We start from the raw sequence: 115,343 nt of genomic DNA on the forward strand, positions 1-115,343 counted from the left end.
AAGCATGGTGAATTCGTGGCGGGTGTACGTTATAAGGCCTGGGCGCCGCCATCGGCATTGCATCCGACCATTGATGTTCACGTTCCCCTGCATTTCGATCTGATCGATACCTGGAACGGACGCTCGGTGGGTGGAGCGACCTATCATGTGTCTCATCCGGGAGGGCGCAGCTATGACGTATTCCCAGTGAATGCTGCTGAAGCCGAGTCCCGGCGGGGTAATCGATTTACGACCACAGATCATACGCAGGGGCCTTACACGCCTCGTCCTGAGATCGATGCCATACGTGAATTTACTGCGCATACAGATGTCAGGCCGATGAGTGCTCCGGCAGAAGAGTCGTATGATGAATATCCTCTGACGCTGGATCTCAGAACTCAGCCTAAACGCTGAGAATCTGCCATAATTGCGGCCAGATAACCTGAGATAGCCAATATGACTGATGAGTCAGCCATCACGCCGACCGTTGAAGACCTGTATCCACCGCTGCAACGCAGCGGTGATGCTGTCTACGATGCCACCGGTAACATGCTTCCACACTGGAATTATGTCATGGAGAGTCTGGCGGGTATGCCGGGCAGCGTCCTGCATGACCGGCAAGCGAAGGCTCGCCGCCTACTGCGTGATGATGGTGCAACGTACAACATCTACACCGATAACTTTCGCGACAAGCTGAACGACTCCCGTACCTGGGGGCTAGATCTTATTCCTAATGTCATCAGCAGTGATGACTGGGCCGCCATTGAAAGTGGGCTGGTTGAGCGTGCAGAGTTACTGAACCTCTTGTTACGCGATATCTACGGCCCGCGCCAGTTGATCCGGACCGGAGTGATACCGCCAGAAGTTATCTATGCCAATCGTGGTTTTCTGCGCGCCTGCCAGGGGCTGCGTATGCCCGGCGAGCATGATCTGATTATTCACGCCGCCGATATGGCCCGTGGCCCGGACGGCAGTATGATGGTGCTCGCGGACAGAACTCAGAGCCCGAGTGGCGCAGGTTACGCGCTCGAAAATCGCACGGTGATGTCACGCGTTTTACCGAGCTTATTCCGCGACAGTCACGTTCATCGCCTGGCCGGGTACTTCCGCCAGCTGCGCAGCAAAATGCAGAGCCTGTGCCCTCACAGGCCCTCGCCTCGTATCGCGGTGTTGACCCCTGGTCCCCGTAATGAAACCTATTTTGAACACGCCTATCTGGCGAATTACCTCGGGCTTTATCTGGTTCAGAGTGATGACCTGGTGGTTCGCGGTGGATTTCTTTGGATGAAATCGCTCGACGGGCTGAGCCGGGTCGATGTACTCATGCGTCGCGTAGACGACTGGTTCTGTGATCCGGTAGAACTGCGCGGAGATTCCCGTCTGGGGGTGCCCGGCCTACTGCAGGTGGTGCGAGCAGGGAATCTGGTCGTCGCTAACTCACTGGGCTCGGGTATTCTTGAAAGTCCAGCATTGCTGAAATATCTCCCGGACATCGGGCGCGCGCTACTTGGGCGTGAGCCCCGCCTCAACAGCGTGCAGACATGGTGGTGTGGTGATCCTACTGACATGACCTATGTTCTGGATAACCTGACGAAGCTGGTGGTGAAACCTACCTATCGTAAGCCGGGCGAGCTCAGCTTCTTTGGGCCTAAAGCCAGCGCTGAAGAGCTGGCTAATATGGCCGCCCGGATTAAAAGTGATCCCCAGCGCTATGTTGGCCAACCTGTACTGGAGTCCAGCTTCTTACCGACTCTGCAGAATAATGTGTTGGCACCGCGGCCAGCGATACTCCGGGCCTTCACGGTTGCGGGTACCGGGTCATACAGTGTTATGCCGGGCGGTCTTACCCGGGTCGGGCTCAAAGAAGATGCGCTGCTGATCTCTGGTCAGGCGGGTGCGACCAGCAAAGATACCTGGGTCGTAGCTTCCGAGCCCGAGCGCATCGTTACCAATCAGCACGAAGATGTTGCGCCTGCGCGGGAAAGTGAAGCGACCAACCTACCTAGCCGCGTGCTTGAGAACCTGTTCTGGATGGGGCGCTACGCTGAGCGTGCAGAAGCCTGCCTGCGTCTGCTCCGTACTGCGTACTCCATGCTCAATGGCGAAGACCCTCTGTCATCTGATCTACGTCTGACGTTGCTCAAGGCCGTGACTGAGCTGGCGACTATTGCACCGATGAAAACGCCGGAGAGTGATGAAGCCATGATTGAAGCACTGCGTCGTGGAGAAGCGCCGCAGTCGATTGCGAATACCCTCAACAGCATGCTGTTCTGTGCTGATGAAGCCAAAGAGTTGCTGTCGTCTGACACCTATCGGGTGATCAACGATATCCGGGATGCAATCCCTCTACTGGATGGCGATGAGCAGGATGCTTACCTTAGCCCTGATGAAGTACTCGACCCTCTGGTCACAGCATTAATGGCCTTGGCGGGCCTGACGCACGAGAGCATGACCCGCGGTTACGGTTGGCGTTTTATGGAATTGGGCCGTCGAATCGAACGAGCCATGCAGACCGGGCGCCTGACGGGCACCTTGCTTGGTCCTGAGATGATGGAGCCAGAGCAATCCCGCGTTGCTGAAGCACTGCTGCTTACGCTTGAGGGATTGATTACCTACCGTCGCCGCTATGGTGCTCGTCCTGATCTGCGTAGCGGCCTTGATCTGGTTCTGCTGGATACAGATAACCCACGTTCGGTGATGTATCAGCTCGGCAATATATTGCGCCAGTTGCGCAAGCTTCCAAGTCATGCCGGGTATCTGCATGAGCTGCCGCCTGCTGAGAAAGCACTGATCGAATGCAGTACGCGCGTGCGCTTGTTTACGCTCTCTGAATTGTCTGCAAGTACGGAAGGTGAGCGTAAAGTGCTGATTGAAGAGATGCAGACTCTGGATAACGCCCTGATGGACATCAGCGATATGATCGGCGATCGCTACTTCGATCACAGAGAAGACTCACAACAGCTGGTCGATGCTCGTTGGGAGGGGCTGTAATGAAGTATCTGATTAAACATATCACCGCCTATAAATACGCCAGCCGGGTCTCGCACTGTTACAACCTGGCACAGATGATCCCGCGAACGACTCAGCGTCAGACCTGCATCAACAGCAAGATAGAAGTCACCCCGGAACTGGCCATGGAGCAGCGCCGGGAAGATTATTTTGGCAATCAGGTGTTTCAGTTCGAAATTCAGCGGCCCCACAAGGCGCTGACGATCACTGCCACCAGTCAGGTAGAAACCCGCCCGCAGATTGCAGACACCAATCTTGATCTCGGCAGTACCTGTGCAGAAGTTCTGAGCAAAATGCAGCAGTCGAAATCAGAAGATGTACTGCTCGCTCGCGAATATCAGTTGGACTCATCCATGATTGCGGCGGCGCCTGAATTCCGGGACTACGCCGCAGATCTTTTTACTGCCGACCGTTCTCTGTTATCGGCGTGCTTTGCACTGACTGCTCGAATCTACGAAGAGTTCAGCTATTCGCCGCTTGCGACAACCATTGCGACACCTCTGTCCGAAGTTATGCAGAACAAAAAAGGGGTCTGCCAGGATTTTGCTCACCTGCAGATCGCCTGTCTGCGCTCCTTGGGTTTTGCTGCTAAATACGTTTCCGGGTATCTCGAAACACTGCCGCCACCGGGTCAGGAAAAGTTAGTGGGTGCCGATGCAACGCATGCGTGGTTATCGGTATTTTCGCCGGGTGAGGGCTGGGTAGAATTTGATCCGACGAATAACTGCCTTGCCGGAGAGCAACATATCATTACCGCCTGGGGCCGTGACTTTAACGATGTAACACCGCTGAAAGGTGTGATCTTCGGTGGGGGCTCAGCGCCTGAAATGACAGTCTCTGTGGATGTGAGCCGGGTCTGAATAGTCGGCACAGGCTTATTCGACTTTCCTCTAATAGGCAGTGGCTGGTCGTGGTGCCAAGCTGGGCATCTGATGGAGGTATTGTATGACGACGCAGAAACAGGATATGAGTAAACAGGATCTGCCTACGACGAGATTTGAGCGCGTGTTTTTTCGCTACATAGCGTGGTTTCCGATTCTGACTCTACCCATGCTGGTGTGGGAGCTCATGGAAACCGGACAGATGGGCATGGGGCTGATTATTGGTTTAGTACACGCGGTGCTCGTATTCCGCTTTGTGTCGGTCAATAACGTACCGGGCTGGTTCAAAAAAAAGGGTAGCTGATCAGCTACCCTCTTCATTTCAGCTGAGCGCTACGCTTAGCTGCGCGCCGCCAGCTTCTGGCGTGCTCTGCCTGCCGCAGAACGCACCTGATCAGGTGCGGTTCCACCAATATGATCACGAGCCGCGACAGACCCTTCCAGTGTCAGAACATCGAATACATCTTCAGAAATCTCATCCGAAAATTGCTTCAGTTCTTCCAGTGTCATTTCGCTCAGATCTTTTCCTGTTTCCAGACCGTAAGCGACCGCTTTACCGACAATTTCGTGTGCATCACGGAATGGAGTGCCCTTACGAACCACATAGTCTGCAAGGTCAGTGGCGGTTGAGAAACCACGCATCGCCGCTTCACGCATAAACTCTTTTTTAGCCTGCAGGTGCGGCACCATATCAGCGAAGGCGCGCAGTGAGTCACGCAGAGTGTCTGCCGTATCAAACAGTGGCTCTTTGTCTTCCTGATTGTCTTTGTTGTAGGCCAGTGGCTGTGACTTCATCAGGGTCAGCAAGCTGATCATATGACCATACACACGACCGGTTTTTCCGCGCACCAGTTCAGGAACGTCCGGATTTTTCTTCTGCGGCATGATGGATGAGCCGGTGCAGAAGCGGTCAGGCAGATCGACAAACTGGAACTGAGCAGACGCCCACAGCACCAGTTCTTCAGAGAAGCGCGACATGTGCATCATGATCAGAGACGCTGCGCTGGTAAATTCGATGGCGAAGTCACGGTCAGAGACGGAATCGAGACTGTTCTCGGTCGGTGCTTCAAAGCCCAGTAGCTCGGCAGTGTAATGACGATCGATGGGATACGTCGTACCAGCGAGTGCAGCAGCGCCCAGTGGCATCTGGTTTACGCGCTTGCGGCAGTCCTGAAGGCGGGCGTAATCACGCTCAAGCATCTCGTTCCAGGCCAGCAGGTGATGACCAAAAGTCACTGGCTGTGCAGTCTGCAGGTGAGTAAAGCCCGGCATGATGGTATCGGCTTCACGTTCAGCCAGCTCAACCAGACCTTGTTGCAGGCGCGTCAGTTCGGCAGAGATAACGTCGATCTCATCACGCATGTACAGACGGATGTCCGTCGCTACCTGGTCGTTACGGGAGCGGCCAGTGTGTAGCTTCTTGCCCGTAATACCAATCTTGGCCGTCAGGGCAGCTTCAATGTTCATGTGCACGTCTTCAAGCTCGATGGACCACTCGAATTTGCCATTCTCAATGTCGCTCTGAATTTCGTTCAGGCCATTGATGATGTCGTCGCGCTCCTGCTCAGTCAGAACACCTACTTTGCACAGCATGGTTGCATGCGCGATGGAGCCCTGAATGTCCTGGCGGTACATGCGCTGATCAAACTCCACAGAGGCGGTATAGCGGGCGACAAAGGCGTCGGTCGCTTCAGAAAAGCGGCCTCCCCAGGAAGCGTTTGTGGATTGGTCGGTCATCAGGCACCTCTGATCGGACATTCGTTGAATTGAAAGAAGGCGGGATTATAGCCTTTGCGGCTTTGCGTTCATACCGGGGCTTAGGCCCTTTACGACGCGGCCGAATGCGGCGAGACTCTGAGAGTGCATTGGCGGTACTGAAACAGGAATCTATGTGAAGGACAAACAAACTCATTCGCAGGACGAACTGCTCGACGGCTTCTTTCTCCCTGACCTGTGCAATGCCCGGGCAGTACTGATTCTGCTGATCGTCAGCGAGGCTCTGGTACTGGCACTGACATTGATCGAGAGTGGCATTGAGGGCTTTTCGGGGGTGCGCTTCGGGCTGGTTTCACTGTTTGTTCAGTGGGTGGCATTAGTGTCTGTGGCGTTGCTCTGTCAGGCTCGTGGTCAGCTAGCCCGGCTTCCTGTGTGGGCGGCATCAACTGTGGCTCTGCTCATTATCCAGCTGGTGACCTTGTGTATCAGCCTGTTGGGTGAAACCTTCTTACCTGCAATTCAGCCCTCGCTGGATTGGTACTGGGTTGCCCGCAACCAACTGGTCAGCGCAATTTTTTCGGCGATGGCGATGCGCTATTTTTACGTGCAGAGCCAGTGGCGCTTGCAGACTCAGGCTGAACTCCGGGCTCGTCTTGCGGCCTTGCAGGCAAATATCCGTCCGCATTTCTTTTTTAATACCCTCAACACCGTTGCTTCTCTAATCGTCATAGACCCTGAAAAAGCGGAGCAGATGCTGCTTGAGCTGGCTCAGCTTTTCCGCGCGGTTTTACGTGGAACCGAAGAAACGACTTCTTTGGCAGAAGAGATCAAACTTGGGCAGGGGTATCTTGATATTGAACAGACCCGTTTAGGCGACCGGATGCTGGTGGAATGGGAACTTCCTCACGTTCTGCCAGATATACGGGTGCCACAATTAATTTTGCAGCCTTTGCTTGAGAATGCTGTTTATCACGGTATCCAGCCTGTTGTGGCGCAGGGAGACATCAGGGTGTCGCTGGCGCAGATGGATAAAGGTTGGTTGCTGCAGATCAGTAACAGCAAAAGCAGTGAGTCCGTCGAGTCCAGTGGCAACCGCATAGCCCATCAGAATATCCGCGCACGTCTGGAGGCGCTTTTCGGTGAAGGTGCCACACTTAATGTAGAGGATGAGGGACATCGCTACGAAGCACGGATCCTGATACCAGAGAATGGGGATAGAGTATGAGTTACCGCGTTCTGGTGGTCGATGATGAACCACTCGCGCGTCAGCGCCTGAAACGTCTTTTAGAAGAGCATAAAGACTTTGCCTGTATTGCCGAGGCAGGTGATGGGCAGGCGGCGGTCGACTGGTTATCGCAATTCCGGGCAGATCTGGTTCTGCTCGATATTCAGATGCCCGGTCTGGATGGTTTGCAGGCCGCAGAGAAAATCAGGACGCTGCCAAGTGCCCCTGTCATCGTCTTCTGTACCGCCTTTGACGATCACGCTCTGGCGGCTTTCGATGTGGATGCTGCAGATTACCTGCTGAAACCGATCCGCAAAGAAGATCTCACCCGGGCGTTGAGCCGGGCGGCAGAACGTCTGAGTCGGCAGGTGTCCGGTCCGGCTGCGCGTACACACATCAGTGCGCGAACGTCGCAAGGCTTAGTGCTGACCCCGGTAGATGATGTGCTGTTTTTCAGCGCAGACCAGAAATACGTCAGTATGCACCATGCTGACGGAGAGACCCTGATAGACGATTCGCTGAAGCAATTGGAAGAAGAATTTCCGCAACGTTTTATGCGGATTCACCGCAGCTACCTTGTTGCGTCCGACCGGGTTCAGCGACTCGAAAATACCGATGACGGTGTTGTTTTGTGGCTGCGCGGGAGCGATCAGCCGCTGCCTGTCAGTCGGCGGCACGCGCCGGGAGTGAAGAAGCACCTGCGCGGCTGCTGAAGGCGCGCAGCAATCCCACCTCAATCCTGTTATTATCCACGCCTGATAAATGCACAGTTTCAGGTTCGAGGACATCATGCCGACACCATCTTTACTCCGCATTGCGACCCGCAAAAGCCCACTGGCCATGTGGCAGGCTGAACACATTAAGGCCCGCCTGGAAGCGCTGCATCCGGGGTTGGAGGTTGAGTTGGTTACATTTACCACTCAAGGGGACAAGATCCTGGATGTGCCACTGGCGAAAATCGGTGGCAAAGGGCTGTTCGTAAAAGAGCTTGAGAATGCCATGCTCGACGGGCGGGCGGATATCGCTGTGCATTCAATGAAAGACGTGCCGATGGAGTTTCCGGAAGGTCTCGAGCTCGGTGTGATCTGCGATCGCGAAAACCCTCTGGATGCGTTCGTCTCGAATAAATACAAGACTCTGGCCGAGATGCCAGAGGGCTCAATACTCGGTACATCCAGTCTGCGCCGTGGCTGTCAGGCTAAAGAGCGTAGACCTGATCTTGAAGTGAAGAGTCTGCGCGGCAACGTACAGACGCGCCTGGGTAAAATGGATGCTGGCGAGTACGATGCCATCATTCTCGCATCGGCGGGCCTGTTGCGCATGGAAATGGATGAACGTATCGCTGCTTTCATGCCCGCAGAAGAATCACTGCCAGCGGGTGGACAGGGCGCCCTTGGAATTGAGTGGCGCAGTGCTGATAAAGACATTCATGCCCTGCTCGCGCCACTGCACCACGAAGTAACCGCACAATGCGTGCTGGCAGAACGTGCCATGAACCGTCGCCTGCAAGGGGGCTGTCAGGTCCCCATCGCTTGTTACGCCATTATTGATGGTGATGAATTGTGGCTACGTGGTCTTGTGGGTAGCGAGGACGGTCAGCAAATGCTGCGTACCGAATTCCGCGGCTCGCCAGAAGACGCCGAAGCACTGGGTATAAAGGCAGCAGAAGACCTGTTGGCGCAGGGAGCGGGTGATATCCTGCGTGCCGTGTATGGTCATGACGTTCACTGAAGCGTTACCGCCGGTTGTAGTAACGCGACCCGCGGATAAAGCCAGTGAATTAATCAGCTCGGTGGCGGAGCTTGGCTTTGAGGTTCGCCATCATCCCTTGATTGAGATTCGCCGATTTGAAGATGATGACAGCGCCGCTTCACGTGCCTGTCGTCAGAAAATCCTCGATATAGACCATTACGATGCCGTCATCGCGATCAGCCAGAATGCCGCAGAGGCGGGGTTCAGCTGGATGGATGCCTATTGGCCTCAGATGCCTGTCGGGCTGCGCTGGTATGCGGTAGGGCCGACAACCGCAGCAGTGTATCGGGAGTATGGCGTCGATATGGAAATGCCGGTTGACCGATACGACAGTGAAGGGGTACTAGCGCTGCCATCGTTACAGCAGGTCGAGGGTGAGAAAATACTCATCTGGCGGGGCGTCGGCGGTCGGGAAACCCTGGCCTCGGTTCTGCGTGAGCGCGGCGCCCGTGTCGAGTACGCCGAGCTCTATGAACGCCGGCAGATTGAATGGGCAGAAGCCGGCTGGGACAAAACCTTACAGGGTGCTCCAGTATTGCTGCTAAGCAGTGGGCAGGCGCTCGATATTGCGCAACAACAGATACCAGATATTGCGACCCGGGTGAGCACTATCATAGTGCCAAGTGAGCGAGTGGCTACTTACGCCAGACAGCATGGCTGCACTGACGTGGTGGTTGCGGCCAGCGCCCGTAATGAAGATACTTTGCACAGCCTGCGCGCGCGGTTTGCCGCAGGCCGTTAAGATTTCGCCGTTAAGGCCAATTTCAGAAGGAAATTCACCGTGAGCAACGAACAACAGACTAACGCCCCGGCTGATAAGGGACAGAAAGAGAAGCGCAGTTCCAATGTGCTTTCCTGGTTTAACCTGCTCCTGATCATCATCCTGTTTGCTCTGGCGGGTGCGGCCGGCTTTTTCGGCTGGCAGCAGCAACAGGCTGCAACCGCTGAAACTGCGGTACTGACTGATCGCCTGAATACTGCACTGCAGAAAATTGAAGCAAGCAACGCGCGTGAAACAACATTGATGCAGCGCGCAGAAGCCCTGAATACTGCCTCTCAGAACCTTGCCGCTCAGGTGGCTCATAACACAGAGCGCCTGGGTAAGCTGCCGGGTGCAGAGCGTCAGGACTGGCTACTGGCCGAAGCAGAATACCTGCTGCGCCTTGCCAGCCAGCGCCTTGAGCTTGAGCGTGACTGGGAAGGTGCGATCAGCATGCTGACCGCAGCAGACAACGTCATTATTGAAACGCGTAACCCTCGTTTTGATAAAGTCCGTGCTCAGATTGCCCGTGAGCTGATGGCTCTGCGTGCCGTGCCTGCCGTTGATCGTGTGGGCGCTATCTTCCGTCTGCAGGCTCTGCAGGAGCAGGTAACGGCGCTGCCATGGATGCCAGAAAAACTGATCGCAGAACCTGTTGCTGAAGAAGAGCCACTCACTCTGGATGAGCAGACGTGGTACTGGAACCTCTGGTATACAGTCAGAGATAACGTGATTCGTATGGTGCGTATCCGTGAGCGTGACGAACCAATCGCGGCGCCACTAACGCCCGATCAGCAGTATTACCTGCAGCAGAACATGCATCTCATGCTGGAACAGGCTCAGATTGCACTCCTGCGCGAACAGACCGAACTGTATGAGCACAGCCTTCAGCGCGTCTCAGAGTGGTTAGATGCCTATCTGATTATTGAAGATGCACGTACTCGTGCGGCCCGTGCGGCCTTGTCTGAACTGCAGGCGTGGGAAGTGGCTCCTGAGCGTCCGGATATCACTGCGTCACTTCTGATGTTGCAGAAACTGGTTGAAGAGCAGCGCCGCAATGGCACGGTTCAGCCAACAGAAACCAACGTGGACGAGGCTGAAGAGGCCGGTACGGAGGAGGACGCATGAGACTGATCGTTCTTTTCCTGTTGCTGATTGCGGCCGGTGCCATCGGCGTTGGCGCATTCGTATATATCGATGCTGGCTATGTCATGCTTAGCTGGGAAAACTACACCGTAGAAACCAGCCTGTGGATGTTCTTAGTTCTGGGCGCGATTGCACTGCTGGCCGTGTACATTGCGCTGCGTGCGCTTCTGGTCTTGTTTGGCAGTGACCGTCGTTTCAATGAATGGCGTCAGCGTCGTCGTAGCTTGCGTGCCCGTCGCCAGACTACTCGAGGCCTGCTCGCTCTTGCACAGGGTCAGTGGCGCCGTGCCGAACGTAACCTGACAAGCAGTGCTAAAGATTCTGATCAACCTCTGATTAACTATCTGGCGGCTGCCCGTGCTGCTTACGAGCAGGATAAGTCAGAAGCAACGGACGAATGGCTCAAGCAGGCAAGCCTGAGCACCAAAGGCTCAGACCTGGCGGTGGGGATTACTCAGGTACAGCTACTGCAATCGCGTAACCAGAACGAGCAGGCGCTGGCCGTACTGATCAGCCTGCGTGAAAAGCATCCGCGTCACGCATACCTGCTGAAGTTACTGGTAAAAACACTGCAGGATCTGGAGGACTGGGTTGCGTTAAATGAGCTTCTGCCAACCCTGCGCAAAGCGACCAAAATTCCGGATGAAGAGTTACGTAAGCTGGAGCGCAACGTTGCTCTGCAACTGCTCGACCGCGCCCGTCATGCAAATGGTGGTCAGGGCCTGACTGCGACGTTTGATGGTCTCGGCCGCGACGTGCGCTATACCAGCGATGTGATGAAGTCTTACGTTGATCTGCTGCTCGAAACTGAGCAGGAAGAGAAAGCAGAGGAAGCGCTGCGTGAAGGCCTTAAGCACGTATGGCACGACGAGCTGGTAGAAATCTTCGGTCGCCTGAAAGGTAAAGACGCCAGCAAGCAGCTGCTGTTTGCTGAGCAGCAGCTGAAAGAGCGCCCTAATGATCCGCTCCTGTTGCTGACACTCGGTCGTCTGGCGCTGCGTGTGAATGATCTGGAAAAAGCCCGTGAGTATCTGCAGACCGGCCTGAGTATCAAAGGTCTGGCCGAACTGCACGCTGAAATGGGCAAGGTCATGCTGGCTGAAGGCGATGAAACGCTTGCCTGCGAACATTTTCAGCTGGCACTGGGTCACTGATTACCTGGCCACTGCCTGAAGTCAGTCCATAAAATAATAAAAACCGGCGGCCATGAGCCGCCGGACTTGTATCAGGGGGACGTTATGAATGATATGCCACATCGCTCGGCTCTTGCCGACTACCTCACCATACTGACGGGATTGTTTACCATCCTGAGTGGAGCTTACTCACTGTATGCCGGGGGCGATGTCTCTGCAGCGGCGGACACCGAAACCTATTGGGATGGCCCTCTGCGTCACGCTATTGCGATTACGCTCACTGTGATGGGGCTGTACTTCTTTATGGATCTCTCTGTGAAGATCGCAGGTAAGATCGTCAGAACCGGCACCAGCGGCCTGCCCGGTTGGTTGGTTTTCGGCTTGTTCTATTTCGGGGGTATGGCGTTATACGGGGTCTTTCAGATTGTGCTCCAGTCGAATCTGTTTGCCGAACTACAGATCGCCTATTTCATTACTTCGCTGGTGATCTGGTTAGCTTTGACGATTCCGTTAGCCATCATGTCGGCTTTTAAACCAAAGCCCCGCCGTTAAGGCTCTCCATCACTACCTGCTCCACCTTACTACTTCAGTAGTCTTTACTCTTCTGCGGGATCTCTGCGCAGAAGAGTATTGCCTTTCTCTATAATATAACGATAATGATTCGCATTAATAATTTGGGAGCGAATCAGCTATGAGTTCAGCATTGAGTCAGGCATCTGTCGGTATCGTGTTCGGAACAGATACCGGAAACACCGAGGATGTTGCGGAGAAAATATCTGAGCAGCTACAGGAGGCAGGTATTGTTGCCGACCTCATCAACATCACAGATGCCGAGCCGGAGCAATTACAGGGTTATGACCTGGCGATTATGGGCATACCAACGTGGGACTTTGGAGGTATTCAGGTTGACTGGGAAGACGTTGAGGAAATGATTCAGGCCCTGGATATGTCTGGGAAAACGGTTGCCCTCTACGGCCTGGGAGATCAGTTTGGCTACGGTGATTTTTTTGTCGATGCCATGGGCTGGTTACAGGAACATCTGCAAAAAGCCGGTGCGCGCTTTATCGGTTACTGGCCAACGGAAGGATATGAATTCGAAGCTTCGCGCGCAGTAAATGACGACAAGACACTGTTTTGTGGTCTGGCTATCGATGAAGACCAGCAGTTCGAACTGACTGATACCCGCATTGAAAAATGGGTAGCTCAGATCATCAGCGAATACGATGCATTGGCGGCAGCCTGATATGAAATACATATGTGATGGTCATCGCCAGTGGTTAATGGATAACCCATCTGAGCTACAGGCGGGCTGGCTGCGAGCGACATCCATGGGCTGTGAGGCAATGGCCGGACGGCAGTGGCAAAGAGCGACCGTCTGTTTTGGTAATGCGGTTGAAATTGCTGAGCTGGAGTTGTCGAAAAATCCGGACAAAAAAGCCCAACAGCATTATCTGGACGCTGCAGCTCAGATGATGGCAGCCTTTCGCCGTCTGGGCGATCAGCGTAGCTGTCGTTTTCTGTTCAGCAGAGTGCTTGATCAGTTGGGGCAACTGTCGGTCAGAACATTCTGTAATGACAGCCTGGTATTACTCCGTGAGCTTACTTTTGGTGACTTGAGTACGGCAGAGAAATCTCTTTGGCAGAAGCTGTCGTTGAGTCCTGTCCGGCGTAATGCGCTGCATTGAATTGATATCTGTTTGATCGCAGAAAATACAGGGTAAATCGGAAATATTTCTCCAAAATAATTCTAAAGAATGAGAGAAACATCGTTATTTAATCGGGATACAAACCGGTTACATTAAGAGATGCAATTTAACACAATAATTCTTTAGTAATTTAATTGCCCGAATCGATAGTTTTGAAAACCTGAAGGCCAGATTGCAGTGATGTGAAATGATGGCCTGAGTGTTTTTATTATCTGATCGAGGGCCCCGAATTGAAACATCTGATGAAATCCTTACCGCTTGCCTTTCTGGCAGCGGCTGCTTCGGACATTGCTTCAGCGAAGCAGTATGTCGTTGAAATAGACCCTTCTGTAGCTCACTCAAAGCAATTACTCACTGATGTTTTACCGGTAGATGCAATTAAACGAAGCATGCTGAATGGCCAGTACCTGGTTATAGATATACCGGGGAAAGGGCAGCTGCACCGGTCTGCGATGGCGGCGATCCGGTCGCAGAGTTTTGTTAAGCGGGTGGAAGAGGATATCTGGGTAACGACGCAGGCTGTCCCGAACGACGCTCTGTACAGTCGCCAGTGGTATCACTTTGAAGATGCGGGTGGTGTCCGTGCACAGAATGCTCACGATATTACTCGGGGAGAAGGCTCGGTCATCGCGGTCATTGATACCGGTTATGTTCCGCACCCTGACCTTGATACGAACCGCCTGCCGGGTTACGACATGATTTCGAACAGCTCAACAGCCGGTGATGGTAATGGTCGCGATGGCAACGCCATCGATGAGGGTGACTACACCGGTCTATTTTCGGGGTGTGGTAGCTCAGACTCGTCGTGGCACGGAGCCCATGTGGCCGGTATCTCTTCGGCCGTTACCGATAATGGCACTGGGATTGCCGGGATTGCGCCACTATCGAAGTTCGTTCCTGTGAGGGCGCTTGGTCGCTGTGGTGGCACTTTGTCTGATATTGCCGATGGGGTTGTCTGGTCGGCAGGTTTGCCAGTAGCAGGTGCTCCGCTTAATCAGAACCCGGCGGATGTTATTAACCTTAGTCTTGGCGGAACCGGGAGTTGTACGTCGTATATGCAGGCTGCTATTAATCAGGCCGTTGCGGCAGGTTCGACGGTAGTTGTCGCCGCTGGTAACAGCAGCGTTGATGCCCGTGGTGCGACGCCTGCGAACTGTCAGAATGTGATTACCGTTGCTTCGACTGGACGAGATGGGGCTAGAGCAAGTTATTCTAATTTCGGCTCCGTAGTTGATATCGCGGCGCCGGGTGGCGGGAATGGTGGTGGCATACTGTCTACCATTGATCGTGGCCGGCAGGGGCGCGAAGGGGCGACGTACGCCGAGTATCAAGGGACATCAATGGCTACTCCAGTAGTGGCCGGTGTGATTGCTCTGATGCGCTCAGTGAATAAAGACCTGACCCCTGCTGAAGTCGAAGCCGCGTTGTCTGAAAGCGCACGCAGTTTCCCGGGCACATGCGCTGGTTGCGGCGCAGGTATCGTGGATGCTACCGCTGCAGTGCTCGCGGTCGATAACGGTTCACAGCCTGAGCCAGAACCACAGCCTGCCCCCCAGCCTGAACCACAAGTCGTTAATTATGGTGGCGCTACTGACATCGCTATCAACGATGCGCGCCGTTCCTTTTTCTTCACCCGCTCGGGTATCACTCGAGTCTCGCTGAATGATGTCAATCAGGGTTCTGATGTGACAGTCAGTCTTGTAATCCGTCATGCTCGCGCCAGTGATCTGTCCGTTGGGTTGACTGGTACATCTGGACAGCGAGTAGCCCTCCGCGTCGTCGCTCGGGAAGGAGGTGACTACCTCCTTGAAGGGCAGCTGGGCAGCGCACAGGCAGGAGACTACTCACTCACAATTACAGACAGTACAGCTGGGGTAAGTGGCAGCCTGATTTTCTTTGGTGTTGAGCAGACAGAGTGAATCAGAAAGCTTTCAGTAAGGCCGCTATCGTAGAAACCATCGTCAATCTGGCAAGATTACTCGAACTGGATGTGGTTGCCGAAGGTGTTGAAACAGAAGCTGAATTAGCCGCGCTGAATGCGATCAGTGCTATGTCGATTCAAGGGTTCTATTTCAGTCGTGCTTTGCCTGAGTACGAGCTGACGCCTTTGATCGAACACAACCTGAAGAGCCGCAGAGTCGTAAATTTGCCTGCCCGCCTCTAGTGTCGAATACCAAAAAAACCGGCTGAATAGCCGGTTTTTTTGTGTGAGCTGACAATGAATCAGTCGTCTTTTTCCATATGCACGGAGACCTGAGGGAATGGAATCTCAATGCCTTCTTCATCGAAGCGCAGTTTCACTTTTTCCATCATGTCCCAGTACAGGCCCCAGTAGTCTGCTGAGTTTACCCAGGGGCGGCAGATCAGGTTGACTGATGAATCGGCCAGTTCGTGTACTTTGACGACGGGCGCAGGATCTTTCAAAACCCGTTCGTCTGCGTTCACCATTTCTTCGAGAATATTTTTTGCCTTTAACAGATCCGAGCCGTAACCAATACCGAACACCATATCGACACGACGGGTTGGTTGCTCAGAAAAGTTTGTCATGGTGCCAGAGAACACATTGCCATTCGGGATGGTAATCACTTTGTTGTCCGGGGTTTTCAGGCGGGTATGCAGTATGGTGATCTGCTCAACGGTACCCATATTTCCGTCCAGCTCGCAGAAGTCTCCAACTTTGAAAGGGCGGAATAAAATGAGCATTACGCCGGCGGCAAAGTGTGACAGAGAGTCCTTCAATGCCAGACCAACAGCCAGACCAGCTGCACCAAGCAGTGCGACAAGGGAGGTGGTATCAACGCCTAATTGCGATAGCGAGAAGACGATGACAAGAAGGAGCAGAACACTGCCGATAATGTTCGACAGGAAGTTCACCAGCATAGGTTCAAGGCTGGCCTTTTCCATGACCTTGCGGGTACCGTTCGTGACCGCGCGTGCGATCATGCGACCAACAAAGAACACGACAATCGCAAGTACAATCTGAGTTCCCCAAGGGAGAATGTAATCAGCCCACAGCAGCTGTGGGTCGAGGTTCAGCTTATCCCAATTGATGTTCACAAATTAATCCTTACTCCAGAGGAGGTATGTAGTATGAAATATTCGACAAGGCAGATCATTACGCCAAAATCAGTCTGGCGCAAGCAAGCGCCTCCATTATGGCGCTGAATTCAGACAGATTTATTTCGTTGCTCAGTGATTAACTGAGAAATCTGCACGATTGGCGTAAGCAAATACGTCGGAATGCATATTGGACTCTTTCAGGCCTAAAGGTTCCAATTGATCGAGGGTACCGAACACCATGTTGGGGGATCCGCAGGCAAACATGTCGACATTCGACAGATCATCGAAGTCTTCGTGGATTACTTCATATATCCACCCAGCGCGGCCATTCCAGTCATCAGCGTGCTGCTGAATAATGGGGTGGTAATGGAAGTTAGCAAAATCGTTCTGCCAGGTCTGTGGCAAATCTGGCAGATAGAAGCCGACGGCCGCACGGTTAGACCAGTAGAGGTGAATCTCACGCTCAGGGTCTATCGACAGTGTGGCTTCGATCAGGGCTTTAATTTGTGAAAATCCTGAGCCAGCGGCGACCATCAGCAGAGGCTGACCTTTGCGCTGGTCGAGAAAATGCGGATTGATGTAGCAATCGCCAGCGGGAATAGTGACACGAGCGATCACGGCCTGCTGTAGAAAGTTTACCACCTCACGTGCCTTGTCACTGTTGGCGGCAATGTGCAGCTCGATTTCTCGTGGGTCTTTCCCTGTGAGTGCGCCAGGCGCAGAGGCGATTGAATAAGGAATCTGTTCTTCACTATTGCCTTCGCCCATATGCAACATCAGGTACTGGCCTGCCCAGTAATCCGGAGCTTTACCTGCGGGCGCCAATAAGCTGACCTGATAAACATCGTCCGTCATTAACTCGACCGACTGCACCTGGCAAGCAAGTGTAGCGGGCTGTTTATGGTCGGGAGCGAATACATCGGTCATAACAATCTCAACGTCAGATTTGGGGAATGCTACGCAGCATAATACCTGATTATCCTGCTCAAGTATTGAGGTGCCCAGTTCATTACGAAAGACTAGTTCACCGGACAGGCGTTCGCCTTGGCAGACCTGGCAAATACCGTTCTCGCAACTTACCGGCAGAATAACGCGCTGCTCCAGCGCCGCTTCGGCGATGGTCTGATCCGAACGGCAGCGAATGGTGACACCGTTCGGTTGGAACGTTATGCGATGCGTCTTCACGGTCAGGTTTTTAACGGTATCCGTCAAAGACCAATATCCTTGCCGATTTTTCTCACCAGCTGGTCGACACTGTTTTTCACCTCGTCATCCATCACAATCGGCTCGCCCCATTCACGGTCGGTTTCGCCCGGCATTTTATTGGTGGCATCCATCCCCATTTTCGAGCCAAGACCCGACACGGGTGAGGCGAAGTCGAGGTAATCAATCGGCGTGTTTTCGATCAGTGTCGTGTCGCGCGCCGGGTCCATACGGGTAGTGATGGCCCAGATCACGTCTTCCCAGTTGCGGGTATCAACGTCGTCGTCGACCACAATCACAAACTTGGTGTACATAAACTGGCGCAGGAACGACCAGACGCCCATCATCACGCGCTTAGCGTGGCCCGGGTACTGCTTTTTCATGCTGACCACCGCCATGCGATAGGAGCAGCCTTCGGGTGGGAGGTAGAAGTCGACGATTTCCGGGAATTGCTTCTGCAGAATCGGTACAAACACTTCGTTCAGCGCCACGCCAAGAATCGCCGGTTCATCCGGTGGACGTCCGGTGTAGGTGCTGTGGTAAATCGGTTTTTTGCGATGCGTGATACGCTCGACGGTAAACACAGGGAAGCTGTCGACTTCGTTGTAGTAGCCGGTGTGGTCTCCGAATGGACCCTCGGGAGCCATGTCATCCGGATGAATCACCCCTTCGAGCACAATCTCTGCAGACGCTGGAACCATCAGTTCATTGCCCATACTTTTTACCAGCTCTGTTCGAGAGTCACGCAACAGGCCAGCAAAGGCGTACTCACTCAGGGTGTCCGGTACTGGGGTGACAGCGCCGAGAATCGTTGCCGGGTCAGCACCCAGTGCAACGGTCACCGGGAATGGCTTACCGGGGTGTTCCTGCTGCCACTCGCGGAAATCCAGCGCGCCGCCACGATGACTCAGCCAGCGCATAATCACACGGTTTTTACCGATCACTTGTTGGCGATAAATACCTAAATTGTGGCGTTCTTTGTGTGGGCCTTTGGTGATCACTAACGGCCAGGTAATCAGCGGGCCTGCATCTCCGGGCCAGCAATGCTGTACCGGGATCTTTGACAGATCGACGTCATCGCCTTCGATAACAACTTCCTGGCAAGCGGCCTTTTTCACTTCTTTGGGTCCCATGGCCAGCACTTTTTTGAAAATCGGCAGCTTCGACCATGCGTCTTTCAGGCCTTTCGGTGGCTCAGGCTCTTTTAAGAACGCGAGCAGCTTGCCCACTTCGCGCAGCGCTTCGACGGAGTCCTCGCCCATCCCCATGGCGACGCGTTCGGGCGTGCCAAACAGGTTGGCCAGTACGGGCATGTCGTAGCCTTTCGGGTTCTCAAACAGTAGCGCCGGGCCTTTGGCGCGCAGTACGCGGTCAGCCAGTTCGGTCATTTCGAGGTGTGGATCGACGGGTTCTTTGATGCGAACCAGTTCACCGCGTTTTTCCAGTTTCTTGATGAAGTCGCGTAGGTCTGCGTATTTCACGAGAAGCTCTCACTGTTTGAATCAGGGGGAGCATTCTAACAGCTTCGTTTGAGGGAAGTAGAGGTGCGGTTATTCAGGATCAGGAGCGAGTGCAAGTGATTGGGATAGAGCTCGGTAAGACGCGGTGAATACATCCCTGTACGCTCGGATGCGCTATCTGACCGCCAAGGATGGCGGAAATGCCGAGGGCTGTATGGAACAGCCCCGGCCTTGGCGCATACGCTTACCTCGCTCCTACCGCAATCATCTTATGTAGGCCCAATCATCTTTATATCCGCTCCCTCTCTTTAGGGGGGGGGCGGGATTAATTAAAGAAATCAAACGCCCAGAAGTTATCGAAGTGCGGGAAGATGCCGCTTTCTTTCTGTGATTCCTCACGCCAGAAGGCGCCCTCAGCGCGCTCAACCTGAACGGGCTCAGCATCCGGATCAGGTGCCTGAACGGAGGTTGGCTTACGTCCGGAGGTGTCTGCATCTGCGATGTTGTAGATGCCGTCTTCGTCACGGTCGAAGGCCAGACGTTCGCCAGTGCCCGGAGCGGCACAGGTGAATGTGATGCTGTTGCCCGGTATCAATGAGGTCCAGCGCAGGCGATTGAAGCTGCTTGCGTCGCCGTGCATATCAACGAATGATCCGGTATTTGCACCGGTATCGACAAAGCGCCATGCGCGCTCTTCACCACCGATAACGCCGTTGGCGATCAGGTCACATTTCTGTTTACGCACGCTGCTGTCAAAGGTGTGCGCCAGTGCCTGAGCCATCATGGTCGATACCAGGGCGGCATCCGACTGTGAGGTCAGGTTGAAGGTCGCCTGCTGGCCGACAATCGGCGCGAGACCGGTCGGGATCTGTGTCACATACTCCATGACTTCAGGAATATCTGGTGTATCGACGTGGAATACGTTCAATGACAGGAAGTTCTCCAGTGTATCAATCGCGCCATCATGGGAAAGGCCGAAACCGGTGACTTGAGGGCCCATTTCTGTTGCGGTTGAAGTGCGCTTCCGCAGTTTCAATCCATACATACCGATCCGGGTGTATACGTTGCGAAGGTGCGCTACTTTCATATCCTGGGACACTTCTGTACCTTCGAAGCTCATCAGAGTCGACGTACCGAAGCGCTCGATTTCCGGATCGACCTCGTGGCAGTCGTTACAGGTAATCATCGCGACGTTGCCGGTGTTTTCCGCTTCAAAACCAGTGGTCTTTTCGTTGAAGTAGATGTTGGCGCCAAATTCCGCGTCTGGTGTCAGTGTGTCGTCGAGATTGCGATTCGGGTTCGGCGGGTAGCGCATCTGCATAACGAAGTCGGCGAACTTGTTCATTTCGTCTTCGGTAGGCTCCTCGGCACGCCCAAGTAGCTCAGTGAACGCACCACGGAATTCTTTAAATGCCGCGTGCTCAAGGGATTCACCCGCCACCTGATAGGTGCCGGTTTTGTCGCCACGCCAGTGCAACGGCCCCTGGAAGTCCATACCGCGGAACGATTGAGTGAGCATAGGGCCTTTCAGTGGGTGGTGGACCGGCAGTGCGTTCATCTCCATAAAGAAATTCACGTAACCGCGAGGGTTTTCCGTGGTCACGCCATCCGGGTTACCCAGTTCCCACGCCAGGCCGTCCATATCGCCGAACAGATGGCAGGAGCCACACGAAGAATCGCCACGGCCAGAGCTGAAGCGGGCGTCATACAGGAACGGACGCCCCTCTGTAATGTAGTCCGGTTCTGGGTTGTACATGGCCACACTCTGGGTTTCGCGGCCTTCGTTCAGGTCAATGACGGCGACAGAATTATTAAAGCGGGTCAGCACATACATGCGGTCACGGGATTCGTCGAGCGCGATGCCCGCAGGGCCGCCACCAGAGACTTCGATATGATTGTCTTCGGACGGAGTAAATGTGCCGTTCTCCAGCTCGCGGGTATTGAAGATACCGATCTTGGACGAGCTGTAGGCTGCGACATAGAGGGTTTCACCAGCACTGTCGACCGCCATCTCCAGTGGCATCGCCAGCGAGCGCGCGTTTTCAGACGGCGAGCCATCCGGGTTGCTGTCACGTAGGTGAGAGTTCAGCTCACGCGGAGTGACATCGCCATTTTTGATGACGGTGATCTGGTTCTTAATGAAGCGACCGCGCAGAGTCTGTTTATCGCTACGATGGCCATGGCCTTCGTATTGCAGTTCGTTGCGGGCATCCATGTTTGAAACATACACAGCGCCGTTCACTGGGTTAACAGCCATGTTAAACAGAGCATTACCTACGCCAGTGTATTCGCCTACGGCTTTCGGATCGGCCGCGGTGGCGTCGATTTTAAAGACATCATAGTCGGGCAGGTCAAAGTACACCTGGTGATCCCAGCGGGTACCGTAGACGTCACGCCAGTGCTCGCCGTCGTATTTCACAATTACACCGGTGTTTGGCGCAACAATGCCATCGGCATCTGTGTTCGGGCCCGGTTTACCATTGATGGTGCTGGTCGGTCCCCAAACCCGGTAGTTGTGCGCCGCAGTGGTAGTCTGGTTGCCCGATTTATAAATGGAGGCGTAGACGGTTTCGCCATCTGGCGTCACGGCAAGGCCGCGCGGTGCCATGCCAAACAAGGTGATGACTTTTTCCATCTCGGCATCGGGGGCATCGAATACCCAGACATCGGCACGGTCTGTGCCCGGCGTCATGGCATCAAGGTCCGACGGCGAGTGCTGACCGCGATGCGCGGTCGTCACAAAAGCGCGGACATTGTTGCGGCCAGCAAAGACAATGTCCTGCGGTTCATCACCGACATGCAGCGTTTTCTTCACGTAGGGCAGGTCAGTATTCAGTTTAACGATACTGACGTTATCCGAGAGGTGATTGACCACCCAGGCCTCGTTATCGTTGCGCAGAGCGATGGCAACAGGCTCAACCCCGACGGGAACGCTGTGCATCAGCGCAGGGGTTTCCCCGCTGACATCAAAAATTTCGAGTTTGCCATCCGGCGTGTTCAGCGCGTACAGGCGGGTGTTGTCTGAATTCAGCGCCAGTGGGCGAACTTGGCCTGACTCGAAGTTGGTGTACGAGCCCTGAACCTTAATATCGATGGTGCCGTTGGTGTCGCCGTCAAGGTTGTCGCTGACGTTAAATACAATACGGTCATAGCCGGTATATTCGGCATTCGGTATATAACGCACGTTAGGCGGTGTGCCTTCGACCCGTCCATGGAGAGGCCCTTCGGCGATGCTCCAGCTGAGGTTGTTATCGGGCTCGCCTTCGGGGGTGACATGCTTCGCGCGAAAGTCGATAGCAATACCCTGATTGCGGAACGTCGTGATGCTGTAGGACTTTGCCTGCGGTATCAGGAACGGTCGGATATGAGCGCGCTCGCCAATGAAGTCAGATACAAACTGCATTTTAAGCACTTGTTCCAGGCTGCCCTGCCAGGCATCGCCATTCTTGGTTGCATAGCCTTCCACGCTGGCGAAAGCGCAGGTGGCCGATACAATTAACCCCGCTCCACAGGAGGCCTTAAGCGCCAGCCTGCGTGCTGTTGTTGTTATAGTCATGTGGTTCACCAGGTGAGTCTTTTTATTGTTATTGCAGCGTTTATTTACCGCATTGAATGGAAAGATAGAGGTTCGATCAAAACGTGAACAGAGTTGAGATAATACTGGCCTCCAGAGGCACATGATGTCTGGCCATATAAGAACGAAGCACCTCGAAATTTCAGCTTTCCTTTGCGTCGCAGGTTGTGACCTGAGCGCGTCAGTGCTCTATAATCAGCACTTTTTTCGGGGATAGACGATGCAAGCCAGAACCTGCCTGAACATAGCTGCAGTAGCCGGCTTTACCGGGGTTGCTTTCGGTGCATTCGGTGCTCATGGGCTCAAAGGGGTCATTGAACCCGAACTTATGGCCGCTTATCAGACAGGTGTTTTGTATCATCTGATGCATGCGGTCGCACTGCTAGCGATGTCGGCCTGGTTGTTTGTGCGCCCTGCGTCCTGGATTCGCCGCAGTGCGATCATGATGTTGTTAGGATTGATTCTGTTCAGCGGCAGCCTTTACGCCATGGCCATCACAGGGCAGCGCTTTCTCGGGGTCATTACCCCATTTGGTGGCGTTAGCTGGCTTATCGCCTGGGCGTTTCTGATTCTGGCTGCGTTCCGGCTGCCTCCTCCCCATTCTGACAGTGAGTAATAAGAGTGTCTGATTCCAACCAGGTTGGCGATGCCGACAAGCCGCAATACCGACGTGGCATTAAGAGTTTTGTTATCCGTGCTGGCCGCCTGACCAAAGGCCAGCAGGGAGGGCTGGACCGACAGTGGCCAGTGATGGGGCTGGAGCTTGAGCAGGGTGAAATCGACCCTCCTTCCGTATTCGGGCGTGACGGACATGTTGTGTTCGAGATTGGCTACGGTATGGGGCAGTCCCTCGTGGAAATGGCTGCCGCAGCGCCTGAGAAAGACTTCATCGGTGTTGAAGTGCACTTGCCCGGCGTAGGTTCCCTGTTGAACCTCGCAGAAGAAGCCGGTGTCACAAATCTGCGCACGTACAAAGACGATGCGATTGAAGTGTTGAAGCTGATACCGGATAACAGCATTGATACAGTGCAGTTGTTCTTCCCTGATCCATGGCATAAGAAAAAGCATCATAAGCGCCGTATCGTACAGCCAGAGTTTGCGCAGACGCTGCGTCGTATCCTGAAGCCGGGTGGCGTATTCCATATGGCGACCGACTGGGAAAACTACGCTGAGCATATGATGGAAGTCATGGAAGCGCAGGAAGGTTACGAAAACGTGGCCGGTAAAAATGAATATGTTCCGCGCCCGGAGCACCGCCCGTACACCAAGTTTGAAAAACGCGGTGAAAATAAAGGGCACGGAGTCTGGGATTTGATGTTCCGGAAGGTTTGAGATTACGTGCAGATAGTCTGATGGGGTTCTCTGGCTCGCCGTGAACCCATCCATGGGGGCTCCGCTGTGCCAACTGACCACCATGGATGGTGGGAATGCCTTAAACTGTCGGGAGCAGTTTTGGCCATGGCACAGAGGGCCAGCGAAACCCATCAGACTATCAACATCAAATGTATTTAGGAGAGTGAAAATGCAGAAAAAAGATAAAGAAAAAGTATTTGGCGGTGAATGGTCTGAGGCGCAACTGCGTGAATTTCTGGTTGCAGAAAGCTATGACGGTTCAGATGCCGATTACATCGCAGTGATCCGTGCGTATCGTCATATGGTGCCGCAGACGTTTGCAGAGTTTATTAAACTGTTTGCAGCGGAAGGTCATAACCTGGAAGCAAAAAATGCCGAAGGTGTTTCTTTGCTTGAGACCATCGACTCTCACGCTCAGGGCAAAGAGTACGCAGAAATTATTCGTGCTGCAGCCTGATCTTCGGTTGTAAAAAGTATCGATTAAGCCGGAGGGCTTATGAATAAAATAAAAATATTACCACTTTCATTTATCACTCTGGCCATGGTGGGCTGCGGAGGTGGTGGCTCCGGCTCAAGTGGCTCAGATGAAGATAACTTCCCGACAGGTCTGACGTATTTCACCCTGGATGATTATCGCTCTACTGCAGAGCTGTTGCAGCTAAGAGGCGACAACGAAATTACAGGTACTTGGGTTGGAGTACGTAATAATACCTACACCGATGCTAATACCAGTGGCCCTGATTTCAAACGTTATGAGAGCCGCCTTGAATTTCTCGTTATTCGTGAGAGCGCCGAGGCTGAAAGCGGTTTCGAGTTTGCCTCATGTAATGCGGGGGGCTTCGTTGAAATACGAAGTGTAACCTCTACAGCCGTAGCTACAGTGGGGGCTGGAACGTACAATCGCTCGGCGAATAACGTACTGACATTAGAAGTTGAAGGTGCAGTAGCGCCCGGTGTCAGCTTATTTTCCTCCAGTGAGTTTATCCGCTTAAAAGAAAGTACTGGGCGGGTTGGTTCAATGGGTTGGAATTGGGGGCCTGGCCTGATTGTCACCGACGAAGATGTTTTCTGTGCCGGTTTGCATAATCTCGAAGATTCAGAAACCAAGTTGTCTGTCTCGACCACAAACGAAGAAGACGGCGATTCGATTCTTGACCTGAGTACAGAGACATATTCTTTTACTGAACGGGATATTTATTTCTTTGATGCAGTAAATAGTCTTTCACATGAGTCTGCTGATTCTTCTGACGATATTGGTATTACGATTACCGATCAGGACATTTACGGTTACGAAGCCTCGTTTAATATTCAACGCAGTGATTCGAACGACGATACGGTCGTAGGTAACGTTTCAATTGATGTGAATTTTTAAAAATGTTCTTCCCCAAAAAAACCGCCCGAATGGGCGGTTTTTTTGTTCTTCTCTTTCGATTAAGAACCGAATGGCCAGAAGTAGTTAAAGTCAGGGAACCGACCTTTACGCTTCTGAGCAGCTTCACGATCAAAGCCGTTGCCTTCGGCTGGAACCATAACGTCCTGTTCTGGGGCTGCAAATGGATCCATAGGTTGAACGCTGGTTGGCGCGCGGCCCATCAGTACGGCGTCTTCCATATTCAAAGTGCCGTCTTCATCGCGGTCGAGTGCGACACGGGTACCAGAACCCGGAGGTGCACACAGATAGGTCAGGCTGTTGCCGAACTCGGTGCTGGTGGCACGTAGGTCTGCGTCCGATATGTATTCACCGTCATCCGACAGAAACTCGCCCGATTCCTGCATCATCCAGCCACGTTGCTCACCATCAATGACGCCGTGAACGACCAGGTCGCATTGCTGCTTGTTGGGGCCTTGAGCAGAGGTATGCAGCAAGGCCTGGCTGATCATAAGGTCGATCAGATCCTGGTCGTTCTGTTGCTGAGCATTCAGGGTCACCTGTTGTCCTACGATTGGGGCCAGCCCTGTAGGTACCTGGGTCACAAACTCGAATACCGGTGCAACGTCTTCAATATCAACGTGGAATACGCTGACGGTCAGGAAGGTTTCCATCGTATCGACCGCACCATCGTGTGACAGGCCATATCCGGTTACCTGATCACCCATGTGTTTACTTGTCGATGTTTCATCGCGGAATTTCTGGCCGAACATGCCTACACGGGTGTAGACATTACGCAGGTGCGGAATTTTGAAGTCCTGCGGGTTTTCGGTGCCTTCGAAGCTCATCAGTGTGTTGGTGCCGAAACGTTCGATATCCATTTCGACTTCATGACAGTGGTTACAGGTCTGCTTAGCAATGTCGTTCTTCGATTTGAAACCGGTGGTTTTTTCATTGAAGTATACATCGGCCCCCGCTTGAGCTTTCGGCGTCAGTGTGTCGTCGAGATTACGGTTGGGGTTGGGTGGATAGCGCAACTGCAGTACAAAGTCAGCGAACTTATTCAGTTCATCTTCTGTCGGCTGTGCATCGCGACCTAACAGTTCGGTAAAGGCACCGCGGAACTCTTTGAACGCCGCTTTTTCGAGAGACTCACCATTGACGCGGTAAGCGCCAGTGCGGTCTCCACGCCAGTGCAGTGGCCCCTGGAACTCCATGCCACGGAATGACTGAGTCAGCATCGGTCCTTTGAGTGGGTGATGAACGCGGAGCGCATTCATTTTCACGAATTCATCGGCGTAACCGCGAGGATTTTCGGTCCAGTTTACGTCTGGATTGCCCAGCTCCCAGGCAAGACCATCCATATCACCAAAGAGGTGGCAGGAACCACAGGAAGAATCACCACGACCGGAACTGAAGCGTGCGTCGTACAGGAAAGGACGTCCTTCGGTGATAAATTCCGGTTCGGGATTGTACATCTCAACACTGGCAACCTCTTCGCGTGCTTCAAGGTCAACGACTGCGACTGAGTTATTAAAGCGCGTGAGCACGTACATACGATTGCGCTCTTCATCCAGAGCGATACCTGCTGGCCCGCCACCGGAGACTTCTATGTGATTCGCTTCGGAGGTCGTGAAGTTGCCGTTCTCGAGTTCTGCAGCATCGAAAATCCCCACTTTCGATGAACTGTAAGCAGCCACATAGAGAGTCTCACCGTTGCTGTCCATCACCATTTCCAGTGGCATTGCCAGAGAGCGGGCATTGTCGTCAGCAGATCCGCCCGGACGTGAATCCGCCAGGTGGTTGTTCAGATCGCGCGGGGTCACGTCATTGCCATCAATGACTGTAATCTGGTTCTTGATAAAGCGTCCGCGTAACGTCTGAATATCGCTGCGATCGCCGTGGCCTTCAAATTTCAGCTCGTTACGGGCGTCCATGTTCGAGACATACACCTTACCGTTGGCTGGGTTGACCGTCATATTGAACAAGGCATTACCGACACCAGAATGACGCTTGGTCCAGGTTGGTGATGATGCCATCGCATCAATTTCAAAGACGTCGTAGTCGGGCAGGTCGAAATAGATCTGACGGTTCCAGTTGGTACCGTACTGGTCACGCCAGTCATCACCGTCGTATTTCACCATCACGCCAGAGTTCGGTGCTTCGACACCGCCGGCGTCGGTGGTGGGCCCGGGCTTACCATTGATGGTGCTGGTGCGGCCGAACAAACGATAATTATGCGAGGCGATGGTGGTCTGGTTACCTGACTTATAAATGGCCGCGTAAACCTTGCTGCCGTCCGGAGTGACAGCGAGGGCGCGAGGCGCCATGCCAAACATAGAAATTACTTTCTCAGGCTCCGAATCACCAGAGGCTGCATCAAAGACCCAGACATCGGCCCGGTCAGTCCCTGGCGTCATGGCATCCAGATCGGATGGTGAATGTTGACCACGGTGTGCGGTGGTGACAAAAGCACGGTTGCGGTCCGGGCCGCCGAATACAATATCCTGAGGCTCATCACCGGTGTACAGGGTACGCGTGACGTGTGGAATATCGGCAGCAAGGTCGACCACGCTGATGTTATCCGACAGGGTATTCACCACCCAGGCTTCGCTGTCATTGCGCAGCGCAATCGCGACAGGCTCGAGGCCAACCGGAACGCTGTGCAGCAATTCAGGTAATTCACCCGAAACGTCGAACACTTCCATCTTGCCGTCGGGGGTGTTCAGTGCGTAAAGGCGGGTTTTATCGGAGTTCATTGCCAGAGGACGTACCTGACCACTTTCAAACGCCGTGTAAGAGCCCTGAACCTTGATATCAATGGTGCCTTCAGTGCTGCCATCGGCGCCGTCATCGACTTTGAAGATCACCCGGTCAAACCCTGTGTAGTTGGCGTCCGGCGTGTAGGTCATATTGGGCGGGGTACCCGTCAGAGTCCCATGCATGGGCAATGAGGAAATGGTCCAGTTAAGATCATTATCAACGTTGCCATTGGCATCCAGATGTTTGGCCCGGAAATCAAAGCTAATGGCCTGGTCCCGGAAGGTGGTAAGACCATGGGATCTTGCCTGTGGAATCAGAAACGGGCGGATATTGTTTGATTCGTTAATGGCTTCAGCGGCGAAAGAAAAGCTAAGAAAGAACTCAGCAGTTGATTGCCACAGATCGCCGTTGAGTGTTCCCGGACCTGTTACATCAGCACTGGCAGATTGCGTACTGATAAGACCGGCACTGAGCGCGGACGCTAGCAGCGCGCGCTTAATACGGTTTGGTTTAGTCATAGTAACCCCAGAAGAGCATTTTTATTGTTGTATTCACCCGAACCGCGTTGGTGAGACTTAAACGCTTACATCAGGGTGCAGCCTGACAGCCTGCCGGGCTTAAAGGGGGTAGGCAATCACTCCACGGTAACTTGGCTTGCGCGGGCACATCTGAGCGAGAAATTACTGAGTGAAAAGATTATTTGAAGTCATATACGTAGTCTGGCGCACGATGGAATTTTTCTGCGAAAACGAATGAAACAGTGCGTCGCAGGTAACTGGCTGGTCGCTTGGCGTGAGTTGTCATATCCTCTTGTTTTTGTGACTTTGTGAGCCTCTGATATGACGATCTGGTTTTCGACTCCTGATATTCAAGCAGCCAATAAGGCAATGGAAAATACGGCCTGCTCCAATCTGGGCATTGAGATTACTGAAATTGGTGATGACTGGGTGAAAGGAACGATGCCAGCTGACCCGCGCACTTTTCAGCCGATTGGGCTGGTGCACGGTGGCGCCAATGTATTGTTCGCCGAAACACTGGGCAGCATGGCCGCGAATATGTGCCTTGATAACAGTAAAGAGTATGCAGTCGGGCAGGAAATTAACGCTAACCACCTTCGCGGAGTACGATCTGGCACCCTCACAGGAGTGGCAAAGATCGTTCATCGTGGCCGTACGTCACAAGTCTGGGAAATACGGATTTACAACGACGAAGAAAAGCTCAGCTGCATTTCGCGTTTGACGATGGCGGTGATTCCGGCAGGCTGACTCATAACCCGCCCTTGTCCACTTTTTTCTTGGTCTGTTTAATTCGCTTGGACAGTCTCAGATGCTCATCGGAAATTAGATTACTTCCCTCTGAACACCTAGCGCATTTTGGGTTACATTAGCCCAATACTTTAGTGTGGGGTGTCGCTAGCTGACAGTCCTGTCAATGCAGAAAGCCTTCGCCCCGGATGTAACAGGAGAATGGATGCACTACTTAATCATTGATGATCATTTGCTCTTCGCCGGTGGTTTAGCCGGGCTTCTTGAGCAGTCTTTGGCGCCCTGTGATACGACACAGGTCCGTACCGCGGAAGAGGCAGAGCAAGTATTGAATGACATGGATGAACAACCCGACCTGATTCTGATGGATCTGAATCTTCCGGGTATCAGCGGCCTGACCCTCATCCGGCGCCTGCAGCAAATGTCAGTCTGGTCACCGGTGATGATGATCTCTGCTTCTGAGTCACTGTCAGACGCTGGAAAAGCATTGGATCATGGAGCACTGGGCTACTTGCCTAAGTCATCTCCGCCGGAAGTATTGATCAACGCAATTCAGGATGTACTTAACGGTGAGACCTATTTACCTGAGGGTTGGCTTGAACTGATTCAGAGTCAGAAACAGGAGCTTCCCGAGATACGTCTTACACCGCGTCAGCAGGAAATTCTTCATCTGCTCGCGCAGGGCATGTCCAATAAAGTTATCGCCAGCGAACTCGATATCTCTGAGAACACCATCAAAGGTCATCTGCGGGATGTTTTCCGGTTATTCAGGGTCACCAATCGCACCGCTTGCCTGAATGCCGTACGCCGTTTGGGACTTCTGCCTGAATGACCGTCGCAACAGACGATATCGAGCTGAGCGATGATGAGATTAATGCGTTCCGCCGTCGCCGGGCAACGGATGATCTGTACGACCGCATCAGCACGATAACGATTGGCACCCTCATATTAACGACGGTATTGATTGTTAATCAGAGTCCCCCGGCAGGCGCGGTATACGGTTATCTCTGGTATGCCGCCTGTATCGGGCTTGAGGTGTTTGGCACAGGCCTGTTGTGGTGTTACCGGAATTACTACGAGCGGCGTTCACTGACCTTCTGGCGCGGTATGTACATGGCGGGTGTGATCGTGCTCGCTACCTTATGGGGCAGTGCGGGAGTGCTGTTCTTTAACGTCAGTGAGTTTGCAGAACAGACCCTGCTTTTTGTGCTCATTATTGGTGTCACCGTATCATCGGTCAGCACCAACGCCATCTGGTTGCTTACCCATGCGATTTATCTGGTGGTCAGCACGATGCCGATGATTGTCATGTGTCTGATTCAGCCCGACCCACAGTACAAGGGAATGGGGCTGGCATTTCTCGCCTACATCGGTGTCGCCTATTCCGTTGCCCGTTCGGGCAGCATTACCTACAAAGATATGATGGCACTGACACTAAAAAATATTCGTCTGGCTGAGACCCTGCGCGAGCAATATGAAATTACCGATGCAGCCAGTCGCGCAAAAACTCAGTTTCTCGCATCAGCCAGTCATGACCTGCGCCAGCCGGTTCATTCACTCTCTCTGCTTTCGGAAGGGCTGCGACAGGAAGTCAGTACTGAGCGCGGTCAGCAGTTGGTTTCACACATTCGTTCGGCTGTTACTTCGATTGATGACCTGTTGGGAAAGCTGCTGGATATTTCGCGGCTGGATGCCGGAGACGTTCGTGCCGAGCCCTCTGATTTCAGACTCGATCCTCTTATTCAGAGTCTTGTTATTGAAGCGCGCCCGGTCGCAGAAGCTAAGGGACTTGAGTTGGTGGCTATGCCTTGTCAGTGCGCGGTGCACAGTGATCCGGTATTGCTTGGCAACATCCTTCGCAACCTGATTACAAACGCCATTAAATATACCGAAACCGGGCAAGTGCGTGTTGACGTGGTGGCGGGTGACAACGTGTCTGTGCAAGTCAGTGACACCGGGATGGGGATTCCGGCGGATCAGCAGGATCAGATCTTTCAGGAGTTTGTGCAGTTGAATAACCCTGAGCGGGATCGTCAGAAAGGGTTAGGACTCGGTTTGTCGGTATGTCGTCGTCTTGCCGGACTATTAGGGCACGAACTTGAAGTGGATTCTGAACCCGGTAAAGGGTCGGTATTCAGTGTGACTCTTGCTGGTGCCGAATGGACGGAAGAAGACGGAGCCGTGGTATCGCTGACCGAAGGTGTGATACCTGCATCCGCTGGCGTTTTCAGTGGCGTGAATGTGCTGTTCGTTGAAGACGATGCCATGGTGCGCGAGAGCACAGCTCAGCTACTGGCAGGGTGGGGGTGTCATGTGCGTGCCTGTGTTGATGCTGTCGAGGGATGGGCGATCGTCGAAGCAGAGCCTGATTGGGCAGATATTCTGATCAGCGATTATCGCCTGCCCGGGAGCATGACCGGGCAGGAGTTAGTCTCGCGCATTAAATCAGAGCTTCTGCCCGACTTGCCGGTACTCATGATCACGGGAGACACGGCTCCTGAGCGTATTAAAGCATTGGCCGAGGAGGGGATTACTGTATTGCACAAGCCAGTGCGGCCCGGATTTATGCGCAATGCAATACGCCAGCTACTTGCCGTTCAGAGAGCTTAGAAACCGCGTTACTCTGCGGCTTCCAGTTGTTCGGTCAGTTCCATCCACTCCATTTCAATGTCATCCAGCTCGCCTTTCAGTTTGCCTTGCTGCTGAATCAGAGTGTTGAGCTCGTCCTTACGTGATGCATCGTACAGAGTGGCGTCACCCATGTTTTCTTCAATGGTTGCCAGCTCTGCCTGTAGTTTTTCCATCTTTTTTTCCGCCGCTTGTTGTTGCTTGCGGATGGGAGCCAGGCGCTGGCGTTTTTCGGCTTCGATGCGTTTTTGTTCTTTGCGGTCAACTACCGGCTGCTTCTCGCCTGAGGTTGCTGGCGCTGTTTCTCCGGCAGTCGGTGTGTTGGCTTCACGCTTATTCAGATAATCGTGGTAATCATCAAGGTCGCCGTCGAAACTCTGCACCTTGCCGTGGTCGACCAGCCAATATTCATCGACGGTGGACTTCAGCAGGTGGCGGTCGTGGCTGACAATTAAAATAGCGCCTTCGAAATTCTGCAGCGCGAGTGCCAGTGCTTCGCGCATTTCAATATCCAGATGGTTCGTTGGCTCATCAAGAATCAGCAGGTTTGGCTTCATCCAGGCGACACATGCCAGGGCCATGCGGGCTTTTTCACCCCCAGAAAACGGCTCAATCACTTCTAATGCTTTATCGCCATGGAAACCAAAGCCACCGAGAAAGTTACGGATTTCCTGCTCGCTCGCCTGTGGACGTAAACGCTGCAGAATCAGCGACCCGCTCGCTTTTACATCCAGTGATTCCAGCTGGTGCTGTGCAAAATAACCGATATGGCAATGTTCACCGGTGCTGCGCTCGCCTGCGAGTAAAGGAACCTCTTCGCACAGCGTTTTTAACAGCGTAGATTTACCGGCACCGTTCGGACCGAGTAAACCAATTCGGTGGCCCGGTACGATGGATATTTTTACCTGTGGCAGGATAGTTTTATCGGCATAGCCCAGGTCGGCGTTATCAATAGCCAATAACGGCGTCGACATTTTTTCGTAGCAGGGAAATTCAAAGCGGAATGGCGAGTCGACGTGCGCTGGAGCAATCAGCTCCATGCGTTGCAGCTCTTTTAAGCGGCTCTGAGCCTGCTTGGCTTTACTTGCTTTGGCGCGAAAGCGGGCGACAAACTTCTCGATTTCAGCAACACGCTCCTGCTGCTTTTCGTAGACCGTCTGTTGTTGAGCCAGCTTTTCGGCGCGGATGCGCTCATAGGCGCTGTAGTTACCCGGGTACACCACCAGCTCGCGGTTATGAAGGTGAACGATATGGTCTGCAACTGAATCAATAAAATCACGGTCATGGGAGATAAACAGCAGAGTACCGGGATATTTTTTCAGCCAGCCTTCTAACCACAAAGTAGCCTCAAGATCTAAGTGGTTGGTGGGTTCGTCGAGGAGCAGAAGGTCAGAGGGCATCATCAGCGCCTGAGCCAGATTCAGGCGGATACGCCAGCCACCGGAGAAGTCTTTTACCGAGCGTTTCAGGTCGGCTTGCGAGAAACCAAGGCCATGCAGCAGTTGTTCGGCTTTCACTGGAATCTGATAACCCTGGTGCTCGTCCATGGCATCCATCCAGCGAGTCAGTGCGTTATCATCGCTGGCGTTGGCCATACCGGCTTCGATTTCGCGGTAGCGCGCGTCCCCATCGATGGCATAATCGAGAGCACAGCGTTCACTGGCTTCGACTTCCTGCTTCATATGAGCGATGCGCCACTTGGCTGGCATATTCAGATCACCGCCATCGACGGTCAGTTCTCCGTTAAGAAGAGCAAACAGGCTCGACTTGCCGGCCCCGTTAGGGCCGATAAGCGCCAGCTTCTGGCCGTCATGAATGCGCAGGCTGGCTTTTTCTAACAGAAAATTAGTACCGCGCTGTAACGAAACCTGATTAAACTCGATCATAGAAAACACACAGAAAAGGGGCTGGTAATGGCGGCGCAGTTTGCCACAGAAGCGGGTGACGGACCAATGGATAACGCCTTATGGCGCTATGCATTACGCGTGTATTCACGCTCGGGAGTAGAAGCTCAGCTGCTTCGTATGCAGGATGAGCACGGTGCCGATATCCTGCAATTGCTGACGGTGCTCTGGTTATCTGAACAGGGGCTTGAAGTAAACGAGGCGGCTCTGGTCAACAGTGAATACCTGAACTGGAAGCAGGATATGATCGAGCCTCTGCGCCAGCAACGACGTCAGGCGGACCGCCTTGAGCATGGTGATCTCTACGAGCTGTTGAAAAAATCGGAGCTTGAAGCAGAGCGTTATGGTCTTGGGATCTTATGGGCCAGAAATAAAGATAATCGGGCGGATAAGGGCCGCTGCACAGTCTCTGACCTTATGCTAGTCTGCAGTAGTGAAAAGGAATGCACAGCCTTGGCTGAACTCTCTCAGGGCTGACACCGGATATCTGTACACGCAGTTTCAGGAGGAAACATGTACTCAGCCGCCTATCCGCACGACCCCATCGAGCAATTGTTCCCTGATGTGTTCTGGGTACACGGTAGCATCCGTGTCGGGCCAGGAATGCGCCTCAACCGCAATATGATTATTCTGCGTGAAGGGAATGAACTCACCCTGATCAATCCTGTGCGCCTTCAGGAAGACGCTCTGCGCGAGCTTGATGCCTTGGGACAGGTCGCCCGGGTGGTGAGGCTTGGTGACTTTCACGGACTGGATGACCAATACTACGTTGACCGCTACCAATGCCTGTTCTGGGCCCAGGCCGGGCAGAGTACATACAGCTCACCAGAGATTGATGTGCTGGTGGACGAAGCTTCGCCAGGCCCCATAAGAGATAGTCTCTTCTTTGTTTATCGCAATGCACTGTACCCTGAAGCCGCGCTTCTTATAAATAAGCACAGGCTGCTGATTACCACCGATAGTCTTCAGTATTACCGCGACTGGGATTACTTTTCAGGCTTTACCCGGTTTGTATTCAAGCTGCTTGGTTTTCACCGGGGCATGAATATCGGTGGGCCATGGTTGAAGCGCGTAACGCCCAAAGGTGGTTCTTTACAGCGGGATTTTGAACGCCTGATTCAACTCGACTTCGATGCCCTGGTCGGTGCTCATGGCCAGGTTCTGAGAATGTGAGCAAAAGCGGCAGTCAGGGCCGAAGTTCGTCATCTGTACGGCTATGAAGAAGAGGCCTGAACTCAGATTCGGTTACGTTGGATTTCCTGCATCGTTTTATTCAACCAGATCATAAGTGGTTGCCACTCTTCCTGTTCTTTCGGGTGTTGTCGGTCAAAATCGACAACACCAAAGCCGTGCTCTCCGGCCTTAACATAGAATTGTGTATCGCGAAATGCGGTTACAAATGGGATATGCAGATCGTCGAGGAAAGACTTCAGCGAGTTGAAACTCAGCGTGTTCCGTTTAACGCGGTTAGCGACTACTGCAATGGCGCAGGCTCGTTGGCGGTAGGCCTGTGTCTTTCTTAATTCTTCAATAAATTCTGTGGCGGCGCGCATATCGATGGCCGATGGAATGACTGGAATGATGACGATATCCGATTGCGCAACCAGGTCAGACAGTGCATTGCCATAAAGGCCCGCTGGCGTGTCGATCACCACACGCTCTGTTGCGGGATGAATTCGCATACGCCAGCTGAGTGTTGAGCCAGTGCGGTGACGTTCTCTGACCGCTTCAATACCATTAATAATCGGAAGCTTAGCGCTACGTAGCTTCAGCCAGTCGGTGGCGGATGCCTGAGGGTCGTGATCAATGAGAGTCGTTATCTTACCCTCGCGGGCAAACTGGCAGGCCAGGTTCGTGGCCAGTGTGGTTTTACCACAGCCGCCCTTCGCGTTCGCGACCAGAACCCGCATCGCTTTTGCGTAGGTAACCACTCTGGGCTTTTGACTGATAACCCCTGCAGTCATAGATGACATCGTTTCCCTTCAGCGATGGGTGTTAAGATAGATTTCTCTATCGGACAGTCTTTAGCATACTGCAAAAATCCGGATTTTGCCGGAATACAGTCGACAAAAGGAGTTGCTATGAAATTCACCGCGATCCTGTTTCTTCTCAGTGTCCTGGGTGTGGCGATCGGCACGCCCTACATTATGAAAAAAGTGAACAGTGGTTCATCATCAGGGCTTTCGGCCTATACGCCGCCTGCCTCCACAGAGCAGACGCGCCAGACGTTTTACAAGTGGCAGGACGACACTGGCCAATGGCATTTCGGCAACGAAGCGCCGGAAGGTGTGACAGTCAAAGAGGTTCACATCGATACCGCAGCAAATATTCTGGCACCGGTCGCAACGAAGAAAGAAGAAACACCAGACGCCGAACTGATTACTCCCGAGCCTCAGATACCTGATTCGCCGATCGTTATGCCGGGTCAGGCGCTGGAGCTGATTGATCAGGCAAAGCAGGTGAAGACTATGTTGGAGTCACGGTACTCAACTGAAGAACAGAAGTAGACGTCGTCTTCATATGTGAGCACTCTGCATGTTCTCGGGGTGAGCTGTATCAGAGCGACCTGTATCACAGCGACATGTGATAGACGCGTCCGTTCGCAGCCGCCGCAACGACGCCTGTGTCGGTGAAGGCGACGTCTTCGAGGGCAACGTTATTTCCTACCCAATGATCTCCGGGCGTTGCGCGCCAGCGTTTAAGTTCAGCGCCCGTCTGAACGTCCCAGAGTTGTATCTGCCCCGATGTATTGCCTGTCAGCAGCCGTTGTTCCGACTCGTCGAACCTTGCTGTACTGAAGTGTCCGCGACCACCGGGTAATTCGAGCAGCAACTGGCCACTGGCGGCATCCCAGATGCGCCCTGCCTCGCGCAAGGCTGACGTGAATATCAGGCGACCACTGGGCGACAGTTCGGCGGTTTTGACCTGGTTGTCGTGCTTCAGAGTCGCAATCGCTGTACCGTCATTGAGATTCCAGACAATGGCTGTCAGGTCATCACTGGCAGAGGCGCCAAGTAAGCCATCGGCGCTCAGGCTGACGTCGTAAACAATGCCGTCGTGGGCAAGTCGTTGTCGGATACCGCCATTGCGGATATCGAACAGTGTGGCGGTGTAGTCTTGCATACCAAGGAGTGCAAGATTGCCGTTTTCGGTGAGAGCAATGTCTTCGATGTCGCCAGGCGTATTCCAGAACCAGACGGCTTTACCTGTGGCGACTTCCCAAAGCACGATGGTGCGGTTATCCGCGCTGGCAACGTAAGCGTCGTCCGGTGAGAAAGCCCCACTGGTCAGGTTACTGTAGCCGTCGGCTTTGTGATTCCAGTCGAAATGACGCTCGGCCGGGTCCAGTGTCCAGTAGCTGCCACCATGATGCAGACTGCCGATAAAGGCGGCATTGCCGGAATGGTTGATACGCATGCTATACACGCCCTGAGTAGCAACTTCAGAGAAGCGCTCAGGTTCAGCGGCGTTATCGCAGGCGGTGAGCAGAGTCAGGGAAAGCAGAAAAAGAATAAAACGCGGGATCATGACAACCTGTTCCGTGAGCGGTCAGTGGACGCGCGAAGTGCGCGCCCTGTTGTCAGTGTAGAACAGAAATTCTGTCTTAGCTGGCAACCGCTTCACGGTGAACGTTGTGCATCTTCTCGATCAGGTTATCTTCAATCTGGAAGCGTTCTTCGAGAACTTCACCGATCGCTGACAGGTCGGCCGGCAGCTTCGCCAGTTGGTCCAGAGTGCAGTGCTTGTCGTACGTGTCATTGAAATCGACACATTCGCCGGTCAGAGCTTCGAGACGTGGCATCTGTTCGTTTGCCAGATCAATGGTGCCGTCGTCAAACTCGCGAGCTTCGTTCATCAGCTGCTCGTAGATTTCGAAGTGGCCAGCTGAGCAGTAGTCCATCATCACCTCACAGAAGCGCTGTAGGTTCTCTGCCAGTGGCTCTTCTTCAGACAGCGGTTTGCTGGCGCTCAGATTGCAGAACAGAACGATCAGGCTCTGGCGCTCATTCAGCCATTTGTCGATCAGTTGGTGAACACCGCCCCAGCGTTCCTGTGCATTTTTACATTTTTCCAGCATGTCAAAATTCCTCTGTGAAAACGGTGCTGCTTATGCCTTAGTGTCACCAATATAGGCGCGTGGAAAGCGGCATTTCAAGCAACTTTTTTCAGTTTTTTTTCTTGCAATACCGCGGTTATGTGCATCAGCCCTGCTTGTCTGCGGCCCAGGCGCGGACAAGCCCCAAAAGGCTAACAAGCGTAAACACAACAAATATGACACGAGTCCATTCGGGCATACTCATGTTCATGAAGTCCCACGAAATATCCGCGCAGCTGCCACTGGCCTGAAGCATGAAGCTAACCAGTTCGGTGAAAGGCAGAACCTCGGCCATGTATTCAACGCTGGGGCCGCATTCCGGTACTTCGTCTGCCGGCAAGCCCTGAAGCCAGACATGTCGGTTAGCGACCCAGACGCCAAATACGGATGAGGCGAGGGTGAATATCAGAGCAATACGGTGCGGCCAGAGAGTATGTCGCGCAATGAATGCCAGCAGACAGCCTATGCCAATCCCCAGCGTTGCGATGCGCTGAACAATACAGAGTGGGCAAGGATCAAGAAACATCTGGTATTCAAAGTAATAGGCCGATGCCAACAGAAGGACACAGATAAGAAAGCCGGCCAGATAGCCACCGGCAACCAATGGCGCGGGAAATAAACGTTGCAGCATCATAAGTCGTTCTATGAACTCGTGAATTAGTTGTTCGGAGTCTATCACGCACTCCCAGCGGAATCCGCGTCAGCTGCTAAGCTTGACCATAATCTACATTATGACGGAGACGCGGCATGTTGAAGCGCCTTATTTTCACGCTACTGGTAGTGCTACCAGTGATGGTTGTTGCAGAAGATGAAGCGGCCCCTGCAGGCCCTCAGGTTCAGTACATCTACTTCGAACCTGCGTTTGTTGTGAACTACGGCAGTACGGGCAGGATTAAGTATTTGCGCACGGATGTCGCTCTGAAGGTGAGTACGACCGAGGCAGGCGCTGCTGTCGCGCATCACAAGCCCTATCTGCGCAACAGTCTGGTGATGCTGTTCAGTGCCCAGGAGGCAGAGATTATGAATTCGACGAAGGGGCGTGAAGAGCTTCGTCAGATCGCTCTGGAAGAAGTCCGCGCGGTCATGACTCAACTGGAAGGTGCCCCGTCAGTGGATGATCTGTACTTCAATAATTTCGTTGTTCAGAATTGACGGCTCACCACTGACAGCCCAGAGCTGACGGAGCCGTCCGTCAGCGGGTCATGTACTCGCGCAAGAATTCATCAAAGGGCTGAGTGTCGTTTGCTTCGAGTTCAGCCTGCGCTTTGAGGCTTTCTTCAGCCGTTGCTTTCCACTGGTCGCGTACTTCAGCAGACAAGGGTTCGCTCAGGAATTTGCGATGAGCCTGAGCTTGTCGCAGCGTCAGTTCTGCAAACTCAATATTTTCGTCTTCCAGAATTCTCAGTACTTTCGCTGATGGCGTATGACTGCTGTCCGCAACTTTAAGCCGCTGCTGGCCCAGCGTATCGAGGTGGAAGCTGTGATGATTTGCATCGTCCAGCAAGGATGCTACGGGCTGCATGCTATTGAGAAGGTCGGTCGCCCACTCAGTCAGGGTTGTTTCTCCGCTGGCACTTTCGAGCGTTAACCCTGGTCGGCGTCCCTCGTAGACTACCTTGCTGAAGTTACGATTAATGCGCTCGTACTCGGCATCATCAATCTCTCCGCTCTCCTGCAGACCACACCATGTCAGGAAGATGTCCATAAAGTGCATCTGAGGAACATCAATACCCAGTGGCAGGAATGGATTCACGTCGGTGCTACGAACTTCAATGTATTGAATGCCTGCGCGCGCAAGAGACTCCAGTGGCTTCTCCCCCGATTCGCCAACGCGTTTCGGACGGATGTTGCTGTAGTACTCATTTTCAATCTGAAGAAGGTTGGTATTCAGCTGTTTATACTGTCCGCCCTCTTCCTGCATGCCAATGGCCTCGTACTCAGGTACTGGAATCGTCAACGCCTTACTCAATGTGTCGATGTAAGACTCCAGAGAGTTGTGGCAGATGACGAGACCTGACTGGGCGTTGTTCTGATACCCAAGGTCGCTCATTCGCAGCGACGTGGCGTATGGAGCATACAGCGTGTGTTTATGAAGCTTTTGCAATGAATGCGCGCGACCATCAAGAAAGGTGCGGCATACCGCTGGCGAGGCACCGAAAAGATACATCAGTAACCAACCATAGCGACGGAAATTGCGGATCATGCCGAGATAGCGGCGCGACACGAAGTCTTTGTCGGCTTGCTTGCCTTCCTGCTCTGCCAGCAGCTTCAGCAGGTCGTCTGGCAGTGAGAAGTTGTAATGGATACCTGAGATTGCCTGCATAACACGGCCGTAGCGATGCCAGAGGCCGTGGCGGTACGCATGTTTCAGGCGCCCGATGTTTGAACTGCCATATTCGGCGATAGGAATGCTCATTTCGCCTTTCAGGATGCACGGCATGGACGCTGGCCAGATCAGTTCACCTTCCATTTGCTGGTAGGCAAAGCGATGAGCTGTTTCGAGGTACGCAGACGCCTCATGGGCGCTGTTGAATACTGGCGTAATAAACTCCAGTAAAGCTTCCGAGTAATCCGTTGTAATGGCCGGGTGCGTCAGCGCAGAGCCCATGCCCTTCGGGTGAGGCGTCTGAGCGATCAGTCCGTCATTGCTGCAGCGCAGACCTTCCTTTTCAATTCCCCGTTGCAGCCGGGAAAGCATGGGTAGGTGCCGGGAGTCGGCCAGTAGCGCCAGCAGTGAATCGTAGGAAGCCAAGAGCACCTCTGCATCAGGTTGTAAGTCAGCGGATTATAGGAGGAATCGATAAGATCTTATACATGCTTGTATCAGAAATTGGTCTCAGATTGTTCTTCCAGCCTGAACAGTGTTGTGTATACCTCTACTCATTGTTCGCTTGGTCAGCGATCAGAAAGAAACACTGGCGCTGATCTGAAAACGCACTGCCTGTGCGTAAGGTTCTGAATCTGGCTTGAAGGTGTCGGTGGTAAAGTCTCGCTGAGCTCTGAAACTTAACCGGGTGGTTGTTTCTGCTGACGTAAAATCGCGGTACAGGTTCAGCTCCAGCGTATGCAGGTCGGCAGCATTGTCGCCACGATTTACCCGGCGGCCGTCTTCAATGACAAAGGCGCTGAGCTGGGTAAAAATCTGCGCCGGCCAGGGCTGAAACCATGAAGCTGAGTGAGAGCGCGGCGCATACAGAGCCACCAGATCACTGTCGTTGAGATCGTCTGTTGGGTCTACTTCTGTCCGTAACCAAGCGCTGGTCAGGCGGAACTCTGCAGTTTCTTGAGTCGTGAAAGCCAGCTGGCCTTCGGCGCCGGTATAAGTGATTTCGTTACCATCATTGACGGTATCCAGCCGGATCGATGGATAGTGATAGATGACGTTGGTGAGTTCTTCTCTGAATAATTTAACGTCCCACTCTATATTCCCGCCAAAGAATGATTTGCTGGCAAAATAGCCCAGTTCGAGTGAATGAATAATCTGAGGCTGAAGATTACCTGGGCCTTTGAATCCATCGTAGTATTCGACACCGGCGTATGGCGACTGCGTCTCTGCATTGTCGACGACTAAAATCCAGTCTGCTCTCTGCTCTAGCATGTCTGGTGTGCGGCCCGCGCGGCTGAAGACGAGCCTTACAGATTCAAGCGGGCTGATCAGGTAGTTGGCTGCCAGCTTTCCTGACCAGACATCAGTGCCCCCTTCTTCATATTCATACATGACGCCTGAATGCAGAGCCCAGCGATTACTGACTCTCCAGTTGATATTGCCGAAGCCGCGAAACTGGTCTGAGTCTATGTAGCCGTCGTAAAACGGCTTTGAGTAAATCTGCTCTCTACGATAACCGATGCCGCTGATCATGATCAGGTTATCTGTGAAGGCGACCGTATCTTGTATTTCGAGGTCGATACGCCGTTCATTGGTATCGGCGAGGACATTACCGCTGATTGGGATAAAGAAAGCAGCGGGATCACTGCCGTATCGAGCCAGTAGTTGTTGAGCCAGCGCCAACTCTTCCGGGTTGCTGGTATCCAGTGTCGTCAGGGATTCTCCCTGAACAAACTGATCTGCTGCCTCTGGGTTAATTTCATCCAGTTGTCTCAGCAGCGGATCAAATAAACCGGAAGGTCCACTTTCCAGCACACCATGCTGGCGACGTTCGAACCGTGTTGCATGGGCTGAGAGCTTAATCTCATGCGACGCTGACAGGTCATGCTCATAGATCACGCTGGCTTCAAATTGATTGGCCTCAACATGGTTGCTTGAAAATTCGTAATCAGGCACGTCGCGGTAGGAGTTGGTGATCGTAAAAGCCGTATTCAGTCTCTGCGCATCACTCAGTTGGTGGCTGGTATTCAGCATAACTGCAGCGAAATCGCGGTTGTCGTCGCAGGGGTTTATACAGCCTATGCTGGCGTCCTCACTGTCGCGCAGGTGTTCTGTAGAGTAGGCCTTAGCGGACAGGCGCCAGTGATGAATCTCTTTGTCGCCGGTCGTCCGTGCGTATAGGTAGGTATCTCTGTTATTGCCTTGCTGCGCGCTGATCTGATCATCGAATGCATCCTGTGGATAGTGCGTGATGATATTGATCACAGCCTTATAGGCGTTAGTGCCAAAGCTTGTAGCAGCGGGGCCACGAACGACTTCGATGCGCTTAATGTCCTCTACCGCGACTGGCAGGTCCTCCCATGATACGGCGGCTAATCCGGCAAGGTATTGTGCCCGCCCATCAATAAGTACCTGAAAGCTTTTCGGCAGAATGGAGGGGCCACCGTGATAGACGACGGCATCACTGTTATCACGAATGTCGTAGGCAACCAGCATTCCGGGGACATAGCGCAGCAGTTGCGAGATGCGTTTAATGCCGGTTCGCCGGATAAAGTCAGCATCCAGCACAGTAACACTGCCCGGTACTTCTGCGGTTGCCTGATGCAACCTGGCAGGCGTCAGAACATGGGGAATATCGGCGGCAGTGCTATCCCAGGAGGCGGAGTCCCAGGCGAGAGACGAGAGATCATCAGTGCTTTCATCTGCCGTTGCGTGCAGTGGCTGGTAAAGGCTCGCAGCGCACGACAGTATGATGAATAACGATCCTTGTTTTAGCACGATAACTTCTCAATATCTGTTTTACTTCTTACGAGCGTTGGCAAAAGCCGCTGCCATGGCTCCCGCCATCGCACCATTGCCTGCCGGTTGCTGCGCAGGCTTCGATCCACGAGGTTGGCGCTGGGACCTGTCTTTACCACCGCGTTGCGATGACTCACCTGCAACCGGGATATCATCCCCGAGTCGCATGGATAAGCCAATGCGCTTACGCGACACATCGACTTCCATCACCTTCACTTTAACGATATCACCCGCTTTAACGACGTCGCGTGGATCTTTCACAAAATGATCGGCGAGTGCTGAAATATGCACCAGACCATCCTGATGCACGCCGATATCTACAAATGCCCCAAAGGCCGCTACATTCGTGATGGCGCCTTCGAGAATCATTCCTGGCTTCAGGTCTTTGATATCTTCGACGCCCTCTTTGTACTCCGCGAAGCGGAATTCAGGGCGAGGGTCGCGGCCGGGTTTCTCTAACTCTGAAAGGATATCCTTCAATGTTAGCTCACCAGTACTCTCGTCAGTAAACTGGCCCGCGTTGACAGATTTCAGGAAGGCACTGTCACCAATCAGGCTGCTCACATCGCGTGAGAATTCATGAGCGATACGCTCCACTACCGGGTAAGACTCAGGGTGAACGCCGGAGGCATCCAGCGGGTTTGTACCGTCCATAATGCGCAGGAAGCCTGCTGCCTGTTCGAAGGTTTTGTCTCCAAGGCGCGGCACTTTGGCGAGGTCTTTGCGGGAAGTGAAGGCACCGTTCACATCGCGGAAAGCAACGATGTTATTGGCCAGTGTGGCGTTCAGGCCTGAGACTCGGGTCAGGAGTGGTGCAGACGCCGTATTCAGGTCAACGCCGACCGAGTTCACACAGTCTTCCACCACCGCATCCAGCGTGCGGGCCAGTTGGCTCTGGTTCACATCGTGCTGGTACTGACCCACGCCAATGGATTTCGGTTCGATTTTCACCAGCTCGGCCAGAGGGTCCTGCAGGCGACGGGCAATAGAGACCGCGCCTCTGATGGTCACATCGAGATCCGGAAATTCTTTCGCCGCCAGTTCGGACGCCGAATACACCGAAGCGCCGGCTTCGTTGACCATGATTTTCTGCGTTTTCAGGTCTTTGTGTTTTTTCAGCAGATCGCCGACGAACTTATCGGTTTCGCGTGAGGCCGTACCGTTACCAATCGCGATCAGCTCGGCATCGTGCTTCTGGATCAGCGCCAGCAGAACGGCCTCGGATTCCGCAATACGATTCTGCGGAGGCGTCGGGAAGATTGCACAGTGATCAACGACCTTGCCAGTCTTATCCACCACGGCGACTTTTACCCCGGTGCGCAGGCCCGGGTCGAGGCCTATGGTGGCTTTCGGCCCAGCAGGGGCGGCGAGCAGCAGGTCTTTCAGGTTATCCGCGAAGACTTTAATGGCACTTTCTTCGGCTTGCTCGCGCAGTTGGCCGACCAGCTCGGTTTCAAGACTGGTCAGCAGCTTGATACGCCAGGTCCACTTCACCACCTCGGCGAGCCAGCGGTCGGCGGCGCGGCCTTCGTTTTTAATGCCGGAGTGTTCGGCAATAATGGCTTCGCAAGGGCTGGCGCTGAGCTTGTCGTTAGGGTCGCCGGTGACCAGCGCGAATGACAATACGCCTTCATTACGCCCACGGAGAATTGCCAGTGCGCGGTGGCCAGGCACCGACTTCAGCGGTTCGTCATGTTCGAAGTAGTCGGCAAATTTTTCGCCTTCACGTTCTTTGCCCGGCACAACCCGCACTGAGAGAGTCGCTTCCTGTTTCAGGAAACGACGCAGTGCAGCGAGCAGGTCAGCGTTCTCGGCAAAGCGCTCCATCAGAATGTATTTAGCGCCATCTAAGGCAGCTTTGGTATCACCGATGCTGTGTTCTGCGTTCAGGTACTTTTCAGCTTCTTGTTCGGGCGTCAGGTTCGGGTCGTTGAACAGGGCGTCGGCCAGTGGTTCAAGACCGGCTTCGATCGCCATCTGACCTTTGGTGCGGCGCTTTTTCTTGTAAGGGAGGTACAAGTCTTCGATGCGGGTTTTGGTATCCGCGGTCAGTAGCGCTTGCTTCAGTTCGTCGGTGAGTTTGCCTTGCTCTTCGATACTTTTAATGACGGAAGCCCGGCGATCTTCCATATCGCGTAGATAGGTCAGGCGTTCTTCAAGGTTACGTAGCTGGCTGTCATCGAGTGCACCGGTCACTTCTTTCCGGTAGCGAGCGATAAAGGGCACGGTGGCACCTTCATCAAGGAGGCCGATGGTGGCATCGACCTGTTGTGGACGGATATTGAGTTCAGTAGCGAGACGTTGGGTAATCGAAGGCAGGGTCATAACTCACAAGTACATTATTCACGATGACGTGAGTATACCTATGCTATGACCCTGTGAATATTACTCAGCGTGGTTCCCAGTGCTCAGCGATAAAGGCTTCTGCTTCTTCTCGCTGAGCGGCACAGATGTCCATTGCCAATATCTGCTCTGCGGCATAGGAATGATCGGCGGATATATCGCCAGTGGCGAAGAACTCGTTACTGACCGCTGAAGCGTGAACCTTAACCAGTTCATAAGCGCACTCTGTATCGCCGGTTTTATAAACGGTGATACGAGTGTCTTTTTGCTCGACTTCAGTGTGGATCTGGTCGTGCAGGAAGGCCTCAAGGACAAACAGCTTGTCCCATGCCCGGGGGATACTGCCCATTTCATGCACATGCATCATAAATTCAATGTGGCCTGCGAGGATTTCCGCATCCTGTTCTGTATCCGCTTCAATATCCCAGTAGACCTGATCTCCGTTTATATGAAGTTCGACCGGGTAGCTTTCGATATCACCATGATGACTGTAATGGTCATGGTTCTCGCGCAGGTATTTTATGTTCGCCCCGCCCTCTGATGAGTTGTGATTATCTGTATTTTCAGAGCCGGGACCGGCCGGCTCTTTATCAACGAGAGAGTTCTTTTCCTTAACCTTGGCGCTATTACTTCCTTGAGCTTGGCCTTTGTCTGAAGAGGCTTCACCGCCACAGCTGATCAGGCTTAATGTCGCGAGAGTGACCAGAATAGTTCTTGTTTTCATAATATAACCTCATGCGTTGTTAGTTATATTTTATGGCATGATAGCTATCGATGGATGTGGTGGATTGTCGCAGGAGTGGGGTCAGCGGCATGGACACAAAAAAGGGCGCCGTAGCGCCCTTTTCTATGCTCGTAAAACAGGTTCAGCTTACAGCTGGGGGCCCGCGTTTACGATCGCGTCTGAGACGTCATACTTCTTGAAGTTTTCAACGAACTGAGCCGCCAGATTCTTCGCAGCGCCTTCCCAGTCTGAAACGTTCGCCCAGGCTTTGGTTGGGTTCAGCAGGGTTGCATCAACACCTTCCAGAGACTTAGGAACCTGCAGGCCGAAGATTGGCAGTTCTTCCGTGTCAGCATCACGCAGGGCACCGGTCTGAATTGCTGCAATCACGGCTCGGGTCGTCGGGATGCTGAAACGCTCACCGCCGCCACCGTTAGGGCCGCCAGTCCAGCCAGTGTTGACCAGGTAAACCTGAGAACCGAATTCAGTCACACGCTTCATCAGCAGTTCAGCGTATTCGCCCGCTGGACGTGGGAAGAACGGCGCACCAAAGCAGGTAGAGAAAGTCGACTTCAGACCTTTAGAGCCACCCATCTCGGTAGAACCTACCAGAGCGGTGTAGCCAGACAGGAAGTGGTATGCCGCCTGCTCTTTGCTCAGTACAGACACAGGAGGCAGAACGCCGGTCATGTCACAGGTCAGGAAGATAACGGCTTTAGGTTCGCCCGCCATGTTCTCTTCTACGCGCTTCTCAACGTGAGTCAGCGGGTAAGCACAGCGGCCGTTTTCAGTCAGTTCAGTGTTGCTGTAGTCGGCAACACGGGTGTTCTCGTCGATGGTCACGTTCTCAACGATGGCACCGAACTTGATCGCATCCCAGATGATCGGCTCGTTTTTCTGAGACAGATCGATGGTTTTTGCGTAGCAGCCGCCTTCAATGTTGAAGACAGTGCCTTTGCCCCAACCGTGCTCGTCATCACCGATCAGGTAACGGGCAGGGTCAGCAGACAGCGTGGTCTTACCCGTGCCAGACAGACCGAAGAACAGGCAGGTGTCGCCGTCTTCGCCAACGTTTGCCGAGCAGTGCATTGGCAGTACGTCTTTTTCTGGCAGCAGGAAGTTCTGTACACCGAACATCGCTTTCTTCATTTCGCCAGCGTAGCGCATACCCGCCAGCAGTACTTTGCGCTGGGCGAAGTTAACGATCACTGCGCCGTCAGAGTTGGTGCCGTCACGCTCTGGAACACATTCGAAACCAGCAACGTTCAGGATCTGCCACTCTTCTTTGTCAGACGGGTTGTAGCTTTCTGGCAGGATGAAGAGGTTACGGCCAAACAGGTTCTGCCAGGCAGTCTGAGTGGTCATTTTTACTGGCAGATAGTGCTGCGGGTCAGAGCCGACATGCACCTGAGATACGAAGCTGTCGTGCTGGGCCAGATATTCTTCTACACGCTCCCACAGGGCATCAAACTTGTCAGCGTCGAACGGGCGGTTGATGTTGCCCCAGTCGATCGCGTCTTTGCTGCTTGGCTCTTCAACGATGTATTTGTCCATCGGAGAGCGACCTGTGCGCTTGCCAGTTTTGATAACCAGAGCGCCGTTATCCTGCAGTTCACCTTCGCCGCGGGCGATGGCTTGTTCTACCAGGAAAGGAGTAGATAAATCGGTGTAAACAGTCATATCGATGCCCCGCAGGGTCCTCGTAAATTCAGTACGGCTTGTGGCCATACTTTGTATCTCAATAATCCGCCCTGAAGGGTGCCCGGGCGAGCCCAAAAGTTTAAGGCGCGCAATTATGCCAGAAAATTCATTGCGCGCTAAGCCCCGCTGGTCGCTTTTTGACCGATAATTGTTCGCAGTAGAGCTAAGTCGTTGTTTTCTCAGCTTTTACTGAAGGTTCTGCTCCGGGAAGAGCTCATTAACCTGCTCTTTGTCGAAACTGTAGGCTTGCTTACAGAAGTCGCAGTTGATGCTGATTTTTCCTTGTTCTTCAATAATTTGCATCAGTTCGTCTTTGCCAAGCTGGTGCAGCGCATTACCGATCCGGTCTTTTGAACATGTGCAGAAAAAGCTCAGCTCGCTTGCTGGATAAGTCCGCACCTGTTCTTCGTGGTACAGACGGTGCAGCAGGACCTCGTTGTTCAGGTTGATCAGCTCTTCATCTTTGATCGTGCTTGCCAGATGGCTGAGGCGATCCCAGGCGTCTGGATCATCGCCCTGCTCTGACGGCATTTGCTGCAACATAAAGCCTGCGGCATTCTGGCCATCGCAAGCCAGCCAGAAACGGGAGCTGAGCTGTTCGGACTGTTCGAAATAGTCTTCCAGTGCACCAGCGACGTTACCGCCCTTGATCAGGGTAATGCCCTGATAGCGCTGACCGACTTCAGGCTCAATGGTGATGATCATCTGGCCGTCAGCGAAACTCAGTTCGCTTTCTTCAGTACCTTCTTCATAACGGGCAATGGCGCGCAGCTGACCCTTGTCGCTGGTTTCGGCCTGCAGCAGACTGATGTTGCCGGGCAGGCGAATCTGTAACGTCAGGCGCCCGGTGAACTTGAGATTAGCGCTCAGCAGCGCGGTGGCTGACATCAGTTCGCCAACGGCTTTGGCAATCAGTGTGGGGTACTGGTGGCGCTTCAGTACTTCGCGATAGCTCGCATTGACGTGCGCCAGCTCGCCGCGGATATTGGTGTTGTCGAAGCTGAAGCGTTGCAGGCTATCAGCGCTGTTAGTTGTGTCAGACATTTCTTAATAGTCCTGATTGTGCTCAAAGCGGCGCATGTCGCGGCGCTCTTTTTTGTTTGGTTTATGGTCGGGTGCTGCTTGTGAGGCTTTGACGACCTTGCGGTACTCCGCTTTATCCATACGCGCTTTAATGCTCTCGGGAGTTTCCTCATAGAGCAGGCGTGCTTCTGGGGCGCCGCGGCGTTGCTCAGAGAGCGCTTTAATGACGACGATTTTCTCGTCGAAGCCCTGCCGGATCGTCAGTTTGGCGCCCACGTCGACGGTTTTACTAACTTTGCAGCGCTGACCCTCGTAATGCACCTTGCCGCCTTCAATTGCGCCTTTTGCCAGCGCACGTGTCTTGAAAAAACGCGCGGCCCAGAGCCATTTATCGAGTCGGACTTTGTGTGTCTGTTCGCTCATAATTCCTGATCAGGAGTACGCTGTATCTGTCTCGGCTTTTCCGCCAAGCCCTTTATTCATCAGGTTTCTACATCGCGGGTCGCTGCAAGTACGTCCATGTAAGCTCAAGCTGCGCCATCCCTGGCGCAGATGCCCGCTTTCGCAGACAACCTGACTCACTAAAATTTGAATTCGTCGAAGTGGTGAATGCCCGGAAAGCGACTGTCGGTATTTGGCGCTTTCTGGCTGTCTGGGTGAAAGATCGTCAGCAGCCAACGGATACCCCATTTCTCTGCCGATTCTAACACAGCCTGGCTGTCGTCAATCAGTAGGGAACGCTCTTTATCAAAGGGTTCTTCGCGTTGCAGGTGGTCCCAGAACGCCTGGCTTTCTTTCGGTTCTTTATAATCATGGGAGCTGATGACGTGATCGACGAGTTTATCGAGCCCGGTGCGTTCCATTTTCAGGTTCACGCTGTCGCGGTGTGCGTTGGTGACGATCACGGTGCGCTTGCCTAGCTTCTTCATGGTATCGAGGAAGTCTTCCACATGCGGGCGAAAACCAATTTTGTCCTGCACATCGCGTTTCAGCTCAGCGATGGGCAGCCCGGTAAGGTCACTCCAGTGATCCAGACAATACCAGTTGAGCGTGCCACGCAGGCCGACAAAACTTTTGTTCAGCTCTGCGAGAGCTTCTTCTTCTGAGAGGCCGTGATGCTCGGCGTATTTACTCGGCACGTGCTCCAGCCAGAAGTAATTGTCGAAATGCAGATCGAGCAGGGTGCCGTCCATATCTAACAGAACCGTGTCTATCTCTTGCCAGTCTGGCATCGTCATGCGCTAATACCTTACGAAAAGTGTTCACCGACTATTTAAACAGGGCTGTCATGCATAAAAAACCCGAAATCCTGAATCGCCACATGGTCGCAGAAAGTCGCCTGTTCCGGGTGGAATCCATTGACCTCAGGTTCAGTAACGGCGTTGAACGAACTTACGAACGACTGGTGCCAGGTGGCAGCGGTGCCGTCATGATGGTCGCTCTGCTGGATGATGAAACGATTGCCCTGATACGTGAATATGGGGGCGGTGTTGAAGATTACACCCTCACCCTGCCAAAAGGTGCGGTGGACCTGGGCGAATCGATGCGTGACGCCTGCAACCGCGAACTGCAGGAAGAAATCGGCTTCGCCGCACGCGAGTTCATTTACCTGAAGAAAATGAGTCTGTCGCCAAGCTACATGCGTGGAGGCATTGATGTGGTGCTGGCCCGTGACCTGTATCCGTCAAAGCTGGAAGGCGATGAGCCGGAGCCGCTGGAGTTGGTTGAGTGGAAGCTCAAGGACCTGACCGAGCTTTACGGCCGCGATGACTTTAACGAAGGGCGCGCAATAGGTGCCTTAGCGGTTGCTGTTGAATATCTGAATGGTCGCTTTGAGGGCACGCCGCTCTAGACATACCCTGTATTCTGCAACTGGCCTGAACAGACTATCCCGCGCGGCGCCCGTTAGGTCTGTGCTACCGTGCAGCCGGTCATCTTTTATTAAATCTGGGGTTTTATGAGCGTCGAAGGCGCAGTACTTACCAGTGGCTCTGTGGGGCGTCACCTGTATCACCAGACATTGCCTATGGTGATAGGCATTCTGGCACTGATGTCGGTCGGGCTTCTGGATGCCTATTTTATTGGTAATTTAGGCAAGGACCCTCTGACGGCCGTTAGTTTTATCTTCCCGGTGGTGTTTGCTCTGTCCTCGCTTGGTGTCGGGGTGATCGCTGCCATTGCTTCTGTTGTTTCGCGGGCGTTAGGTTCGGGGCAGAAGCACAAGGCGCAGAGTCTGGTAGCACTGGGGATTGTGGCAGCGGGTATTTTTGGCATTGTCATCACGGTGCTCCTGTTGCTCTTCAAGCGCCCCTTGTTTGAAGTGATGAATGCTTCCCGAGATCTGTTGCCATTGATCGACTCCTACATGACCCCCTTTGCGTTCGGCTTTCCTATGTTATTGGTCAACATGGGGGGCAATGGAGCTCTGCGTGCTCAGGGTATGGCGGGTAAGGCGTCTCTGATTCTTATGATGATGGCCCTGGTCAACCTGATACTCGACCCTATTCTGATTGCCGGTATTGGTAGCTTCGAAGGTTTCGGTATTAAGGGTGCGGCTTACGCCACCGTAGCAGGTTGGACACTGGCGTCCATTCTGGCACTGGTGCTGATTGCGCGAAGCCCTGTCGGCCTGAACTTCTCACGCCTTAAAGAGGCGCACCCGGGAGAGGATATTCGTGCTCTGCTGAGAGTGGGCGCCCCTGCGGCGGTATCTAATTCAGTGAACCCTGTTGGGTTATCCATTATGACGGCATTACTGGCGAAATACGGGGATGCCGCCGTTGCCGGTTTCGGTGCAGGTGGGCGCTTGCAGGCGCTTGCCGTCGTGCCTTTGTTGGCGCTCTCGAGTTCGATTGGCGGAATCGTTGGCCAAAACTGGGGGGCGGGCTATGGCGACCGGGCTCGCCGGGCGTTGTGGATGGCGATTGGTTTCTGTGTGGTGTACAGCCTGACTGCAGGCGCTTTGTTAGTGACCTGGCGTGAGTCTCTGGCGTCTGTGTTTACTGACAGCCCAGCAGTGATTGATGCTATTTCAACGTATCTGATGATCTCTGTCTGGGGATACGCCGGGTTTGGTGCGCTGATCGTTGTGAATGGTGCGTTTAACGCAATTGATCGTGCATACTGGGCGCTGGGGCAATCGGTCGTTCGTGTTGCTCTGATTATGGTGCCTGTGGCGATTGGCTTGAGTCTGGTGCTTGAGTCGCGCTCGATTTACGCCGCGGAGCTTATTGCAAACCTGGTTGGTGGCTTAGTGGCTATCATCCTTGGTCGTGCGTTACTGGATGATCGTTGGTTACGAAAATAGTATCTAACAACTGTTAGTTAATCGGACTTCGTTCTGAGTCAGCTCGCGAAATTGCCCGCTTTCCAACGTACTATCAAGTTCAATAGTACCGATACCAATCCGGTGTAATTTTAAAACCGGGTTCCGAAAGCGTCCGAACATACGCTTGATCTGATGGTACTTTCCTTCCATCAGGGTCACTCTGGCCGAGTACGTATCAATAATCTCTAACTGAGCTGGCTTGGTCGTAATGCCCTCATAGGGGAAGAACATACCGTCACGGAACGCCTCGATATAGTCATGATTTATGGGCTTCTCAACCGTCACCTGATAAACCTTTGAAATATTTTTATCCGGAGCGGTCATTTTTTTTGACCATTCGCCATCGTTAGTCAGCAAGAGCAGCCCGGTTGAGCTGCGATCTAACCGGCCGGCAATATGCAGATCTTTAAGGGCGCAGTCGGAAACGCCTGAAGTGCGGAGAAGATCTATTACGGTCGGGTGTATTTCATCGGTCGTCGCACTGACGACACCGGCGGGTTTATGCAACAGATAATAGCGTCGCGTGTTGCGCTGCAGTGTTTTGCTGTCCAGGGTGATGTGCGAAAAATAATCGACCAGCAATCCAGCATCGCAAGCGAAGTCGCCGTCAACCGTGATACGGCGAGCGGCAACAAGCTTGCGAACATCCCCGCGCGGAATCTGCGACGACGCACTGATAAAACGGTCGAGACGCTGGCGGGCGTTAGCCACCTTCAGCGATTTTTCCAGATGTTGGCGACCGCCTTATCGTTGCCCAGAAAGCCAACAATTAAACATACCAGACCGATCAGCCCGAAAATAATAGCCGGGAATGCGCCGCCCGCCTGACCCGCCTGAACGGCAACCCAACCACCAGCACCCGACAGTACGAGAAACAAACTTCCTACGGCAATCAGAATGGTTCGGTGAGATTCTTTATAAACGTATTCATCTTTGCTGTTTTCAAAGATATTCAGGATCGGAGCAAAGAGTTTTCTTAAAGCGTTTTTCATAGCAAATACTTTTTTATTGAGGCTTTTTACATCACCAGCGGTAACAGAACCGCGTGTAAGGTCGCGGTCAGAGTCATCGCCATCGCGGAATAAGCCGCTTGCTGATTTCCCAGCTCAATCGCACGGCTGGTACCAATGGCATGAGCACAGACGCCTAGCGTAAGCCCCATGGCTTTTGGATCATCGAGTTTAACGGATTTAAGCAAAGGCGGAATCATTAATGCGCCGAACACGCCGGTAATGATGACAAACGCCGATGCTAGTGCACCGACACCCCCCAGTTGCTCGCTGACCGTGACTGCTACCGGCGTCGTCACCGACTTGGTAGACATCGTAACTGTGATCGGGTCATTGCCAATCCAGAAATGCGCCATTGCCACCGCGACGGCCACCGTGGTGCCGCTGCCCAGGCTGATAGCCAGAGAGATGCGTAGCCACTCTTTCTTCATCACATGAATAAACTGATACAGAGGGACAGCCAGCATCACCACCACCGGCCCCAGCATAAGATGCAGATACTGCCCGCCATCCATGTAGGTATCGAAACTGATGCCAGTGACCTCAAGCACCACGGAGACCAGAATGATCCCTGTCAGAATCGGTGGCAGAAACGCCGTATTACCTAACAGTCGATAGATATGCTGACCCACAGTAAATGCCGCAATGGTCAGCATCGCCCAGAACAGCGGCATATGCAGAAGCTCATTCAGCATCGCGCTTCCTCCTAAACTTCATAATGGCCGCACATACAATTGCGCCGGGCACAATACTCACCGCCATAATCACCAGCAAGGCAATGCCGTTCTCCGCCAGCAGCTCCTTCTGAGTCACGATGCCCACACTCACCGGGATGATAAACAGAGGCAGGAGTGGCGACAGCGTCTTACTGATCTGCGACAGCGACTCAGGCGCACGCCCACGAATCATAAGAAACACCAGCAACAGCAGCATACCGATGATGGAGCCCGGCACGGGCGAATCCAGTTGGGACTGGAGCAGGTTGCCTGCGACCAGAAAGAGCAGAAGTATCAGAAGGCCAGTCATGGGCAGCCTGTGTGTCATGTATCTGCGGCTATTGTAGCGGCGCAGACCAGATAGCAGAAGGGAAGGCGGAAGATACTTAAGTCGCAAGGAGTGTGTGTTACAGAGGGGTCTTGTGGGAAGTGGTCCGGTTGTTATTGACCCGAAGGGAGAATCAGGCATTCTTTTCAGGAGCTCGGTTCATACAGTTGGCCAGTCCATGTAGGTGCTGGCGAAGAGAAAGGGATGCTCTCTCCTTACATGCTCATGCACTGTTTCTCTGTTGTTGCTAAGTTAATAATGAGTATTGTCAAAAAAGATTCGGGATGTTAGAAGATGAGTTTAAATTTAGCGTTTTTATTTTTGTTCGCTGGGTTAGTGTTTTATTTAAGCGTCTTCCTTTATCTTATTTTTTACAGAACTCATGTCCTTATTAATAAGATAAAACGCATGCTTCCGGATTGGCATGGTTCAGAAGATGAGGGTTATGATTATTTTTATAGTCTTGGTGTGACTTGTCTCTTTCAGGTAGCAAGAGATGGTGCTGATGTCTCATTGCTTAGCTTTGGCTATAGTATCGTAATTTATAACTATTATTATTTGGCATATCGGGAGCCAATTAATGACGATGCGTCATCGGCTTATGCCAATAAAAATAGCTTGTTAGCCTCTAAGTTGAGAACCAGTGGGGTAGTTTTTAATCATATGGAGCTGGAAGATTGGCAAGATAATTACAATTTAAAGGATATTTCAGAGTGTATCCTTCTAAATGGTGGGTATGTTACATACTTCATAAAATTAAGCCCTTTTTATGGCTCTGATGAACTAAATGAACTTTTTAGAAGAGTGCAATTGGATAGAGAGCTGAATGAGCGGTCATAGTCGGGATTGGGACTGTCGGAGAAAATATAGACGCTCCTACGGACTACAAAGACAGTCATCGTAAGAAGATGTAAGAGCACGGTTAGAAAGACAGTCATCATAAAAAAGTAAATTCTATATATTATATTCACTTTTCCGCCGCTGTCTCAAGAGCGGAAAAGCGCCTCGGGAAATATGAATTTTTACCAAATAGAAGCCTGTTAAGAAAGGCGCAATTTACAGGCTGCCAGACCCACAGTTCTCCTTCGTTCTCGTTGGTCATCCCAGAACCGGCTGATTTTTGACTTCACTTCGTGAGCCGCGCCCACAATGCCTTTAAATTCGGATTCGAAGTTCTGAGTGATGCAGAGCCAGTGTTCGGAATCGATTCCCAGGCGATCCATGATGGCAGGTTCAGCTTCAGAGATTGAGCCACGTTTATTTTTACGGATCTGTCGGCCAGCCCACAAAGTGTATGGAACACCTTGCACAGCCGTTAGGCTGCACGAAGGGTGAGTATCATGGATGAGACGAATGAATCAACTAAATCCAAGTAGTCCGTCAGACTTATCTAAGTGCCCCCAGCTGTGCCCTAGCGTGGATTTTCCAGCCATAGGTATGTGCGCTTGGGTAATTAGGTCAATTCGCTGGTTTGGTCTATAAGCCCTGCACCGTCTCCAGTATTTTTGCGTACTGCTCATGCTTATCAGGAAACACCAGCATCGCTTGCAGGGTCTGAATTGTTGCTGCCATTTTTACCGTATTCATCGCGCTTTTGTGCTCACTTTCGGCGATTGCCTGCAGTGAGCTTATGAAGGCATCCATGACTTCACGTACGGCATGATTAAAACGGTCGGCTGAGCCCAAATTACATTCGAGTGCGAATTTCACGGCTTCTTCGATCGTTTTATTCAGGTTTTCTTTGATGTTTTGCTGCGCTTCTTCTGACTGCGCCTTGAGTGCTTCGACTTGCTGCTCTGCTACGTTTTCTATCTCAGCGCTCTGAGTGCTGTCGCTGGGGGTATTCTTATCCGTGCTCCTCTGCGCCAGTGGTGCTTCTTTAGCCGCGTTGCTGGCATCAACAGACGATGTTGCTTTCGCTTCTGCAGAGCTGGTCTTTTCGAATTGAGCCGCGGTACTTGCCGTATCGATGCTATACAGCGTTGATATGCCCTGGGTCAGAGCAGCCTGTGCGATGATTGCGGCATTCTGCTGAGCGCTAGTGGCATTATGCGCCGCGTTTGAAAGCGCCTGAGCGGTCGCCTGATACAAATTCCCCATGGCCATTGCAGGGGCGTCGGCCAGTACTTTTACATTGCTTTGGGTTATGGAATCAGTGATTTGATCATTAACTGCGGTAGGGAAGGCCATGGGGTTAATCCTTTAAAAATGGTTAACCCCACAGTAAAGCGAACTCTGTTTCAGAGTAAAGTCAGAATGCGCCAGCTACACGGAAGAATATGCCGTAGGTGGCGTAAAAACTTTCTGACCCGTATTCCGCTTCAACACCCGGACCCGTGTCGTAGTCGGACTCAAAGGCGTAGGTGTTGAGAGTACCTTCCACCCCCAGGCTAGCACCAATGATGTAGTCGGCAACGGGGGCGACGGCCTGAAAACCCACCCCATAAGTACTGCTGATTGAGAACAGTGAAGAGGCTCCGGAAACGTTCAGTGCAGTGCCCTCACCGGGATTGCCCGTGTCTGCGGCAACTTGTTCCGTCGCATTTTCATAGTCTATTTCAACCTGGTCGCCAGGTGTGTAGGTCGAGAACCCCAGAAGCATATCAAGATCGAGGAAGAGACCGATATCCCGCTTTCCCGTGCTTGCTACTTTGTCGAAACTGTTTTTGAGTGAATCAACCCGAAGCCACAGACCGAGCGTTTCAATGGTGCCCTCAGCATCAATCGCCTGATACGGATAGTTACCTTCTTCGTTGTATCTTTCAAATTCGCCGGTACGGGAGTTAAAGCCAAATTCGGGATTCTGATTTGTGTCTACATCGAGTAGGACAGGAAATACGCTTTTCTCGTAACCAATACCGACGTAGCGGTCGCCGTAGCGCTGGACACCCACGGCAAGAAACTGAGACTTACCGTCGAATTCGGGATCTTCCGGGAGGAGTGTCTGAAACAATTCATCAGGGTCCTGATTACCGGGAAATCTTGCTTCATCAGTTTCTGAAAAGCGCCCTTTGATCGAGCCCTGGCTAGTCACCAGCATGATCCCGCCCCAGTTGAATATCGCTTTCAACTGATCGATCTCCTTGTCGGCATCAAGCAGGGCTGATACCTCGACGGAGAACTTTTTACTGGTTGGACTGGAGTAGGTCAGCTCGGTAAAGGTGGTTGAGTCGAAGGTAACACTGTCGCCAGGGAAGACGACTGAGTCCTCGTCGCCAAACGGTGTGACCTGGGTTTGTTTGTAGGCGACAAACTGTTTATCGAGAGCGTGACTACTGAGAGGCAGTGCTGCCCCAAGAACTGTGGTTGCTATTCCAAGGCCAATGCGGCCGGCTGGCGTGCCTTTGCGTATCATCATGATCCCCTGCTTATCTTTGTTCTATGACGACATTATGAGACAGATAGAGACAAATTTCAGATGGCATCTTGGGACACTTGTCAGGAATGATATGACTGTTTGGGAATATTCTCCTGCACAGCGGTGATTGCAATGCAGGAGGTTAGTGAGTGCTTGCAAATAGTAAGCGTTACTTCACCGTTCAGGCGGTCGTTGCTTCCCGCTCAGTAGTTTCAGTTACTGTCTCAGATTTCAGGGACGCAAGACTTCCCAGCTCCTGGTCGAATTCGCCAATAAAGCTTTCCATTTTGTCATCGGAAAATTCAGCCGAGGGGTATGACAAATTCACATTGAACACGCCATCAATGTTGCAGAGCGTCATAAACATCCCGAAGGTCGGTACTGTAGCGATAACATCTTTTACCTTCGCTGCTTCGCCGGCTTTGTTCAGAAAGTCGAGACTACCAACCGTAGAGAAATGAATGGTCGGTACTGGGATCGTTCCTTTTCTTTTGCCTGCCAATATCCCCAGAGAGTAAAGCTTCTTACCGACGAGAGTGAATGCTTTATCAAGAAGCCAGGGGTAAGAAAGCTTTTTGTGCTTCAGTCTGTCGATTGCGGTAGTGAGCTGGCTTTGCAGGTTTTCCATCATGCGCTGCGGGGATTCCATATCTTTACGGTACGCCCTGAGTATGGAAGTAGTAACGTAATTACCAAACACAGGCGCATCTTTTTCGAAATAAGTGCGCAGATCGTATGAGAGGCGGATGGATACAGTATCGCCGTGCTCTTCGCCATATCTGTCAAAGAAACTCCGGGCAAGCGCAGTGAGGAAGTAAATATTCAGGCTGTAGCCCATTGATTTGGCTTTCGGCTTCAGGTCGGCCAGTTCATTCTGGAGGTACCGGTGCTTCATAGAAACAGAGCCGATAAAGTCTGTTTTTGTCTCTGCCGGGCTGATGATTTTGTCCTGAGCCGTTTTTTTATTTTCGGCTGAGAGTAATTTCCAGGACTTAAATACCTGGATCGGTGCGGTGATGTAGGGTTTCTGGAATACACCTGGCACCATTGAGGGGTCTTCAAGGGATTGCGCTACGGTTTCTTTGCCATTCAGGTGCGCCATCAATGACGAGACCATATTAATCCAGCCTACACCGTCACAGGTCATATGGTGAACTGATATCAGCAGGATGTTTTCTTCGGGCAGAAAGCGGATTTTAATCGGTAGAGCCTGCTGAAGAGTGAATGACTCGTTGAGAAACTCATTCTGGTAATCCTTGAAAGCCTGTGAATCAAAAGGAAGGTCTCTCTTTATCTTGAAGGCGTCATCGAATAAAGCGTTGATATGAATTTCATCAGAGATAACCTTCAGACGCTGCGAGAAAAGTGTCGGTTCTACAATTGTTCTGAGTTTCGGATAGAGATCCATTATGTGCCTGAAGGCGGATCGGATTTCCTCCTCAGAGTGCACCGTCGCAAGCCTCAGCGTAATCATCTGTGAGACGGAGGGTGCAAGGTCCTCGACGACCAGATAGAGAAATTCAGATTTGTTCAGCTTGAGGTATTTGCTGTCGGTTTGCATGATCAAACTCCTTTTGGTGACGTGCACCCCTGATCGTCTTGCCAGGCACTGCATGCGCTTTGGAATCGGTGAGAGATTTTTTCTTTAACAATACTGCGGTTTAAAGAGGCTTGCTACCGTAACGAATGGCTTGTGCTGCTGATGTCTGTCGATTGGCGTGAATAGGCCAGCTAAGGAAAGCGAGACGGGTACTGCGTGGAGTTACTATTGAAAATCACCTACTCAGAGAGAGTAAGTGGTGCGGAAGGAGAGACTCGAACTCTCACACCTTACGGCACCAGAACCTAAATCTGGCGTGTCTACCAATTTCACCACTTCCGCAAAGAAGAGGTGGCGATTCTACTGATTATTGCGGTTATTGCAAGCCTATCTTGGCGCGTTCTGGTGTCTGCGGTATCGTACGGACATCTGACAACAGGAAGTTCTCTATGAACCCCAGTGATGCTCGCCTGAATACCAACATCCTCCTGGCCGCCGCTGCCTTTGTGATTGTCATTGCTGGGGTTAAAAGTGCTGCCAGTATTCTGATTCCGTTTCTGTTGTCGATCTTCATCGCCATTCTGAGTGCGCCGGTGATGCGATGGTTAACCCGTCACCGGGTGCCAGAGATTGTTGCGGTGTTGCTGATTCTGGTCGGCTTCCTGTTGTTCGGTACCATTCTGGCAACGTTTGTGGGTCGGACTATTAATGCGTTTTATCAGGACATGCCACTGTACGAGAGTAAGTTGCAGGCCCTGGTTGATCAGTCGGTGGCCTGGCTGCAGGCCAATGGCGTGGATGTATCGGATAACGTTCTGCGTGAATATGTTAATCCGGGCGCGGTTATGAAAATGGTCGCCAACGTATTTAATGGCCTTGGCGGCGTGTTGGCGAACACCTTTCTGATTCTCTTTACTGTGATTTTTATCCTGCTGGAGGCCGCTGGCTTCCCGGCAAAACTGAGAAAAGCACTGGGCGATCACACTCAGGCAGTTCAGCACTTTGCCCGCTTCTCTCAGTTGGTGCAGAAGTATCTGGTGATCAAAACGCTGGTGAGCTTAATGACGGGGGTCAGCATTGGTATTGCGCTTTGGATTATCGGTGTTGATTACGCGGCGATGTGGGCGTTGGTTGCGTTTCTTCTGAACTACATTCCAAATATCGGCTCTATTATTGCGGCCGTACCTGCGGTGCTGGTGGCATTGATTCAGTTAAGTGTCGGCGAAGCGGCTTTGACAGCACTCGTTTACGTTATCGCGAATACCTTTTACGGCAACATCGTAGAGCCCAAAATGATGGGGCGGACACTGGGCTTGTCTACGCTGGTTGTGTTCCTGTCATTGGTGTTCTGGGGATGGGTGTTAGGCCCGGTAGGTATGCTGCTGTCTATTCCGCTGACCATGGTTGTGAAGATCGCCTTTGAGGTGAACGAGCGCACGCGCTGGGTAGCGACTTTGCTCGACCAGTGACCTGTTGGTCAGAGGACACGTCGGTCAGCGTAAATCGGTAAGCGTAAATAAGGGTAAAACCGTGTGGGCGCAGTGACAGCGCGGGGTTACTCTGAATGTAAAGATTAAGGGTAAGCTATGAAATCTGTACTGTTGATTGATGATGACGTTGAGCTCGGCGAACTGCTCAAAGAGTACCTTTCTATGGAAGGGTTCGAACTGACTGCAGTACACGATGGTGAGTCTGGCTTACAGCAGGCGCTGTCGGGTGATTACAGTCTGGTGTTGCTCGACGTCATGTTGCCAAAGAAAAATGGCTTCGAAGTGCTGCGTGAGCTTCGTCAGAAGTCTTCGATTCCCGTCATTATGTTGACCGCCCGTGGCGAAAGCGTGGACCGCGTTCTGGGTCTTGAGCACGGTGCTGATGACTATATTCCTAAGCCTTACCACCACCATGAGCTGATGGCGCGGATCAAAGCGCTGTTTCGTCGTATTGAAATGTCAGCGGAAGAGCCCGAGTCGACATCGACTGAATTGAAAGTCGGTGAGCTGGAACTGAACCCCGCTACCCGCACGGCCACGCGCAGTGGCGAAGAGCTGCCTCTGACAGGCGCTGAATTTGGTGTGCTGCAATGCCTGATGGAGAACGTCGGTGACCTTGTGGATAAAGACAGTCTGTCGATGGCTGCACTGGGCCGCCAGCTAATGGCTTATGACCGCTCGATTGATATGCACGTCAGTAACCTGCGTAAAAAACTTGGTAAGCGCGACGACGATTCTGACTGGATCAAGACCGTTCGTAGCCGCGGCTACATGCTGGTGCGGGTGTAAGGTCTGTTTTGTTAACTAGTTCTATGACTCTCTGGGTAGCGGTAAGCCGCTGATGGTGCGCTGGTACCGCTCTCTGTTTCTACGCATCTTCCTCTGGTTCTGGTTGATGGTGTTTTTTTCCATGACGGTGGCGATTGGTGTCATCGTCTGGTTGGAAGATGACTATTATCGCGAAGCCAATACGCAGGAAATCCGCCTGCTGCGCACCATTGTTGAAACCCAACGTCCGATTCTTGCTGAAGAGCGCCGCTTCTGGCGCCGTCTGCGGCCCGGCTGGAATCTCGTGATTACGCCGCTCGATAACATCAGTCAGCTTCCGCATGATATTGAAGAGTTCGCTGACGAAGCCGCTGAGCGCTCACAGATCCTCTGGGGGCAAGACGACGGCTGGCAGATGATCGGTCCGGTGAGTCGCGGAAACTATCTCTACGTGGCTGTTGCTCGCAGCGGCTGGCAAGGCGTCCTTGAAGACGAAAATCGCTGGTTGATCCCGGTAACGGTCGTGCTGGTGGTGACGCTAATGTGCTCGCTACTTGCCTGGTCAATGACGCGTCCGGTACGACGTCTGCAAGGCGCGGTGAAGCGCCTCGCACAAGGTGACTTTGACATGTCGGCGCTCAGTAAAACGTATCGTCGCCATGATGAAATCGGCGCACTGACGCAGGAAGTGATTGATATGGCGGATGCGTTACAGCGTCTGCTGCATAGCCATCAACAGCTGCTGCGAGATGTTTCGCACGAACTGCGCTCGCCGCTGACCCGCTTACAGATCGCTCTGGCCATTGCCCGCAAAAAGGACGAAAACGGCGTTCTGGGCAGTGAGCATGACCGGATCGAACGTGCCGTTGGGCAGGTGGATAACCTGATCGGACAAATGCTGGATCTGGCGCGACTGCAACAACAAGATCAGGCCGAGCTGCTGCGCGAAGAAGACATAGTGCAGGAACGCCTGCAGGAATGGCTTGATGATGCAGAAATCGAGAGCAACGATCACAAGCTGAGCATTCGCTGCGACATTGATTCCGCACCTGTTAAAGCCAACTGGGACTGGCTTCTGGTTGAACGCGCTTTCGATAATATTCTGCGCAATGCGATCCGTTTTTCGCCTGAAGGTGCAGAGCTTGTTGTCCGTTGTCATGAACGCAACGGTGTAGTGGCTTTATCTGTGCGCGACTTCGGGCCGGGCGTTCCGGAAGAGGAGCTATCGCGAATCTTTGATGCATTTGCTCAGGTGGATTCGGCCCGTGATCACGCTTCAGGAGGTTACGGTATTGGCCTCGCTCTTGTCAGCCGTATTACCGAATTGCACAACGGTAAAGTGGTTGCTCAGAATCAGTCGCCGGGCCTACAGGTGACGCTTTCCATGCCCGTATCGGATAAAAAATCCTCCTGACATCATTAAATGTTCATAAATCATCCAGATTTCCCCTTTTCTTCTGGAGTTTCCCTACCGTTTTTGGTATTAAATACGGCCCTTTTGCCCCAGCACCCCCAGAAGAAGCGGTGTAAGAGGCAAAATTACACAAACAGCGACGAAACTGGACACCGACTATGTCAGAAGATTTCAAACAAGCGGCATTGGATTATCACGAGTTTCCAAAGCCGGGTAAGATCAGCGTTGAGCTGACCACGCCAGCACAAACCTCACGCGACCTGTCATTGGCATACAGCCCGGGTGTGGCTGAGCCTGTGAAAGAAATCGCTGCTGACCCTGAGAACGCATATCGCTACACCGCCAAAGGCAACCTGGTTGCTGTGATCACTGACGGTACTGCTATTCTTGGTCTGGGTAACCTTGGCCCACTGGCTTCTAAGCCTGTGATGGAAGGTAAGAGCCTGCTGTTCAAGCGTTTCGCTGGTGTGGATTCAATCGATATTGAAGTCGAGTCTGAAAGCCCACAAGCCTTTATCGACACCGTTCGTCGTATTGCTAACACCTTCGGTGGTATCAACCTCGAAGACATCAAAGCGCCTGAGTGCTTTGAGATCGAGCGCACCCTGATTGAACAGTGTGAAATCCCTGTATTCCACGATGACCAGCACGGTACTGCAATCGTAACGGTTGCCGGTGTACTGAATGCACTGGAAATCGTTGGTAAAGATATCGCTGATGTTAAAATGACGGTACTGGGTGCAGGCGCGGCAGCAATCTCTTGCTCCAAGCTGCTGATCCTGGCGGGTATGAAGCCAGAAAACATCTTTATGTGTGACCGTAAAGGCGTGATTCACTCTGGCCGTGACGACCTGAACCAGTACAAAGCTGGCTTCGCGATCGACACTGATAAGCGCACTGTTGACGACGCACTGAACGGTGCTGACATCTTCCTGGGTCTGTCTGGTCCTAACATGGTGACTGGCGAGCAGATCAAGACGATGGCGGCTAACCCAATCATCTTCGCTTGCGCGAACCCAGTACCAGAAATTATGCCTGAAGAAGTGGCAGCAGCACGTGACGACGCCATCATGGCGACCGGTCGTTCTGACTTCCCGAACCAGGTAAACAACGTACTTGGCTTCCCGTTCATCTTCCGTGGTGCTCTGGACGTACGTGCCCGTCGCATCAACGAAGAAATGAAACTGGCTGCAGCAAAAGCACTGGCTGATCTGGCGAAAGAGCCAGTGACTCAGGAAGTTCTGGATGCCTACGGTCTGGACAAGCTGGAATTCGGCCCTGACTATATCATCCCGAAAGCGGTTGATAGTCGTCTGCTGGGTGCCGTTTCTACTGCGGTAGCTCAAGCTGCAATCGATACTGGCGCGGCTGATGGCCCACTGCCAGCAAACTACCCACTGAAGTCTATTTCAGACATCTGATCTGAATCTCAGTGAGTAATAAAAAGGCCGCTATTTAGCGGCCTTTTTTGTACGTTTAAAAAGCCGGCGTATTTCTACGCCTGCTTTCTTTTACTTACTGTGTCACCGAGAGATCAGCAGGCACGATATATAAGCGGTTACCATCGATGGTGTTGGTATCGAGCATTTTCTGCTCCAGCTCTCCGCCGGTTGACCAGGTAGCGAAATCATCGTCGTTAAGTACGCCGAGGTACTCGTCATTAATAATCCACAGTCCTTCCATTTTATCGTGCGGATAATCGACCTCAGCGACCATATCTACCACCAGCGTTTTTTCAACGGGCACGATGTTGTGTTCTGCCAAGGTTGACCAGTCACCATCTTCCAGAACCTGTTGCTCCAGGGTATTACCATTAATAAGCAGGCCAAGATCAGGGTCTTGGGACAGAGTTGGAACAGCGATCGCTTCTGCCGCGGCCACAACGCTTGGTGCCACCGATTCGAGATCTGTACCTGTGCTCAGATCAATGCGATAAACACGTTTCATGGCATCTGGTTTAGCGGCTTCTGCGCCGTTAGGCCCGCCGTACAGGAAGCTGCCGTCGCGCTCAATCAGAATAAATTCGTTAGCGCTGAGTGCCATGATTTCTGAGTTGGAGTTCTGCGCTTTTTCCTGCTTATAAAGATACTGATGCACGTCGCCTGTGTCGGTATCAACGGTGACGATACGAGTGATATCAAGATTTTTCACAGAGCTATCTGGCAGGTACATAGTGGACTGCATAATGCCGACCAATGTCTTTTCATCTGGAGTAATGGCTAGGCCTTCCATGCCACGATTGGCCCGACGGTAGCCAAACTCAGCGGGGAGCGTATGAGTGTTACGCTCGTCACCAGCGAAAGCGTTGATGCGACCAATTTCTACACCGTCGGCATTAAAATGCACCATGTGGGGACCGTACTCATCAGACACCCAGAAGCTGCCATCACTCAGTACTACCAGGCCTTCAGGGTCAAGGCCGTAATCATCGAGTTTCAGCGGATTGGTCTCTTCATCGTAAGGCATTGTTGGATTAACGAGTACCGGCGAGCCATCCGCGTTATACGGGGTTTCACCTGTACCACCCAGGTCTGATGTGTTTGGCAGGCCTGTGATCAGAGAGCCATTCGGGCGCTTCATCAACGTTGTTTTAATCAGGCTGATGTCACCTTCTGCACTGACTTCGAAAAGACCAATACGCGGTGTGTAATTAGGGGTAGGGAATTTTTTACCTTTGCCGTATTCGCCGGTAAAGGTTGCATTTGGCCCGCGGTCAGTGAGGGCGTAAAAACGATTATCGCTTTGCGGATCTTTGAACATCGCCGAGCCGAAGCCACCATTGCGTACTTCAAATGGCAAAGATGTTTTGTTGTCGATCAGATCGGAGCGCAATACGCTGTAAGGCAGGTAGACGCCTTCTGCCGCCAGCGATTCATAGAACTCAAGAGTTTCTTCTGGTGCTGTAGGTGCGTCTGACGTATCGGTCACGTCATCGACCACATCGCTGCTGTTGTCGTTGTTACTGCTATTGTCGTCACCGCCGCAACCGGTCAATGCGAATGACAGAATGAGGGTCGTGAGTAATGATTTTTTGAATTCCATAGTACTTCCGTTGTTTCAGTCAAATTAAGAAACGCGGAGTCTAGGGCGTTAGGGTGACAGTTCGGTGACGCTGGTATGTGCATGTATTGAGTCTGATTATGTTTCTTGTAGCCACAAAAAAGCCCGGCAGATTTCTCGGCCGGGCTTTTTAATCAAACGCTTCGCGAGTTAGCCTTTTTTAGGCTTAGCGCGCTTACGTTCGTTTTCGGTCAGCAGTTTCTTACGCAGACGGATGCTGGTAGGAGTAACTTCCACCAGTTCGTCGTCTTCGATGAATTCCAGTGCCTGCTCCAGAGTGTGTTTCACTGGCGGGGTCAGGTTGATGGCTTCATCGGTGCCGGATGCACGGACGTTAGTCAGCTGCTTGGCTTTGGTTGGGTTAACCACCAGGTCATTATCACGGCTGTGCAGACCCACAATCATGCCTTCGTACACTTCAGTCGCTGGTGATACGAACAGACGACCACGCTCCTGCAGAGTAAAGAGTGCATAACCCAGGACTTTACCCGGAACCATAGAAACCAGTACACCGTTGTGGCGGGTAGACCCCAGACCTGTCTGAACCGGACCATAGTGGTCGAAGACGTTGGTCAGGATGCCTGAACCAGAGGTCATGGTCAGGAACTGGTTACGGAAACCAATCAGGCCACGTGCTGGCATGATGAACTCAAGACGAGTACGGCCTTTGCCATCCGGAACCATGTTGGTCATTTCAGCGCGGCGGTTGCCCATCTCTTCCATGATGGAACCCTGGTGCTCGTCTTCGATGTCGATAACAACCTGCTCGTATGGCTCCTGCAGTTCACCGTCGACTTCTTTCTGAACAACTTCCGGCTTACCGATCGCCATTTCGAAGCCTTCGCGACGCATGGTTTCGATCAGTACAGAGAGGTGCAGCTCACCACGACCAGAAACTTTAAACTTCTCCGGGCTGTCGCCTTCTTCAACACGAAGAGCAACGTTGTGGATCAATTCCTGTTCCAGACGGTCTTTGATATTACGGGAGGTAACGTATTTACCTTCTTTACCAGCGAACGGTGAATCGTTCACCTGGAAAGTCATGCTTACCGTTGGCTCGTCCACCGTCAGTGCAGGCATAGCTTCTACATTGCCAACAGCACACAGAGTGTCAGAAATGTTCAGGCCGTCGATACCAGAGATACAGACGATGTCACCTGCATTGGCTTCTTCAACGTCGACACGGTTCAGGCCGTGAAAACCTTTTACCTGCTGAATGCGGCCCTTGCGGGTGTTGCCTTCAGCTGTAATCAGTTGAACGTCTGTACCAGGCTTCAGCTTGCCGCGCTTAATACGGCCAACACCGATGACGCCAACAAAACTGTCGTAGTCGAGTGCAGAAACCTGCATCTGGAACGGGCCGTCCAGTTCAACGTTAGGTGCTTCAACGTGATCAACGATCATCTGGAACAGTGGCGTCATATCGTCAGCCATGTTGTCAGGATCATCACCCGCGATGCCGTTCAGGGCGGATGCGTAAATCACCGGGAAGTCGAGCTGTTCTTCGGTCGCGCCGAGGCGGTCGAACAGGTCGAAGATTTCATCCATAACCCAGTCAGGACGTGCGCCCGGACGGTCGATCTTGTTGATTACAACAATCGGACGCAGGCCGCGCTCGAATGCTTTCTGCGTTACGAAGCGGGTCTGAGGCATAGGGCCATCAACCGCGTCTACCAGCAGACATACTGAGTCGACCATCGACATTACGCGCTCAACTTCGCCACCGAAGTCAGCGTGTCCAGGGGTGTCGACGATGTTAATACGGTAGTCGTTCCATTTAATAGCGGTGTTTTTCGCCAGAATGGTAATACCGCGTTCTTTCTCCTGATCGTTGGAGTCCATCACGCGCTCGCCGCCCTGGTTGCGGTCCAGAGTACCGGACTGCTCTAGCAGCTTGTCGACCAGAGTGGTTTTGCCGTGGTCAACGTGAGCGATGATGGCGATGTTTCTGAGATTCTCAATCACAACAGTAGCCTTCAGAATGGTTAGCCCTGATGGCACTGCGCAGGCAGAGTCAGGAGCAGGTTAAAATTTGAGCGCGGAGTATACCTGAAAGACATTACAGCTGGGATATTTCTTTCATTCTGTGTCGCAGGAATACACAAGAGGTTTCGGTGCGCCAGAAGGCGGGATAAAAAAGGCATGGAATTGCACCAAAGAGCATATACGGCAGGGGGCCGGTGAACATATACTGTGCGGGCCTGAAATCGCACACCCGATGGATGGATATAATTGCATCAAAATAGTGCACATTGCCAGATGTGTGATTCATAGAGGTGCATTTGCAGTGTGCGACATTCCGGTTTAGCCCGTAAATAGCGGGTTCGCAGTGATGTCCAAAATGGCACACTACTTGCTCTAACAGTGAGCATGGAATCCGGGGCTTGCCCCGAACTTAATAGAACCAGCATCTGGAGAAAGACAATGTCAGAGAACACTCTGAACCTGATCAAAGAGAATGAAGTGACGTGGGTAGACCTGCGTTTCACTGACACCAAGGGTAAAGAACAGCACGTTACTATTCCGGCTTCTTACGTTGACGAAGAATTCTTCGAAACTGGCCAGATGTTCGATGGTTCTTCTATTTCTGGTTGGAAGGGTATTAACGAATCTGACATGATCCTGATGCCAGATGACGAAACCTGCTACATGGACCCGTTCACAGAAGACGCTACTCTGATCCTGCGTTGTGACATCATCGAGCCTTCAACTATGCAAGGTTACGAGCGTGATCCACGTTCTGTTGCTAAGCGTGCTGAAGCTTACCTGCAGTCTACTGGTCTGGGTGACACTGCTTTCTTCGGTCCAGAGCCAGAATTCTTCATCTTTGATGACGTAACCTGGGGCTCTGATATGCAGGGCAACTTCTACAAAATCAACTCTGACGAAGGCGCATGGGCCACTGCTTCTAAAGTAGAAGGCGGCAACCTGGGTCACCGTCCACGTGTTAAAGGCGGTTACTTTCCTGTACCACCTGTTGATAGCCTGCACGACATCCGTGCCGCTATGTGTAACACCCTGATGGCTACTGGCCAGGACGTAGAAGTTCACCACCACGAAGTGGCGAACGCGGGTCAGAACGAGATCGGTGTTAAGTTCAACACTCTGGTTAAGAAAGCGGACGAAGTTCAGACTCTGAAATACGTAATCCACAACGTTGCTGCTGCATACGGCAAAACGGCTACCTTCATGCCTAAGCCAATCGTTGGTGACAACGGTTCTGGTATGCACGTTCACCAGTCTTTCTGGAAAGATGGCGAAAACATGTTCGCTGGCGACGGCTATGCTGGCCTGTCTGAGACTGCTCTGTTCTACATCGGCGGTATCATCAAGCACGCTAAAGCACTGAACGCGTTCACCAACCCGTCTACTAACTCGTACAAGCGTCTGATCCCAGGCTTCGAAGCTCCAGTAATGCTGGCATATTCTGCCCGTAACCGTTCTGCTTCTATCCGTATCCCATACGTTGCAAGCCCTAAAGGCAAGCGTATTGAAGCCCGCTTCCCAGATCCAACTGCTAACCCATACCTGGCGTTCGCAGCTATGCTGATGGCTGGCCTTGACGGTGTTAAGAACAAGATCCACCCTGGCGATGCAGCTGACAAAGACCTGTACGATCTGCCAGCTGAAGAAGCTGCTAAGATTCCACAGGTTTGTGGTTCACTGCGTGAAGCGCTGGAAAGCCTCGAAGCTGATAAAGACTTCCTGACTGCTGGTGGCGTGTTCACCGAAGACATGATCGAAGCTTACATCGAGCTGAAGATGGAAGAAGTGTACCGTGTAGAACACACTACTCACCCAGTAGAGTTCGACATGTACTACTCTTGCTAATCTTCGGATTAGTCGAGTTGAAAAGGGTCGCTCTAGCGGCCCTTTTTTGTGTCTGCTTGAAACTGCTGCAATAGCGGGTTCGGTGTGTTCATGAACACAACTCTTAACCCGACCCAGTAGAGTTCGACATGGTCTACTCTTGCTAATCTGCGGATTAGTTGAGTTGAGAAAGGGTCGCTTTAGCGGCCCTTTTTTGTGTCTGTAATTCAACCAACCGCGACACACCCCCTCAAAACTGGATAATGGCGCACAGATACTCTTTCCCGGTGCGCTACCATGCAGATCAAGGTCAACTTTCTCGATAACCTCCGCCTCGAAGCCAAGTTCGATGACTTCAGCGTAATCGCTGATCAGCCGATTCGTTACAAGGGCGATGGCTCGGCGCCTGGGCCGTTTGATTATTTTCTGGCATCGTCGGCGCTCTGTGCGGCCTACTTCGTGAAGGTCTACTGCAACGCCCGAGATATCCCTACCGAAAATATCCGCCTTTCCCAGAACAACATCGTTGACCCGGAAAACCGTTATAACCAGATTTTTAAGATTGATGTTGAGCTGCCGGAAGATATCTCAGAAAAAGATCGCACCGGGATTATCCGCTCGATTGATCGCTGTACGGTGAAAAAGGTCGTTCAGACCGGGCCGGACTTCCAGATCAATGTGGTTGAGAACCTCGATGATGATGCGCAGGCGCTGCTTGATGTCCCTGAACTGGCGGGTGAAGGTACCCACATTACCGGTAAGGACCTCCCGCTGGAGCAGACTATTGCGAAGATGACGGGCCTGCTGGCGGATCTTGGTATGCGAATTGAGGTCACATCATGGCGCAATATCGTGCCGAATGTGTGGTCGCTGAATATCCGTGATGCGGATTCTCAGATGTGCTTTACCAATGGTAAAGGTGCGACCAAAGATGCAGCGCTGGCATCCGCATTGGGCGAGTTTATGGAGCGTCTTAACTGCAATTTCTTTTACAACGATCAGTACTTCGGTGAGGAGATTGCTAATGCAGAGTTCGTGCATTATCCGAACGAAAAATGGTTCCAGCCCGGCCCGGCAGATGAGTTGCCCGAAGGTATTCTTGATGAATACTGTCTCGAAATTTATAACCCGGATGGTGAGCTTTGTGGCTCTCACTTAATCGATACGAACTCGGGCAACATCGAACGGGGAGTGTGTTCTTTGCCCTATGTTCGTCAGTCTGATGGTGAGACGGTGTATTTCCCATCTAACCTGATTGAGAACCTGTTTCTCAGTAATGGTATGAGCGCAGGCAATACCATCGAAGAGGCGCAGGTTCAGTGCTTGTCTGAAATATTTGAGCGCGCTGTAAAACGCGAAATCCTGGAGGGCGAACTGGCCCTGCCTGATGTGCCTGAAGAGGTTCTGAGTCGTTATCCGAATATCGTAGAAGGTGTTAAGGGCCTCGAAGAGCAGGGCTTTCCTATTCTGGTGAAAGACGCTTCGCTGGGTGGTCAGTTTCCGGTGATGTGTGTGACCCTGATGAACCCGAGAACCGGCGGTGTCTTCGCCTCGTTTGGTGCTCACCCGGATTTTGAAGTGGCACTGGAGCGTTGTGTGACTGAGCTGATGCAGGGCCGCAGCTTTGAAGGCATGAACGATGTACCTAAGCCGACATTCGAGTCTCTGGCAGTAACCGAACCAAATAACTTCGTCGAACATTTTATTGATTCGACGGGTGTCGTTTCCTGGCGCTTTTTCAGCAATAAGGCTGACTTTGATTTTGTAGATTGGGATTTCACCGCGGGCGGCACTCTCTCAACTAAAGAAGAGTCGAGCGCACTGTTTGATCTGCTTAAAGATCTTGGAAAAGAGGCGTATATGGCAACCTATACCGAACTGGGCGTGCCCGCTGTTCGTATTCTGGTGCCCGACTTTTCTGAGGTCTATCCAGTTGAAGATTTAATCTGGGATAACACCAATAAATCATTATTTTTCAGAGACGATATTCTGAATATCCATTCGCGCTCTGACGACGAACTTGATGCCTTACTCGAACGTCTCGAAGAAAGTGAGCTGGATAATTACACCGATATTATTACCCTGATTGGCGTTGAGTTTGATGAAAATACGGTGTGGGGCCAACTGACGATTCTGGAGTTAAAGCTTCTGCTGTGTCTTGCACTTGGACGTTTAGAAGAAGCGAAAGAGTTTACGGAAACATTCCTCCAATATAACGACAATACCGTCGAGCGAGGCCTTTTCTATCAGGCAATGGATGTCGCCCTTGAGGTGACACTCGCTGACGATATGGACATCAGTGAATACGAACACAACTTCCGTCGCATGTTTGGCAATGCGCGCATGGATGCAGTGTTGGGCTCTATCGCAGGTACTGTTCGCTTCTATGGCCTGACGCCAACCAATAATCGCCTCGATGGTCTGGATAAGCACCTGCGCTTAGTCGAAAGCTACAGGAAACTGCACGCCGCACGTGGTGCGGTACATACGGGCTGAGAACACGCGACCTGCGGGGTATGAAAACATCGTTTTAAACCCCGCAATCCCCCTCTATACTTGATCTCAAAGTTAAACTACTCAACAGGATCATCAGGCCACTTATGAGCTGGAGCCGTGAATCAGTTGTCGCTGAGCTGAAAGAATTTGACTGGTTACTGCCTGATGCCGATCCCGGCCCGGAGCTGAGTGCCTACAGCGCACATTACCACCTAAATTTTGAAGATTCGGCCGAGGCCCTTTCTCATCAGGCGGGTTACCTCAATATCGCGGAATTTCAGATTGTTGTTCAACGCTGGATGTGCCCGAATGCACGTGGCACGGCGGTAATCATTCATGGTTACTATGACCATCTTGGGCTGTACGGTTCGCTGATTGATTACTGTCTGCGTCAGCAGTTAAACGTGATTGCCTTTGATTTGCCGGGGCACGGACTGTCGAGCGGTGAGCAGGCGACGATTCGGGATTTTCAGGAATACGATGCGGTATTCAGTGGGTTGATGGATCAGGTCACTGAGAACATGGATGAAGGGCCAGCTTCTAATCTGGTGGCATTTGGCCAGAGCACCGGCGGAGCCATCCTGATTAATTATCTGCTTAAACGCGGTTTCACAGTCAACGACTGTCCGTTCAAGGATGTGATTCTGCTTGCACCTCTGGTGCGTCCTGTCGGCTGGCGCAAGGGTATTATCTTTCACCCTGTAGTAAGTCTGTTTATGAAACAGATGAAGCGTAAGCATGGCGATTCATCGTCTGATGAAGAGTTTCTCGATTTCGTCCGCTCACAAGATCCGCTCCAGTCGCTCTATCTGAGTGTGCAGTGGGTAGGTGCATTGATCCGTTGGATGCGCTTTATCGAGGCTCAGCCTGCAACCGATGTGAATTTGTTTGTTGTGCAAGGGGATAACGACGGCACCGTCGACTGGCGCCACAATATGAAGGTGCTGGAAGCTAAGTTTACTGCTCGCGAGTTGTTTATTCTTGAAGACGGCCGCCATCACTTGGTGAACGAGTCACGGGATAAGCGGGCGGATATGTATCAGCGGATAACTGAGCGCTTAAAACAGACCCTGAATACACCGGTTTCTGCGGCTTAGTATCGAGGGGGCGCTGACGCAGTTACAGCAACCTGGCTGAGAGTATTTTCTGCCTCGCCGTAAATACATCCCTGTAGGCTCGGGTGCAGCATCCATGCTGCACACGGCCAGAAAATACTCTCAGCCAGGTTGTTGTAAGCCCGAACGGTTACTCCAACCCCAGAATATATTCCCACTCACTTTCTGATACGGGCTGCACGGATAGCCGTCCGCGATTCAGTAACACCATTTCACTCAGTGCTTCATGCTGGCGCAGCTCTTTCAACGTGATGACCCGCTTCAGGGCACGATCAGCCACGACATTAATTGTTATCCAGCGTGGATTGTCCGGTGACGACTTCGGATCATAATACTTTGATGCTGGATCGAGGGAACTCGGGTCAACGATACCCGTCTCAGTGATCGCGCAGATTCCGACGATTCCGGGCTCTTTGCAGCTGGAATGGTAAAAAAATGCTTTATCACCCACGTTTATGTCGTCTCTGAGGATGTTACGGGCTTGATAATTACGCACACCATCCCATACTGTGCCCTTGTTTAGGGCGTTCTCCAGGTCGTTGTAGGAGAATGCGTCCGGCTCGGATTTGAGTAACCAGAATTTCATAATAGCGCCTTATCTTGGCTCGCTGATTGCTTAGGGCTAAATGCGCCTTTGGTTGCTATAGACGATGAACGTCTAATTTCGGCCGCAATGATAAAAAATAATGGGGAGCACGGGTCATAACCGATGACTCCTCAAGTAAGAATAACAGCTTAAAATTGGGAACACTGAGTAATGAGAAAGCCAGATGTACTTATATTTCTCTCACTCCTCGCCATTATTGGTTCTGCCGTCACCAGTATCGCCGCTGAAGAGCGCCGCGATCCAACGGTGCTAGCCTCAGAAGCGAGTATCCGCTGAATAACGGCGGCTGGTATCTGTGGGTATCGGTTAATTCGAAAGGGACGTTATCCCTTTCTCTGTTGCTATAAACTGCAGTGGGATGTCCCATGACTCGGCAGGCAGCATTCTGATCTCCTGAAAAGCGTACGCACAACCAATCAGGGCGGGTTTCTGGCCTGGTCGGCGGCTGAATGCCAGCGTGCGGTCGTAAAAGCCGCCGCCCATCCCCAGACGATTGCCGCGCTCATCAAATGCAACCAGCGGCAGACCAATCATGCTGAGAAAGCGCGCTGGTACATGAGTACCCCGGCGGAAGTCTGGTTCTGATATGCCAAACCGGTTACGACGCATGGGCGTCTCAGGTTGGTACCGTATAAATGTCAGACAGCCTTTGCGCAGAGGGTGCAGTACTGGCAGGTAAACTTCTTTTCCCCGTTTCCACAAATCTTCGATGGCCCAGTGCGGATCAATTTCACCATCATTGCTCAGGTAAAGAGCCACCCGGTTAGCGCTCAGGTACTGAGTACTGTGGTGTAGGCTTCGTGTCAGGCCACGGCCAGCTTTATGACGTTGCGCAGGTGTCAGGGCACGGCGCTTTTTGCGGATCAGTTTACGGAGTTCTTGCTTGTTCACGGAGAGGCTTCCAGAAAAGAAAAGCTCCCTGGTGCGCCCTTATGTCGGATAAAGCCCTTGAACCCTATGGTTCAAGGTGGGGGGTTCGGTCATCGAATCAGGCTTTCCGGTCATGCCGGACATGCTCACAACAACGAGAGAAACCCTCCTGGGTAATAAGCATCGGCTCGAGGTCTTTACCGACCAGGCACTCCAGGGAGCATTTGAAGTATAGCAAAGAGCAGGGGGCGGATGTCACGGAAAACCAGGTGAGAATTTGTGAAGTGCTGCAGAAAAACACTATTTTTCTGCAGCGAAAGGGTTACAGCTCGAGTTGCGAGTCTTCTTCGAGAAGGGCGTCGACACGCTTGTTCAGTCGCTCGATGTCGCTGTTAACCTGCACCTGGCCGTTCTCTGCTTCGCGCAGCTGGTGAGTGATGTTTAAGGCTGCAATGACAGCGATGCGGTCAGCGCCTAATACCTTGCCGGCTTTCGAACTGGCCTCACGAATTTCGTGCATCTTGTCGTTCAGATAATTCGCAGCCTCGCGCAGTTCGCTCTCAGCACCTTCTGGGCAGTTGATGCGATATTCGCGCTCCATGATAGTCAGGGATACGGTATTTGGGGTCTTAGCCACTGTTACGCTCCAGAGTCTGCAGGCGGGTGATCATTTCAGAGACTTTGCGGCGCGCGATTTCATTCTGTTGAATCAGCTTCGCACGCTCTGCCTGCCAGGCGGCTTCGGCATTGCGCATGCCCTTATTCTGCTCGCGCAGATCTTCATGAATATCGAGCAGTTTCTCGATCTTCTGTAGTAGTGCTTGAATCTCGGCCTCTTGCATCGCGGTCCGTCACCTTATTTATTGTCGGGCACAGGGCTGCCAGATAGTGGGTACTATAAGAGGCAGTCGGGCAAATGGTCAACGTGCGGCCCCGGTTTTGGGACGCATCTTCTTACTCAGGTCGCCCCAAGTGGTACAATCTGACCATAAACTGTTTCTGAGGTTCTTATGGCACTGAATTATCCCGAACTCGCCGACCAGTGGGAAGACGATAAATGCTTTCAATCGCCGTCGGCATTGCATGGCTGGTTAACGGGTTTTCTCTCTGCAGGTGCTCGCCTTACGACTGACAACTGGCTTCAGGAAGCTGCCGATTACCTTGAGATTGAAGAGGTTTCGGAAGGGCTGCGCCCCCTACTTGTTGGGTTCTACGCAGACGTTGTCGACACCCTTGGCGCTGAAGATATGGCGTATCAGGTTCTGCTGCCCGACGATGAAGAAGCGGACGTCGATGAGCAGGTTGAATGCCTGGCACAGTGGAGCAAGGGTTTCCTTGATGGCCTGGGGGCTTCTGGCAAAATTACCGGGCGCCCTGATAAAGATGTGATGGAAGTACTGCAGGACCTGGACGCCTTCTCACAGGCGCAGGTTGACGACGTTAACGACCCTGAAAACGTACAGCTGCTGAATGAACTGGCAGAACACGCCCGTGTTGCAGCTTTGACAGTGTTTTATGCGTACAACCAACCCCAGCAGCCGCCTGCAGGTGCCACCCAGAAAACACTGCACTGATTTGCGAGACAGAAAATCAATCTGGATATTCACGATAGCAACGCACACAAGATGCTGAGAGAGATCACTATGATCAAGCTGGATTCTGCCGAGTATGCAAAACGTCGTAAGGCGTTAATGGAGAAAATGAGCCCGAACAGCATCGCGATTCTGGCTTCTGCGCCCGTCACCGTGCGCAACCGTGATGTTGAACATCCTTTCCGCCAGGACAGCGATTTCTATTATCTGAGTGGCTTTGATGAAGAGCATTCGGTGCTGGTGCTTATTCCAGGGCGTGAACATGGCGAATACGTGATGTTCTGTCAGGAAAAAATCAAAGAGCAGGAAATCTGGACCGGACGTCGTGTTGGCCCGGAAGCGGCGCCTGAGGTTCTAGGCTGTGACGATGCATTCCCGGTGACGGATATTGACGACATTCTTCCGGGGCTGATCGAAGGCTGTGATCGTATTTATGCGAACCTGGGGACGAGCCCTGAGTTCGACCGGCAGCTGATGCAATGGGTCAATCATATTCGTGCGCAGGTGCGAAGCGGTGCAACGCCTCCTCACGAATTCAGTGCGCTGGATCATCTGCTGCATGAGCAGCGTGTGATTAAATCGGACGCCGAGGTCGCTGTTATGCGTCATGCGGCTGAAATCAGTGCCGAAGCACATACCCGCGCGATGCAGACCGTGCGCCCGGGGATGCGTGAATACCAACTTGAAGCTGAGATGATGCAGATCTTTATGGCGGCAGGCAGTCGCTGGCCTGCCTATCCCTCGATTGTGGGTTCTGGCGATAACGGCTGTATTCTCCATTACACGCGCAATGACGACGTCATTGAGGACGGTGAACTGGTACTTATTGATGCCGGTTGTGAGCTGGACTATTACGCCTCTGATATCACCCGTACTTTTCCATCCAACGGCCGTTTCAGTGAGCCACAGCGGGCGCTGTATCAACTGGTGCTTGATGCACAGTACGCAGCGATTGAGGCGACGAAGCCCGGTAACCACTGGAACCAACCTCATGAGGCTGCAGTTAAGGTTCTGACGGCGGGGCTGGTAGAGCTTGGACTGTTGAGTGGTGAGGTCGATGAGTTGATTGAATCCCTCGCGTACCGCCAGTTCTACATGCATAAGACCGGGCACTGGCTTGGCATGGATGTGCACGACGTTGGCGAATATCGCGTTGATGGCGAATGGCGAACGTTGGCCCCGGGCATGGTACTGACCATTGAACCAGGTATTTATGTCGCGCCGGACGATGAGTCTGTTGATGAGAAGTGGCGGGGTATCGGCATCCGTATCGAAGATGATGTCGTGGTGACCAAAGACGGTTGCGATGTTCTGACCAAAGATGTCGTTAAAGAGATCGCAGATATTGAAGCCTTGATGAGTGCCTGAGGCCATGACCGCAGAAAAACTGAACGCAGATATTACGATTCTTGGTGCTGGTATGGCGGGAGCCAGTCTGGTTCACCTGCTCGCGCCTGCGCGCGCCGCCGGTCTGAGTATCGCGCTGATAGATCGTCAGCCGCTTAGCTGGGATAACGACCACAGTGACCGGCCCCCATCATTCGATGGCCGGGCAACGGCACTCTCGTGGGGAACACGGCAGATACTCGAAGAGTTAGATATCTGGAGTAGCATCGCCCCCTACGCCTGTCCTATTGATCATATTCAGGTCAGTGATGAGGGTCGCTTTGGTCAGGCGCAATTGCATGCGGATGAACAGAACACCGAAGCGCTCGGTTATATCATTGAGAACCATCGTCTTGGGCAAGGTCTGTTGTCTGGGCTGAGTGCCTCAGAAAGCCTGAAAGTGATGGCTCCGAACAGTGCGGAACATGTCCGTATGACGGCAGAAGGTGCCGAACTGAAGCTGGATGATGGGCACACGTTGACTACAAAGCTTCTGATTATGGCCGATGGTGGGCGCTCCCCTCTGCCGCGTCAGCTGGGTATTGAACAAAGTCGTAAAGAGTACGGCGCACAGGCACTGGTTACTCAAGTGAAATGTGACAAACCGCATGAGCATTGGGCGTATGAACGCTTCAGCAGTGATGGGCCTATTGCGTTTTTGCCATTAAACAAAGACGAATATGCCGTGGTCTGGACACTTAACGATGATGAAATTGATGAGGTTCTGGCGCAGACTGACGACGTTCTGATTGAGCGGTTGCAGGCCCGTATCGGTTACCGTGTTGGTAAGATATCCGCCATTGGTGAACGGCTGACTTACCCTCTGGCGCTGGTGCAATCCTCCGAGCAGGTCAGGCGCTCACTGGTCTTACTGGGTAACGCTGCACACAGTCTTCATCCGGTCGCCGGTCAGGGTTTCAACCTGACGTTACGGGATGCCGCCGTGCTCGCAGAACACCTGAACCGGGCCGCTCTTAAGGGGCAGGATGTTGGTAGCCTCGAGGTGTTAGAGGCTTACCTGCAACAGCAGTCGGCGGATCAGCGCAACACCATTACCGCCAGCGACCTTCTGCCGCGAATATTTGGCAGTAAAGCACCAGGTATCGCTTTTCTTCGCGATGCCGGTCTGTTGACGATGGCGGCTGTACCGGTCGCCCGCCGTTTATTTGCTCGTCATGCTATGGGGCTGGGTCATACAGCCGCGAAACTGGGGTAAGTTGCTATGCAGTTTGATGTTGCCATTGTAGGTGCGGGGCTGGTTGGACAAGCCATTGCCGCGGCTCTGAGTAAGGGCGCTGATGATATCCGTATTGCTTTGATAGACCCATCTGAGCCAGTAACCGCTGGTGAATGCAGTGGTGTTCATGATTATGATCTGAGAGTCAGTGCACTGACCGCTCAGTCGCAGGCGTTCCTGACAGATGTTGGTGCCTGGGAGTGCATTCCGCATCACGTGTTGAGCGGTTATACCCGCATGCACGTCTGGGACGCAGAGGGGACGGGCTCTGTCACCTTTAATGCGACCGACCTGCACGTTCCGGCGCTGGGACATATTGTTGAAAATCGCCAGACGCTGGCAGCATTGAATCAAGTCACGGAGTCTGCCCGCTCAATTGAACGTCTTCAGACCGCAGTACAGAGTTTCGACAATCCAGATGAAGGTGGTTGGGTTCCGGTGACTCTGGCGAATGGCAATATCCTTACAACACGGCTACTCGTTGGTGCGGATGGTGCGTTATCTAACGTGCGTCAGATGGCTGGAATGAGTACCCGCGAATGGGATTATGGTCACCATGCGATCGTCGCGACTGTGCGTACAGAGCAGAGCGTTGCTCAGACCGCCTGGCAACGCTTCCGTCCGGAAGGACCGCTCGCGTTTCTGCCGTTGCATTCAGATGATCATCTTGCCTCTATCGTCTGGTCGACATTGCCAGAAGAAGCAGACAGGGTGCTGGCGATGTCCGATAAAGACTTCTGCGCTGCGCTTACAGATGCCTTTGAAGGTAAGTTGGGGCAAGTCACAGAAGTATCACGCCGACAGCGCTTCCCATTGCGTCAGCGTCACGCATCCCAGTATTACGAAGCCGGCGTGGTTGTCGCGGGTGATGCAGCACATACGATTCACCCGTTAGCTGGTCAGGGCGTGAATCTTGGCTTTAAAGACGCTCAGGTCTTATCTGAAGAGATTCTTAGAGCGTTTGATAAAGGGCTGTCTCCGGGCACTGATGCGGTACTGGCCCGGTATCAACGTCGCCGCCAGGCCGATAATCTGGCGACCATGGCAGCAATGGAAGGCTTTAAGCGTCTGTTTGCGTCTGACCAGCCGCTGGTCCGCTTGTTGCGCAACGAGGGAATGCGCCTGTTCGATAAAGTGATGCCAGTGAAGCAGCACGTCGTTATGAAAGCCATGGGGTTACAGTAAGCTGCTCGTGCTGCCTCAGTAGTTCTGGGCGTTTCAATAGTTCTGGGCGCCTACACCGCTTTCATCATAAGCGAGCGACAGCTGTTCGACGTCGTAATCTCCAAGGCCGAGGTGAGCAAGAATTTCGCTTCCTGATGCCTGCCACTCCAGGTCTTCTTCCTGTTGCCCAAGAATGCGGTAGTTGCCGCAGATGTGTTCGGCCAGCTTCAGAATCCCTAATAGGGTTTTGCGCTCATCGTCGCTGGTGTTCTCCGGGCGGAAGTAATGAGTTGCGTTATGGTGCTCGGCAATGACGTCGCAGATGGGTTTAGGCACTCGCCATGATTTGGCCGTGTAATACCCTATCACTGCGTGATTAGTGTTGAGGATGGCATTCTCGGTATCAACGACACGTCTGTCGGGGTGCGCGTATGACTCTTCCATAACGTCAAAGTAGTTATCAAACCTCATCATCATGAGTGGAATGCCACAGTTGTGGAACAGCCCTAGCATATAGGCCCAGTCAGTAGGTTCAAAATTGATGGTGCGGGCGATATCAACAGAGATGTTTGCAATGTCAGTGGCGGTATCCCAGAAGCGGTTAAGCTGCAATATATTGGCATCACTGAGTTCGCTGCGGATAGCGAGACCGTTGATCACGTTGATGACGCTGTCGATGCCGATCAGGTTCACAGCGTGCTCGACGGAGGTGCTTGGTGAACTCAGGCTATAAGCCGCTGAGTTAACGACCTTAAGAATGGCACCTGTGAGGCCGACATCCTGACTGATCAGTTTAGCGATGCTGAGTGGGTCCGGGTCAGGGCACATCTGTTCCATCTGTAGGTCAACCAACACCTGCGGCTGCGGTGGCACGCGGATGCCCTGCATAATGTCGCTTATCTGTTGATCTGTTAGGGGGTGAGCCATGGCTGCCTGCCGAAATCGGAACCGTCGAGTAGTGACATAAGTTTAGTCACTACTCGGCACAGGTGTTTATTATTTTGTAATCAATGTGCGTTTGATCGTATCTTCACCACCGACTTCAGATCAGATGCGGAACTTGGACGTCGAGTCCTGTAAGTGTCCGGCGGCGCCCTGAAGGTTTTCCGCAAGGCGGGCAAGCTCAGTGAATGACCGCTGAATCTCGCTCACGGTGTCGTTCATGGCACTGATACTTGTATGAGTGTCTCTTACGACAGCCGTTTGTTCTTCGGTCGCTGCGGCGATCGTCAGCCCCATCGAACTCACGCTTTCTACCCGGCTCTTAATCTGCGAAATGTGCTTGCCCGTCTGTTCGGCGTTCTGTTCATTCTGTTCTGATTGTGTCTTCGCCAGGGTCATTGACTGAACGGTTTCATTGGCGGCAGATTCAAGACGATCGAGTACATCACGGATCTCCGTCGTCGCAGAGGCTGTTCTTGAGGCGAGTGCCCGTACCTCGTCAGCTACCACTGCAAAGCCACGCCCTTGTTCGCCTGCACGTGCGGCTTCGATCGCAGCATTAAGTGCCAGCAGGTTTGTTTGCTCGGCAATGGCAGAGATTACATCAAGAATCGTCGATACATCGCCGGTGTCGCGTACCAGTCGTTCCACTCTCTCAGAAGCTTCCAGTATCTGCGAGTTAAGTTCGCGTGAATTGTTGATGGTTGACTCGACGATCTTAAGGCTTTCGGCAGACTCGTCCCGGGTCTCCTGCATCACGCCACTGGCTTCGCTGGCAGACTGACTGACCTCCTCAATCGATTTCGCCATTTCATTCATAGCATAGGTCGCCTCGGAAGCCTTATGGCTCATATTTTCGGTGACAGAGCGCACGTGGTTTGTGCTGCCACTCATGGCATTGGCAGCATCGCCAACCTCGGGAGCCACCTCTTTGACCTTGCGTATGATGTCATTCAGCCGATCCATGAAAGCATTGAAATTACGGGTCATGACACCCAGCTCGTCTTCGGTCTGAACCTTCAGGCGTGTATTCAGGTCACCACTGCCGTCGGCCAGCCCGGCCAGAGAATTCTTCATTGAATTAACCGTATTACTGAACAGGCGACCTATGTAGAAAATCAACACGCTGAGCAAAATCAGAAATGCGACATTGGTCACTGTCACCATGTTCAGAGTATGGGAGCTGCTCGACAGCGCGCCATCTATTGCAGATGAGAACTGTATATCAACGTTTGCTTTGTGTTGCTTCAACAGCGCATTGGTCTCGCTCAGAAGATCGGATTTTTGCGAGCCGAAACTTTGCAGTTGTGAGAAATCCGGGTTATCGCTGAGCAGGTTATTCAGCAGTTTGCTGGATACGCTGAGATACTCTGCAGCACTGACTTTAATCTGGCTGAGTATGTCTTTATTGGCTGCGTCGATGGTGAGTAAGCGGTCGATATTGCTGAGAAGATTCCCAACCGTTTCCTCGCCTAATGTTTGCATCTCAGGATCACCGGCGGTGACCGACTGTGTGAACATTTCATCAGCACGCTGCAACAGAAAGCTGTTTTGGGTGGCCAGCTGTACGGATTCGTAAATACGTTCTTCAAGGTTAACGATGTAACTCTTGGTGTCGTTAACGCCCTTGATGCCAATCGTAAAGTTGATTGCACTGGAAACCGCGTAAACCCCAAGTATGAGCATAATTTTGTGGAACACGCTAAGTCGGCTGAACCAGGTCATGACTGCTTACCTTTGTTTAAATCTGTCAATAAACAATAGACACGAAAATACCGATCAGCCAGCGACAGGCGAGAAAATTGAGAGGCCTTATCCGGCGTTAGTGCGATTTATTGAATGGTGTCATATAAGTCAGGTTGTTGAAGGAATCATTCCTGGCGGGACATGTTTTAGGGTCTAAGGTTAGAGGACGATGAATACGGAGTAACCCAATGAAATTACACACTCTGAGCAAAAGCGGCCTGACAGTTCTGGCTGCCGCGGTTGCAAGCACGGCCTCAGCCAGTGACCTGAGAATTAACGGTTTTGCATCTTTTTACTATGGCAACGTTCTGGATAACAAAGAAATTCCGGGTGAGCTTTACCGGGGGTACGGTGAGACCGGTAACTTCCAGTACGACACTCAGTTTGGTCTGCAGTTCGCATCAGATCTTGGCGATGGTCTGACTGCGACCGCTCAGCTCACAGCAGAAGGGCGCAGTGATTATGATGCAGAACTGAGCTGGGCATTTCTTAAGTATCAGATCAGTGATGAGTGGAGTGTCAAAATGGGCCGCCAGCGCGTGCCATTCTTCCTGTATTCTGATTTTCAGAAAGTAGGCTATGCCTATTCCTGGGTAACGCCTCCTCCTGAGGTGTATAACCTCGGTGGCCTGGAGAACACTGATGGTGTGATGTTCGAGCACCTGACGGATCTGGGCGACTTTACCTCACGCTTGAATTTCTTATTTGGTACAACAAGCCAGACCACGAACTTTGGTGAAACAGATCTGGATATCGACAATGAAAATCAAGTCGGTCTGTTCTGGGATCTCACCTACGATGCGCTGACTTTCCACCTGACTTACACCGTATCAGAGCTGACTATTTCTGCTTACAACGACGTCGGTAATGGCATAGGCCAGACGCTTGCAGCCATCAATCCTGCTCTGGCGCTGACTGATGATGAACTGGATCTGTTGACGGTCGATGAAGACGAAGTGACTTATCTGGGCGCCGGACTGTCGGGGGACTGGGGAACCTGGGTCGCCGCGGCAGAGTATGCCAGCATCATGATTGATGACTCACCGACCTCGAGTGACCGACAGGCCTGGTACGTGTTTACCGGCTACCGCTGGGATGCCTATACATTGGGTCTGACGTATGCAAATTACAGCTCATTGAACAATGACGACACCATTGATGTACTGACTGACAAAAACATCGAGGCCACAATGAATGCTGCGGCTGCTGGCGCCACTAATGATGTCTCTGCGGCTGGCATCGAGCAATTGGTTGGAGCGATTCCCGATATTTACCGTGCCGGCGAAGAGTCTTCGGCGGTGACAGTGAGCTTGCGGTATGACTACCACCCAGCGGCGGCCTTGAAGTTCGAATATACCCAGGATGATGTCACTCAAAAGCCTGAAGATGGCACCGGCGAGCGTGAGTTTTCACCAGCACTCGTACGTGTCGGCGTCGACCTGATGTTTTAATAGAGGAGCAATTTAATGAATATCGTAAAAAGTGTACGCGTTGTATTCAGCACAGTGTTGCTCTCATTGTTTTCTGTCGCCAGCATCGCAGAAATTTCAGTGATTGTTCATCCATCAAATGAAGCTGGAATTTCAGACGCTGATATTAAGAAAATTTATCTCGGCAAAAGCTCGAAGTTTCCAAACGATATGCAGGCAGAACCTCTGGACCAGAAAGAAGGGTCGGACGTTCGTCAGCAATTTCTGGGCGCTGCGGTCGGTAAGTCCGAGCCTCAGATGAAGTCGCATTGGTCGCGTCTGATCTTCACAGGCAAAGGCGTACCGCCTAAATCTCTTGATAGTGATGCTGCCGTGATTGATGCCGTTGCAGCTGATCCGAAAGCGATTGGTTTTGTGGACTCATCAGCGGTAACGGATGCGGTGAAGGTTGTAATGACCTACTGAGTTTTACGCTGCATAGTCAGCTGTAACTGCGAAGAGCAGCACCTCTTAAGCCCCGGTGAATCGTATGATGCGCCGGGGCTTTTCGCGTATACTGCCGCGCTCTGTTGATCATTCCTTTTACCTCTCTACTTATACCGGAGCCTGTTTCATGCTTACTTCTCTGCGCCTGAAGCCAAAGACGGAACGTCGTCTGAAGTCTGGTCACCTTTGGGTGTACAGCAATGAAGTGGATACCGTACAGACACCGCTGAAAAATATAGCGGCAGGCGAACAGGTGGTGATCGAGGCGGCAAGTGGTAAGCCACTCGGCGTTGCCGTGATGAATCCCGATCAATTAATTTGCGGTCGTCTTATCAGTCGCAGCCCGTCTCAGTTACTGGATGCTTCGCTGATTGTTCACCGACTTCAGGTGGCTATGAGCAGTCGCGAGCTTTGGTACCCTCATCAGTGTTATCGCTGGGTGTATGGTGACAGTGACGGTCTGCCGGGCCTTGTTATTGATCGCTTTGGTGATGTCGCCGTGATTCAGATCTCCAGCGTTGCAATGGAGATGCTGCGCGATGACATTATCGATGCGGTTCATAAAGTGGCGTCGCCGGCGACCATCGTACTGAAGAATGACGGTAAGCTGCGCGCGGTTGAAGGTCTCGACGAGTACGTCGATATTGTTCATGGTCAGCTCGAAGACGACTGTGCCCCGCTGATTGAAAACGAGACCCGCTTTATGGCGCCAGTCATTCATGGTCAGAAAACCGGTTGGTTTTATGATCACCGTGAAAATCGCGCGCAACTTAATCGCCTGGTTAAAGGTAAGCGTGTGCTTGACGTATTCAGTTATGTCGGAGGTTGGGGCGTGCAGGCTGCCAATCATGGCGCCAGCGAAGTGCATTGCGTTGACGCTTCAGCGCAGGCGCTGGATTGGGTCGAAGAGAATGCCGCACTGAACGGCGTAGAAGACAAGATGCATTGCTGGGAAGGGGATGCCTTTGCCGCTCTCAAACAGCTGCGTGATAGCGGTGAGCGGTTTGATATCGTCGTGGTCGATCCTCCAGCGTTTATTCCTCGTCGCAAAGATGTAAAAGCCGGGGAGCAGGCTTACAAGCGTATTAATCAGATCGCGATGAGGTTGTTAAATAGAGATGGCATGATCGTCGCGGGTTCATGCTCTATGCATCTGGCGGATGATCGCTTGCCCGATATTCTGCGGGTTCTTGGGCGAGAGCTGGATCGTGAAGTGCTGATTCAGCACGTGGGCTCTCAAGGGGCAGATCATCCGGTGCTGCCTGCTATTCCGGAGACCCGTTATCTGAAAGCGGTGTTTGCTCGCGTATTGCCAACGCGCTGAGAGCTGTCAGCTACTCGCGGGAATCTGCAACCCGAGCTGATCGTTGATCTGTTTCAGTGTGATCAGTAAATCCAGCATCTGCTGGCGGCACGCAGATTGACCTTCGAGGTAAGACACAGCCGTTTGCCAACCCGCAATGCAGGCTGTATCGGCGCTGGTCAGAGTGATAACTTCGGCCAGTAGAGTAAGATCTTTTTCCTGCTTGCGCGCTGTCAGTAAAGGTTGAAGCCCACTCGCCCCGTCTTCAGAGATTAATACCTGACGAATACCGCGCATAATGGCTTCTACGTCGACAGGTGTACCACCACTGAAAGGACTGCTGCCAGTGTCCGTCAGGTAATTCGGAAGCAGGTCCTGTTCGATGATGCGGTTGACTGTCAGTAGGCTGGCTTGCAGTGTTTCTGTCGGGGTCGCGGCAGACAGCAGTTGAGCATAATAACCCTGGGCCTCCGGTGATGGCGCCCAGCGCATTTGTAGCCGCTGAAGGTCAGCAATCAGTATATCGGTGAGTGTCGCCAGATAATCTCCGCGACGCTGCTGATGAGCCACTGGGCTGCTATCGTCCTCTTCAGGTTTTGCAGCAGTGCTGTCGAAATCAGACGCAGGTCGCTGGCCATGTTCTCCCCAGAGAATGAACTCAATCGCGTGGTATCCCACACTGACGTACGTCGCATCGGAAAACTGGTGCTGCGCCAGCAATGAATCTCTGTCGATGACCAGAGTCGTGTCATTAACGATCCCGGTAAAGGGATAGCCCTCAAGGTAATCAATGTAACCCGGTTCAATAGGCCAGCTGTTGATCTGTTGAGCCAGGTGTCTTCGTGTCAGCTTCGCAGCAAACCATTCGCTGGGCTCGCGCACAGGAATATCTGAGGCCGCGAGCGATGAAAGATAAGCAGAGTAACTGGCGCGCCAGTGGCCCCTGGCCTCTTCGAGACGCTCAGGCGTTGCGTTCTTACGCAGTGCTGCTGCGCTGGACTGCAATGCCTGTGCGGCTTCTACCGATTTTGAGAGTTGAGCATAGGCGATGTTAATCAGGCGTTCGGGATAGGCTTCATCAACCGCGAGGCTCTCTGGTTCTGGCAGGCTTGAAACTTCTCTGCTCATAGGCTTGCTGTGCTCGCTGTCAGAGCAAGCAGAAAGGAGCATCAGTGATCCAAGCAGAACGGAGGCAATGCGCTTCATTGATTCAGTCTTCTTATGGTGATCTCAGTCTATTCGCAGGCTGATCACTGGCCAGCCGTTGGCTTCCGCTTCCGCCTGAAGTGTTGGATCAGGGTCGACAGCCACCGGATGATCGACCAGGCGCAGAAGTGGCAGGTCGTTGTGTGAGTCACTGTAGAAGTAGCTGCCTTGCATATCGTGCTGGTGCTCTTCCATCCAACTTTTCAGGCGGGTTACTTTGCCATCCTGAAAGCTAGGTATACCGACGGTTTTACCGGTATAGCGTCCATCAATGACCTCCGGATGCGGGGCAATAATGTGTGCAATGCCCAGGCGCTCAGCGATCGGGTACGTCACAAAGCCGTTAGTGGCTGTGATGATCAGCAGGGTATCTCCGCGCTCTTCGTGGTGGCGGATCAGGTTTCTGGCTTTCTGGCTGACCAGTGGCTCAATACGGTCGTTGAGGAATATATCCCGTTCTGCGTGCATGTGATCGGCGTCATATTCAGTCAGAGGACGCATCGCAAATTCGAGATACTCATGAATATCCAGACTGCCCGCTTTGTACTGTTCGTAAAAATGATCATTGCGGCGCTGGTGGACTTCGGGGTCAACCAGACCGCGGTCAACGAGAAACTGGCCCCAGGCGTGGTCGCTGTCGCCTGAAAGAAGCGTATGGTCGAGATCGAAAATTGCTAATGCCACGGTAACCGGCCCTGTATTGGCAGATGAATCAGAAACAGATCGCTATTCTAGCGGGAACAAGCCATACTTTCCTTATTATGTTTTACGCACCGACGTGCACCCTTGATCTTTGCGATAAAATCGGCAAGGTTGAGTGAATAGATAGAGTTGGATGGCATTGTGATAGACGAGCATGGGTATCGTCCGAACGTCGGCATCATCATCTGCAATGCAATGGGGCAGGTGCTGTGGGCCCGTCGGATTGGTCAGAATGCCTGGCAATTCCCACAGGGGGGAATAAAGCGCGGAGAGTCACCGGAGAAAGCACTGTATCGTGAACTTCAGGAAGAAGTCGGTCTTTTACCCGAGCACGTACAGATCATCGGTTCGACCCGCGGTTGGCTGCGCTACCGCCTGCCAAAGCGGATGGTAAGACGCGACAAGCGCCCTGTGTGTGTTGGGCAGAAACAGAAGTGGTACTTGCTGAAGTTGCTGGCAGAAGAATCAGAGATTAACCTCTCAGCGACGGGCAACCCAGAATTTGATGGGTGGAACTGGGTAAGTTATTGGTTCCCTCTGGGTGAAGTCGTGGCCTTTAAGCGCGATGTATACCGGCGCGCACTGGCGGAGCTGGCACCGCGTATTGCAAGGTTGCAACGTAAGTCCGGTTGAGTCCGGAAGATAATAACAACGAATGAGATAAACTGAGCCTAATAGCGAGGCCAGAAAAGAAAGCATGCTCGATATACTGAGACGTATCGTACAGGAGGTCAGCTCAGTTACTGAACTGAGTGAGGCGCTCAAGGTAGTGGTTGCCCGGATTCGCGAGGCGATGCAGACCGAGGTATGCTCAGTATATCTGTATGAACCAGACGAAAAACGCTATGTCCTGATGGCGACCGAAGGTCTGCGTCAGGATGCTGTGGGTAAGGTCAGTCTTGCTGGCTCACAGGGCCTTGTCGGCCTGGTCGGCACCCGCGAAGAACCTCTGAATATCGATAATGCTCCCGAGCACCCCCGCTTTCAGTACTTATCAGAAACTGGGGAAGATCCTTTTTTGTCTTTCCTGGGTGTACCGATCATTCACCATAAACGCCTGTTGGGTGTGATGGTGGTGCAGCAGCGCGACAGCCGCCAGTTTGATGCGGGTGAAGAAGCCTTTCTGGTCACTATGTCGGCGCAGTTGGCCGGCGTTATTGCGCATGCCGAAGCGACCGGCAATATTCTGCATATTCCTCAGACAGCCACTGAACCCAAAAAGAGTACGCGCTTTACTGGTGCTCCGGGTGCTCCGGGCGTTGGTCTCGGTACAGGTGTGGTTATTTCTCCTGCAGCCGACCTTTCAGGCGTTGTTGACCGTGAGCCTGAGTCGCTCGATACCGAACTTGAGCGCTTTGATCTGGCATTAGAAGCCGCGCGGGAAGAGATACGTTCACTGGGCGGCAAGCTCAAAGGCGAATTACGCCCTGAAGAGATGGCACTGTTCGATGTGTACCTGAACATGTTGGACGACAATGCGCTTGGTGCTGAAGTTAAAATTGCGATCAACAAAGGTAACTGGGCGCAGGGTGCTTTGCGTCAGGTTGTGATGGAATATGTGGGGCACTTCCAGATGATGGAAGACGCCTACCTGCGTGAGCGCGCCACAGACATTCTTGATCTGGGCACGCGCATCCTTGCGCACTTGCAGGGTAACGAAGCGACCTCCCGCCCTGATGATTACCCCGACGATACCATTCTGGTCAGTGAAGAACTGACGCCAGCTATGTTGGGTGAAGTGCCGACTGACAAGCTGCGCGCCATGGTGTCGGTGAAAGGCTCTTCCAACTCTCATGTGGCCATTCTGGCGCGCGCCATGGGCATTCCAACCGTCATGGGCGCGGTGGATTTACCGCACGCTCAGCTGGACGGCAAAGACCTGATTGTTGATGGGTATCGCGGCCTCTTGTTCTCGAATCCGAGTGATGAGCTGCGTGAGCAGTACTATGCGATTTATGAAGAAGAGCAGGCCCTTGCCGAAGATCTTGAAGGGCTTTTGCATCAACCTGCTGAAACACTCGACGGCCACCGGATTCCGCTGTGGGTAAACACCGGCCTGATTACGGATGCTTTACGCAGCCGTGACCGGGGCGCCGAAGGTGTGGGCCTTTACCGCACCGAAGTCCCGTTTATGATGAAGGATCGTTTTCCTTCAGAAAGCGAGCAGCAGGAAATCTATCGCGAGCAGCTGGAGACCTTCAGCCCCGACCCGGTGACCATGCGTACGCTGGATATTGGCGGGGATAAGGCGCTTACGTATTTCCCGATTAACGAAGCGAATCCGTTTCTGGGCTGGCGTGGCATTCGCGTCACCCTCGATCATCCTGAGATTTTCCTGGTGCAGGTACGCGCCATGATGAAGGCCAGTGAAGGCCTGAACAATCTGCGCATTATGCTACCTATGATCAGTAATGTGGCTGAGGTGGATACCGCGCTGCATCTGATTTACCGTGCGCATGTCGAAACCCTTGAAGAAGGGTTTAAGGTCGAGATGCCAGAAGTCGGCGTGATGGTAGAAGTCCCGGCGGCGGTGTATCAGATCAAGGATCTGGCTCAGCGGGTCGATTTCCTGTCGGTCGGCAGTAACGACCTGACGCAGTACCTGCTTGCGGTTGATCGCAACAATCCTCGTGTTGCTGATCTCTATCAGGCGTTTCACCCCGGTGTGCTTCAGGCGCTGAAGCGTATTGTCGATGATGCCAAAGCGGAAGGTAAACCGGTCAGTGTCTGTGGTGAGTTGGCGGGTAACCCTATGGGCGCTGTTCTGCTGATGGCAATGGGCTATGACTGCCTGTCTATGAACGCGACGAACTTGCCGAAAGTGAAGTCGGTACTGCGTGGTATCAGCCGGGAATGGGCAGAAAAGCTACTCGAAGAAGTTATTACTATGGAGAGTGGTGAAGTCATCGCATCAACCTTGCAGTTGATGCTTGAGAAGGCCGGTTTCGGACGCATTATCGGCCCGAATGTCGGCCTGAACTAAGATTCTTTCGGCAAGGGTTACCCCTGCCAGCGACGAACCCGCCCGGTATCCAAATGAACAAAACCGCTTTCTGGATAATAACCAACACCGCCACTTCTCAATTCTAACGCTGCACGATGCAGTTCTTTGTGGGACACGCCTGGTATACGTAAATCAATGGCGCGACCTTGCATGTGCAGACTCTTCTTCGCAACACCAGAAGAACCATTGCGCAAAGCTGCATTGGTTTTAGGCGAGCGGTAGCCAGAGATGATATACATCGGCTTGTTGGGTGAGAGGCGGGTTTGTAGTTCGTACAGATCCTGATACAGCTTGCGATCCATGGATATCACGTCATTCGCGCGGAAATCGCGAACCAGCATGTCGATCATTTCAATTTCGCTGTCGATGAACTGTCCTTGAGACCAGAAGGTGCTTTTGACCGTTTCACCTGTGTGAATGTTGTACAGGTTCAAAGTACGATCAGGGCTTGAATCAATAACAGATTCTGAAGCGGCGTAAGCATTAGTACTGAGGCCTGTCATACCTGCAGCAGAAACAGCGGCAAACTGTTGCAGAAAACGGCGACGGTCCAGCATGTTCTGACTCCTGTTACATTGGGATTACAGTGAAAGGTCAGTATGCCAAAAGTCCAACGGAAAAAATCTGAACCAGTTCATCAGTAAGTTCGTCACGACAGGAGTGTCACGTCTGTATTTCGTAAATACGCGCCAGTGTGTAAGTAGTTGTTACAGGCTGGCGTGGGTAGCAGTGCCACCAATGAGGTCGCGCTGATAAACATCATCACGGATTTGCAGGCTACCGTTGTCGTCGACCCAGGTCGTCCAGTACATCAGGTGCACGGGGACAGGGTCTTTGATACGGATACGGCTGGTGCGGTTGTGGTCGATCGCTTCGTCGATGCGTCCGCGGTGCCAGCCGTCCTGTGACTGAAGTAGTTTCTCAGCCAGAAGGCGAGGCTTCTCTACCCGGACACAACCTGAGCTGAGTGCTCGCTGATCTTTCGCGAACAGTTCAGGGCTGGATGTATCGTGCAGGTAGATACTCTGGTCATTCGGGAACAGGAATTTCACTCTGCCGAGCGCATTCAGTTTCCCCGGACGTTGCACAAAGGTGTAAGGCAGGTTGCGGCCACTGTAGTTTTTCCAGTTAATCTCGTCAGCGGCTACGTGTACGGCTGAACCGTTGCGCCACTGCAATACATCGAAACCTTTCTGCTTGAGATAGTCAGGGTTGCGCTTAAGTTTGGGCAGCAGATACGAGCTGGCAATGCGGGGAGGCACGGTCCAGGTCGGGGCGATCTCAATAATACGCATAAGGTCAGTCATGACCGGCGTACGGCGATCAAGACGGCCGATAATCACTTTCATCTCAAGCTCAGGAGAGCCGCCATTCATCAGACGCATCGAGTAATCGGCCATGTTGACCATGATGTGGCGATGGCCAAGATCGCTGGGTAACTGGCGCCAGCGTTTCATGTTCAGGGCGATGCGCTGGGCCGTCTGATAGGGCGGAATATTCAGACGGTCGATGGTTTCTTTATTCAGCTCACCCGTGCTTTCAATTTTGTGGCGTTCCTGAAAATTACTGATGGCAGTGCGGATTGGTCCATCGAACAGGTACTCCGGCTTGCTCAGGTCGGGGCTTTTCTCCCGTGCAGGGGCGCGTAATGTATTCTCGCTCTTATCCCCCAGGAACCAGGCCAGAGTCCCTTTAGGCAGATCGCCGTATTGATCCAGTAGCCAGCGTAGGTAAGGAACATCAGGATGGCGTTCGCCGGCACTTAACGTCAGCTCGTGTGAAATCGGGCGCCAGCCGCCGCTGCGGTCAATGTCGCGATAGCGTTTCAGTTCGGCGCGCAGGCGTCGGTATCCGTCGTGCTGAGGTGCCATACCGGCCAGTAGCTCATCCAGTTTATTCTGGCGCACAGACTCATGCAGCAGAGTGATGATCTGCTCTTCGGTAATGCGGTCTTCGCCCGACAGTACGACCCTGCGCATCGTTGGGTGATCGTTTTCGTCGGCGTTAGGGATCAGCTCGTTGTTAAGAGCCTGTTCTGCGTAGGTCACGAACGCGTCTGTGAGTAAGACTTCCATCGCAGTCGCCTGCTCGGGCAGATTGGTAAGCTTGCGCATCTCGCGCTCAAGGGTTTCGAGCGAATAGCCATAGTTGCGCCAGTCGTCGACCGAGGTTTCGCGGAGTAATTCGATGAGTTCCAGTGCTTCCGGGCGCAGTTGATAGCTGTCCAGCCAGATGGGCTGGTATTTGCGCTTGAGATAGAAGGGCTCCATGTTGCGGATGTGCCGGAGCCTGACTTCACCAGCGACCTTACGGGCGCCTTCGATCAGCCAGTGCTCCATGTGCTCTTGAGCAACATTGGGCGGCATAAAAGGGCGTGTATGGAGGCTGGCAGCCAGAGCCGCAAACAGCAGCAACACGCATACGCCGCCGACAATCAAAGGTACGCGGTGGGTGTGGCTATTAGGTGTTTTGCGTTTTATACACGTCATAATTTAAGTATGGACGTGCTTTTCGAACTCGCTCTCACTCTTGCGTATTTGTTTGTAACAAACGCGGACAGACTACCTGTCTTTAATGGCTAATCTGTAGCTTTTCTCTTCAGTTTTCTGGCCGCGTTCATCCCAGGTAATTTCCTGTAAATCGATGTCGTTTCCAGAAGCGAGAATACCGGTACTGCAACGGGTGCCGTACCCGGGTGCGATGATAAACTGCGCGGACAGCAGGCGCTCCCAGGTAATCGGCACGCCTGTCGCAGGGAGTACCTCATCTGGCCAGGGTTCGCGTCGACTCAGCAGGTTCGCCAGATCGCTATGAGCCTGATCCAGCTGGTCTTTTGCCAGTTCAGCCTTGGGCCACGGGCTATTAAGGTGGGCATTACTCAGGCTGTGGCGGCCGGGCTGCAGTAACTCCAGCCGACGTGTCGGATAATTACTCAGATACCAGAGTTCGCTCGCAGTGCCCGCGAGTAAATTGAACGGCGCATACGCGTCGCCGTCGATGCTATCGAGCCAGCCCTGAGGAGACAGGGTGGATTCAATAAAACCTTTCACCAGCTCGCCACGCGATTCCGGGTTATCCGGGCCAGCGCCGGGTGCTCGGACGTTGGTCAATGCCGCCCAGCGGCCAGTATCTCTGACACCCAGCCAGGTGCCACCTTGCTCAAGGTCTTTGCCAGCATAGAGGCCGGGGATGCTTTCCCATGAATGCATTGGCAACGCAGGACGTTTATAGAATTCATCGCGGTTGGCGCTCAGACGCAGCCACTGCGGTTGACCGGGTTGCCAGTCGAGGACGATTAAGCACATAGCGGCAGTGTACACCAAGCGCGAATGCTTCATAATGCCGCGACAACGAAGAAGAACAGATCTGTATGACCTTTATACTTTATTTGCTGGTAGGCGCGTTTGCTGGCGTCCTCGCCGGACTGTTTGGAATCGGCGGGGGCATGGTAATTGTTCCTGTGTTGATTTTCAGTTTCGCAGCTCAGGGTGTTTCTGCTGAAGTGCTCACTCATATGGCCGTGGCGACCTCTCTGGCCACCATCGTATTTACGTCGCTTAGCTCGGTACGTGAGCACCATCGCAATGGCGCGATCGATTGGTCGCTGGTGCGCAGCATGGCCGCAGGAATCGTTCTTGGCACAGTGGCGGGTGTCACTTTGATCAGTGAGGTCCCCGGACCGGTATTGCAGAATATTATCGGCGTCTTTGCGCTGTTGCTGGCACTGAAAATGTTTACTGGCTGGGAGCCTCCGGGCAAGGGAGAGCGCCCCTCTGTTGCTGGCCTTATAAGTGCTGGTGGCGTTGTAGGTTTTGGCTCCTCTTGGTTTGGCATCGGCGGCGGTACCTTTACTGTCCCCTATTTGTCATGGATGCGCTTCAGTATGCGTCAGGCTGTGGCGACGTCGGCAGCATGCGGTATCCCAATCGCACTGACCGGGGCTGTCACCAATATGATTGCGGGACACGGGAATGATCTCTTGCCGCAGTGGTCCACTGGATTTGTCTACTGGCCTGCGGTTCTTGGTATTGCATTGACCAGTGTACCCTGTGCTCAGATTGGGGCTCGTCTGGCGCACAAGCTGGATGCGGCGCTGCTGAAAAAGCTGTTCGCTGTGTTACTCTGCGTCGTCGGAATCCGCTTTATTTTCTTTTAACTGTTTTACTGTCAGGGAAGTACCATGCTGACTTATCCGGATATCAATCCAGTCGCGTTCGAACTCGGTTTTATCAAAGTACATTGGTACGGCCTGATGTATCTTGCTGCATTTGCGTCGGCATACCTGCTGGCAACATGGCGCGCTAAACAGCCCGGTAGCGGCTGGACCACACAGCAGGTCTCGGACCTTATTTTCTACGGTGCCATGGGGGTCGTGATTGGCGGGCGCATGGGTTATGTGCTGTTTTATAACTTCCCGCAGTTTCTTGAAGACCCGCTTTGGCTGGTCCGTGTCTGGGAAGGGGGCATGTCGTTTCATGGCGGCCTGTTAGGCGTCCTGACCGCTATTCTGATCTTCTGTAAAATCCATAAAAAAAGCTTCTTTGACGTCGGCGACTTCGGTGCGCCTTTTGTCCCCCTCGGGCTGATGTTCGGTCGCATTGGTAACTTCATTGGTGGTGAGTTATGGGGGCGTGTTGCTGATCCTGAACATGTGCCTTGGGCGATGGTATTTCCGCGTGCCGACGAGTTTGCTCGTCATCCCTCGCAGCTCTATCAGGCAGGTTTGGAAGGCTTAATGCTGTTTGTTATTCTCTGGTTTTACTCGTCGCGCCCGCGTCCGCAGAAAGCGGTCAGTGCGATGTTTCTGATTGGTTATGGGGTTTTCCGTACCATTGCTGAATTTTTCCGGGAGCCGGATGCGCACATCGGCTTTGATATGTTCGGATGGATGACCCGCGGGCAGATGTTGAGCCTGCCAATGATCGTATTTGGTCTGATTTTATTGGTCTGGGCCTACCGTAACGGCACAAACAGCGGAGCTAAGAAAGCATGAAACAATACCTCGATCTGATGCGTCACGTGCGCGAACACGGTGTATTTAAAGAGGACCGCACAGGAACGGGTACATACAGCTGTTTCGGATATCAGATGCGCTTTGATCTCAGTGAAGGCTTTCCGCTGGTCACCACTAAGAAACTGCACCTGCGTTCCATTATTCATGAGCTGCTCTGGTTTCTGAGTGGCGATACCAATATCAGCTACCTGAAAGAGAACGGCGTTTCTATCTGGGATGAGTGGGCTGACGACGAGGGGAACCTTGGGCCGGTTTACGGTTCGCAGTGGCGTAGCTGGCCAACAGCGGATGGTCGCCATGTCGATCAGATTACTCAGATCGTCGAACAGATTAAGAACAATCCTGACTCGCGTCGCCTGATCGTCAGCGCCTGGAATGTTGGTGAAATTGAAAATATGGCGTTACCGCCTTGCCACGCTTTTTTCCAGTTCTATGTTGCTGATGGCAAACTTTCCTGCCAGCTTTATCAGCGCAGCGCCGACATCTTCTTGGGTGTCCCATTCAATATTGCCAGCTACGCTCTTCTGCTGCATATGATGGCTCAGCAATGTGATCTGGAAGTGGGAGACTTTGTCTGGACGGGAGGGGATGTACACTTGTATTCCAACCATCTTGAGCAAACAGATCTGCAGTTAAGCCGCGAGCCGCTGCCGCTGCCAAAGCTGGTAATCGAGCGTAAGCCTGAAAGCATTTTCGATTACAAGTTTGAAGACTTTGTGATCGAAGGCTACGAGTCACACCCTCATATCAAGGCGCCGGTGGCTGTCTGATATTCTGCTGCGACAAGGCGCCTGTTTTTCGTCGCTGTTTTTCGTCTGAGAACTGACGCCTGACTTTTGTGTTTCTCCCGGGCTAATACCGGGAGGCCTTCTACACTCTCTGTATACATCACAGGGAGATTCTGTAGTGGCCTTTATTAAACCCGTTAAGTTCGAAACCCCAATCGTTTTCTGGCACTCCATTGATGATGCCGAACCGGCTCTGCCAAGCGCCGTTCGGGTGTATCTGTGTGAGGACGGAAAATCACTCGCCGAAAGCTGGATGGAGTCGGAAGGCGTCATTGTGCTTCATGCATCGACCTACAGTGAGCGGTTGGCTCAGATTCTCGATTACACTACGCAGGCCCTGCCGGAGGCTCCGCTGGTCGTGATTCTGAATTTTCCGGATATGCGTATGGAGCGGTTGCTGGAGTTGGGTGCTCAGGAAGTGGTGACGAATCCCGCCGAGCTGATTCCCGCCATCCGTACTGCTGCAACACGCAAGACCCGTGAATGCTCTTTGCGTTCGAATCGTTATCTCGACCCTCTTACCGGGTTGCCTAACCGCTATTTGTTTCAGGATCGCCTGGAGCATTCACTGGAAGCACACAAGCGTAGCAAGCAGCCGATGGGGTTGGTCATTCTGGATCTGGACCATTTTCATAGGCTGAGTGAATCGTTCAGTCATTCAGCCGGGGATGCCGTACTGGCTGAACTGACTCAGCGACTGCGCTCCGTCACCCGCAAGTCAGACACCCTTGCCCGGATTGGTGGCAACACTTTTGCGTTGATCGCCGAAAACCTCCGCCAGACGCGTAATCTCATTCAGGTCTGTGAAAAGGTCAGCGCACAACTCGACGCCCCTGTGATCTTTCAGGGAGAGAAAATACAACTTTCTGGCAGCATCGGTGCCGCGTTTGCAGGCGAAGCCGATCACGATGCCGGTAACCTTATTCTGCATGCCGAGCAGGTATTGTCGGGTGCGAAGCAGATAGGTCAGAACAGCTATGTTATTTATAACGCACGATCCGCTGAAGATCGGATTCGTGGAGGGCTTGAGAAAGCGATATATCATGCACTGGATAATCGCCAGATATCCATGGAGTATCAGCCGCAAATGAGTATTGATGGGCAGCGAATATATGGTGTGGAGGCCCTGATGCGTTGGAATCACCCTGTGTTTGGCGAAGTGCCTCCAGAGCAGTTTATTCCGGTGCTGGAAACCACCGGCCTGATCGAAAAATTCGGCATGTGGGCGCTCGAAAGTGCCTGCCAGCAGTTCCGGCAGTGGCTTGATGGCGGGTTAATGCCCGACGATGCCAGAGTCTCGGTGAACCTGACATCCCGACAGTTCTTTCAACCCGATCTTGCCGATCAGATACTCGGTATTCTTGATGAAATTGGGCTGGCTGGTAAACATCTCACGCTGGAAATTACCGAGGCCATGATCATGGAAGGAAGCGACCGTACAGCGGACACACTCGCGCGCTTACGATTTGAGAATATCGCTATCGCCATCGATGACTTCGGCACCGGCTATTCATCGTTTGCGAATTTACGTACGCTCCCCATTGATTACCTCAAAATTGATCGCGACTTCATTAAGTCTGTTGGAACCAGCAGCGACGATGATGCGATCGCAGGCTCAATGATTCATCTTGCTCACAGTCTCAAACTTAAAGTAATTGCCGAAGGTGTCGAGCATGAAACAACGCAATCGCGCCTGGCTGGACTGGGCTGCGATGAATGTCAGGGGTATTTATTTTCGAGGCCTCTCGCCGCTGACAGAGTCCCTGATTTTGTAGCGCGCTGCGCCTGACAATATGGTGCGGCATCGTTATCATAGTCGCTGAATTTTTAGTGATGAGATTATTCTGTGAAGCTCTCTATGATAGTGGCGGTTGCCGAAAATGGTGTGATTGGCCGCAATAACTCACTGCCCTGGTACTTGCCGAACGACCTGAAATATTTTAAGCAGACCACCATGGGTAAGCCGGTGATTATGGGGCGCAAGACGTACGAGAGCATTGGTAAGCCGCTCCCCGGACGTACGAATATCGTGATTACCCGTCAAGCCGACTACCAACCCGAAGGCGTGAAAGTGGTAAACAGCGTCGAAGCGGCAAAAGAGCTTGCGGAGAGCGTATGTCTGATCGACGGTCAGGATGAAGCTATGATCATGGGCGGTGCAGAAATTTATGCGCTATCACTGCCTTATACGGATCGATTGTATCTGACCGAAGTGCATGCAGACGTTCAAGGGGATGCTTTTTTCCCTGAATACGACAAGAGCCGTTGGCAGGAAGTCGCTCGCGAAGACTTCGCCGCCGAGGGCCCTAACCCATATAGCTACAGCTTTGTTGTCTATGAGGCGAAGGCCTGACAGAGTTCGGAATCGTCCAGGCCCTGTCGTGCCTTCATCGCTTCCAGGCTGGCTGAAAGTTCGATGCGCCAGTCGGGGGGATAAATTCCCAATTCAGGTAATTTTTGCGATATCAACGCGGAGTTATGCGGCCTCGTTGCTCGCGAGCCTGCCTGATTAATCGGTTTAGGTACCAGGCAGCAGTATTCATCGATCAATCCGAACTTATGAGCCTGCCGCAGAGCCTCACTTGCAAAAAGATACGTGCTTGCCGTCGGAGTGCCTGCAAAGTGGTACCTACCTCGTGGAATGCGCCCTTGCTCGGCCAGGTTGGCAATCTGCACCATGACTTCTGCTAGTGCGACCGCGGGTGTTGGAGAAACATAGGCGTCACTGGCGACGTCTACTTTGTGTGATTTACGGGCGTTGGTTAACAAATCGTTGAGTGGGTTTTTTCCAAACTGACTGAATAGCCAGCCAGTACGTATGACAATGGCTTTTGCGCAGGTTTCCATCACGGCCTGTTCTCCGGCCAGTTTACTTCGTCCATACTCAGACAAAGGACAGGGTAAGGCACTCTCGGAGTAAGCGTCAGCCATCCAGCCTGAAAAAACATAGTCTGACGATAAATGAATCAACCAGGCGTCATTGTCGTTGCACCAGCGCGCCAGCGCTGAAGGTGCATGAGCGTTTACGCTCCACGCGCGTTCAGGCTCTTGCTCGGCTTTATCCAGATGAGTGTAGGCTGCGCAATTAAAGACCACTTGTGGCTTGCTGGCGTTAAGGACGCGAGTCATCAGCTTGTCGTTGGTCATGTCTAATGCATTGTGACTGAGCGCTATGATACGGCGTCGCGATTCTCTGAGTTGTTGCTGCAAGCACTGGCCTACCTGGCCACCCGCACCTGTTATCATCCATGTCATACCATTCTCCTTCGGTATCTGATGCGTGTTTATTACCTTAAGTTACCAGACCACAAACCTACAAACAGTGACCATCGGAGCCACCTGGATCACTTTGAGAATTGCAGAGATTGTCAGTTCTTTCTTGCTCGGACAGCAGCGTCTCTCAGGCCTGACAATAATTTATAGTCGTGTACGTTAGTTCTGTCAGCTCTGCCGTAGAATACTCGTGAAAAATTTGAAGTCGTCAGCATTTTTCACTCATTCACTTCTATGGAGCAGGAGTCATGTCTGATAAAACCCATGTATGGGATATATTCACCCGCATTTTCCACTGGGGGCTGGTGGTTTCTCTGGCAGGCGCCTGGCTGAGTGTAGAACAGGGCTGGATGGACTGGCATCAGACCTTCGGCCTGGCGGCACTCGGACTGATTATTTTTCGTGTGCTGTGGGGCCTTGCTGGGCCTGCTTACGTCAGGTTCAGTCACTTTATCCGGTCGCCGAGAGCGACACTGAAGTATGCGAGAGATCTTCTCAGAGGACGTGAGTCGCACTACCTCAGTCATAATCCGCTGGGCGCACTGGCGGTGATCGGTTTGCTGGGGCTCGTTGGTTTTCAGGTGATTTCTGGTTTGTTTGCCACCGACGATGTCTTATTTGAAGGGCCTTTGTTCTCGTGGGTGAGTTACGACACCAGCCTGTTGCTCACTGAGCTCCACGAAATTTCCTTTAATGTGCTTCTGGGCATCGTTGGCCTGCATATTCTGGCAGTACTGTTTCATCAGTTCGCGAAAAACGAAAGCTTGCTGCAGGGGATGGTGACAGGCAATAAAAAACCGGGCCGGTATGCTGACGGGCCGGTGAATAAAAAAGCCCGGGCGCCTGTGTGGGCCGGGCTTTTTTCTGTGGCGCTGGCCGCCGGAGCGGTGGCGCTTTTAATCAGTCTTTGAAGTCATCGTGGCAGCCTTTACAGGTGCGGGCAGTGGCTACGAAGGCTGACTTTATTGCTTTCATATCGTCGCCTTTTGCGGCGACCGCTAAGGCGGCTGCTTTTTCGCTGAAGGCATCACCAGCTGCGGTGAAGTCTTCCCATTCGTCTTCAATCACAGGTAAGGCTGATGTGGCACTGGCGTAGGTGCCTGGGCGGAAACCTTCCCATGGCATCTGACTTAATGCCGCAAGCAGATCTGCGCGGCGCGCGAAGTCTTCGCTGTCGAATTCAGCTTTACCTTTGACCATGTCACCCATAGCACCGAAATGCCATTTAACGGCTTTAAAAATACCCTTTCGGTATTCCACAGCCTCAAAAGGTTTAATGTCGGCGGCAGCGTAGCCGGCGACACCCGCAAGTACCAGGGTCGCGGCAACTTTAAAAAGTGGCTTCATCAGAGTTCTCCATCTCGGTAGTCGGTTGTTAGAACTCAGTGTATATGAACCATCCTGCGACGGACTGAGCACTTACTTTCCTTTACCCATGCCCCGGCAGAGTGAGACTCTCTGACGCTTCATGACGTTCTCAGAGCTCGCGCTTAGCCTGCGTCATGTCGCTCCAGTGGGTGATCGCTTCTTTAGCGACTGCCTGATTAAAGTCAGCACCGACGGCTTCACAGATTTCAGGTGTCAGAGCGCGCTTACCTTTGCGCACACCGGCCATTTTTACCAGTGCATGGCCACACAGCTTTCCTTTCACCATCAGGCGATGTTCGAAATAAATATACTTTTCGTCCCAGGTCAGGAGTTTGCTATGAATCTCATAGCTACTGAACAGGTTCAGCTCACGGATAAAAGTGATTTCCAGTGACGCCACGACCAGATTGATTCGCTTCTCGAAGAGATGCTTAAACCAACCGTTGTCACGAAAGAGCGTCCAGCGTGCGCCTTCCAGAACGTTCAGGTATTTGGCGTTATTCATATGAAGGTTGTAGTCGATCTGGTGTGGCCAGACGCGCTGGCGGACGACTGAGGTTCCCTGCGCAGGAATGATTGCAGGCTCATTGCGTTTGATAATCGACTTGATGATCTGACCGAGCATGGAGATACAGCCTCATGAGTGATTCGTGAAAAGCAGGCATATTACACCAGACGAGCGCCGGTGCATTGGCAAGGATGACGCTTATTTTCTTGAGTTCGGCCTGCCAGCTGGCAGGCCATCTGAAGGGCCGGGTTTATCTGGCGGAAGCCAGAGGGCGGTTCCGTACCCACAAGGTAAACAGCGTCGCGGTGACGAACATCAGCAGGCTATATACTGATGGCGCGACCGCCATCTCCGGGCTGGCAAGAATACCGGTGACGACCATCAGGGCCAGAGTACCGTTCTGCAGGCCGACTTCAAGACAGATGGTCCGTGCCTGATCTTCGTGGTGAAGCAGGGCATTGCCCAGCAGGTAGCCAAGCCCCATAGTCACCAGGTTCAGTAACAGGGCTGCAGGGCCAGATGTAATGACGAAGTCGATAAGCTGAGGCCCCAGGTTGATGCAGATAGAGACGATGACCAGAGCCAGTACTGCGACTGAAAAACGGGACACCCAAGGCTCCATTTTAACGGCGAAATTGTTTGCAAAGCGGCGTATAAGCATACCAATAATGACAGGAATCACTGTCACCACCATGAGTGTAATCCAGGTCTTTGCCAGTGGCAGCTCAAATGCCTGGTCGGCATCGCCGTACTGGTGAATCGCCCAGGCGCCAAGAATCGGGATAGTAAAAGGAGTGATGAAACCGATGACCGCCGTCAGTGACACGGATAAGCCGACGTCACCACGTGCCAGAAGCGTATAGAGGTTTGATGTCGTGCCACCAGGGCAAAGTGCGAGAATAAACAGACCAATTGCCAGGGGGCCGGTGAGCCCGGTCAGTTCGATAATGCCGATGGCAATCAGAGGCAATATGAGCATCTGACAGATGGCGCCGATTAAAAAGGCTTTGGGTTGTGCGATGACGCGCCCAAAGTCAGCCGGGGTAAGGCCCATGCCAACACCTGCCATGATCAGGATCAGGGATATAGGAAGAGCAACCTGGGTAAGAATCTCGAACATGGGAGTTCCTGAATAAGTTGTTATTTAGCGACGAACGCTAACTCAGCGGCAAGGCCATGGCAAGGTGGAATGACTCTTGCGATGAGAGTCGGTACCATGCGGTTTCGCTTACGATAACAGGGTTTTAAGATGGATCTGACAGCTTTCGCAGTATCATTTCTCGGCTTTGCCATTATGTATGCAGGTATCATTATGGCCCGGCAGGTAGACAGCAAAGGGTCGGCGTCGGTATTTCGTATCGGGGGCATATTTATTGGTTTCATGATGGTGCCAATGCTCCATACGGCACTGGGCTCTCCGGTGACGTCCGCAGAGGTCTCAGGTAAATATCTGTTGGGGATGGTCATCGCTGGTTTTATCGTCGATTTTTTCTTTGTAAAGCGCCGCAGCCAGGGGTAAGTCAAAGATCAAACCTAGCTCTTTACCTGTTCCAGGCTTGACCTGTTGGGCGTTCCGCGCCATTGTTTTGTCCATTTCACGTATCAGATTTTAATAAAAACAATGAAAATACAGTATGCAATTGGCGCGCTTATCGGCGCGGCAGCGTTTTGCTCATTGAATGCATCGGCAAGCCAGTACCTGGGCGTCGGTGCAGAATACGGTGTGCTCAAAGAGCAGTATTCCGGTGCCGAATATCCCATCCTGAACTTTGAAACCCGCTTCGGTATGGATTTCAGTGATCGCTTCTCGGTTGAAGTTGAAGGCGCCGTTCTGGGTAAAGACGATCGAGAGTTTGAAGGTGGCTGTCTTGACCCGGGGGCGGTTGAGCGAATCAATGATGACTTTTCCGTTGGCTGCGCTTACCTCGACAGTGTCAGTCGCCAGGCGGTGACCGTAAATTTTGTATTGTCTCAACCTTTTGCGAACTTTGATCTGTTTACCTGTCTGGGTGTTGGTGCTGTTCGTACCAGTTATACTTTTACAGTCGATAGCGTCGGTGTCAGTTCGACGGAAGCGTTTCAGGAATACTCTGCTGCGGACGTTCAAAGGGCTGAGGATCAGATTAACTTTGGGTTAAGTCTAATTGGAGCTGATCCGATCGATTTACAGCTGCCGGATGATATTTCGGAAACTTCCATTGATCTGCTTTACTCATTAGAAGGCGGTATTCTGATTGATGACACACACCGATTGTCGGTTACCTGGAACCCTGAGTACGGCAGCGAAGAGGTCGGTAAGTACAAGTACGTTGGCTTTTCGTATTCCTGGCTGTTCCGCTTCGACGATTTTTAACGCGGCAAAACGGATTCATTAAAAACACTCTGACATGCGAGTGTCAGAGTGTTTTAAAAAAGACCTTCGAATTCCGCTGGAAGTTATATAATTTCTGTTTTTCCTGCGGCAATTCAGTGACCTGCCCTGCTTTAAAGCCGTGCTCAATAAACCAGTGTGCTGTACGCGTCGTCAGTACAAAAAGGCGGTTGTAATGACGTCTTTTCGCTTCCTGCTCAATTTGCTCAAGCAGTCTTTGGCCGCGGTTACTGCCGCGATAATCTCCGTGGACAGCGACGCAGGCCAGCTCGGCTTCGTCGTCTGAGTACGGATAAAGTGCCGCGCAAGCGGTAATAAGGCCATCTCGCTCGATAACATAAAAACGATGAATTTCGGTTTCCAGTAATTCGCGCGAACGCCGCACAAGAATGCCGTCGTCTTCTAAGGGTTTCAGCAGATCAAGAATTCCCGCTACGTCGTCGATGTTAGCGGCGCGTAGCTGGTCATACGCATCCTGACTGATCAGGGTGCCGCTGCCTTCGCGGGTAAACAGCTCTTGTAGCAGGGCGCCATCAGTCTGGTAGCTCAACATATGGACCCGTGGCACGCCCTGACGTACACACCGCAGTGCCATATCGGCTTGCCAGCGCGGGCTGCCAGATAATGAGCCAAGTAAATCTTCCAGCTCGCGGCAGGTCAGGTCTTCCAGTGCTGTGCCATCTTCGTCGGTTAAGCCGTCGTTTTCACCAAAGGCGATCAGTTTATCGGCGCGCAAGGCAACGGCGGCATGGCGCGCAACATCCTCAACGCTCAGGTTAAACATCTCACCAGAAGGGGAGTAACCCGAGCAGGACAAGAGCACGACATTCTGTTGATCCAACAGGTTGCTGACGGCCTGATCTTCAATACGACGAACTTCACCCGTGTGTTGATAATCGACACCATGGATGACACCAAGAGGCTTCGCCGTGACGAAATTACCGCTGACCACACGGATGCGGGCGCCGTGCATTGGCGATCCCGGAATACCGATTGATAGCCGGGATTCAATATCGGCTTTCACCATGCCAACCGCCGCTTTGACCGCGCGCAATGCCTCACCGTCGGTGATGCGCAGGTCATTGTGGAACTGGCTGGTAATATCCAGACGCTCCAGAACCGCATCGATCTGTGGTCGCGCACCGTGTACCAAAACGAGTCGCACACCCAGGCTGTTCAGCAGAGCAATGTCCTGAACCAGAGTGTCGAAATTCGGGTGCAGCAAGGCATCGCCATCAAACATGATGACGAAGGTCTTGCCTCTGTGCGCATTGATGTACGGTGAGGACTGGCGAAACCACTGTACGTATTCGGTGTTGTCGGTCAAAACGGAACTTCCTGATTAATCCCGGCGGAAATTGGATCTGATAAGTCGCGGGAGCAGCAAGCATCAATTTCCACAGTGCCGTGATGTGGAAGAGTTGAGGCGGGCGTCTGCGCCATGGATGGCGCGGCCGAGCCTGCAGGGATGCATTCACGGCGTCCCGACGAGTTATTCCATATCACGCTTATTCGTCTGATTTAATCATGAGCAGAGGTCAGACAAAAGCGCTCAATCAGATTGCGCAGAATATTCACGCATGGCTCTATCTGGTCCAGTGCCATAAATTCATCGACCTGGTGTGCCTGATCAATACTACCGGGGCCCAATACTACGGTTTCCATCCCCAGGTTCTGCAGAAACGGCGCCTCAGTGGCGTAGTTGACGGCGACACTAGTGTACCCGGTGAGACGCTCAGCTTCTTTGATCAGTGCGCTATTTTCGCTTTCGGCAAAGGGCTCAACACCTGAAAATAACTGTTCAAAGGACATTTCCACATTGTTCTGAGCGGCAATTGGGTTCATACGTCGGCGAATTTCTTCGCGTAAATCATCATTACTCATACCGGGCAGTGCACGTAAATCGAAGGCCAGTTCACAGCTTCCACAAATGCGGTTGGGGTTATCACCGCCGTGAATACAGCCAAGGTTCAGGGTCGGTGTCTGCACTGCAAAATGCGCATCGCGATAATTTTCAGCCAGCTCTGCACGGAGACTTTTCAGCTCACCCATGACCTCATGCACGGCATCCATTGCATTGATGCCCAGTGCTGGGTTGGACGAATGCCCGGCCCGACCTGTTACGCGGATGCTGTCCATGATGATGCCCTTGTGCATGCGCACAGGACGCAGACTGGAAGGCTCACCGATAACCGCATAACGACCGCCGGGGCCAGTGCTTTGGCTGAGTGCACGGGCGCCACTCATCGAACACTCTTCATCTGCCGTCGCCAGGATCATCAAGGGCTGGTGGAATGTTTTGTCGCGAACCTGTTCTAATGCTTCCAGTGCCAGGGCAAAGAAGCCCTTCATGTCGCAGGTACCCAGTCCGTAGAGTTTGCCGTCGCGTTCTGTCAGAGTGAACGGGTCGGAAGTCCACTTTTCAGGATTGCAGGGTACGGTGTCGGTGTGACCACTGAGTACGAGGCCGCCCGGCCCGCGGCCGTAGGTCGCCAGCAGGTTGAATTTCCCCGGATGGCCCGCAATCGGCATAATAGAAACCTCGAAGCCGAGATCCCGGCACCAGCCTGCCAGCAGGTTGATTACACCTTCGTTACTTTGATCGTATTCGGGTAATACAGAGCTGATACTGTTCTCAGCGATAAGAGCCGAGAGCTTTTCGAGCGTGGAGGGCAGCGGCATGATGGCCTTATCCTTGATGATCTTAAACTGCAAAAATACAGCGACGTAAAACAATAGCGCGATGGCAAAAGAAATTGAACTGAAACTCAGGCTCCTGCCTGAACATATCCCTGCGCTGGTCAGTTGGCTTGATAACAAAGCGACAGCAACGGGCCAGAAAACGCTGAACAACGATTATTTTGATACGCCTGAGCTGGCGCTGTCCGCCGCGCATTCCGCATTAAGAATACGCTCGACGAACTCGGGATTTGAACAGACTTTCAAGGCCCGCAGCCAGTCCAGCAGTGGCGTACAGGTGCGTCATGAATGGAACTGGCCACTCGCTGAGAGAGCGCTTGATTCATCACGACTGGCGTTGTCGGAAGTTCAGGTCTGCTGGCCTGACTCCGCATCAACCGATGAACTTCAGACCGTATTCAGCACCGACTTTGAACGTCGTAGCTGGCTGTATACCGCTGCGGAAGGCTCGGAGATTGAAGTGGTTATCGATCAGGGCAGCATTCTTGCCAACGGTCAGTCTGAACCGCTGTGTGAGTTGGAGCTTGAATTAGTTTCCGGCGATGACACTGCAATGTGGCCGCTGGCGGAAGTGCTGCACTCGGTATCGCCTTTGTGGCTGAGTGACATTTCCAAAGCAGAGCGTGGATACCGCCTCGCCGGGGTGGCATCAGAATCGTTCCATAATACCGAAGTTGATGCCCGGGGAGCTGGCCTGGCCGAGCAGGCGTTTGATCTGCAGCGGGCGCTTGAATATTACTTGTGGGGCGAGGGTGATCTGGCGACCATCTGGCAGCTGGGGTTCCCACTCTCGGTACTTTCCGGTGTCAGTGACGCGCTAACACTTTTGCTTGAGCAGACACTGACTGAGGCGCCTGCTGATCTTGTCCACGATAAAACAGCTGCACGGGCGCTGACAGAGGCGGTTCAGCAAGTAGCCCGACTGTGCTCTGATTCGCAACCTGTTAATGAAAGCGTGCGTGACCTCTGGCTTGAGGCTCGCAGCCGGGTGGGGGATGTGATTGAATGCAGTGATACATCATCGTTATCAACTTCACTGAAGCAGCTATTCAAGGATTAATGCATGCAGGCGACGCCAGACCGGGTAATCAATCTGTCGACACTGGTGAGTGATCTACACCGCGATGGCTTGCTGACAGACGAAGATCATCAGCTGGCATTGACGATTCGCCGGGGCACGGATGAAGCTGCTTTGCATCCTTTGACCCTGATCGCCCGCCAGCGCTACAAAGATGCACGCAGCGATGGCAAGGTGCTCAGCGAGCACGCTCTGACCGAGTGGCTGGCTGAACGTGAGTCGATGGATGTTATTAACATTGACCCGCTGGAGATCAATGTCTCGGCTGTGACTGAAGTGATGTCTTACGCCTTCTCAGAGCGTCATAAAATCCTTGCAGTGAAGGTCGGCACCGATGACGTCGTCGTGGCCTGCACCGATCCGGATTCATCCAGTTGGGTGGGTGATCTGGAGCATGTCACCCGGCGTAATGTGAAACGGGTGTTAGCTTCGCCTTCTGATATCAGTCGTTATCGGGTTGAGTTTTATCAGTTGGCAAATTCCGTCTCGAAAGCACGCAAAGATCATTCTGGCATCAGTTCGGTGCAGAACCTTGAGTCGATGCTGGAGTTGGGCAAAGCCAAGGCCCCCGACGCCAACGATGAGCACATCGTCAATATTGTCGATTGGTTATTGCAATACGCGTTTGACCAGCGTGCCAGTGATATTCACCTCGAACCACGTCGTGAGACCACGCATGTGCGTTTCCGTATTGATGGTGTTCTGCACAATGTCTACGAGTTGCCCGCAGCGGTAGGTATGGCCGTTATTGCACGGGTTAAATCACTGGGGCGCATGAACATCGCGGAAAAGCGCAAGCCTCAGGACAGCCGTCTGAAGACTAAAACACCTGAAGGTGATGAGGTTGAACTTCGCCTGTCGACGCTGCCAACCGCTTTCGGTGAAAAAATGGTGATGCGTGTCTTTGACCCTCAGGTACTGATGCGCAGTTTCTCTGAAATGGGGTTTGGCCGCGAAGACCGTCGTCGCTGGTCAGAAATGACTGATAACAATCACGGCATTATCTTCGTAACTGGGCCTACGGGGTCAGGTAAAACGACGACCCTGTATTCCACACTGCGTCAGCTCGCCACCAGTGAAGTGAACGTATCTACTATCGAAGACCCGATTGAAATGGTTGAGCCTGCGTTTAACCAGATGCAGGTCAACCCAACGATTGACCTGACCTTTGCGTCAGGGGTTCGCGCTCTGCTGCGTCAGGACCCGGACATTATTATGGTGGGTGAGGTGCGCGACCTTGAGACGGCCGAGATCGCCGTACAGGCTGCGCTTACCGGACACCTTGTTCTGTCGACACTTCACACCAATGATGCGCCTTCGGCCTTTACTCGCTTACAGGAACTGGGACTGCCTGCTTACCTGATTCGCTCCAGTGTGATCGGTGTTATGGCCCAGCGCCTGGTGCGTACTTTGTGCCCACACTGCAAAGAAAAACAGCCTGTCGACGAGAAGGTCTGGAAGCAGCTGACCGCACCATGGCTCATGAAAACGCCAGAACACATCTATACTGCAAAAGGATGTCTGGAATGTCGTGGGACAGGTTACCTCGGGCGAATGGGGATATACGAAGTGATGCCTCTTTCAGAGTCTCTCGAGCCCCATATTAATGAATCAACGGATTACCAGAAGCTGCGTCAGGCAGCGATGAAGGAAGGGATGCACAGCCTGCGCCTGAGTGGTGCTCATAAAGTCGCCGCAGGCATGACAACGATTGCAGAGGTCATGCGGGTCGCCCCAGCGAGCAGAGCGTTGTCTCAGTAGTTGAGAGCCGTAAAGGCAGTAAAATAGTCGCATTGAATAATCCGGCCTGAGCGTCCAGAATGCTGGCCTGAAATTAACGAGAATATGGCAGTTATTTGTGAGTAGTTCCCTTCCACCCATCATTGACGTCGAAGCCTCTGGATTTGGCCGGGGGAGTTTCCCCATCGAAATCGGCTTTGCTCTCGAAGACCGGGAAGTGCACAGCTATCTCATCAAGCCTGTCAGTCACTGGACGCACTGGTCAGAAGAGGCCGAAGCGATCCACGGCATCAGCCGCGACAAACTTGAGCAGGAAGGTCTGAGCATTCGTGATGTCGCCCTGCTACTCAATGAGCATCTTTTCAACAAAACACTTTATTCAGATGCATGGAGCTTTGACAGCTCCTGGATTGGTCGCCTGTTTGAAGAGGCGGAGCTGGTTCAACGCTTTCGCATCGAAACCATCAATAAACTTCTGACGATGGAAGAAATGGAGCGCTGGGCAGACACCAAATGCACACTCTGGAATGAGTTAGATGTCGACCGCCACCGCGCTGCCAATGATGTAAAGGTGTTGCAAGAGACATTCTTGCGGGTCGTTGGCGACATGTAACCTCCATCGGTCTGTCATTTTATTTTCGTGACGCAAAACATCTAGGTCTGATGGTTTTTATTGGGCCGTTTTTTCTTCAATTACTCTAAATGACATCCCTAAATGTCATATCCCTGTGATTCACTTCTTCTCCGGTCTGGATAGACCACATTAAAAAAACAAAAATGAAGGAGACAATATGAGCATCTGGGTAACCTGGCCTGGCTTGGTGAAATTCGGGACGCTGGGTATTACTGCCGGCCTTCTTACGCTCGCCGTGGAACGAAATGAACTGTTTGAAAACAACCTGTTTGATTTCGAACGCTGGGATGAATACAACGCCGACATCGACTGTAATGAGCGCAGCCTGACTGCCCGTATGGAAGACGGTACCTGTAACATTCTTGAAAATCCTGCTGAGGGTTCAGCCAACCGTCGTTTCGGCCGTAACGTGGAGCTTGACGCAGCGCACGGCGAAACAGACACGTTGCTTAGCCCTAACCCTCGCGATATCAGTAACTCACTGATGGCTCGCGATGAATTTAAACCTGCACCTACGTTGAACTTTATCGCCGCAGCATGGATTCAGTTCATGACGCACGACTGGTTCAGTCACGGTGATGGTTCTACTACCGACTATATCGATGTTGAACTGCCTGCTGGCGACAGTCGCGGTACTGGCACAATGTCGATCCGTCGCACCCTCCCTGATCCGACACGCATCGCAGCTGAAGATGAAGCTGGCTTACCGGATGCTTACCTGAACGAGAATACTCACTGGTGGGATGGTTCTCAGATCTATGGCAGCAATCTGGAAACGCTGAATACACTGCGCGAATTCCAGGGCGGCCGTATGCTGGTGAACTCTGATGGGTCACTGCCTCGCGACTTTTTCTCAGGTGTGCCGAAAACCGGTTTCACTGATAACTGGTGGCTGGGTCTGAGTATGCTGCACCAGTTGTTCGTAAAAGAGCACAATGCGGTTGCAGAAATGCTGGCGGCGACTTACCCGGAAAAAGACGACCAGTGGCTGTTCGATAAAGCGCGTCTGGTAATCTCTGCCCTGATGGCTAAGATTCACACCGTTGAGTGGACGCCAGCCATCATTGCTAACCCAGTAACCGAGCGCGCGATGTACGCAAACTGGTGGGGTCTGGTTGGTAATGCTGAGGCACGTGATAAGTACGGTGCAGAATTCGACAAGCTGGCCGAAGATCTGGCGAAGTCTGATTCCTGGGTTCGTCGTATTCTCGGCCTCGATCCTAAAATGTCAGAAGCGCTGGATAACGGTAAAGCCATTGAATGGGCTGTGACTGGTCTGGCCGGTGCCCGTAACTCTGATAATGCCGGTGTGCCATTCACACTGACCGAAGAGTTCGTCGCGGTTTACCGTATGCACCCACTGCTGCGTGACACCGTTGATGTCTATGACATCGGTTCAAACGTGGTATCTGAGAGCATCCCACTGACTGAAACCCGCGATGGCGATGCAGAAGATATTCTTGATGACCAGGGCGGCGACCGTCTGTGGTACTCCTTTGGTGTTACTCTGCCGGGTGCCCTGACTCTGCGTAACTATCCGGAATTCCTGCGTGACCTGTATGTACCGGGGCGTGGTGTGATTGACCTTGCAACCATCGATATCATTCGTGATCGTGAGCGCGGTGTACCTCGCTACAACGAGTTCCGTCGCCAGATTGGCCTGACCCCAATCAATGACTTCACTGATCTGACCGATGATGCTGAAATCGTTTCTGAACTACGTCGTCTGTACGACAACGATGTTGAGAAAATTGATGCGCTCGTAGGTCAGCTGGCTGAAACCGTTCGCCCTGAAGGCTTTGGCTTCGGTGAAACGGCGTTCCAGATTTTCATCATGAATGCGTCGCGTCGTATTATCGCTGACCGTTTTTATACCGCTGACTACAACCCTGAAACGTACACTCAGGAAGGTTATGACTGGGTAGAAAACACCACCATGGTTGATGTGCTTAAGCGTCATTATCCAGCATTGGATCTGTCTCTGGTGGGTGTTGATAACGCGTTCAAGCCTTGGGGGCTGAACATTCCTGCGGATTACGACAACTGGGCGGCGTGCGATAAGCAGTCACTGTTGTGGACCAACGGTGTGAAGCGTACTGAATATGCTGCGGATGAACGTCCTGAAATTCCACCGGTTGATATTGGTGGTCTGATCAGCAGTGTTATTTCTGACAAAGTGAAGTACGTAGGTGATGTTGCTCCTGTGGGGCACGCTAAGCCAATTCACCCACACGGTGCGATGGCAAAAGTGGCGTTTAATTCAACGGGTAACCACCCATACACTGGCGTATTCGAGGGCAACGAATGTGGCCTGCTGCGTCTGTCTGTAACGGGTGATCCGGCGGATCGCGGGTTTGCTCCTGGTTTTGCCTGGAAGACTCTGATTGACGGTCAGCCGTCTGAGAATATTTCAGCGCTGTATACCCTGTCAGGTCAGGCCGACAATCACGATTTCTTCGCTAACGAGCTGTCGAACTACGTGAGCCTTGAAGCGAATGACACACTGGGTTCAAGCCTGCTGTTCTCATTCGTGACCAGCAAACCAACCCTGGTTGTGGCAAACGCCATGGCAGAAACACAATCTGACGGTTCGGCTGAAGCCAGCCCTGTGTCGCCGACTCAGGTGTACTTCGTACCAACTGCCGAAGTACGTGGTCTTTTTGCTGAGGGCGAACATGACTTCCGTGATGACCTGCTGAGCCTGCCAGAAGGCACTAAGTTGTACGATGTTTATGCGACCGATATGGAGATTAAATCTTCTATCTGGCCTTCCCGTCAGCAACGCCTGCAGGATGAACGCCGTGACGATGCAGTTAAGATCGGTGAAATGGTTCTGACATCCGAGTTCACTACTTCAGTATTCGGTGACTCTGGCGTGTTCTTCAAGCATCAGCGTTACGAAGATCGTTAATACGTTGAACTATAAAAGGGCCGGGTATTCTCCCGGCCTTTTTTATGGGTTTTATTCTGATGAATCGGCCAGACGATTCAGTCCTGCTTGAAAAATCTTTTCTGGAGTCCGTGTTGCTCTTTGGTGCAAGTCAGGTATTTCGCGCTTTCTTCTAAAGCGTCGTCCGGGTTCAGCCGTACTTCCTGTATGCGAACGAAGTAACCTTCTCTTAATAAATGCTATAAAAATCATAACGTTATGAATTTTCCTGCCTGAGCTGACGAATCTGGCATAAGTGTCGCTATATATCTTGTATACAAGTATGAATTCAATGGCGGTTGGCATGACAGAAGTAACGACAGGAATTGGCTGGAATCTGAATGACTGGGGCCGGGCGTACCGGAATGGCGCTGATGCGCGCGGACTTCTTCTGTCTACCCGGAACGCCATTGCAGCAGATGAGCTGGATGCGAATGGATTACCCCGGCGTGGTAGTGCTTGGATTGCACTCGCCAGCGAGGAGCAGCTTACTAAGCAGATCAGTTATCTCGAAAGTCTGAAAGCGTCCGCCGAGGAGGAGGGAACAGTCCTTCCTCTTTATGGTGTTCCGTTTGCGGTGAAAGACAATATTGATGCTGCGGACTTTCACACCACAGCGGCGTGCCCTGAATATGCCTACGAGCCGGATGACGATGCGTTTGTTGTTCAGCTTCTGCGCAAAGCAGGCGCGATTGTGATGGGAAAAACAAACCTCGATCAATTCGCAACGGGGCTGGTGGGCACACGATCGCCCTATGGTGCTGTAAATAACGCATTTAACCCTGACTATATTTCCGGCGGCTCGAGCTCCGGCTCTGCAACCGCTGTGGCCAAAGGCCAGGTCGCTTTTTCATTGGGGACTGATACGGCTGGCTCTGGTCGGGTGCCTGCGGGTTTTAATCACATTGTTGGTTTAAAAGCGACGGTCGGAGCAATAAGTGCCTCAGGTGTTGTGCCCGCGTGTCGCAGCCTGGATTGCGTGTCCGTCTTTGCATTGAATACCCGTGATGCAGAACGTATTTACGAAGTTGCAGCTCAGTACGATGAAGCCGATGGCTATGCCCGCTCACGTACGATGGTGCGCAATGAGCGTATTCAGACCCTTGGCATTCCTGCCGGCGCCCCATGGTTTGGTGACGAAGTTCAGAAAGCCGCCTATGACAAAGCCTGCGATCAGGCAGTTAATGCAGGGTTCGAATTAGTCGAAGTCGACTTTACCCCGATGTTTGAACTTGCCAGTCTTCTCTATCAGGGGCCATGGGTTGCAGAGCGTTACGCGGCGGTCGGCGAATTTCTGAAGCAAGACTTACCGGGCATTAACCCTGTCGTAAAAAGTATTATTGCTGGTGGCACCGAAGGCACTGCCGTGGATGCTTTCAAAGCCGAATATCGCCGTAAAGATCTGGCGCGGAAAATTCAGGGTGTCTTCAAGCACGTTGATGCATTGTTTGTCCCGACCACGCCACGTTTTCCATCGTCAGCGGACGTTGAGTCGGCCCCGGTTGAAGTGAACAGTCAGCTTGGCACTTACACTAATTTCGTCAACCTTGCCGACCTTTGCGCCTTGGCACTACCAGCACATATGCGTGAGGATGGCTTACCTTTTGGAGTGACTCTGATCGCACCTGCATGGCATGAGCTGGCTCTCACCAACTTTGCTGGCCAGTGGCAGTCATCTCTGCGACTGCCGGAAGCACCGGTCATGCTTGGCCAAAAAGAAGATGCCTCGGTTGTGGTCGCCGTGGTAGGTGCACACCTGACGGGGATGCCTCTGAACCATCAGTTGACCAGCCGTCACGCTACCCTGCTGGAGCAGACGCTTACGGCAAAGAAATATAAGTTGTATGCGCTGGCCAACACAGTACCACCAAAGCCTGGCCTCGTTCGTCTGAGTGAGAGTGAACTAGAGCGCGATGCACAAGCCGGACACCAGT

General features: G+C 52.6%; 104 protein-coding genes, 1 tRNA gene and 1 other RNA gene (1 of these 106 cut by a window edge). 59 read left to right on the forward strand and 47 right to left on the reverse strand.

What is annotated here, in order from left to right; translation table 11 throughout:
* From B2R29_RS10895 to B2R29_RS10910, 4 genes are all read left to right on the forward strand, one after another.
* Positions 1–393, forward strand: a 393-nt coding sequence (locus B2R29_RS10895) for a transglutaminase family protein (protein ID WP_301181096.1), incomplete at its 5' end; no start/stop codon positions are given.
* 42 nt (positions 394–435) lie between these two features.
* Entirely contained in the window at positions 436–2,970 is a 2,535-nt protein-coding gene (locus B2R29_RS10900; RefSeq protein WP_301181097.1) for a circularly permuted type 2 ATP-grasp protein, read from the forward strand.
* A complete protein-coding gene (locus B2R29_RS10905) occupies positions 2,970–3,848 on the forward strand; it encodes a transglutaminase family protein (protein WP_068436885.1) in 879 nt (292 codons plus the stop codon). Before B2R29_RS10900 ends, B2R29_RS10905 begins: the two co-directional genes overlap by 1 nt.
* A gap of 85 nt (positions 3,849–3,933) precedes the next feature.
* Positions 3,934–4,173: a hypothetical protein gene (locus B2R29_RS10910; RefSeq protein WP_068436887.1), complete on the forward strand. Its 240-nt coding sequence runs from the start codon at positions 3,934–3,936 to the stop codon at positions 4,171–4,173.
* 35 nt (positions 4,174–4,208) lie between these two features.
* Here B2R29_RS10910 and argH read toward each other — a convergent pair whose 3' ends face one another.
* On the reverse strand, positions 4,209–5,606 hold the full coding sequence (gene argH / locus B2R29_RS10915) for an argininosuccinate lyase (protein ID WP_301181098.1): 1,398 nt from the start codon (positions 5,604–5,606) through the stop codon (positions 4,209–4,211).
* Between the two features lie 154 nt (positions 5,607–5,760).
* Between argH and B2R29_RS10920 the strand changes: the two genes are divergently transcribed.
* From B2R29_RS10920 to B2R29_RS10970, 11 genes are all read left to right on the forward strand, one after another.
* Positions 5,761–6,810, forward strand: a complete 1,050-nt coding sequence (locus tag B2R29_RS10920; RefSeq protein WP_301181099.1) for a sensor histidine kinase — start codon at positions 5,761–5,763, stop codon at positions 6,808–6,810.
* Complete coding sequence (locus tag B2R29_RS10925) at positions 6,807–7,523, forward strand: LytR/AlgR family response regulator transcription factor (RefSeq protein WP_301181100.1); 717 nt, start codon at positions 6,807–6,809, stop codon at positions 7,521–7,523. The genes B2R29_RS10920 and B2R29_RS10925 overlap by 4 nt, the downstream gene beginning before the upstream one ends.
* A 76-nt stretch (positions 7,524–7,599) precedes the next feature.
* A complete protein-coding gene (hemC, locus tag B2R29_RS10930; RefSeq protein ID WP_301181101.1) occupies positions 7,600–8,541 on the forward strand; it encodes a hydroxymethylbilane synthase in 942 nt (313 codons plus the stop codon).
* Positions 8,528–9,304 carry a uroporphyrinogen-III synthase gene (locus B2R29_RS10935; protein WP_301181102.1) on the forward strand — a complete coding sequence of 259 codons (777 nt, stop codon included), beginning with the start codon at positions 8,528–8,530 and terminating at the stop codon, positions 9,302–9,304. The genes hemC and B2R29_RS10935 overlap by 14 nt, the downstream gene beginning before the upstream one ends.
* A gap of 39 nt (positions 9,305–9,343) precedes the next feature.
* Entirely contained in the window at positions 9,344–10,450 is a 1,107-nt protein-coding gene (locus B2R29_RS10940; protein ID WP_068436899.1) for a uroporphyrinogen-III C-methyltransferase, read from the forward strand.
* Positions 10,447–11,622 carry a heme biosynthesis HemY N-terminal domain-containing protein gene (locus B2R29_RS10945; protein ID WP_301181103.1) on the forward strand — a complete coding sequence of 392 codons (1,176 nt, stop codon included), beginning with the start codon at positions 10,447–10,449 and terminating at the stop codon, positions 11,620–11,622. The genes B2R29_RS10940 and B2R29_RS10945 overlap by 4 nt, the downstream gene beginning before the upstream one ends.
* An 84-nt stretch (positions 11,623–11,706) precedes the next feature.
* Positions 11,707–12,153 carry a hypothetical protein gene (locus B2R29_RS10950; protein WP_068436903.1) on the forward strand — a complete coding sequence of 149 codons (447 nt, stop codon included), beginning with the start codon at positions 11,707–11,709 and terminating at the stop codon, positions 12,151–12,153.
* 139 nt (positions 12,154–12,292) lie between these two features.
* The gene (locus B2R29_RS10955) at positions 12,293–12,844 is read left to right on the forward strand and encodes a flavodoxin (protein ID WP_068436905.1); all 552 of its coding nucleotides are present in this window, start codon (positions 12,293–12,295) and stop codon (positions 12,842–12,844) included.
* Between the two features lies 1 nt (position 12,845).
* Complete coding sequence (locus B2R29_RS10960; protein ID WP_301181104.1) at positions 12,846–13,286, forward strand: hypothetical protein; 441 nt, start codon at positions 12,846–12,848, stop codon at positions 13,284–13,286.
* Positions 13,287–13,549: 263 nt separating this feature from the next.
* A complete protein-coding gene (locus tag B2R29_RS10965; RefSeq protein ID WP_301181105.1) occupies positions 13,550–15,226 on the forward strand; it encodes a S8 family serine peptidase in 1,677 nt (558 codons plus the stop codon).
* The gene (locus B2R29_RS10970) at positions 15,223–15,471 is read left to right on the forward strand and encodes an EAL domain-containing protein (RefSeq protein ID WP_301181106.1); all 249 of its coding nucleotides are present in this window, start codon (positions 15,223–15,225) and stop codon (positions 15,469–15,471) included. The genes B2R29_RS10965 and B2R29_RS10970 overlap by 4 nt, the downstream gene beginning before the upstream one ends.
* A 59-nt stretch (positions 15,472–15,530) precedes the next feature.
* On the opposite strand, the gene B2R29_RS10975 is transcribed toward B2R29_RS10970, so the two are convergent.
* The 4 genes from B2R29_RS10975 to B2R29_RS10990 all read right to left on the reverse strand — a co-directional run bounded on the left by B2R29_RS10975 (position 15,531) and on the right by B2R29_RS10990 (position 22,586).
* Entirely contained in the window at positions 15,531–16,358 is an 828-nt protein-coding gene (locus B2R29_RS10975) for a mechanosensitive ion channel family protein (protein WP_301181195.1), read from the reverse strand.
* Positions 16,359–16,496: 138 nt separating this feature from the next.
* Positions 16,497–17,579, reverse strand: coding sequence for a 2Fe-2S iron-sulfur cluster-binding protein (locus B2R29_RS10980; protein ID WP_301181107.1), 1,083 nt, complete (start codon positions 17,577–17,579; stop codon positions 16,497–16,499).
* Entirely contained in the window at positions 17,576–19,051 is a 1,476-nt protein-coding gene (gene ubiD, locus B2R29_RS10985; RefSeq protein ID WP_301181108.1) for a 4-hydroxy-3-polyprenylbenzoate decarboxylase, read from the reverse strand. The genes B2R29_RS10980 and ubiD overlap by 4 nt, the downstream gene beginning before the upstream one ends.
* A 304-nt stretch (positions 19,052–19,355) precedes the next feature.
* Positions 19,356–22,586, reverse strand: a complete 3,231-nt coding sequence (locus B2R29_RS10990; RefSeq protein ID WP_301181109.1) for a beta-propeller fold lactonase family protein — start codon at positions 22,584–22,586, stop codon at positions 19,356–19,358.
* 238 nt (positions 22,587–22,824) lie between these two features.
* On the opposite strand from B2R29_RS10990, the gene B2R29_RS10995 reads away from it, so the two are divergent.
* From B2R29_RS10995 to B2R29_RS11010, 4 genes are all read left to right on the forward strand, one after another.
* Positions 22,825–23,220, forward strand: coding sequence for a DUF423 domain-containing protein (locus tag B2R29_RS10995; RefSeq protein WP_301181110.1), 396 nt, complete (start codon positions 22,825–22,827; stop codon positions 23,218–23,220).
* Positions 23,221–23,225: 5 nt separating this feature from the next.
* Positions 23,226–23,936 (forward strand): tRNA (guanosine(46)-N7)-methyltransferase TrmB, encoded by a 711-nt coding sequence (gene trmB / locus B2R29_RS11000; RefSeq protein ID WP_301181111.1) that lies wholly within the window; start codon positions 23,226–23,228, stop codon positions 23,934–23,936.
* Positions 23,937–24,126: 190 nt separating this feature from the next.
* Entirely contained in the window at positions 24,127–24,414 is a 288-nt protein-coding gene (locus tag B2R29_RS11005; protein WP_301181112.1) for a PA4642 family protein, read from the forward strand.
* Positions 24,415–24,453: 39 nt separating this feature from the next.
* Entirely contained in the window at positions 24,454–25,329 is an 876-nt protein-coding gene (locus B2R29_RS11010) for a hypothetical protein (RefSeq protein WP_301181113.1), read from the forward strand.
* Positions 25,330–25,388: 59 nt separating this feature from the next.
* On the opposite strand, the gene B2R29_RS11015 is transcribed toward B2R29_RS11010, so the two are convergent.
* The gene (locus tag B2R29_RS11015) at positions 25,389–28,607 is read right to left on the reverse strand and encodes a beta-propeller fold lactonase family protein (RefSeq protein WP_301181114.1); all 3,219 of its coding nucleotides are present in this window, start codon (positions 28,605–28,607) and stop codon (positions 25,389–25,391) included.
* Between the two features lie 321 nt (positions 28,608–28,928).
* Between B2R29_RS11015 and B2R29_RS11020 the strand changes: the two genes are divergently transcribed.
* The 3 genes from B2R29_RS11020 (at position 28,929) to B2R29_RS11030 (ending at position 31,964) form a co-directional block, all read left to right on the forward strand.
* The gene (locus B2R29_RS11020) at positions 28,929–29,354 is read left to right on the forward strand and encodes a hotdog fold thioesterase (protein WP_301181115.1); all 426 of its coding nucleotides are present in this window, start codon (positions 28,929–28,931) and stop codon (positions 29,352–29,354) included.
* A 205-nt stretch (positions 29,355–29,559) separates the two neighbouring features.
* Positions 29,560–30,186, forward strand: a complete 627-nt coding sequence (locus tag B2R29_RS11025) for a response regulator (protein WP_301181116.1) — start codon at positions 29,560–29,562, stop codon at positions 30,184–30,186.
* Entirely contained in the window at positions 30,183–31,964 is a 1,782-nt protein-coding gene (locus B2R29_RS11030; RefSeq protein WP_301181117.1) for an ATP-binding response regulator, read from the forward strand. Before B2R29_RS11025 ends, B2R29_RS11030 begins: the two co-directional genes overlap by 4 nt.
* Positions 31,965–31,972: 8 nt before the next feature.
* On the opposite strand, the gene B2R29_RS11035 is transcribed toward B2R29_RS11030, so the two are convergent.
* Positions 31,973–33,868 carry an ATP-binding cassette domain-containing protein gene (locus B2R29_RS11035; protein ID WP_301181118.1) on the reverse strand — a complete coding sequence of 632 codons (1,896 nt, stop codon included), beginning with the start codon at positions 33,866–33,868 and terminating at the stop codon, positions 31,973–31,975.
* Positions 33,869–33,895: 27 nt separating this feature from the next.
* Here B2R29_RS11035 and B2R29_RS11040 point away from each other — a divergent pair, with 27 nt between their 5' ends.
* Together B2R29_RS11040 and B2R29_RS11045 are read left to right on the forward strand one after the other, a co-directional pair.
* Positions 33,896–34,363, forward strand: coding sequence for a TIGR02444 family protein (locus B2R29_RS11040; protein ID WP_301181119.1), 468 nt, complete (start codon positions 33,896–33,898; stop codon positions 34,361–34,363).
* Positions 34,364–34,399: 36 nt separating this feature from the next.
* A complete protein-coding gene (locus B2R29_RS11045) occupies positions 34,400–35,059 on the forward strand; it encodes a hypothetical protein (protein ID WP_301181120.1) in 660 nt (219 codons plus the stop codon).
* A gap of 62 nt (positions 35,060–35,121) precedes the next feature.
* Here the strand turns inward: B2R29_RS11045 and B2R29_RS11050 are convergent, their stop codons facing one another.
* The gene (locus B2R29_RS11050) at positions 35,122–35,859 is read right to left on the reverse strand and encodes a ParA family protein (protein WP_301181121.1); all 738 of its coding nucleotides are present in this window, start codon (positions 35,857–35,859) and stop codon (positions 35,122–35,124) included.
* Between the two features lie 108 nt (positions 35,860–35,967).
* Here B2R29_RS11050 and B2R29_RS11055 point away from each other — a divergent pair, with 108 nt between their 5' ends.
* Positions 35,968–36,393: a DUF4124 domain-containing protein gene (locus tag B2R29_RS11055; RefSeq protein ID WP_301181122.1), complete on the forward strand. Its 426-nt coding sequence runs from the start codon at positions 35,968–35,970 to the stop codon at positions 36,391–36,393.
* A 64-nt stretch (positions 36,394–36,457) separates the two neighbouring features.
* Here the strand turns inward: B2R29_RS11055 and B2R29_RS11060 are convergent, their stop codons facing one another.
* The 3 genes from B2R29_RS11060 to B2R29_RS11070 form a co-directional block, all read right to left on the reverse strand.
* On the reverse strand, positions 36,458–37,414 hold the full coding sequence (locus B2R29_RS11060; RefSeq protein WP_301181123.1) for a WD40 repeat domain-containing protein: 957 nt from the start codon (positions 37,412–37,414) through the stop codon (positions 36,458–36,460).
* A gap of 76 nt (positions 37,415–37,490) precedes the next feature.
* Positions 37,491–37,964: a sigma D regulator gene (rsd, locus tag B2R29_RS11065; RefSeq protein WP_301181124.1), complete on the reverse strand. Its 474-nt coding sequence runs from the start codon at positions 37,962–37,964 to the stop codon at positions 37,491–37,493.
* 124 nt (positions 37,965–38,088) lie between these two features.
* Positions 38,089–38,616: a disulfide bond formation protein B gene (locus B2R29_RS11070; protein WP_301181125.1), complete on the reverse strand. Its 528-nt coding sequence runs from the start codon at positions 38,614–38,616 to the stop codon at positions 38,089–38,091.
* A gap of 113 nt (positions 38,617–38,729) precedes the next feature.
* Between B2R29_RS11070 and B2R29_RS11075 the strand changes: the two genes are divergently transcribed.
* Entirely contained in the window at positions 38,730–39,134 is a 405-nt protein-coding gene (locus B2R29_RS11075) for a flagellar basal body-associated FliL family protein (RefSeq protein WP_301181126.1), read from the forward strand.
* Positions 39,135–39,174: 40 nt separating this feature from the next.
* Here the strand turns inward: B2R29_RS11075 and gshA are convergent, their stop codons facing one another.
* The 8 genes from gshA to yrfG all read right to left on the reverse strand — a co-directional run bounded on the left by gshA (position 39,175) and on the right by yrfG (position 50,136).
* Positions 39,175–40,740 carry a glutamate--cysteine ligase gene (gene gshA, locus B2R29_RS11080; RefSeq protein ID WP_301181127.1) on the reverse strand — a complete coding sequence of 522 codons (1,566 nt, stop codon included), beginning with the start codon at positions 40,738–40,740 and terminating at the stop codon, positions 39,175–39,177.
* Between the two features lie 144 nt (positions 40,741–40,884).
* The gene (locus B2R29_RS11085) at positions 40,885–43,086 is read right to left on the reverse strand and encodes a TonB-dependent receptor plug domain-containing protein (RefSeq protein WP_301181128.1); all 2,202 of its coding nucleotides are present in this window, start codon (positions 43,084–43,086) and stop codon (positions 40,885–40,887) included.
* 21 nt (positions 43,087–43,107) lie between these two features.
* Complete coding sequence (locus B2R29_RS11090) at positions 43,108–45,432, reverse strand: Tex family protein (RefSeq protein ID WP_349678001.1); 2,325 nt, start codon at positions 45,430–45,432, stop codon at positions 43,108–43,110.
* 64 nt (positions 45,433–45,496) lie between these two features.
* Positions 45,497–46,174 carry a hypothetical protein gene (locus B2R29_RS11095; RefSeq protein ID WP_301181129.1) on the reverse strand — a complete coding sequence of 226 codons (678 nt, stop codon included), beginning with the start codon at positions 46,172–46,174 and terminating at the stop codon, positions 45,497–45,499.
* Positions 46,175–46,321: 147 nt separating this feature from the next.
* Entirely contained in the window at positions 46,322–47,854 is a 1,533-nt protein-coding gene (locus tag B2R29_RS11100) for a phosphoenolpyruvate carboxykinase (RefSeq protein WP_301181130.1), read from the reverse strand.
* Between the two features lie 207 nt (positions 47,855–48,061).
* Positions 48,062–48,919 (reverse strand): Hsp33 family molecular chaperone HslO, encoded by an 858-nt coding sequence (hslO, locus tag B2R29_RS11105; RefSeq protein ID WP_301181131.1) that lies wholly within the window; start codon positions 48,917–48,919, stop codon positions 48,062–48,064.
* A gap of 3 nt (positions 48,920–48,922) precedes the next feature.
* Entirely contained in the window at positions 48,923–49,321 is a 399-nt protein-coding gene (gene hslR, locus B2R29_RS11110; protein WP_301181132.1) for a ribosome-associated heat shock protein Hsp15, read from the reverse strand.
* A gap of 158 nt (positions 49,322–49,479) precedes the next feature.
* Positions 49,480–50,136, reverse strand: coding sequence for a GMP/IMP nucleotidase (gene yrfG, locus B2R29_RS11115; RefSeq protein ID WP_301181133.1), 657 nt, complete (start codon positions 50,134–50,136; stop codon positions 49,480–49,482).
* A gap of 50 nt (positions 50,137–50,186) precedes the next feature.
* Between yrfG and nudE the strand changes: the two genes are divergently transcribed.
* Positions 50,187–50,750 carry an ADP compounds hydrolase NudE gene (gene nudE, locus B2R29_RS11120; RefSeq protein WP_076514281.1) on the forward strand — a complete coding sequence of 188 codons (564 nt, stop codon included), beginning with the start codon at positions 50,187–50,189 and terminating at the stop codon, positions 50,748–50,750.
* 105 nt (positions 50,751–50,855) lie between these two features.
* Positions 50,856–52,205 (forward strand): MATE family efflux transporter, encoded by a 1,350-nt coding sequence (locus B2R29_RS11125; protein ID WP_301181134.1) that lies wholly within the window; start codon positions 50,856–50,858, stop codon positions 52,203–52,205.
* A 3-nt stretch (positions 52,206–52,208) separates the two neighbouring features.
* On the opposite strand, the gene B2R29_RS11130 is transcribed toward B2R29_RS11125, so the two are convergent.
* The 4 genes from B2R29_RS11130 to B2R29_RS11145 are packed head-to-tail and all read right to left on the reverse strand — an operon-like array spanning position 52,209 to position 54,280.
* Positions 52,209–52,937: a pseudouridine synthase gene (locus B2R29_RS11130; RefSeq protein WP_301181135.1), complete on the reverse strand. Its 729-nt coding sequence runs from the start codon at positions 52,935–52,937 to the stop codon at positions 52,209–52,211.
* 2 nt (positions 52,938–52,939) lie between these two features.
* Positions 52,940–53,218 (reverse strand): hypothetical protein, encoded by a 279-nt coding sequence (locus tag B2R29_RS11135; RefSeq protein WP_301181136.1) that lies wholly within the window; start codon positions 53,216–53,218, stop codon positions 52,940–52,942.
* Between the two features lie 26 nt (positions 53,219–53,244).
* A complete protein-coding gene (locus B2R29_RS11140; RefSeq protein WP_301181137.1) occupies positions 53,245–53,931 on the reverse strand; it encodes an LrgB family protein in 687 nt (228 codons plus the stop codon).
* A complete protein-coding gene (locus tag B2R29_RS11145; protein ID WP_301181138.1) occupies positions 53,921–54,280 on the reverse strand; it encodes a CidA/LrgA family protein in 360 nt (119 codons plus the stop codon). The genes B2R29_RS11140 and B2R29_RS11145 overlap by 11 nt, the downstream gene beginning before the upstream one ends.
* Positions 54,281–54,574: 294 nt before the next feature.
* On the opposite strand from B2R29_RS11145, the gene B2R29_RS11150 reads away from it, so the two are divergent.
* Entirely contained in the window at positions 54,575–55,120 is a 546-nt protein-coding gene (locus B2R29_RS11150; RefSeq protein WP_301181139.1) for a hypothetical protein, read from the forward strand.
* A gap of 636 nt (positions 55,121–55,756) precedes the next feature.
* Here the strand turns inward: B2R29_RS11150 and B2R29_RS16985 are convergent.
* The 4 genes from B2R29_RS16985 to B2R29_RS11170 form a co-directional block, all read right to left on the reverse strand.
* The gene (locus B2R29_RS16985) at positions 55,757–56,470 is read right to left on the reverse strand and encodes a RebB family R body protein (protein WP_414716614.1); all 714 of its coding nucleotides are present in this window, start codon (positions 56,468–56,470) and stop codon (positions 55,757–55,759) included.
* Between the two features lie 61 nt (positions 56,471–56,531).
* Positions 56,532–57,638: a hypothetical protein gene (locus B2R29_RS11160; protein WP_301181140.1), complete on the reverse strand. Its 1,107-nt coding sequence runs from the start codon at positions 57,636–57,638 to the stop codon at positions 56,532–56,534.
* 181 nt (positions 57,639–57,819) lie between these two features.
* Positions 57,820–59,199 (reverse strand): hypothetical protein, encoded by a 1,380-nt coding sequence (locus B2R29_RS11165; RefSeq protein ID WP_301181141.1) that lies wholly within the window; start codon positions 59,197–59,199, stop codon positions 57,820–57,822.
* Between the two features lie 236 nt (positions 59,200–59,435).
* Positions 59,436–59,520: transfer RNA gene (locus tag B2R29_RS11170), tRNA-Leu, on the reverse strand.
* Positions 59,521–59,627: 107 nt separating this feature from the next.
* Between B2R29_RS11170 and B2R29_RS11175 the strand changes: the two genes are divergently transcribed.
* The 4 genes from B2R29_RS11175 to B2R29_RS11190 all read left to right on the forward strand — a co-directional run bounded on the left by B2R29_RS11175 (position 59,628) and on the right by B2R29_RS11190 (position 64,271).
* Positions 59,628–60,647, forward strand: a complete 1,020-nt coding sequence (locus tag B2R29_RS11175) for an AI-2E family transporter (RefSeq protein WP_301181142.1) — start codon at positions 59,628–59,630, stop codon at positions 60,645–60,647.
* A gap of 117 nt (positions 60,648–60,764) precedes the next feature.
* Positions 60,765–61,457, forward strand: coding sequence for a response regulator (locus tag B2R29_RS11180; RefSeq protein WP_301181143.1), 693 nt, complete (start codon positions 60,765–60,767; stop codon positions 61,455–61,457).
* A 52-nt stretch (positions 61,458–61,509) separates the two neighbouring features.
* Complete coding sequence (locus B2R29_RS11185) at positions 61,510–62,850, forward strand: ATP-binding protein (protein ID WP_301181144.1); 1,341 nt, start codon at positions 61,510–61,512, stop codon at positions 62,848–62,850.
* Between the two features lie 158 nt (positions 62,851–63,008).
* On the forward strand, positions 63,009–64,271 hold the full coding sequence (locus B2R29_RS11190; protein ID WP_301181145.1) for a malic enzyme-like NAD(P)-binding protein: 1,263 nt from the start codon (positions 63,009–63,011) through the stop codon (positions 64,269–64,271).
* 94 nt (positions 64,272–64,365) lie between these two features.
* Here the strand turns inward: B2R29_RS11190 and B2R29_RS11195 are convergent, their stop codons facing one another.
* Together B2R29_RS11195 and typA are read right to left on the reverse strand one after the other, a co-directional pair.
* Positions 64,366–65,892: an esterase-like activity of phytase family protein gene (locus tag B2R29_RS11195; RefSeq protein ID WP_301181146.1), complete on the reverse strand. Its 1,527-nt coding sequence runs from the start codon at positions 65,890–65,892 to the stop codon at positions 64,366–64,368.
* Positions 65,893–66,060: 168 nt separating this feature from the next.
* Entirely contained in the window at positions 66,061–67,875 is a 1,815-nt protein-coding gene (gene typA / locus B2R29_RS11200) for a translational GTPase TypA (protein WP_301181147.1), read from the reverse strand.
* A 459-nt stretch (positions 67,876–68,334) separates the two neighbouring features.
* On the opposite strand from typA, the gene glnA reads away from it, so the two are divergent.
* The 3 genes from glnA (at position 68,335) to B2R29_RS11215 (ending at position 73,313) form a co-directional block, all read left to right on the forward strand.
* On the forward strand, positions 68,335–69,741 hold the full coding sequence (gene glnA, locus B2R29_RS11205) for a glutamate--ammonia ligase (RefSeq protein ID WP_301181148.1): 1,407 nt from the start codon (positions 68,335–68,337) through the stop codon (positions 69,739–69,741).
* Positions 69,742–70,017: 276 nt separating this feature from the next.
* Positions 70,018–72,216, forward strand: coding sequence for an OsmC domain/YcaO domain-containing protein (locus tag B2R29_RS11210; RefSeq protein WP_301181149.1), 2,199 nt, complete (start codon positions 70,018–70,020; stop codon positions 72,214–72,216).
* Positions 72,217–72,320: 104 nt separating this feature from the next.
* Entirely contained in the window at positions 72,321–73,313 is a 993-nt protein-coding gene (locus tag B2R29_RS11215; RefSeq protein WP_301181150.1) for an alpha/beta hydrolase, read from the forward strand.
* Between the two features lie 148 nt (positions 73,314–73,461).
* Here the strand turns inward: B2R29_RS11215 and B2R29_RS11220 are convergent, their stop codons facing one another.
* On the reverse strand, positions 73,462–73,917 hold the full coding sequence (locus B2R29_RS11220; protein WP_301181151.1) for an EVE domain-containing protein: 456 nt from the start codon (positions 73,915–73,917) through the stop codon (positions 73,462–73,464).
* Between the two features lie 171 nt (positions 73,918–74,088).
* Between B2R29_RS11220 and B2R29_RS11225 the strand changes: the two genes are divergently transcribed.
* Positions 74,089–74,214: a hypothetical protein gene (locus B2R29_RS11225; protein ID WP_273089454.1), complete on the forward strand. Its 126-nt coding sequence runs from the start codon at positions 74,089–74,091 to the stop codon at positions 74,212–74,214.
* Between the two features lie 30 nt (positions 74,215–74,244).
* Here B2R29_RS11225 and B2R29_RS11230 read toward each other — a convergent pair whose 3' ends face one another.
* From B2R29_RS11230 to B2R29_RS11245, 4 genes are all read right to left on the reverse strand, one after another.
* A complete protein-coding gene (locus B2R29_RS11230; RefSeq protein ID WP_068436288.1) occupies positions 74,245–74,829 on the reverse strand; it encodes a 5-formyltetrahydrofolate cyclo-ligase in 585 nt (194 codons plus the stop codon).
* A gap of 21 nt (positions 74,830–74,850) precedes the next feature.
* Positions 74,851–75,031, reverse strand: a non-coding RNA gene (gene ssrS, locus B2R29_RS11235) — 6S RNA.
* Between the two features lie 99 nt (positions 75,032–75,130).
* On the reverse strand, positions 75,131–75,445 hold the full coding sequence (locus B2R29_RS11240) for a cell division protein ZapA (protein WP_217693562.1): 315 nt from the start codon (positions 75,443–75,445) through the stop codon (positions 75,131–75,133).
* The gene (locus B2R29_RS11245; protein WP_068436765.1) at positions 75,438–75,650 is read right to left on the reverse strand and encodes a TIGR02449 family protein; all 213 of its coding nucleotides are present in this window, start codon (positions 75,648–75,650) and stop codon (positions 75,438–75,440) included. The genes B2R29_RS11240 and B2R29_RS11245 overlap by 8 nt, the downstream gene beginning before the upstream one ends.
* Positions 75,651–75,818: 168 nt before the next feature.
* Between B2R29_RS11245 and B2R29_RS11250 the strand changes: the two genes are divergently transcribed.
* The 4 genes from B2R29_RS11250 (at position 75,819) to B2R29_RS11265 (ending at position 80,208) form a co-directional block, all read left to right on the forward strand.
* On the forward strand, positions 75,819–76,382 hold the full coding sequence (locus B2R29_RS11250) for a UPF0149 family protein (protein ID WP_068436767.1): 564 nt from the start codon (positions 75,819–75,821) through the stop codon (positions 76,380–76,382).
* Between the two features lie 69 nt (positions 76,383–76,451).
* Positions 76,452–77,768, forward strand: coding sequence for a Xaa-Pro aminopeptidase (gene pepP, locus B2R29_RS11255; protein WP_301181152.1), 1,317 nt, complete (start codon positions 76,452–76,454; stop codon positions 77,766–77,768).
* 4 nt (positions 77,769–77,772) lie between these two features.
* A complete protein-coding gene (ubiH, locus tag B2R29_RS11260) occupies positions 77,773–79,002 on the forward strand; it encodes a 2-octaprenyl-6-methoxyphenyl hydroxylase (RefSeq protein ID WP_301181153.1) in 1,230 nt (409 codons plus the stop codon).
* A gap of 6 nt (positions 79,003–79,008) precedes the next feature.
* Complete coding sequence (locus tag B2R29_RS11265) at positions 79,009–80,208, forward strand: UbiH/UbiF/VisC/COQ6 family ubiquinone biosynthesis hydroxylase (protein WP_301181154.1); 1,200 nt, start codon at positions 79,009–79,011, stop codon at positions 80,206–80,208.
* 33 nt (positions 80,209–80,241) lie between these two features.
* On the opposite strand, the gene B2R29_RS11270 is transcribed toward B2R29_RS11265, so the two are convergent.
* Both B2R29_RS11270 and B2R29_RS11275 read right to left on the reverse strand, forming a co-directional pair.
* Entirely contained in the window at positions 80,242–81,114 is an 873-nt protein-coding gene (locus tag B2R29_RS11270) for an HDOD domain-containing protein (RefSeq protein WP_301181155.1), read from the reverse strand.
* Positions 81,115–81,234: 120 nt separating this feature from the next.
* Positions 81,235–82,854: a methyl-accepting chemotaxis protein gene (locus B2R29_RS11275; protein WP_301181156.1), complete on the reverse strand. Its 1,620-nt coding sequence runs from the start codon at positions 82,852–82,854 to the stop codon at positions 81,235–81,237.
* A 209-nt stretch (positions 82,855–83,063) separates the two neighbouring features.
* Here B2R29_RS11275 and B2R29_RS11280 point away from each other — a divergent pair, with 209 nt between their 5' ends.
* The 3 genes from B2R29_RS11280 to B2R29_RS11290 all read left to right on the forward strand — a co-directional run bounded on the left by B2R29_RS11280 (position 83,064) and on the right by B2R29_RS11290 (position 86,115).
* A complete protein-coding gene (locus B2R29_RS11280; protein ID WP_301181157.1) occupies positions 83,064–84,326 on the forward strand; it encodes a porin in 1,263 nt (420 codons plus the stop codon).
* A gap of 15 nt (positions 84,327–84,341) precedes the next feature.
* The gene (locus B2R29_RS11285; RefSeq protein WP_301181158.1) at positions 84,342–84,770 is read left to right on the forward strand and encodes a phosphate ABC transporter substrate-binding protein; all 429 of its coding nucleotides are present in this window, start codon (positions 84,342–84,344) and stop codon (positions 84,768–84,770) included.
* A gap of 148 nt (positions 84,771–84,918) precedes the next feature.
* A complete protein-coding gene (locus B2R29_RS11290; protein ID WP_301181159.1) occupies positions 84,919–86,115 on the forward strand; it encodes a class I SAM-dependent rRNA methyltransferase in 1,197 nt (398 codons plus the stop codon).
* 6 nt (positions 86,116–86,121) lie between these two features.
* On the opposite strand, the gene B2R29_RS11295 is transcribed toward B2R29_RS11290, so the two are convergent.
* Positions 86,122–87,300: an imelysin family protein gene (locus B2R29_RS11295; protein WP_301181160.1), complete on the reverse strand. Its 1,179-nt coding sequence runs from the start codon at positions 87,298–87,300 to the stop codon at positions 86,122–86,124.
* 24 nt (positions 87,301–87,324) lie between these two features.
* On the reverse strand, positions 87,325–87,984 hold the full coding sequence (locus B2R29_RS11300; protein WP_301181161.1) for an HAD family hydrolase: 660 nt from the start codon (positions 87,982–87,984) through the stop codon (positions 87,325–87,327).
* A gap of 159 nt (positions 87,985–88,143) precedes the next feature.
* On the opposite strand from B2R29_RS11300, the gene rppH reads away from it, so the two are divergent.
* Together rppH and ptsP are read left to right on the forward strand one after the other, a co-directional pair.
* Positions 88,144–88,635, forward strand: coding sequence for an RNA pyrophosphohydrolase (gene rppH / locus B2R29_RS11305; RefSeq protein ID WP_068440986.1), 492 nt, complete (start codon positions 88,144–88,146; stop codon positions 88,633–88,635).
* 64 nt (positions 88,636–88,699) lie between these two features.
* Positions 88,700–90,985, forward strand: coding sequence for a phosphoenolpyruvate--protein phosphotransferase (gene ptsP / locus B2R29_RS11310; protein WP_301181162.1), 2,286 nt, complete (start codon positions 88,700–88,702; stop codon positions 90,983–90,985).
* A gap of 17 nt (positions 90,986–91,002) precedes the next feature.
* On the opposite strand, the gene B2R29_RS11315 is transcribed toward ptsP, so the two are convergent.
* From B2R29_RS11315 to B2R29_RS11325, 3 genes are all read right to left on the reverse strand, one after another.
* Positions 91,003–91,563, reverse strand: coding sequence for a YcbK family protein (locus B2R29_RS11315; RefSeq protein WP_301181163.1), 561 nt, complete (start codon positions 91,561–91,563; stop codon positions 91,003–91,005).
* 150 nt (positions 91,564–91,713) lie between these two features.
* The gene (locus tag B2R29_RS11320) at positions 91,714–93,423 is read right to left on the reverse strand and encodes a L,D-transpeptidase family protein (protein WP_301181164.1); all 1,710 of its coding nucleotides are present in this window, start codon (positions 93,421–93,423) and stop codon (positions 91,714–91,716) included.
* A 144-nt stretch (positions 93,424–93,567) separates the two neighbouring features.
* Complete coding sequence (locus B2R29_RS11325; protein ID WP_301181165.1) at positions 93,568–94,311, reverse strand: NRDE family protein; 744 nt, start codon at positions 94,309–94,311, stop codon at positions 93,568–93,570.
* Between the two features lie 65 nt (positions 94,312–94,376).
* Between B2R29_RS11325 and B2R29_RS11330 the strand changes: the two genes are divergently transcribed.
* The 5 genes from B2R29_RS11330 (at position 94,377) to B2R29_RS11350 (ending at position 99,161) form a co-directional block, all read left to right on the forward strand.
* Entirely contained in the window at positions 94,377–95,162 is a 786-nt protein-coding gene (locus B2R29_RS11330) for a sulfite exporter TauE/SafE family protein (RefSeq protein WP_301181166.1), read from the forward strand.
* Between the two features lie 24 nt (positions 95,163–95,186).
* Positions 95,187–95,999 carry a prolipoprotein diacylglyceryl transferase gene (gene lgt, locus B2R29_RS11335; RefSeq protein ID WP_301181167.1) on the forward strand — a complete coding sequence of 271 codons (813 nt, stop codon included), beginning with the start codon at positions 95,187–95,189 and terminating at the stop codon, positions 95,997–95,999.
* Positions 95,996–96,790 (forward strand): thymidylate synthase, encoded by a 795-nt coding sequence (thyA, locus tag B2R29_RS11340; RefSeq protein ID WP_301181168.1) that lies wholly within the window; start codon positions 95,996–95,998, stop codon positions 96,788–96,790. The genes lgt and thyA overlap by 4 nt, the downstream gene beginning before the upstream one ends.
* 136 nt (positions 96,791–96,926) lie before the next feature.
* The gene (locus B2R29_RS11345) at positions 96,927–98,597 is read left to right on the forward strand and encodes a putative bifunctional diguanylate cyclase/phosphodiesterase (protein WP_301181169.1); all 1,671 of its coding nucleotides are present in this window, start codon (positions 96,927–96,929) and stop codon (positions 98,595–98,597) included.
* A 69-nt stretch (positions 98,598–98,666) separates the two neighbouring features.
* Complete coding sequence (locus tag B2R29_RS11350; RefSeq protein ID WP_301181197.1) at positions 98,667–99,161, forward strand: dihydrofolate reductase; 495 nt, start codon at positions 98,667–98,669, stop codon at positions 99,159–99,161.
* On the opposite strand, the gene rfbD is transcribed toward B2R29_RS11350, so the two are convergent.
* Positions 99,143–100,063: a dTDP-4-dehydrorhamnose reductase gene (rfbD, locus tag B2R29_RS11355; protein ID WP_301181170.1), complete on the reverse strand. Its 921-nt coding sequence runs from the start codon at positions 100,061–100,063 to the stop codon at positions 99,143–99,145. The genes B2R29_RS11350 and rfbD overlap by 19 nt on opposite strands.
* Positions 100,064–100,329: 266 nt before the next feature.
* Between rfbD and B2R29_RS11360 the strand changes: the two genes are divergently transcribed.
* Entirely contained in the window at positions 100,330–100,992 is a 663-nt protein-coding gene (locus B2R29_RS11360) for a cytochrome b/b6 domain-containing protein (protein WP_301181171.1), read from the forward strand.
* On the opposite strand, the gene B2R29_RS11365 is transcribed toward B2R29_RS11360, so the two are convergent.
* From B2R29_RS11365 to B2R29_RS11375, 3 genes are all read right to left on the reverse strand, one after another.
* A complete protein-coding gene (locus B2R29_RS11365; RefSeq protein WP_301181172.1) occupies positions 100,982–101,428 on the reverse strand; it encodes a c-type cytochrome in 447 nt (148 codons plus the stop codon). The genes B2R29_RS11360 and B2R29_RS11365 overlap by 11 nt on opposite strands.
* A 130-nt stretch (positions 101,429–101,558) precedes the next feature.
* Positions 101,559–102,074: a thioesterase family protein gene (locus tag B2R29_RS11370; protein WP_301181173.1), complete on the reverse strand. Its 516-nt coding sequence runs from the start codon at positions 102,072–102,074 to the stop codon at positions 101,559–101,561.
* Positions 102,075–102,207: 133 nt separating this feature from the next.
* Complete coding sequence (locus B2R29_RS11375; protein ID WP_301181174.1) at positions 102,208–103,077, reverse strand: bile acid:sodium symporter family protein; 870 nt, start codon at positions 103,075–103,077, stop codon at positions 102,208–102,210.
* Positions 103,078–103,206: 129 nt separating this feature from the next.
* Here B2R29_RS11375 and B2R29_RS11380 point away from each other — a divergent pair, with 129 nt between their 5' ends.
* Together B2R29_RS11380 and B2R29_RS11385 are read left to right on the forward strand one after the other, a co-directional pair.
* Positions 103,207–103,476, forward strand: a complete 270-nt coding sequence (locus tag B2R29_RS11380) for a hypothetical protein (RefSeq protein ID WP_301181175.1) — start codon at positions 103,207–103,209, stop codon at positions 103,474–103,476.
* A 102-nt stretch (positions 103,477–103,578) separates the two neighbouring features.
* A complete protein-coding gene (locus tag B2R29_RS11385; protein WP_301181176.1) occupies positions 103,579–104,310 on the forward strand; it encodes a hypothetical protein in 732 nt (243 codons plus the stop codon).
* Between the two features lie 43 nt (positions 104,311–104,353).
* On the opposite strand, the gene argA is transcribed toward B2R29_RS11385, so the two are convergent.
* Positions 104,354–105,655, reverse strand: coding sequence for an amino-acid N-acetyltransferase (gene argA, locus B2R29_RS11390; protein ID WP_301181177.1), 1,302 nt, complete (start codon positions 105,653–105,655; stop codon positions 104,354–104,356).
* A gap of 194 nt (positions 105,656–105,849) precedes the next feature.
* Entirely contained in the window at positions 105,850–107,010 is a 1,161-nt protein-coding gene (gene argE, locus B2R29_RS11395) for an acetylornithine deacetylase (RefSeq protein WP_301181178.1), read from the reverse strand.
* 61 nt (positions 107,011–107,071) lie between these two features.
* Here argE and B2R29_RS11400 point away from each other — a divergent pair, with 61 nt between their 5' ends.
* The 5 genes from B2R29_RS11400 to atzF all read left to right on the forward strand — a co-directional run.
* Entirely contained in the window at positions 107,072–108,088 is a 1,017-nt protein-coding gene (locus tag B2R29_RS11400) for an inorganic triphosphatase (protein ID WP_301181179.1), read from the forward strand.
* Positions 108,089–108,091: 3 nt separating this feature from the next.
* On the forward strand, positions 108,092–109,867 hold the full coding sequence (locus tag B2R29_RS11405; protein ID WP_301181180.1) for a GspE/PulE family protein: 1,776 nt from the start codon (positions 108,092–108,094) through the stop codon (positions 109,865–109,867).
* A 97-nt stretch (positions 109,868–109,964) separates the two neighbouring features.
* Positions 109,965–110,459, forward strand: a complete 495-nt coding sequence (locus B2R29_RS11410) for a hypothetical protein (RefSeq protein ID WP_076514231.1) — start codon at positions 109,965–109,967, stop codon at positions 110,457–110,459.
* 178 nt (positions 110,460–110,637) lie between these two features.
* Positions 110,638–113,391: a peroxidase family protein gene (locus B2R29_RS11415; RefSeq protein ID WP_301181181.1), complete on the forward strand. Its 2,754-nt coding sequence runs from the start codon at positions 110,638–110,640 to the stop codon at positions 113,389–113,391.
* A gap of 322 nt (positions 113,392–113,713) precedes the next feature.
* Positions 113,714–115,343, forward strand: partial view of an allophanate hydrolase gene (gene atzF / locus B2R29_RS11420; protein WP_301181182.1) — the 5' portion only. It continues 206 nt past the right edge of the window; only the first 1,630 of its 1,836 coding nucleotides appear in the window; the start codon lies at positions 113,714–113,716; its stop codon lies off the right edge, out of view.

The sequence above is a fragment of the Thalassolituus sp. UBA3500 genome, assembly GCF_002377545.1.
GTDB lineage: Bacteria > Pseudomonadota > Gammaproteobacteria > Pseudomonadales > Oceanobacteraceae > Thalassolituus.

What these genes read in the sequence shown, in the direction of transcription:
- B2R29_RS10900 (WP_301181097.1), top strand. Translation starts at nt 436, where the DNA reads ATGACTGATGAGTCAGCCATCACGCCGACCGTTGAAGACCTGTATCCA.
- B2R29_RS10905 (WP_068436885.1), top strand. Translation starts at nt 2,970, where the DNA reads ATGAAGTATCTGATTAAACATATCACCGCCTATAAATACGCCAGCCGG.
- B2R29_RS10910 (WP_068436887.1), top strand. Translation starts at nt 3,934, where the DNA reads ATGACGACGCAGAAACAGGATATGAGTAAACAGGATCTGCCTACGACG.
- argH (WP_301181098.1), bottom strand. Translation starts at nt 5,606, where the DNA reads ATGACCGACCAATCCACAAACGCTTCCTGGGGAGGCCGCTTTTCTGAA.
- B2R29_RS10925 (WP_301181100.1), top strand. Translation starts at nt 6,807, where the DNA reads ATGAGTTACCGCGTTCTGGTGGTCGATGATGAACCACTCGCGCGTCAG.
- hemC (WP_301181101.1), top strand. Translation starts at nt 7,600, where the DNA reads ATGCCGACACCATCTTTACTCCGCATTGCGACCCGCAAAAGCCCACTG.
- B2R29_RS10935 (WP_301181102.1), top strand. Translation starts at nt 8,528, where the DNA reads ATGACGTTCACTGAAGCGTTACCGCCGGTTGTAGTAACGCGACCCGCG.
- B2R29_RS10945 (WP_301181103.1), top strand. Translation starts at nt 10,447, where the DNA reads ATGAGACTGATCGTTCTTTTCCTGTTGCTGATTGCGGCCGGTGCCATC.
- B2R29_RS10950 (WP_068436903.1), top strand. Translation starts at nt 11,707, where the DNA reads ATGAATGATATGCCACATCGCTCGGCTCTTGCCGACTACCTCACCATA.
- B2R29_RS10955 (WP_068436905.1), top strand. Translation starts at nt 12,293, where the DNA reads ATGAGTTCAGCATTGAGTCAGGCATCTGTCGGTATCGTGTTCGGAACA.
- B2R29_RS10960 (WP_301181104.1), top strand. Translation starts at nt 12,846, where the DNA reads ATGAAATACATATGTGATGGTCATCGCCAGTGGTTAATGGATAACCCA.
- B2R29_RS10965 (WP_301181105.1), top strand. Translation starts at nt 13,550, where the DNA reads ATGAAATCCTTACCGCTTGCCTTTCTGGCAGCGGCTGCTTCGGACATT.
- B2R29_RS10990 (WP_301181109.1), bottom strand. Translation starts at nt 22,586, where the DNA reads ATGACTATAACAACAACAGCACGCAGGCTGGCGCTTAAGGCCTCCTGT.
- B2R29_RS10995 (WP_301181110.1), top strand. Translation starts at nt 22,825, where the DNA reads ATGCAAGCCAGAACCTGCCTGAACATAGCTGCAGTAGCCGGCTTTACC.
- B2R29_RS11005 (WP_301181112.1), top strand. Translation starts at nt 24,127, where the DNA reads ATGCAGAAAAAAGATAAAGAAAAAGTATTTGGCGGTGAATGGTCTGAG.
- B2R29_RS11010 (WP_301181113.1), top strand. Translation starts at nt 24,454, where the DNA reads ATGAATAAAATAAAAATATTACCACTTTCATTTATCACTCTGGCCATG.
- B2R29_RS11015 (WP_301181114.1), bottom strand. Translation starts at nt 28,607, where the DNA reads ATGACTAAACCAAACCGTATTAAGCGCGCGCTGCTAGCGTCCGCGCTC.
- B2R29_RS11020 (WP_301181115.1), top strand. Translation starts at nt 28,929, where the DNA reads ATGACGATCTGGTTTTCGACTCCTGATATTCAAGCAGCCAATAAGGCA.
- B2R29_RS11025 (WP_301181116.1), top strand. Translation starts at nt 29,560, where the DNA reads ATGCACTACTTAATCATTGATGATCATTTGCTCTTCGCCGGTGGTTTA.
- B2R29_RS11030 (WP_301181117.1), top strand. Translation starts at nt 30,183, where the DNA reads ATGACCGTCGCAACAGACGATATCGAGCTGAGCGATGATGAGATTAAT.
- B2R29_RS11035 (WP_301181118.1), bottom strand. Translation starts at nt 33,868, where the DNA reads ATGATCGAGTTTAATCAGGTTTCGTTACAGCGCGGTACTAATTTTCTG.
- B2R29_RS11040 (WP_301181119.1), top strand. Translation starts at nt 33,896, where the DNA reads ATGGCGGCGCAGTTTGCCACAGAAGCGGGTGACGGACCAATGGATAAC.
- B2R29_RS11045 (WP_301181120.1), top strand. Translation starts at nt 34,400, where the DNA reads ATGTACTCAGCCGCCTATCCGCACGACCCCATCGAGCAATTGTTCCCT.
- B2R29_RS11050 (WP_301181121.1), bottom strand. Translation starts at nt 35,859, where the DNA reads ATGTCATCTATGACTGCAGGGGTTATCAGTCAAAAGCCCAGAGTGGTT.
- B2R29_RS11055 (WP_301181122.1), top strand. Translation starts at nt 35,968, where the DNA reads ATGAAATTCACCGCGATCCTGTTTCTTCTCAGTGTCCTGGGTGTGGCG.
- B2R29_RS11060 (WP_301181123.1), bottom strand. Translation starts at nt 37,414, where the DNA reads ATGATCCCGCGTTTTATTCTTTTTCTGCTTTCCCTGACTCTGCTCACC.
- rsd (WP_301181124.1), bottom strand. Translation starts at nt 37,964, where the DNA reads ATGCTGGAAAAATGTAAAAATGCACAGGAACGCTGGGGCGGTGTTCAC.
- B2R29_RS11070 (WP_301181125.1), bottom strand. Translation starts at nt 38,616, where the DNA reads ATGATGCTGCAACGTTTATTTCCCGCGCCATTGGTTGCCGGTGGCTAT.
- B2R29_RS11075 (WP_301181126.1), top strand. Translation starts at nt 38,730, where the DNA reads ATGTTGAAGCGCCTTATTTTCACGCTACTGGTAGTGCTACCAGTGATG.
- B2R29_RS11090 (WP_349678001.1), bottom strand. Translation starts at nt 45,432, where the DNA reads ATGACCCTGCCTTCGATTACCCAACGTCTCGCTACTGAACTCAATATC.
- B2R29_RS11095 (WP_301181129.1), bottom strand. Translation starts at nt 46,174, where the DNA reads ATGAAAACAAGAACTATTCTGGTCACTCTCGCGACATTAAGCCTGATC.
- B2R29_RS11100 (WP_301181130.1), bottom strand. Translation starts at nt 47,854, where the DNA reads ATGACTGTTTACACCGATTTATCTACTCCTTTCCTGGTAGAACAAGCC.
- hslO (WP_301181131.1), bottom strand. Translation starts at nt 48,919, where the DNA reads ATGTCTGACACAACTAACAGCGCTGATAGCCTGCAACGCTTCAGCTTC.
- hslR (WP_301181132.1), bottom strand. Translation starts at nt 49,321, where the DNA reads ATGAGCGAACAGACACACAAAGTCCGACTCGATAAATGGCTCTGGGCC.
- yrfG (WP_301181133.1), bottom strand. Translation starts at nt 50,136, where the DNA reads ATGACGATGCCAGACTGGCAAGAGATAGACACGGTTCTGTTAGATATG.
- nudE (WP_076514281.1), top strand. Translation starts at nt 50,187, where the DNA reads ATGCATAAAAAACCCGAAATCCTGAATCGCCACATGGTCGCAGAAAGT.
- B2R29_RS11125 (WP_301181134.1), top strand. Translation starts at nt 50,856, where the DNA reads ATGAGCGTCGAAGGCGCAGTACTTACCAGTGGCTCTGTGGGGCGTCAC.
- B2R29_RS11135 (WP_301181136.1), bottom strand. Translation starts at nt 53,218, where the DNA reads ATGAAAAACGCTTTAAGAAAACTCTTTGCTCCGATCCTGAATATCTTT.
- B2R29_RS11140 (WP_301181137.1), bottom strand. Translation starts at nt 53,931, where the DNA reads ATGCTGAATGAGCTTCTGCATATGCCGCTGTTCTGGGCGATGCTGACC.
- B2R29_RS11145 (WP_301181138.1), bottom strand. Translation starts at nt 54,280, where the DNA reads ATGACACACAGGCTGCCCATGACTGGCCTTCTGATACTTCTGCTCTTT.
- B2R29_RS11150 (WP_301181139.1), top strand. Translation starts at nt 54,575, where the DNA reads ATGAGTTTAAATTTAGCGTTTTTATTTTTGTTCGCTGGGTTAGTGTTT.
- B2R29_RS16985 (WP_414716614.1), bottom strand. Translation starts at nt 56,470, where the DNA reads ATGGCCTTCCCTACCGCAGTTAATGATCAAATCACTGATTCCATAACC.
- B2R29_RS11160 (WP_301181140.1), bottom strand. Translation starts at nt 57,638, where the DNA reads ATGATGATACGCAAAGGCACGCCAGCCGGCCGCATTGGCCTTGGAATA.
- B2R29_RS11165 (WP_301181141.1), bottom strand. Translation starts at nt 59,199, where the DNA reads ATGCAAACCGACAGCAAATACCTCAAGCTGAACAAATCTGAATTTCTC.
- B2R29_RS11175 (WP_301181142.1), top strand. Translation starts at nt 59,628, where the DNA reads ATGAACCCCAGTGATGCTCGCCTGAATACCAACATCCTCCTGGCCGCC.
- B2R29_RS11180 (WP_301181143.1), top strand. Translation starts at nt 60,765, where the DNA reads ATGAAATCTGTACTGTTGATTGATGATGACGTTGAGCTCGGCGAACTG.
- B2R29_RS11185 (WP_301181144.1), top strand. Translation starts at nt 61,510, where the DNA reads ATGGTGCGCTGGTACCGCTCTCTGTTTCTACGCATCTTCCTCTGGTTC.
- B2R29_RS11190 (WP_301181145.1), top strand. Translation starts at nt 63,009, where the DNA reads ATGTCAGAAGATTTCAAACAAGCGGCATTGGATTATCACGAGTTTCCA.
- B2R29_RS11195 (WP_301181146.1), bottom strand. Translation starts at nt 65,892, where the DNA reads ATGGAATTCAAAAAATCATTACTCACGACCCTCATTCTGTCATTCGCA.
- glnA (WP_301181148.1), top strand. Translation starts at nt 68,335, where the DNA reads ATGTCAGAGAACACTCTGAACCTGATCAAAGAGAATGAAGTGACGTGG.
- B2R29_RS11210 (WP_301181149.1), top strand. Translation starts at nt 70,018, where the DNA reads ATGCAGATCAAGGTCAACTTTCTCGATAACCTCCGCCTCGAAGCCAAG.
- B2R29_RS11215 (WP_301181150.1), top strand. Translation starts at nt 72,321, where the DNA reads ATGAGCTGGAGCCGTGAATCAGTTGTCGCTGAGCTGAAAGAATTTGAC.
- B2R29_RS11220 (WP_301181151.1), bottom strand. Translation starts at nt 73,917, where the DNA reads ATGAAATTCTGGTTACTCAAATCCGAGCCGGACGCATTCTCCTACAAC.
- B2R29_RS11225 (WP_273089454.1), top strand. Translation starts at nt 74,089, where the DNA reads ATGAGAAAGCCAGATGTACTTATATTTCTCTCACTCCTCGCCATTATT.
- B2R29_RS11245 (WP_068436765.1), bottom strand. Translation starts at nt 75,650, where the DNA reads ATGCAAGAGGCCGAGATTCAAGCACTACTACAGAAGATCGAGAAACTG.
- B2R29_RS11250 (WP_068436767.1), top strand. Translation starts at nt 75,819, where the DNA reads ATGGCACTGAATTATCCCGAACTCGCCGACCAGTGGGAAGACGATAAA.
- pepP (WP_301181152.1), top strand. Translation starts at nt 76,452, where the DNA reads ATGATCAAGCTGGATTCTGCCGAGTATGCAAAACGTCGTAAGGCGTTA.
- ubiH (WP_301181153.1), top strand. Translation starts at nt 77,773, where the DNA reads ATGACCGCAGAAAAACTGAACGCAGATATTACGATTCTTGGTGCTGGT.
- B2R29_RS11265 (WP_301181154.1), top strand. Translation starts at nt 79,009, where the DNA reads ATGCAGTTTGATGTTGCCATTGTAGGTGCGGGGCTGGTTGGACAAGCC.
- B2R29_RS11270 (WP_301181155.1), bottom strand. Translation starts at nt 81,114, where the DNA reads ATGGCTCACCCCCTAACAGATCAACAGATAAGCGACATTATGCAGGGC.
- B2R29_RS11275 (WP_301181156.1), bottom strand. Translation starts at nt 82,854, where the DNA reads ATGACCTGGTTCAGCCGACTTAGCGTGTTCCACAAAATTATGCTCATA.
- B2R29_RS11280 (WP_301181157.1), top strand. Translation starts at nt 83,064, where the DNA reads ATGAAATTACACACTCTGAGCAAAAGCGGCCTGACAGTTCTGGCTGCC.
- B2R29_RS11285 (WP_301181158.1), top strand. Translation starts at nt 84,342, where the DNA reads ATGAATATCGTAAAAAGTGTACGCGTTGTATTCAGCACAGTGTTGCTC.
- B2R29_RS11290 (WP_301181159.1), top strand. Translation starts at nt 84,919, where the DNA reads ATGCTTACTTCTCTGCGCCTGAAGCCAAAGACGGAACGTCGTCTGAAG.
- B2R29_RS11295 (WP_301181160.1), bottom strand. Translation starts at nt 87,300, where the DNA reads ATGAAGCGCATTGCCTCCGTTCTGCTTGGATCACTGATGCTCCTTTCT.
- ptsP (WP_301181162.1), top strand. Translation starts at nt 88,700, where the DNA reads ATGCTCGATATACTGAGACGTATCGTACAGGAGGTCAGCTCAGTTACT.
- B2R29_RS11315 (WP_301181163.1), bottom strand. Translation starts at nt 91,563, where the DNA reads ATGCTGGACCGTCGCCGTTTTCTGCAACAGTTTGCCGCTGTTTCTGCT.
- B2R29_RS11325 (WP_301181165.1), bottom strand. Translation starts at nt 94,311, where the DNA reads ATGTGCTTAATCGTCCTCGACTGGCAACCCGGTCAACCGCAGTGGCTG.
- B2R29_RS11330 (WP_301181166.1), top strand. Translation starts at nt 94,377, where the DNA reads ATGACCTTTATACTTTATTTGCTGGTAGGCGCGTTTGCTGGCGTCCTC.
- lgt (WP_301181167.1), top strand. Translation starts at nt 95,187, where the DNA reads ATGCTGACTTATCCGGATATCAATCCAGTCGCGTTCGAACTCGGTTTT.
- thyA (WP_301181168.1), top strand. Translation starts at nt 95,996, where the DNA reads ATGAAACAATACCTCGATCTGATGCGTCACGTGCGCGAACACGGTGTA.
- B2R29_RS11350 (WP_301181197.1), top strand. Translation starts at nt 98,667, where the DNA reads ATGATAGTGGCGGTTGCCGAAAATGGTGTGATTGGCCGCAATAACTCA.
- rfbD (WP_301181170.1), bottom strand. Translation starts at nt 100,063, where the DNA reads ATGACATGGATGATAACAGGTGCGGGTGGCCAGGTAGGCCAGTGCTTG.
- B2R29_RS11360 (WP_301181171.1), top strand. Translation starts at nt 100,330, where the DNA reads ATGTCTGATAAAACCCATGTATGGGATATATTCACCCGCATTTTCCAC.
- B2R29_RS11365 (WP_301181172.1), bottom strand. Translation starts at nt 101,428, where the DNA reads ATGAAGCCACTTTTTAAAGTTGCCGCGACCCTGGTACTTGCGGGTGTC.
- B2R29_RS11370 (WP_301181173.1), bottom strand. Translation starts at nt 102,074, where the DNA reads ATGCTCGGTCAGATCATCAAGTCGATTATCAAACGCAATGAGCCTGCA.
- B2R29_RS11375 (WP_301181174.1), bottom strand. Translation starts at nt 103,077, where the DNA reads ATGTTCGAGATTCTTACCCAGGTTGCTCTTCCTATATCCCTGATCCTG.
- B2R29_RS11380 (WP_301181175.1), top strand. Translation starts at nt 103,207, where the DNA reads ATGGATCTGACAGCTTTCGCAGTATCATTTCTCGGCTTTGCCATTATG.
- B2R29_RS11385 (WP_301181176.1), top strand. Translation starts at nt 103,579, where the DNA reads ATGAAAATACAGTATGCAATTGGCGCGCTTATCGGCGCGGCAGCGTTT.
- argE (WP_301181178.1), bottom strand. Translation starts at nt 107,010, where the DNA reads ATGCCGCTGCCCTCCACGCTCGAAAAGCTCTCGGCTCTTATCGCTGAG.
- B2R29_RS11400 (WP_301181179.1), top strand. Translation starts at nt 107,072, where the DNA reads ATGGCAAAAGAAATTGAACTGAAACTCAGGCTCCTGCCTGAACATATC.
- B2R29_RS11405 (WP_301181180.1), top strand. Translation starts at nt 108,092, where the DNA reads ATGCAGGCGACGCCAGACCGGGTAATCAATCTGTCGACACTGGTGAGT.
- B2R29_RS11415 (WP_301181181.1), top strand. Translation starts at nt 110,638, where the DNA reads ATGAGCATCTGGGTAACCTGGCCTGGCTTGGTGAAATTCGGGACGCTG.